At 37.2% G+C, this 115,343-nt stretch carries 108 protein-coding genes, 1 pseudogene, 1 riboswitch and 1 other annotated feature (2 of these 111 running past the window's edge); of the genes and pseudogenes, 46 read left to right on the top strand and 63 right to left on the bottom strand.

The features are described 5' to 3' along the window. A protein-coding gene (locus ACSYTE_RS08570; RefSeq protein ID WP_491717639.1) for a gamma-glutamyl-gamma-aminobutyrate hydrolase family protein crosses the window boundary here: on the bottom strand, window positions 1–316 show its beginning. The gene continues 401 nt to the left of window position 1, outside the view; the window shows 316 of its 717 coding nt (coding positions 1–316); the start codon lies at window positions 314–316; its stop codon lies off the left edge, out of view. A gap of 340 nt (window positions 317–656) precedes the next feature. On the opposite strand from ACSYTE_RS08570, the gene ACSYTE_RS08565 reads away from it, so the two are divergent. Beyond that, window positions 657–1,994, top strand: coding sequence for a dihydrolipoyl dehydrogenase family protein (locus tag ACSYTE_RS08565; RefSeq protein ID WP_491717638.1), 1,338 nt, complete (start codon window positions 657–659; stop codon window positions 1,992–1,994). 103 nt (window positions 1,995–2,097) lie between these two features. Beyond that, window positions 2,098–2,580 carry a hypothetical protein gene (locus tag ACSYTE_RS08560; protein ID WP_491717637.1) on the top strand — a complete coding sequence of 161 codons (483 nt, stop codon included), beginning with the start codon at window positions 2,098–2,100 and terminating at the stop codon, window positions 2,578–2,580. Window positions 2,581–2,609: 29 nt separating this feature from the next. Here the strand turns inward: ACSYTE_RS08560 and ACSYTE_RS08555 are convergent, their stop codons facing one another. After that, a complete protein-coding gene (locus tag ACSYTE_RS08555; protein ID WP_491717636.1) occupies window positions 2,610–3,140 on the bottom strand; it encodes a hypothetical protein in 531 nt (176 codons plus the stop codon). Window positions 3,141–3,822: 682 nt separating this feature from the next. On the opposite strand from ACSYTE_RS08555, the gene ACSYTE_RS08550 reads away from it, so the two are divergent. Further along, the gene (locus ACSYTE_RS08550) at window positions 3,823–5,232 is read left to right on the top strand and encodes a Na+/H+ antiporter NhaC family protein (RefSeq protein WP_491717635.1); all 1,410 of its coding nucleotides are present in this window, start codon (window positions 3,823–3,825) and stop codon (window positions 5,230–5,232) included. A 54-nt stretch (window positions 5,233–5,286) separates the two neighbouring features. Here the strand turns inward: ACSYTE_RS08550 and ACSYTE_RS08545 are convergent, their stop codons facing one another. Beyond that, entirely contained in the window at window positions 5,287–6,222 is a 936-nt protein-coding gene (locus tag ACSYTE_RS08545; protein WP_491717634.1) for an L-lactate dehydrogenase, read from the bottom strand. 191 nt (window positions 6,223–6,413) lie between these two features. Here ACSYTE_RS08545 and ACSYTE_RS08540 point away from each other — a divergent pair, with 191 nt between their 5' ends. Next, the gene (locus ACSYTE_RS08540; protein WP_491717633.1) at window positions 6,414–8,180 is read left to right on the top strand and encodes an ABC transporter ATP-binding protein; all 1,767 of its coding nucleotides are present in this window, start codon (window positions 6,414–6,416) and stop codon (window positions 8,178–8,180) included. A 48-nt stretch (window positions 8,181–8,228) separates the two neighbouring features. On the opposite strand, the gene ACSYTE_RS08535 is transcribed toward ACSYTE_RS08540, so the two are convergent. The 4 genes from ACSYTE_RS08535 to ACSYTE_RS08520 all read right to left on the bottom strand — a co-directional run bounded on the left by ACSYTE_RS08535 (window position 8,229) and on the right by ACSYTE_RS08520 (window position 11,202). Beyond that, entirely contained in the window at window positions 8,229–8,753 is a 525-nt protein-coding gene (locus tag ACSYTE_RS08535; RefSeq protein WP_491717632.1) for a hypothetical protein, read from the bottom strand. Window positions 8,754–8,819: 66 nt separating this feature from the next. Further along, complete coding sequence (locus tag ACSYTE_RS08530; RefSeq protein ID WP_491717631.1) at window positions 8,820–9,308, bottom strand: thioredoxin domain-containing protein; 489 nt, start codon at window positions 9,306–9,308, stop codon at window positions 8,820–8,822. Between the two features lie 11 nt (window positions 9,309–9,319). Then, complete coding sequence (locus ACSYTE_RS08525) at window positions 9,320–9,967, bottom strand: NAD(P)-dependent oxidoreductase (protein WP_491717630.1); 648 nt, start codon at window positions 9,965–9,967, stop codon at window positions 9,320–9,322. Between the two features lie 197 nt (window positions 9,968–10,164). Continuing rightward, window positions 10,165–11,202, bottom strand: a complete 1,038-nt coding sequence (locus tag ACSYTE_RS08520; protein WP_491717629.1) for an NADH:flavin oxidoreductase/NADH oxidase — start codon at window positions 11,200–11,202, stop codon at window positions 10,165–10,167. Between the two features lie 166 nt (window positions 11,203–11,368). On the opposite strand from ACSYTE_RS08520, the gene ACSYTE_RS08515 reads away from it, so the two are divergent. Together ACSYTE_RS08515 and ACSYTE_RS08510 are read left to right on the top strand one after the other, a co-directional pair. Continuing rightward, complete coding sequence (locus ACSYTE_RS08515; protein WP_491717628.1) at window positions 11,369–12,118, top strand: hypothetical protein; 750 nt, start codon at window positions 11,369–11,371, stop codon at window positions 12,116–12,118. Window positions 12,119–12,124: 6 nt separating this feature from the next. Beyond that, window positions 12,125–12,550 (top strand): hypothetical protein, encoded by a 426-nt coding sequence (locus tag ACSYTE_RS08510; protein WP_491717627.1) that lies wholly within the window; start codon window positions 12,125–12,127, stop codon window positions 12,548–12,550. 83 nt (window positions 12,551–12,633) lie between these two features. Here the strand turns inward: ACSYTE_RS08510 and ACSYTE_RS08505 are convergent, their stop codons facing one another. Then, a complete protein-coding gene (locus tag ACSYTE_RS08505; RefSeq protein ID WP_491717626.1) occupies window positions 12,634–13,407 on the bottom strand; it encodes a hypothetical protein in 774 nt (257 codons plus the stop codon). A gap of 129 nt (window positions 13,408–13,536) precedes the next feature. Then, a complete protein-coding gene (locus ACSYTE_RS08500; RefSeq protein WP_491717625.1) occupies window positions 13,537–14,274 on the bottom strand; it encodes an SGNH/GDSL hydrolase family protein in 738 nt (245 codons plus the stop codon). A gap of 167 nt (window positions 14,275–14,441) precedes the next feature. Here ACSYTE_RS08500 and ACSYTE_RS08495 point away from each other — a divergent pair, with 167 nt between their 5' ends. After that, window positions 14,442–14,987: a hypothetical protein gene (locus ACSYTE_RS08495; RefSeq protein ID WP_491717624.1), complete on the top strand. Its 546-nt coding sequence runs from the start codon at window positions 14,442–14,444 to the stop codon at window positions 14,985–14,987. 46 nt (window positions 14,988–15,033) lie between these two features. Here ACSYTE_RS08495 and ACSYTE_RS08490 read toward each other — a convergent pair whose 3' ends face one another. Further along, window positions 15,034–15,603, bottom strand: a complete 570-nt coding sequence (locus tag ACSYTE_RS08490; protein ID WP_491717623.1) for a hypothetical protein — start codon at window positions 15,601–15,603, stop codon at window positions 15,034–15,036. A 931-nt stretch (window positions 15,604–16,534) separates the two neighbouring features. Between ACSYTE_RS08490 and ACSYTE_RS08485 the strand changes: the two genes are divergently transcribed. After that, complete coding sequence (locus tag ACSYTE_RS08485; RefSeq protein ID WP_491717622.1) at window positions 16,535–17,428, top strand: CAP domain-containing protein; 894 nt, start codon at window positions 16,535–16,537, stop codon at window positions 17,426–17,428. Window positions 17,429–17,704: 276 nt separating this feature from the next. Here ACSYTE_RS08485 and ACSYTE_RS08480 read toward each other — a convergent pair whose 3' ends face one another. Then, on the bottom strand, window positions 17,705–18,397 hold the full coding sequence (locus ACSYTE_RS08480; protein WP_491717621.1) for a hypothetical protein: 693 nt from the start codon (window positions 18,395–18,397) through the stop codon (window positions 17,705–17,707). Window positions 18,398–18,552: 155 nt separating this feature from the next. On the opposite strand from ACSYTE_RS08480, the gene ACSYTE_RS08475 reads away from it, so the two are divergent. After that, window positions 18,553–18,813 (top strand): transposase, encoded by a 261-nt coding sequence (locus tag ACSYTE_RS08475; protein WP_491717620.1) that lies wholly within the window; start codon window positions 18,553–18,555, stop codon window positions 18,811–18,813. After that, complete coding sequence (locus ACSYTE_RS08470; protein WP_491717678.1) at window positions 18,747–19,625, top strand: IS3 family transposase; 879 nt, start codon at window positions 18,747–18,749, stop codon at window positions 19,623–19,625. Before ACSYTE_RS08475 ends, ACSYTE_RS08470 begins: the two co-directional genes overlap by 67 nt. A gap of 143 nt (window positions 19,626–19,768) precedes the next feature. Here ACSYTE_RS08470 and ACSYTE_RS08465 read toward each other — a convergent pair whose 3' ends face one another. The 5 genes from ACSYTE_RS08465 to ACSYTE_RS08445 form a co-directional block, all read right to left on the bottom strand. Then, window positions 19,769–20,296, bottom strand: a complete 528-nt coding sequence (locus ACSYTE_RS08465; RefSeq protein ID WP_491717619.1) for a hypothetical protein — start codon at window positions 20,294–20,296, stop codon at window positions 19,769–19,771. A gap of 172 nt (window positions 20,297–20,468) precedes the next feature. After that, window positions 20,469–21,239, bottom strand: a complete 771-nt coding sequence (locus tag ACSYTE_RS08460; RefSeq protein WP_491717618.1) for a hypothetical protein — start codon at window positions 21,237–21,239, stop codon at window positions 20,469–20,471. A 57-nt stretch (window positions 21,240–21,296) separates the two neighbouring features. After that, the gene (locus ACSYTE_RS08455; protein WP_491717617.1) at window positions 21,297–22,043 is read right to left on the bottom strand and encodes a hypothetical protein; all 747 of its coding nucleotides are present in this window, start codon (window positions 22,041–22,043) and stop codon (window positions 21,297–21,299) included. A gap of 55 nt (window positions 22,044–22,098) precedes the next feature. Continuing rightward, the gene (locus ACSYTE_RS08450; protein WP_491717616.1) at window positions 22,099–22,842 is read right to left on the bottom strand and encodes a hypothetical protein; all 744 of its coding nucleotides are present in this window, start codon (window positions 22,840–22,842) and stop codon (window positions 22,099–22,101) included. A 62-nt stretch (window positions 22,843–22,904) separates the two neighbouring features. Then, the gene (locus ACSYTE_RS08445) at window positions 22,905–23,714 is read right to left on the bottom strand and encodes a hypothetical protein (protein ID WP_491717615.1); all 810 of its coding nucleotides are present in this window, start codon (window positions 23,712–23,714) and stop codon (window positions 22,905–22,907) included. 1,561 nt (window positions 23,715–25,275) lie between these two features. Here ACSYTE_RS08445 and ACSYTE_RS08440 point away from each other — a divergent pair. The 6 genes and pseudogenes from ACSYTE_RS08440 to ACSYTE_RS08415 all read left to right on the top strand — a co-directional run. Further along, window positions 25,276–26,148 (top strand): Panacea domain-containing protein, encoded by an 873-nt coding sequence (locus ACSYTE_RS08440; protein ID WP_491717614.1) that lies wholly within the window; start codon window positions 25,276–25,278, stop codon window positions 26,146–26,148. Between the two features lie 132 nt (window positions 26,149–26,280). Continuing rightward, window positions 26,281–26,670: a hypothetical protein gene (locus ACSYTE_RS08435; protein ID WP_491717613.1), complete on the top strand. Its 390-nt coding sequence runs from the start codon at window positions 26,281–26,283 to the stop codon at window positions 26,668–26,670. Between the two features lie 91 nt (window positions 26,671–26,761). Then, entirely contained in the window at window positions 26,762–27,127 is a 366-nt protein-coding gene (locus ACSYTE_RS08430) for a hypothetical protein (RefSeq protein WP_491717612.1), read from the top strand. A 164-nt stretch (window positions 27,128–27,291) separates the two neighbouring features. Beyond that, window positions 27,292–28,005 carry a hypothetical protein gene (locus tag ACSYTE_RS08425; protein ID WP_491717611.1) on the top strand — a complete coding sequence of 238 codons (714 nt, stop codon included), beginning with the start codon at window positions 27,292–27,294 and terminating at the stop codon, window positions 28,003–28,005. Beyond that, window positions 27,998–28,357, top strand: a complete 360-nt coding sequence (locus ACSYTE_RS08420) for a hypothetical protein (protein ID WP_491717610.1) — start codon at window positions 27,998–28,000, stop codon at window positions 28,355–28,357. Before ACSYTE_RS08425 ends, ACSYTE_RS08420 begins: the two co-directional genes overlap by 8 nt. Before the next feature lie 171 nt (window positions 28,358–28,528). Beyond that, a pseudogene (locus ACSYTE_RS08415) lies at window positions 28,529–28,924 on the top strand (DNA/RNA non-specific endonuclease); the annotation flags it as partial. A gap of 101 nt (window positions 28,925–29,025) precedes the next feature. Here the strand turns inward: ACSYTE_RS08415 and ACSYTE_RS08410 are convergent. The 5 genes from ACSYTE_RS08410 to ACSYTE_RS08390 all read right to left on the bottom strand — a co-directional run bounded on the left by ACSYTE_RS08410 (window position 29,026) and on the right by ACSYTE_RS08390 (window position 33,156). Next, window positions 29,026–30,216, bottom strand: a complete 1,191-nt coding sequence (locus ACSYTE_RS08410) for a hypothetical protein (RefSeq protein ID WP_491717609.1) — start codon at window positions 30,214–30,216, stop codon at window positions 29,026–29,028. A gap of 44 nt (window positions 30,217–30,260) precedes the next feature. Next, window positions 30,261–31,256: a DNA adenine methylase gene (locus ACSYTE_RS08405; protein WP_491717608.1), complete on the bottom strand. Its 996-nt coding sequence runs from the start codon at window positions 31,254–31,256 to the stop codon at window positions 30,261–30,263. Continuing rightward, complete coding sequence (locus tag ACSYTE_RS08400; RefSeq protein ID WP_491717607.1) at window positions 31,256–32,254, bottom strand: DNA cytosine methyltransferase; 999 nt, start codon at window positions 32,252–32,254, stop codon at window positions 31,256–31,258. Before ACSYTE_RS08400 ends, ACSYTE_RS08405 begins: the two co-directional genes overlap by 1 nt. A 413-nt stretch (window positions 32,255–32,667) precedes the next feature. Further along, complete coding sequence (locus ACSYTE_RS08395) at window positions 32,668–32,862, bottom strand: integrase core domain-containing protein (protein ID WP_491717606.1); 195 nt, start codon at window positions 32,860–32,862, stop codon at window positions 32,668–32,670. Window positions 32,863–32,883: 21 nt separating this feature from the next. Further along, on the bottom strand, window positions 32,884–33,156 hold the full coding sequence (locus tag ACSYTE_RS08390; protein WP_491717605.1) for a DDE-type integrase/transposase/recombinase: 273 nt from the start codon (window positions 33,154–33,156) through the stop codon (window positions 32,884–32,886). Between the two features lie 138 nt (window positions 33,157–33,294). Here ACSYTE_RS08390 and ACSYTE_RS08385 point away from each other — a divergent pair, with 138 nt between their 5' ends. Then, window positions 33,295–33,834, top strand: coding sequence for a hypothetical protein (locus ACSYTE_RS08385; protein WP_491717604.1), 540 nt, complete (start codon window positions 33,295–33,297; stop codon window positions 33,832–33,834). 46 nt (window positions 33,835–33,880) lie between these two features. On the opposite strand, the gene ACSYTE_RS08380 is transcribed toward ACSYTE_RS08385, so the two are convergent. Next, the gene (locus ACSYTE_RS08380; RefSeq protein WP_491717603.1) at window positions 33,881–34,510 is read right to left on the bottom strand and encodes an Lreu_0056 family protein; all 630 of its coding nucleotides are present in this window, start codon (window positions 34,508–34,510) and stop codon (window positions 33,881–33,883) included. 259 nt (window positions 34,511–34,769) lie between these two features. Between ACSYTE_RS08380 and ACSYTE_RS08375 the strand changes: the two genes are divergently transcribed. Next, window positions 34,770–35,516, top strand: a complete 747-nt coding sequence (locus ACSYTE_RS08375; RefSeq protein ID WP_491717602.1) for a hypothetical protein — start codon at window positions 34,770–34,772, stop codon at window positions 35,514–35,516. A gap of 105 nt (window positions 35,517–35,621) precedes the next feature. Here ACSYTE_RS08375 and ACSYTE_RS08370 read toward each other — a convergent pair whose 3' ends face one another. From ACSYTE_RS08370 to ACSYTE_RS08345, 6 genes are all read right to left on the bottom strand, one after another. Further along, window positions 35,622–36,134 carry a hypothetical protein gene (locus ACSYTE_RS08370; RefSeq protein WP_491717601.1) on the bottom strand — a complete coding sequence of 171 codons (513 nt, stop codon included), beginning with the start codon at window positions 36,132–36,134 and terminating at the stop codon, window positions 35,622–35,624. 410 nt (window positions 36,135–36,544) lie between these two features. After that, window positions 36,545–37,171, bottom strand: a complete 627-nt coding sequence (locus ACSYTE_RS08365) for an Lreu_0056 family protein (protein ID WP_491717600.1) — start codon at window positions 37,169–37,171, stop codon at window positions 36,545–36,547. Between the two features lie 385 nt (window positions 37,172–37,556). Then, entirely contained in the window at window positions 37,557–38,147 is a 591-nt protein-coding gene (locus tag ACSYTE_RS08360) for a TMEM175 family protein (protein ID WP_491717599.1), read from the bottom strand. Between the two features lie 713 nt (window positions 38,148–38,860). Then, window positions 38,861–39,046, bottom strand: a complete 186-nt coding sequence (locus tag ACSYTE_RS08355) for a hypothetical protein (RefSeq protein ID WP_491717598.1) — start codon at window positions 39,044–39,046, stop codon at window positions 38,861–38,863. A gap of 124 nt (window positions 39,047–39,170) precedes the next feature. After that, window positions 39,171–39,941 carry a hypothetical protein gene (locus tag ACSYTE_RS08350; RefSeq protein ID WP_491717597.1) on the bottom strand — a complete coding sequence of 257 codons (771 nt, stop codon included), beginning with the start codon at window positions 39,939–39,941 and terminating at the stop codon, window positions 39,171–39,173. 235 nt (window positions 39,942–40,176) lie between these two features. Continuing rightward, window positions 40,177–40,593 carry a YjdF family protein gene (locus ACSYTE_RS08345; RefSeq protein WP_491717596.1) on the bottom strand — a complete coding sequence of 139 codons (417 nt, stop codon included), beginning with the start codon at window positions 40,591–40,593 and terminating at the stop codon, window positions 40,177–40,179. Between the two features lie 371 nt (window positions 40,594–40,964). On the opposite strand from ACSYTE_RS08345, the gene ACSYTE_RS08340 reads away from it, so the two are divergent. Then, a complete protein-coding gene (locus ACSYTE_RS08340) occupies window positions 40,965–41,678 on the top strand; it encodes a helix-turn-helix domain-containing protein (protein WP_491717595.1) in 714 nt (237 codons plus the stop codon). 458 nt (window positions 41,679–42,136) lie between these two features. After that, entirely contained in the window at window positions 42,137–42,301 is a 165-nt protein-coding gene (locus ACSYTE_RS08335; RefSeq protein ID WP_491717594.1) for an IS3 family transposase, read from the top strand. A 21-nt stretch (window positions 42,302–42,322) separates the two neighbouring features. Here the strand turns inward: ACSYTE_RS08335 and ACSYTE_RS08330 are convergent, their stop codons facing one another. The 3 genes from ACSYTE_RS08330 to ACSYTE_RS08320 form a co-directional block, all read right to left on the bottom strand. Continuing rightward, window positions 42,323–43,588, bottom strand: a complete 1,266-nt coding sequence (locus ACSYTE_RS08330) for a hypothetical protein (RefSeq protein ID WP_491717593.1) — start codon at window positions 43,586–43,588, stop codon at window positions 42,323–42,325. Window positions 43,589–44,555: 967 nt separating this feature from the next. Further along, window positions 44,556–44,858, bottom strand: a complete 303-nt coding sequence (locus tag ACSYTE_RS08325) for a hypothetical protein (RefSeq protein ID WP_491717592.1) — start codon at window positions 44,856–44,858, stop codon at window positions 44,556–44,558. Between the two features lie 258 nt (window positions 44,859–45,116). After that, the gene (locus ACSYTE_RS08320) at window positions 45,117–46,127 is read right to left on the bottom strand and encodes an alpha/beta hydrolase fold domain-containing protein (RefSeq protein WP_491717591.1); all 1,011 of its coding nucleotides are present in this window, start codon (window positions 46,125–46,127) and stop codon (window positions 45,117–45,119) included. A 485-nt stretch (window positions 46,128–46,612) separates the two neighbouring features. Here ACSYTE_RS08320 and ACSYTE_RS08315 point away from each other — a divergent pair, with 485 nt between their 5' ends. Beyond that, window positions 46,613–47,173, top strand: coding sequence for a hypothetical protein (locus ACSYTE_RS08315; RefSeq protein WP_491717590.1), 561 nt, complete (start codon window positions 46,613–46,615; stop codon window positions 47,171–47,173). 106 nt (window positions 47,174–47,279) lie between these two features. On the opposite strand, the gene ACSYTE_RS08310 is transcribed toward ACSYTE_RS08315, so the two are convergent. Next, complete coding sequence (locus ACSYTE_RS08310; RefSeq protein ID WP_491717589.1) at window positions 47,280–48,053, bottom strand: acetoin reductase; 774 nt, start codon at window positions 48,051–48,053, stop codon at window positions 47,280–47,282. Between the two features lie 229 nt (window positions 48,054–48,282). On the opposite strand from ACSYTE_RS08310, the gene ACSYTE_RS08305 reads away from it, so the two are divergent. Next, entirely contained in the window at window positions 48,283–48,855 is a 573-nt protein-coding gene (locus ACSYTE_RS08305) for a CAP domain-containing protein (RefSeq protein ID WP_491717588.1), read from the top strand. 342 nt (window positions 48,856–49,197) lie between these two features. Next, a complete protein-coding gene (locus tag ACSYTE_RS08300) occupies window positions 49,198–49,791 on the top strand; it encodes a hypothetical protein (RefSeq protein WP_491717587.1) in 594 nt (197 codons plus the stop codon). A gap of 110 nt (window positions 49,792–49,901) precedes the next feature. On the opposite strand, the gene ACSYTE_RS08295 is transcribed toward ACSYTE_RS08300, so the two are convergent. Then, the gene (locus ACSYTE_RS08295; RefSeq protein ID WP_491717586.1) at window positions 49,902–51,011 is read right to left on the bottom strand and encodes a 5-methyltetrahydropteroyltriglutamate--homocysteine S-methyltransferase; all 1,110 of its coding nucleotides are present in this window, start codon (window positions 51,009–51,011) and stop codon (window positions 49,902–49,904) included. 55 nt (window positions 51,012–51,066) lie between these two features. Beyond that, window positions 51,067–51,318 (bottom strand) — a binding site (T-box leader). Window positions 51,319–51,622: 304 nt separating this feature from the next. Between ACSYTE_RS08295 and ACSYTE_RS08290 the strand changes: the two genes are divergently transcribed. Then, window positions 51,623–52,774 carry a PTS sugar transporter subunit IIC gene (locus ACSYTE_RS08290; protein ID WP_491717585.1) on the top strand — a complete coding sequence of 384 codons (1,152 nt, stop codon included), beginning with the start codon at window positions 51,623–51,625 and terminating at the stop codon, window positions 52,772–52,774. Window positions 52,775–52,828: 54 nt separating this feature from the next. Here ACSYTE_RS08290 and ACSYTE_RS08285 read toward each other — a convergent pair whose 3' ends face one another. From ACSYTE_RS08285 to yjeM, 8 genes are all read right to left on the bottom strand, one after another. Continuing rightward, window positions 52,829–53,734, bottom strand: a complete 906-nt coding sequence (locus ACSYTE_RS08285) for a hypothetical protein (protein WP_491717584.1) — start codon at window positions 53,732–53,734, stop codon at window positions 52,829–52,831. Window positions 53,735–54,069: 335 nt separating this feature from the next. Further along, a complete protein-coding gene (locus ACSYTE_RS08280) occupies window positions 54,070–54,489 on the bottom strand; it encodes a GNAT family N-acetyltransferase (RefSeq protein WP_491717583.1) in 420 nt (139 codons plus the stop codon). Between the two features lies 1 nt (window position 54,490). Next, the gene (locus tag ACSYTE_RS08275) at window positions 54,491–55,504 is read right to left on the bottom strand and encodes an NAD(P)-dependent oxidoreductase (RefSeq protein ID WP_491717582.1); all 1,014 of its coding nucleotides are present in this window, start codon (window positions 55,502–55,504) and stop codon (window positions 54,491–54,493) included. Window positions 55,505–55,521: 17 nt separating this feature from the next. Continuing rightward, a complete protein-coding gene (locus ACSYTE_RS08270) occupies window positions 55,522–56,676 on the bottom strand; it encodes a M20 metallopeptidase family protein (protein ID WP_491717581.1) in 1,155 nt (384 codons plus the stop codon). Between the two features lies 1 nt (window position 56,677). Then, window positions 56,678–57,985 carry an O-acetylhomoserine aminocarboxypropyltransferase/cysteine synthase family protein gene (locus tag ACSYTE_RS08265; protein WP_491717580.1) on the bottom strand — a complete coding sequence of 436 codons (1,308 nt, stop codon included), beginning with the start codon at window positions 57,983–57,985 and terminating at the stop codon, window positions 56,678–56,680. 14 nt (window positions 57,986–57,999) lie between these two features. Further along, complete coding sequence (locus tag ACSYTE_RS08260) at window positions 58,000–59,145, bottom strand: trans-sulfuration enzyme family protein (RefSeq protein WP_491717579.1); 1,146 nt, start codon at window positions 59,143–59,145, stop codon at window positions 58,000–58,002. 268 nt (window positions 59,146–59,413) lie between these two features. Next, a complete protein-coding gene (locus tag ACSYTE_RS08255; RefSeq protein ID WP_491717578.1) occupies window positions 59,414–60,559 on the bottom strand; it encodes an amidohydrolase in 1,146 nt (381 codons plus the stop codon). Between the two features lie 386 nt (window positions 60,560–60,945). Next, complete coding sequence (gene yjeM / locus ACSYTE_RS08250) at window positions 60,946–62,436, bottom strand: glutamate/gamma-aminobutyrate family transporter YjeM (RefSeq protein ID WP_491717577.1); 1,491 nt, start codon at window positions 62,434–62,436, stop codon at window positions 60,946–60,948. Between the two features lie 65 nt (window positions 62,437–62,501). Next, window positions 62,502–62,685, bottom strand: a riboswitch (Lysine riboswitch). Window positions 62,686–63,494: 809 nt separating this feature from the next. Between yjeM and ACSYTE_RS08245 the strand changes: the two genes are divergently transcribed. Beyond that, window positions 63,495–64,607 carry a glycerol dehydrogenase gene (locus ACSYTE_RS08245; RefSeq protein ID WP_491717576.1) on the top strand — a complete coding sequence of 371 codons (1,113 nt, stop codon included), beginning with the start codon at window positions 63,495–63,497 and terminating at the stop codon, window positions 64,605–64,607. A gap of 73 nt (window positions 64,608–64,680) precedes the next feature. On the opposite strand, the gene ACSYTE_RS08240 is transcribed toward ACSYTE_RS08245, so the two are convergent. The 3 genes from ACSYTE_RS08240 to ACSYTE_RS08230 form a co-directional block, all read right to left on the bottom strand. Beyond that, window positions 64,681–65,214 (bottom strand): hypothetical protein, encoded by a 534-nt coding sequence (locus tag ACSYTE_RS08240; protein WP_491717575.1) that lies wholly within the window; start codon window positions 65,212–65,214, stop codon window positions 64,681–64,683. 180 nt (window positions 65,215–65,394) lie between these two features. Then, window positions 65,395–66,387 carry an Abi family protein gene (locus tag ACSYTE_RS08235; RefSeq protein WP_491717574.1) on the bottom strand — a complete coding sequence of 331 codons (993 nt, stop codon included), beginning with the start codon at window positions 66,385–66,387 and terminating at the stop codon, window positions 65,395–65,397. A gap of 229 nt (window positions 66,388–66,616) precedes the next feature. Continuing rightward, a complete protein-coding gene (locus tag ACSYTE_RS08230; protein WP_491717573.1) occupies window positions 66,617–66,928 on the bottom strand; it encodes a hypothetical protein in 312 nt (103 codons plus the stop codon). Between the two features lie 113 nt (window positions 66,929–67,041). On the opposite strand from ACSYTE_RS08230, the gene ACSYTE_RS08225 reads away from it, so the two are divergent. Continuing rightward, window positions 67,042–67,263 carry a hypothetical protein gene (locus tag ACSYTE_RS08225; RefSeq protein ID WP_491717572.1) on the top strand — a complete coding sequence of 74 codons (222 nt, stop codon included), beginning with the start codon at window positions 67,042–67,044 and terminating at the stop codon, window positions 67,261–67,263. A gap of 22 nt (window positions 67,264–67,285) precedes the next feature. Here the strand turns inward: ACSYTE_RS08225 and ACSYTE_RS08220 are convergent, their stop codons facing one another. Next, complete coding sequence (locus tag ACSYTE_RS08220) at window positions 67,286–67,717, bottom strand: MarR family winged helix-turn-helix transcriptional regulator (protein ID WP_491717571.1); 432 nt, start codon at window positions 67,715–67,717, stop codon at window positions 67,286–67,288. A gap of 162 nt (window positions 67,718–67,879) precedes the next feature. Between ACSYTE_RS08220 and alsS the strand changes: the two genes are divergently transcribed. Beyond that, on the top strand, window positions 67,880–69,553 hold the full coding sequence (alsS, locus tag ACSYTE_RS08215; RefSeq protein ID WP_491717570.1) for an acetolactate synthase AlsS: 1,674 nt from the start codon (window positions 67,880–67,882) through the stop codon (window positions 69,551–69,553). Window positions 69,554–69,627: 74 nt separating this feature from the next. On the opposite strand, the gene ACSYTE_RS08210 is transcribed toward alsS, so the two are convergent. Continuing rightward, window positions 69,628–70,317, bottom strand: a complete 690-nt coding sequence (locus tag ACSYTE_RS08210) for a DUF6198 family protein (RefSeq protein ID WP_491717569.1) — start codon at window positions 70,315–70,317, stop codon at window positions 69,628–69,630. 126 nt (window positions 70,318–70,443) lie between these two features. Here ACSYTE_RS08210 and ACSYTE_RS08205 point away from each other — a divergent pair, with 126 nt between their 5' ends. Both ACSYTE_RS08205 and ACSYTE_RS08200 read left to right on the top strand, forming a co-directional pair. Then, window positions 70,444–71,205 carry a sulfite exporter TauE/SafE family protein gene (locus ACSYTE_RS08205; protein WP_491717677.1) on the top strand — a complete coding sequence of 254 codons (762 nt, stop codon included), beginning with the start codon at window positions 70,444–70,446 and terminating at the stop codon, window positions 71,203–71,205. A 78-nt stretch (window positions 71,206–71,283) separates the two neighbouring features. Next, window positions 71,284–71,619 carry a hypothetical protein gene (locus ACSYTE_RS08200; RefSeq protein WP_491717568.1) on the top strand — a complete coding sequence of 112 codons (336 nt, stop codon included), beginning with the start codon at window positions 71,284–71,286 and terminating at the stop codon, window positions 71,617–71,619. A 98-nt stretch (window positions 71,620–71,717) separates the two neighbouring features. On the opposite strand, the gene ACSYTE_RS08195 is transcribed toward ACSYTE_RS08200, so the two are convergent. Beyond that, window positions 71,718–72,911, bottom strand: a complete 1,194-nt coding sequence (locus tag ACSYTE_RS08195; RefSeq protein WP_491717567.1) for an aminotransferase-like domain-containing protein — start codon at window positions 72,909–72,911, stop codon at window positions 71,718–71,720. 179 nt (window positions 72,912–73,090) lie between these two features. On the opposite strand from ACSYTE_RS08195, the gene ACSYTE_RS08190 reads away from it, so the two are divergent. Further along, a complete protein-coding gene (locus tag ACSYTE_RS08190) occupies window positions 73,091–73,840 on the top strand; it encodes an SGNH/GDSL hydrolase family protein (protein WP_491717566.1) in 750 nt (249 codons plus the stop codon). A gap of 75 nt (window positions 73,841–73,915) precedes the next feature. Here ACSYTE_RS08190 and ACSYTE_RS08185 read toward each other — a convergent pair whose 3' ends face one another. The 11 genes from ACSYTE_RS08185 to ACSYTE_RS08135 all read right to left on the bottom strand — a co-directional run bounded on the left by ACSYTE_RS08185 (window position 73,916) and on the right by ACSYTE_RS08135 (window position 84,623). Then, window positions 73,916–74,233 (bottom strand): MazG nucleotide pyrophosphohydrolase domain-containing protein, encoded by a 318-nt coding sequence (locus tag ACSYTE_RS08185; protein WP_491717565.1) that lies wholly within the window; start codon window positions 74,231–74,233, stop codon window positions 73,916–73,918. 196 nt (window positions 74,234–74,429) lie between these two features. Next, entirely contained in the window at window positions 74,430–74,672 is a 243-nt protein-coding gene (locus ACSYTE_RS08180; protein ID WP_491717564.1) for a hypothetical protein, read from the bottom strand. Further along, complete coding sequence (locus tag ACSYTE_RS08175; RefSeq protein ID WP_491717563.1) at window positions 74,665–75,450, bottom strand: ParA family protein; 786 nt, start codon at window positions 75,448–75,450, stop codon at window positions 74,665–74,667. Before ACSYTE_RS08175 ends, ACSYTE_RS08180 begins: the two co-directional genes overlap by 8 nt. A gap of 175 nt (window positions 75,451–75,625) precedes the next feature. Beyond that, window positions 75,626–77,026, bottom strand: a complete 1,401-nt coding sequence (sufB, locus tag ACSYTE_RS08170) for a Fe-S cluster assembly protein SufB (protein WP_491717562.1) — start codon at window positions 77,024–77,026, stop codon at window positions 75,626–75,628. Next, on the bottom strand, window positions 77,019–77,456 hold the full coding sequence (gene sufU, locus ACSYTE_RS08165) for a Fe-S cluster assembly sulfur transfer protein SufU (RefSeq protein WP_491717561.1): 438 nt from the start codon (window positions 77,454–77,456) through the stop codon (window positions 77,019–77,021). Before sufU ends, sufB begins: the two co-directional genes overlap by 8 nt. Beyond that, the gene (locus tag ACSYTE_RS08160; protein ID WP_491717560.1) at window positions 77,443–78,666 is read right to left on the bottom strand and encodes an aminotransferase class V-fold PLP-dependent enzyme; all 1,224 of its coding nucleotides are present in this window, start codon (window positions 78,664–78,666) and stop codon (window positions 77,443–77,445) included. Before ACSYTE_RS08160 ends, sufU begins: the two co-directional genes overlap by 14 nt. Continuing rightward, entirely contained in the window at window positions 78,656–79,819 is a 1,164-nt protein-coding gene (locus tag ACSYTE_RS08155; RefSeq protein ID WP_491717559.1) for a SufD family Fe-S cluster assembly protein, read from the bottom strand. Before ACSYTE_RS08155 ends, ACSYTE_RS08160 begins: the two co-directional genes overlap by 11 nt. Continuing rightward, window positions 79,819–80,592: a Fe-S cluster assembly ATPase SufC gene (gene sufC, locus ACSYTE_RS08150; RefSeq protein WP_491717558.1), complete on the bottom strand. Its 774-nt coding sequence runs from the start codon at window positions 80,590–80,592 to the stop codon at window positions 79,819–79,821. Before sufC ends, ACSYTE_RS08155 begins: the two co-directional genes overlap by 1 nt. Before the next feature lie 13 nt (window positions 80,593–80,605). Beyond that, window positions 80,606–81,187, bottom strand: coding sequence for an anaerobic ribonucleoside-triphosphate reductase activating protein (nrdG, locus tag ACSYTE_RS08145; RefSeq protein WP_491717557.1), 582 nt, complete (start codon window positions 81,185–81,187; stop codon window positions 80,606–80,608). Continuing rightward, window positions 81,132–83,318: an anaerobic ribonucleoside-triphosphate reductase gene (gene nrdD / locus ACSYTE_RS08140; RefSeq protein ID WP_491717676.1), complete on the bottom strand. Its 2,187-nt coding sequence runs from the start codon at window positions 83,316–83,318 to the stop codon at window positions 81,132–81,134. The genes nrdG and nrdD overlap by 56 nt, the downstream gene beginning before the upstream one ends. 333 nt (window positions 83,319–83,651) lie before the next feature. Beyond that, complete coding sequence (locus tag ACSYTE_RS08135; RefSeq protein ID WP_491717556.1) at window positions 83,652–84,623, bottom strand: YczE/YyaS/YitT family protein; 972 nt, start codon at window positions 84,621–84,623, stop codon at window positions 83,652–83,654. A 260-nt stretch (window positions 84,624–84,883) separates the two neighbouring features. On the opposite strand from ACSYTE_RS08135, the gene ACSYTE_RS08130 reads away from it, so the two are divergent. Together ACSYTE_RS08130 and proC are read left to right on the top strand one after the other, a co-directional pair. Next, window positions 84,884–85,765, top strand: a complete 882-nt coding sequence (locus ACSYTE_RS08130) for a GRP family sugar transporter (RefSeq protein ID WP_491717555.1) — start codon at window positions 84,884–84,886, stop codon at window positions 85,763–85,765. 115 nt (window positions 85,766–85,880) lie between these two features. Then, window positions 85,881–86,657 (top strand): pyrroline-5-carboxylate reductase, encoded by a 777-nt coding sequence (gene proC, locus ACSYTE_RS08125; protein ID WP_491717554.1) that lies wholly within the window; start codon window positions 85,881–85,883, stop codon window positions 86,655–86,657. A 233-nt stretch (window positions 86,658–86,890) separates the two neighbouring features. Here proC and ACSYTE_RS08120 read toward each other — a convergent pair whose 3' ends face one another. Beyond that, window positions 86,891–87,823 (bottom strand): replication initiator protein A, encoded by a 933-nt coding sequence (locus ACSYTE_RS08120; protein WP_491717553.1) that lies wholly within the window; start codon window positions 87,821–87,823, stop codon window positions 86,891–86,893. Window positions 87,824–88,532: 709 nt separating this feature from the next. Between ACSYTE_RS08120 and ACSYTE_RS08115 the strand changes: the two genes are divergently transcribed. From ACSYTE_RS08115 to ACSYTE_RS08095, 5 genes are all read left to right on the top strand, one after another. Next, the gene (locus ACSYTE_RS08115; RefSeq protein ID WP_491717552.1) at window positions 88,533–89,354 is read left to right on the top strand and encodes a ParA family protein; all 822 of its coding nucleotides are present in this window, start codon (window positions 88,533–88,535) and stop codon (window positions 89,352–89,354) included. A 1-nt stretch (window position 89,355) separates the two neighbouring features. After that, the gene (locus ACSYTE_RS08110) at window positions 89,356–89,682 is read left to right on the top strand and encodes a DUF5388 domain-containing protein (protein WP_491717551.1); all 327 of its coding nucleotides are present in this window, start codon (window positions 89,356–89,358) and stop codon (window positions 89,680–89,682) included. A 167-nt stretch (window positions 89,683–89,849) separates the two neighbouring features. Beyond that, window positions 89,850–90,989: a family 20 glycosylhydrolase gene (locus ACSYTE_RS08105; protein WP_491717550.1), complete on the top strand. Its 1,140-nt coding sequence runs from the start codon at window positions 89,850–89,852 to the stop codon at window positions 90,987–90,989. A gap of 196 nt (window positions 90,990–91,185) precedes the next feature. Further along, the gene (locus tag ACSYTE_RS08100; RefSeq protein WP_491717549.1) at window positions 91,186–91,518 is read left to right on the top strand and encodes a hypothetical protein; all 333 of its coding nucleotides are present in this window, start codon (window positions 91,186–91,188) and stop codon (window positions 91,516–91,518) included. A gap of 106 nt (window positions 91,519–91,624) precedes the next feature. After that, a complete protein-coding gene (locus ACSYTE_RS08095; protein ID WP_491717548.1) occupies window positions 91,625–92,269 on the top strand; it encodes a hypothetical protein in 645 nt (214 codons plus the stop codon). Window positions 92,270–92,370: 101 nt separating this feature from the next. Here ACSYTE_RS08095 and ACSYTE_RS08090 read toward each other — a convergent pair whose 3' ends face one another. Further along, window positions 92,371–92,637, bottom strand: coding sequence for a hypothetical protein (locus ACSYTE_RS08090; protein ID WP_491717547.1), 267 nt, complete (start codon window positions 92,635–92,637; stop codon window positions 92,371–92,373). 183 nt (window positions 92,638–92,820) lie between these two features. Between ACSYTE_RS08090 and ACSYTE_RS08085 the strand changes: the two genes are divergently transcribed. Beyond that, window positions 92,821–94,611 (top strand): acid phosphatase, encoded by a 1,791-nt coding sequence (locus ACSYTE_RS08085; RefSeq protein WP_491717546.1) that lies wholly within the window; start codon window positions 92,821–92,823, stop codon window positions 94,609–94,611. A 78-nt stretch (window positions 94,612–94,689) separates the two neighbouring features. Here ACSYTE_RS08085 and ACSYTE_RS08080 read toward each other — a convergent pair whose 3' ends face one another. Further along, window positions 94,690–94,923, bottom strand: coding sequence for a hypothetical protein (locus ACSYTE_RS08080; RefSeq protein WP_491717545.1), 234 nt, complete (start codon window positions 94,921–94,923; stop codon window positions 94,690–94,692). Window positions 94,924–95,106: 183 nt separating this feature from the next. Here ACSYTE_RS08080 and ACSYTE_RS08075 point away from each other — a divergent pair, with 183 nt between their 5' ends. After that, window positions 95,107–95,691, top strand: coding sequence for a hypothetical protein (locus ACSYTE_RS08075; RefSeq protein ID WP_491717544.1), 585 nt, complete (start codon window positions 95,107–95,109; stop codon window positions 95,689–95,691). A 78-nt stretch (window positions 95,692–95,769) separates the two neighbouring features. On the opposite strand, the gene ACSYTE_RS08070 is transcribed toward ACSYTE_RS08075, so the two are convergent. Further along, the gene (locus ACSYTE_RS08070; RefSeq protein ID WP_491717543.1) at window positions 95,770–96,945 is read right to left on the bottom strand and encodes an MFS transporter; all 1,176 of its coding nucleotides are present in this window, start codon (window positions 96,943–96,945) and stop codon (window positions 95,770–95,772) included. A 149-nt stretch (window positions 96,946–97,094) separates the two neighbouring features. Between ACSYTE_RS08070 and ACSYTE_RS08065 the strand changes: the two genes are divergently transcribed. The 6 genes from ACSYTE_RS08065 to ACSYTE_RS08040 all read left to right on the top strand — a co-directional run bounded on the left by ACSYTE_RS08065 (window position 97,095) and on the right by ACSYTE_RS08040 (window position 102,034). After that, window positions 97,095–97,865, top strand: a complete 771-nt coding sequence (locus ACSYTE_RS08065; protein WP_491717542.1) for a threonine/serine exporter family protein — start codon at window positions 97,095–97,097, stop codon at window positions 97,863–97,865. Further along, on the top strand, window positions 97,855–98,319 hold the full coding sequence (locus tag ACSYTE_RS08060) for a threonine/serine exporter family protein (protein ID WP_491717675.1): 465 nt from the start codon (window positions 97,855–97,857) through the stop codon (window positions 98,317–98,319). Before ACSYTE_RS08065 ends, ACSYTE_RS08060 begins: the two co-directional genes overlap by 11 nt. A gap of 360 nt (window positions 98,320–98,679) precedes the next feature. Next, the gene (locus ACSYTE_RS08055) at window positions 98,680–100,137 is read left to right on the top strand and encodes an MFS transporter (protein ID WP_491717541.1); all 1,458 of its coding nucleotides are present in this window, start codon (window positions 98,680–98,682) and stop codon (window positions 100,135–100,137) included. An 18-nt stretch (window positions 100,138–100,155) separates the two neighbouring features. After that, on the top strand, window positions 100,156–100,575 hold the full coding sequence (locus tag ACSYTE_RS08050; protein WP_491717540.1) for a nuclear transport factor 2 family protein: 420 nt from the start codon (window positions 100,156–100,158) through the stop codon (window positions 100,573–100,575). Window positions 100,576–100,977: 402 nt separating this feature from the next. Further along, the gene (locus ACSYTE_RS08045; RefSeq protein ID WP_491717539.1) at window positions 100,978–101,613 is read left to right on the top strand and encodes a pyroglutamyl-peptidase I; all 636 of its coding nucleotides are present in this window, start codon (window positions 100,978–100,980) and stop codon (window positions 101,611–101,613) included. Between the two features lie 79 nt (window positions 101,614–101,692). Continuing rightward, window positions 101,693–102,034: a hypothetical protein gene (locus ACSYTE_RS08040; protein WP_491717538.1), complete on the top strand. Its 342-nt coding sequence runs from the start codon at window positions 101,693–101,695 to the stop codon at window positions 102,032–102,034. A gap of 77 nt (window positions 102,035–102,111) precedes the next feature. Here the strand turns inward: ACSYTE_RS08040 and ACSYTE_RS08035 are convergent, their stop codons facing one another. Then, complete coding sequence (locus ACSYTE_RS08035) at window positions 102,112–103,722, bottom strand: oligosaccharide flippase family protein (protein ID WP_491717537.1); 1,611 nt, start codon at window positions 103,720–103,722, stop codon at window positions 102,112–102,114. A 325-nt stretch (window positions 103,723–104,047) separates the two neighbouring features. Here ACSYTE_RS08035 and ACSYTE_RS08030 point away from each other — a divergent pair, with 325 nt between their 5' ends. After that, on the top strand, window positions 104,048–115,343 hold the 5' portion of the coding sequence (locus tag ACSYTE_RS08030) for a DUF5776 domain-containing protein (RefSeq protein WP_491717536.1). It continues 4,430 nt past the right edge of the window; only the first 11,296 of its 15,726 coding nucleotides appear in the window; the start codon lies at window positions 104,048–104,050; its stop codon lies beyond the right edge, outside the window.

Here is a 115,343-nt window from a genome sequence, read left to right as displayed (position 1 = left end):
AAATCCCAAGCACTGGCTTTCCATTAGAAGTAGATTCTTTTAATGCAGTAAATTCAGCTGCATCGCGGTTATCATCAGGAACATCAGTAGTCGACAGTGCTAATTCATTATATCGTTCTGGATTAACATCAATGCCACCCTTAATGATCAAACCATCAACTTCATCAATCAACCGCTTAGTTAGCGATGCACTACCGATCGGAACAGCAACCGGAGTAACACCGTGAAGTCTAAGCATCTTAATGATGGCATCTGGGACTCCGCTTAATGGATCAACATCGTTTGCATAAACATCTGAAGTAATTCCGATTTTCATCATATAATTCCCCCTATAAAATAAAAACCATCATCAACACAAAAAGTGTCAAAGATGGCGATCTACTGGTAATTAAGATAGCTAAAACAGCAAGGTATCTTAATTAGAATAACCATGTTCTGGCACTATTACTTTGCAACACATAATATCAATTTCAATAGCTTTAATCATAATCATGATTATTCCCTCCGATCAATTAGTTTGTTTAAGATATAATATAATACCAAACATTAGAAAAGTCAAATTTTTTTCTAATTTAAATCCAAGTTTAATTCGTTTACTTATCAAATTCTTCTGATAAAATTTTAGTTAGTTAATATATGGAAAGTGAGGAAATTAAATGAGTGATCAATATGAATATGACGTTGTTTATCTTGGCGGTGGTGTCGGTGCCGTTAATGGGGCCGTCCCACTAGGTAATAAGGGCTACCAAGCAGCCATTATCGAATCAACTGCAATTGGTGGGACCTGTCCAAACTTTGGTTGTACGCCCAAGTTTACGTTAGATATCCCAGCTGAATTAGCCTACCGAACTAGTCAATTTAAAAAAATTTATGGTGACAATGAAGTTAAGGTTGACTGGTACGAGAATATGCAAAGAAAGCACCGTAATATTGATGCTGATCCAGCAGGTGGCATGAAAAAAAGATTAAAGGCAGCTGGTGTGAAAGTCATTAAGGGGTATGGCAAACTAATCGATAAGCACACCCTAGAAGTGAACGGGGAACGATTAACCACTGATAAAATTGTAATCGCCACTGGGTTGACACCTAACCACATCGACGTTCCTGGCACCGAGTTAACCCATGATAGCACTCATTTTCTATCAATCGATCAATTACCCAAAAAAATGACGGTTATTGGCAGCGGATACGTTGCAATTGAGCTAGCTACGCTGGCCCATGAATCAGGAGCGGAAGTAACAGTTTTAATGCACCATGATAAAGTTTTACGTGGCTTCGATTCGTTCTTAGTTAATAAGCTAGTTGATAGTTTAAAAGCGCGTGGGATGCACTTTGTTCCCAATTCAGAAATCAAATCGATTAAAAAACAAGGTTCTGAACTCGTTGTGAACTTTCAAGATAAAAAGCTTGCTACTGATTATGTATTAGACGCTAGCGGACGTAACCCAGTCGTTCACAATATCGGCTTAGAAAAAGTGGGGGTAGATTTCGATGCAAAGGGAATCAAAGTAAACGACCACCTGCAAACCAGTGTTGATAACATTTATGCTGATGGAGACGTGATCGACTTTGACAAACCAGAGTTATCCCCCGTGGCAACCTTTGAAACCAAGTATCTTACTAAGCTATTTACAGGTGAAAACGACCAGGCCATTAAATTTCCACCTATGCCTACCAACGTATTCGCCTCACCGCGTCTTGCGACCGTTGGTATCAATCCTGAAACGGTCGAAAATAACGATAATTATACAATTAAGCGCACGGACCTATCAGGTGAAATGTACTACAAAGAATCTGGTCAAACCGTCGCTGCTAGAACATTAGTATTCGATCAGGATGACTTTTTAGTTGGGGCCAGTGAACTTAGTGATCAAGCTGAAGATGCGATCGAAATTTTAAACATGGTCATTTCTTGGCACATTAGTCGTCAACAGATCCAGGGGTTAATCAATATTTTCCCATCACTAGGCAGTAATATATTAACGAGTTTTTAAAGTTTATAGATAATTTGATTAAAATAATCATTCCTAGTTTATGTAGCAAGTTATTAATGATATGATAGTAAATAACTTGTTAGATAAAGGAATGAATATATAGATGCGTAAATCTAAAATTATTGGTTTAATTATGGTTTTAGCTTCATCGCTTACATTAGCTGCTTGTCAAAATCATGAAAAAGCACCTGCCAAAAGTAGCCTACCTGCTACTTACTTCTCATCTGCTAATTCAGAATCATCACAAGCTCAAAGACAACAAATTGCAATCAATAACTTTGTTGATTCATTAAAGAAAAATTACAAAAAGTTGTTCAAGGTTTCTTATGACCAAGGTAGCGATACTGTTACAATGGTTCCAATCAGTAAGGACCTTAAGCAAATCATTAAATTAAGTAATGAAAATAATTCAGAGGGAATCAACGCCTGGACTAGTTTCGTTAAGGGGCTAGAAAAGACCTCAGCTAATGTATCCAAACAAACCAAAGATAAAGAATTCACTATGAACATGGTGGATCCTAGCAATCATAGCAAGGTCTTGTACTCAGTACAAAACGGTAAAGTCCTTCAAAATGCTTATAAATAATAAAAAAACTAGCCACTTGGCTAGTTTTTTTATTTTCCAATTTGAGCACCAATATTCTTACTCTTAATGGTATATGAATAGTCCTTGTTCACTGGTTTTTTAGTATAAACTTCAACTTCACCGTAGTTTTGGTAAGCTTTAAGGACCGTTTGCATCTTACCATTGATTTTCATTTTACTAGTCCAAAAAGTTGGCAACTGATCATCCATATCATCCCCCTGGTTGAAAGTATAGGTGGTCCCATACTGACCATCACCCTTAGGAATTTTCTTGAATACCAGCTTCTTTGACCCCGTTCCCTTTGGTAAATATCCAGTATCGTAGTTATATTGGATTTTATGAGTCTTCTGATTGTATTTTGAATAACTTCCTGTAATTACATATTGATTTGAAATAAAAATTAAATCCCGATTATTTTTAGTATTGGCCCCATACCAGCTACCATGATATGCTTTTGGGACTGTTTTAGTCACTTGCATTTTTGCTGAAGCAAACGGCGTTGGCATCGAGGCCATCCCAATTAAACCAGCAATTGCAATCGCTGCCCATTTGGCTTTCAAATATAATCCCCCTGTTCAATTTGATGTAAGGTCAACGTTATTTGCAATTCTACATGATAGTAATTTTAATTTGAACAGCTACAATTAAACCTTAATAATAACTACTAAAAATTGAAATAATTTTAAACTGTATGTTACAATAAATTCGTACTTTAGTTTATTAGTTGCCTTTATTCGACTTAATAATGTTCTGAAATCTCTTTTATAATTATCTGATTAATGAATTAAAGTATAGCGCTAATCGTCAAGGACGGTTGGCGCTTTTTAAATTTTTTTAATAAAATGGTTGCAATCTAAAAAAAAGGTGTTATTATTATAAACATATTAATAAAAAATTAGATTTTAATTAAGTAGATTCTTGCCTGGGAGTCAGGAAGTCGGTGGTTGCTGCGAACCGATCAGGGTAATGAATACGAAATACATTAAAGCATAATCTAAATGGATAATAACTAGACCCATTATTAATCTAGTGAGATAACACGTTGAACGTGTTAAGCTGGGTGGTACCGCGGTCGTCCACATCGTCCCAATTACATTTATTTGTAATTGGGACTTTTTATTTTCAAGGAGGGATTTCTAATGCTAAATAATAATAATTGCGGTGGCGTTGTTCGATATCAAAACCAATTCTTTAATTGCAAATTAAATCAGCGAATATTAATCAAAGAGAGGATTCTACATTATGAATAATAAAAAACCAGAACTAAAATTAACTGAAAGCATCATTATTTTAATTGGTATTCTTGCCCTAATGGCAATTGGCATCATTGGATTACATATTTCACCAGAGGTCCCGATCCTATTTGGGATCATGCTCCTAATTTTTTGGGCTAAGTGGCGTGGATTCAGCTGGGATCAAATCAACGATAGCTTTATTGTTGGTATTAAATCAGGAATCTTGCCCCTGTTCATTTTCTTGTTGATCGGGTCATTGATCGGGGTCTGGATCGCTACTGGAATTATCCCCACTTTAATGGTATACGGATTTAAACTAATCAACGTCCAATGGTTCTTACCATCAGTATTTGTGATTTGTGGGACCATGGGTGCTGTGATCGGAAGTGCATTCACCGTTTGTTCTACCCTAGGAATTGCATTCATGGGAATCGGTTTAACGCTCGGCGTTGATCCAGCAATGACCGCTGGAGCCATTCTTTCCGGTGCTGTTTTCGGTGATAAAGCATCCCCACTCTCCGTTTCCACTAACGTTGCAGCATCAGTAGTCCACGCTAATTTAATCGACCATATTAAAAATCTAATGTGGTCAACTATTCCAGCCAGCATCGTTGCCTTCATCCTTTACACCTTTTTAGGTCAACACTCAGGACACGCTAACTTTACAAGCGTGGACCAAACGATTAGCGTCTTACAACACCACTTCTTGATTTCACCAATCTCTTTAATCCCAGTATTTCTGTTATTCATCTGTGCATGGATCAAGATTCCAACGATTCCCACCCTTTTCATCAACCTATTAGTGTCTGGGATTATGGGCTTAATTCGGATGCCTAGCTTGAACCTCGTCAAAATCAATAATGTGATTCAAAGCGGTTTCGTATCCCAAACCGGTGATAAAAGAGTTGATATGTTACTTACCCGTGGTGGAATTGCTGGGATGATGGGAACCGTTGCATTAATCTTCGTAGCCCTTTCAATTGGTGGATTACTAATCAACTTAGGCATCATTAAGGCCATCATGGTTCCATTGACCAGCCATTTAAACTCTACTGCCTCATTGATCATTTCTGTCATCATTACCTGTTTTGGGGTCAACTTCTTCATTGGTGAACAATTCTTATCATTGATCCTGCCTGGTGAATCATTCAGTAAGGCATTTAAAAAGCACAATTTAGCCCCAATCGCATTAAGTCGGGCGCTAGAAGATGGTGGAACCGCCCTTACCTACTTAATTCCATGGGGGGTTGCCGGTAGTTTCGTTACCGCCACATTAGGGGTTCCGACAATGGCTTACATCCCATTCGTATTCTTAAGTTTATTCTCCCCAGTATTCTCGATTCTCAGTGCATTGACTGGTTTCAAAATCAAGCACATTCATGAACCAAAAGAAAATAATAAAGCTGTAACTGAATAATCATCAAAAATAGCCTGAACGTGAAGTCAAATTCACGTTCAGGCTATTTTATTTTTATTCCATACTAGCAACGGTATCATCGAACCGTGTCTTAATGTAATTAGCAGATGCCTTGAGCTTTTCTTTTTCCTCATCGGTAAGGTTAAGCTTATCTTGTTCAACAACCCCATCACGACCAATGACCGCTGGATATGAAAGATAGGTTTGGTATTCCTCATTCCAATTCGAGACTGGCAGTTCTGCACGCGCGTCGCTTAGAATGACCTTTGCCAACTTAACCGCAGCAGATGCGATCCCATAGTTAGTGTACTTTTTACCATGATAAACGGTATAGCCACCAGCTCGTGCTACTTCATCTAGATCTGCTAAGTCAACATTGCGTTCACTTGCTACTTCAGCGACTGGTCGCCCTAATGCCTTAACGGTCGACCAAGCGGTAAATTGAGAATTACCATGCTCTCCAAGGTTATACCCACCAACAGAACGAGGATCAATCTTTAATTCACCAGAAACTGCCCGTCGCATTCGTGAAGAATCTAACAGGGTCCCGGTCCCGATCACGCGATGTTTAGGAAAGCCCGTAAACTTCTGATACATCATCGTGATAACATCACACGGGTTGGTAATATCAATTAAAACCCCCTTAAAACCAGAGGATTTGAGTTTTTCACTGACGTCTCGCACCGCATTCTTGGTAAATGGTAATTCAATAAAGCGATCGTGTTCCTTATTATCTTTTTGTAATGAAATTTTACCAACTGCGGAAATGACGACATCAGCATCCTTTAATGCCGAATAGTCATTCACCGTAATGTTAGTATGTTCAGGTAAATTAGACATTGCATCTTGAAAATCGGTCGCATCTGCATTGACCTTATCTTCATTCGTATCGATCAAGACTAACTCATCGGTAACCCCATCCACTACGATATGATGAGCAACCGCTGCACCAACGTGACCCATTCCAATAACTCCAACTTTTCTTGTCATATGTATCCATCCCCTTAGATTAGTTATGTTCATTTTTAACAATGATTTTAGTATAGCACACTATCACATCATTTCAACATTAAATTCTAATCTAATTTTAATTAAACGAAGATGATACTCCTTAATAGCATTTTATTTTTTATCAGCATATCATAGTAATGTTCTATCATTTTACAGAGGTGAAATTAATAATGAATTCACAACGATCCGATGCATCACTAATTGCTATGTTTAAGTTCGTATTTGGCAAGGTTTTAAATAAACCCTGGCTGTTATTCCTAAACGTATTAGCATTGACTATTATTACCATATTGCAATTTGTAATGCCACAAATTGAGCAGTTCATAATCGATAAAGTCATCCCCAACCAAAACTTTCAATCATTACTGATAGTAATTGGCTTACTGATCTTAACAGCAATCGTGTTAGGAATCTTCAATTACGTTTCAACATACTTTATGAGCATCATGAGTCAAAATGCAATCACGGATTTAAGAAATCAACTCTATCAACACTTGTTAAAAATGGACACACGTTTTTTTGAATCCAGTAAAACGGGTGACTTAATGACAAGGCTAACTAGTGACATCAATAATTTGCAAAGCTTAATTTCTGCAAATATGCTGAGCATTGTGGGAAATATGTTTACGCTTATCGGGGTGCTAGCGTTAATTTTTTATATCAACTGGCAAATGGCACTAGCGGTTAGCTTAACATTCCCGTTAATGTTTATCGTCTACCGCGTCTTTCGGAAAAGAATTCGGAACGCCTTCCATCGAGCGCGGTATTCACAGGCATTGATGTCAAATCAAATGCAGCAAACATTGACCGAAATTGATTTGATCAAAAGTTTTACCAACGAGGAACTTGAAGCCAAACGATTCGACCAGTTGGCACAAAATAACCGCAAAGACTTAATTGACGCTGGACGGAATCAAGCGATCTTCAACCCGTTGATTGATGGAATCAATTATACTGGAGTCGCAATCATCCTATTGCTGGGGGCTTACTTTATCATCAAGGGCCATTTAACGATCGGGGCTTTAGTGGCCTACATTAGTTATGTTGCAATGGTCCAAAGCCCGATTCAATCATTCACACGCTTGTTGAACCAACTCCAACAAGCCTTGGTTTCATACGGGCGAATTAAAACGATTTTAGATGAAACCCCAAAGGTGATCAATTGCAAACATCCCTGTCAGTTCCCAAAAATTAAAAATGGGATTAAGATTGAACACGTTTCATTTACCTACCAAGCTAATGATCAACAAAAGCAAAGCCGCCCCATTATTGACGATGTGAGCATCATGGTCCCATACGGTAAGACAACAGCAATCGTCGGGGCTTCTGGATCTGGTAAAACTACGCTCACCAGATTGATCGATCGTTTCTATGACCTAGATCGAGGAAATATTTATTTTGACAACGTCCCAATTGCAGAAATCGACTTAAAATCACTGCGTTCCAACATCGCCATCGTTTCCCAAGATATTTTCATTATCGATGGTAGCATCAAGGACAATGTTTTATACGGACGTGAAAACGCCACCGACGAAGAAATCTGGCAAGTTTTGCAATTAGCAGACTTAGCAACATTCGTTCAGCAACTGCCTAATGATATCAACACCCAAGTTGGTGAACGTGGGGTTAAGTTATCTGGCGGCCAAAAGCAACGTATCTCAATCGCACGGGCTCTGTTAAAAGATGCCCCCATCATTATTTTAGACGAAGCCACCGCCAGTTTGGATAATGAATCCGAAAAGGCCATTCAACACGCATTGGATAATCTTTTAAAGTCCAAAACGTCAATCGTAATTGCCCATCGACTATCAACGATCCATAATGCAGATCAGATTATTGTAATGAGTAATGGCAAAGTCGTTGAACGCGGTACCCACGATTCATTGATGAAACAAAATGGTCAATATGCCGAACTGTATAATGCTCAATTTGAATAAAAAATCAGGACCGCTTCGTTTATTAAGCGAAGCGGTCCTGATTTATTTTTAAACCGGTGAAATCCAAAGGTTTAACCAAAATACAACGATTGTTAACATTTCAAATTCTAACGCAAAACGGTACCAATCACGGCTATTAAATTTAAACGTGCCAATTAAGTTCAGCAATGCCATGATCACTGCCAACCACTGGCTAATTGAAAGTGCAAGGTTCATTAAGTCATCGAACGGCCCTTCGTTCGAAACCAGGCTAATCCCAACCATTGAAAGCAAAATAAAAATCATCGCAATCCAGTTCAAAGTTTTCCAGAAATTTGATTGATTTTCATGACCTGTTAATTGTTGATTAGAGTTAACGTTTAACAACCAACCAATCCCAACGAACAAAAGGGATAAAACAATGATTAGCATGAAATCAGAGATTGGGGTTGGAGGAATTTCAGGAATATTACCATGGGTCAAACTTGCTGGTAGAACCGTTCTTAAAAAGAGAACGACTAACCAGCAGGCAAAAAAGCTAATGATTCCATCCAATAGGTATTGGGCAGTAATTTTTAATTTGATAATCACCATTCCATTCTGTGTAATGTCATCTTAACTATTGTATACCAATTGAGGCAGATTAGAAAAGCGCTATATTTATAACTTCGGTAGCCGATACTCATAAATATCGTGCCATTCACCATCTAAGACAATCGTAGGGATCCCACGAACTCCAGCAGCTGATAGCTCCCTTGTTGTTTGTTGGGTCTCTTTACTAGTATTATGCTTGCTAACCCCATATTCTAATTCTAAATATTTTGGAACTTGGTCTATAGAGTAACGTTTAAAATGATTTTGATTCTGTACTAAGCGTTGAACGAACGCAAAGGCCGCTTGCGGATGAGCAAAGTCAACGTATTCGTGGGCCACATTGCCAATTCTTAAAGCCGCCTTATCCTTGGTCCAAAATTTAATGTGCAGACTTAATCTGCCTCCAGCGATTGCAGCTTCAATGTTTTTAGCATTGCGGCTCCACCACTTTTTGCAGTAACGACAACTCAGATTCATGACAACCGTCAATTGATGGGGAGCATCATTCTCCCCTAAATTCAAAGTGTCTTGACTATCAATTGGAATTGCTGACATTGAGATTCCCCCTATTCTTCTGCAACCGTAAATCGCGTCGTGTGATGGGCTGGTTTTTCAATTTCATCAATAACTGCTTTAGCTAGTGTTGAATATGAGATCTGCGACTTGCCATCTTTGTTCCGCAACACATGGTTATCACCTAATTGATACTTCGTAGTCGGCCCCTCATATACGTCAATCGCTGGGGAAATTCCTAACCAGTTCACATTTTTAATGTCACGTAAAAACAGATATTCATTTAACTGCTCTCTGAATAGTGGTAAATACGGCCTCATCATTGGCACATTACGCAAATCCTGCATTAATAGATGTTCATAGCGATGCCCCGTCAATAGACTGTTCGCCCCTAACATAAATATCAACTTAGGCGCGTGCGTTTCGCGAAACATTGCCACTAACTTGGTAGCTAGATCCACTTGTAAGTAGGCCTGGTCTGGCTTCGGCAAATAGGCATCCACGATTACGTCAAATTGTTCCAATTGCTCTTTAATCAACTCCATCGGATTTCCAGCAATCAGTGGCGTTGTTTGACCAAATAATGCAATTGCCTTGTCCGCATCCTCATCAATGGCGGTCATTTGATTTCCAGTCATCACGCCTTGGCGCATAATTTGATTACCAGTTAGAGTTGTCGCACCGATTACTGCAATTTTCATTTTCATTTCTCCCCGTTCAATTAATATAGTTACTATTTTAATGATATCGTTGGTGATGGCAATTAAATTGAATTTATATAATTTATAATATATAACAAATTATTTATAATTAAAGAGAAGTTAGTTTCCACAATAAAAGAGTGTGCTCACTGAATAAGCACACTCCCTAATAATGGATCATCGTTAATCCATATCAATTAATATTTTTGTCCCCGTTCATAAGAATTATTATAAGGTTTAAAGTCATGATCATGTAATTGATAAGCAGCATCGCTTAGCCAATTTGTGTTGCGTATCAAGGCCCGCCCTTCTAAAATCAAGTCTGCCTGTTGATTTTGTAAGATGTATTCACATAGGCCTGGATTATCCAATAACCCCACCGTAGCAACAGGAATTGAAACGGCGTGCTTCAATTCTGTTGCAAATGGAGTTTGATAGCCATCGTGAACTGGGATGTTAGGAGCCTTATTGAGTAACCCTCCTGTTGAGGCATCGATTAGATTAACCCCATCTGCTTCTAGCCATTTGGCAACCCGTTTCCAATCTTCAATTGAGTTTTGAACTCCCGAATCATCGTAGTCAGTCAATGATAATCGAATCCACAGTGAGCCGCTAAACCGAGCCCGAACCGCAGTAATAATTTCATGAACTAATCGGTAGCGGTTTTCCAATGAACCACCATATTGATCCGTGCGTTGGTTAGTTAACGCAGATAAAAACTGATCTAATAAATAACCATGAGCACCATGAATTTCAATCACATCAACTCCAGCCCGCTTAGCACGTTCAGCAGCACGCACGAATGCATCCTTAACTTCAATAATTTCAGAATCAGTTAATTCATGGGGAACCGAATATGAATCGCTAAATGGAATTGCACTGGGTGCTGACACAATTTCAGCATCCTCAGCTTTTCTACCAGCGTGGTTCAGTTGCACCCCCACCTTGGTTCCAAAAGAATGAAGCATCTTAACTAACGCACTTAATTTATCGGCTTGGGCATCATTCCAAAGCCCCAAATCATTATCAGAAATTCGACCATCAGGTTGCACAGCGGTGGACTCAGTAATTATCAGCCCTACCTTTGACAACGCTCTGGCCCCATAATGAGCAAAATGAAACGGCTCTAAAATGCCATCTTTATTACGTACTTCATACATGCACATGGGTGACATCACGACTCTGTTATTAAGTTCCAAGTTCGCAATTTTTACTGGAGAAAGCAATAAACTCATTTATATCAGTCCCTTCTTTACTTACTAAAGTATAGCAAAAACACAAGGGACATACCATTATTTACAACGGTATCAAATATAGATATAAATGTTATAATTAATCTGAACATATGTTAAGTAATCATTTACAAGTTTTAACTACAAAAGTGGAAAGTTGGGATAAGCGATGAAAGAAAACGATCTAGATGCTTCAAACCTAGTTTCAGAATTCTTGGATAAACATTTATACATTACGAACGAATTCTACGAATTAATGAATACCTGCTTTATCAATTATAAGGGTTATGAAATTATTAGAAATGACATGGAAGATAAGTTCGATAGGATCGATGTCAAATTATTCTTCAAGGATCCTACTAAGGATGTCCAACAAACAATATACATTGATGAAAAATCAGCCATTTTTTATCCTAATCCATCCAAGTATGGTGAATTAAGGACCTTTGCTTTTGAATTAACAAATAACTCGGAGGATTCTTATGGACCATTGTTCGATCCTCAATCCAACGTTTCTGGATTATATTTAATTAATTGGATCACGTTAAAAAAAGAAAAGAGTTCCAGTGATTGGTGGAACCACCCTAATGAAAATAAGATCGTTAAAATTCATTCATTCTTATTAGGTAAGTTTGATGTTAAAAAATTAATTGAAGATGAATGTAAAAAGAATTACCCCGAAACTAGTTATAATAATTTTGAAGATATCATCGACTACTTCAAAGAAGATAGTAAGGATAAAAGAGTTGATTTAGTGGGCGATTACAATAGTGATAGGGAGAATTCTATCTCAATTATTAATCCTAGAATTGACGGAACTTCAATTCTTATTGGGACTGACATTTTAAGAAAAATTTCACTGGCTGAAATTACTTCTTATGAAGATCAGCCACCTAAATGCTTTTTTTTGAAGGCATAACCGATTATGAAATTACAACTAATTTTACCTCTGGAACTAGTTAGTAAGCTTGATTTGGATAATTTCAATATCGAAAGATCATTAACGGCAAAAGAGCAAGATTCCAAGAATGGGCAAACAATTAAAGTCATTGCCTCAGATGTAGATGAGGCAAATGACATTGCATGCGAAATCATCCCTGATTTAATGTCATTGAGCCCTGATTATCAGTACCATGATTTTTATACGATGCTAAACGTTTGGATGGATGAATTCGTTGAAGATTGCGAAATCTATTTCCAAAGTGATGTGGAGGAATTCATTGATGGTGATAAAGATGAGCAAGCTTTCTACCACTACATGGATTCCCTTGGGTTGATAGATGGTGATCTTACAGAGTTCATCAATACAAAAATAACGCCATTAGGGGCTAGTTTAAAATTTATAAGTTAATCCAATCTAATTAAAGAAAAAATGCCAGCGATTATTTCACTGGCATTTTTTATGGTCTCAAGAACAACAAGTTAGCGAACCTGCTACTTTGCTACTTTTTGCAGAACAAATTTTTCATCATTTAAGACAAAGTAAAATGGATCTGATGGATCATCTGGATGGTTAGATTTTAAATCTAATAGTTTTTCACTTTTAATTTCTTCATCACTATGGTTAACGCGTAACTGCTTAATATACTCATCCACTGGAACGCTTTTAATATCGTTATGGTCATAGTAAAGATTTCTAACCTCACTCGCATCATTATTTTCTAGCAAGTATTTGATCAAAGCAATTTGCGATAAATCAGTAACGATTGGCACAAAATTAGTATAGTATTCGGTTTCCTCATATGTATCAGTAAAGTTACGATAGGTTATCTTCAAGGCTAGGTTATTTTCAACTAATTCTGAACTCTTAATTGTATAGGCATTGCTTACAAAGGCCTGTTGGAGTGCATACTTATTAACTAGGGAGCTAGCATCAAAGTCATATGGCTTCGCTAGCGAAATCCCGTAATAATCTGGTTGGGTATTATGATAATTATATACATCATACGGACCGATAAATAGATAGATAACCTCTGTCAGATCCATATCGATTTTTTTAGCATTTAATTCAGATTGTAGCTGCTTTAAGTTCCCAACATGGTTACTTGAAGAATGGTCACTAAAGGATAATTGGTAAATGTTGCCATCTGACATTTTGATCACAAAATAACAACTATTCGTGCTTTCTGACTTTTTAGAATTAATAATCTTTTCAATCTTGATCTCTTTACCTAACATTACTGATATTACTTTTTCCATATCTGTCATAAAATGAAATCTCCTTAAATAAAATTTATCAAGTAACAAAAATGACACAATGTTACCGAACTAATTTGATGAAACTTAATCAAAGTATATTACTTTAAAAACTAGCAATCAATAACTTTTTGTTGCTATTCATTGAAGTATCTGAGCTAGCTTTTTCTCAAACAATGGTGCTAATAAGTGGTTGCCCTTAATCGTCGGATGCAAAAAATCATCATTTAGATAATTATTTTGTAAGTTGTTCATCTTCCGATTCAAGTCCTTGTCATTATACAAGTCTAAAATTGTGAACTTCCACTTCTTCTGTAATTCATAAACCGAATTAACTAGTTGTGCATACTCAGGATGCTGTTCGTTAACACAAGTATAAACTAAAACAGGACAGTCCCAGTAATCGTTAACGTATCTCAAAATAAATTCGATTGCCCCAATCGTAGTATCAGTATCAAATGCACTGTAGTCATAAGTCAATGCAGTTTGACCCAGCGGCTTATTTGAAGATTCATCATTAGTTGATAACTGCAAGACAAAGGCATCTAACGAATCGTTTATTGAAATATTATTCACTAACCGCTTATGATAAGTCAGATTGGATGAACCAGCTAGTGTAGTTCCAGAAATAGCCTCTTTAACTGGAACGATGCCATCATTACTAGCTAAAATATCAACAAATGAAATATGATGGGACTTAAAGCCCTTCGTCACCGATGACCCCAGAAAGGCAATCCGCTTCCCCTTTAAGACGCCAGCACCCTGGGCTTTACTAAATTGCATATAATCGGGATCACCTAAAATGTGCTTGCGAGTAAATGGATTACTAGTAATTTCATCACTGATCAAATTCATCATTCCACTTAATTTTACGTTCAAAGCTAATCACTTCCTAATTGTTACTGATTATACACTTTGCAAAATAAAATATATAAAAAACCGTCTTATATTAAAATAATAATAAAAATTAAAAACGTTTAACAGTGGTTTCCCAATATAATATATAATAAAAACATATTTATGAATTAGCAATGGGAGGAATTTGCATGAAAGACGTGCTCAAAATATTAAAAGAAGCTACTGATGCCATTCACTATTTAGGAACAGCTGAAGGTAAAAAGTTCACAGATGACTTAAACATAAAATACTTCGCTGTGTTGAACCATCGCATCGCTAAATTAAGTGATGAAATTGAACTTTCAAAGGTTAATATTGCGAATGATTTTGCTAAAAGAGCACAAATCGTAGATGAACAACCCTTAACTTCGAATCAGGTTAAAATGATGTTAGCGCTTGAAGAAAAGGTAAAGGTCAAGCAGCACTCTTACAGTAATTACGATTTCAAGGAAATTACGCTTGATTTAATGATTCACTTGCAAAATAACATCGACACCTTTAAAAAAATCGTTCAATATGAAAAAGAAAATGGCCTCTCTGAGTACTTTCCCACCCATAATAAAAAAATGATCATCGAATTAAAGAAGCTATACAAGATATTATCTAAACACCAAAAAGACTATTACTATTATAGCGATGCTTTTAATGAGAACATTAGTTTCATTAAAAAGACCGACTTACCCGTTGACCTATAAATTAAAAAAGAAGTCACCATCAACGATGGGACTTCTTTATTTATTATTAATTCTTTTTATGATTGGGGGATGGGGAACCTTTTTTGCCATTCATATGATTCACAGACCCATTTGTTGACTGGACATTGGCTTTCAATTCATTGATCTTATGAACTAAAAGACCAATTTGATTTTCCTTTTTAACTAGCATGTAAATTAGTGAATCTTGTGACAAGTTCACCTTATCTTTAATCAGCACATCGCGCATTTGATTAACCTCTTCTTCACGTTCTGCTTCAATCGATTCGTGAAAATTATCATCATAGTCTTTTTCTACTTGGTACTGCGTAATGTAGCATTCAACATCATAAGCGCTAATCAACTTATACTTATGTTTAAATTTATCATTATCATTTGCAATGCTAACTGATTCGATCTCATCAGTTGGTTTCCCAACGATCTTTTTAATCAAGTTATACTTGCTAGATTGAGACTTCAATGAAACTTTAATGTCATTATTAATGGCGGCTCTAACAGTAGCATCCACCGTAAAGTAAATTTCCTTGTGATTGGAATTAGAACTAGTGGCGACCACCACTCCATACTTCCGATCTTTAACCCAATTATATTCTACCATTTTACATTCAGCTCCTTTAAATCCTTTTGTAACAGGCGATTCCATCGTTACTGTAAATATTAGAGAATGAATCGAAAACTATCTCAATGAATGATAACATTATTAATGTTATCCTAAATAAGGTTAATAGTCACTAAATAATAATTGCTAATTTTTCAAGGGAGCTGACTGTGTAATGATTAAAAAAATTCATAAATTATTGTATCCAGTAATCCACTTATTTAGAAAAATGGGGTTATTAAATACCATCGCTTTCATTAATGGCTTGTTCGTCTCAGCAGTGCTTTACTTGCTGTTGAGCCTATACGCTTTAAAGCATTGGCCATTGCCAACGTGGTACGTTTGGACATTCTACGGCGTATGGATGCTAAGTTGTGTTGTTTCGACCTATGATATAGCATGTAAAAAGTTCCTAGATGATTAGTTTTTAGTAGTATTAACTCAAAAAAGACATCAATTGATCCTAAAATGGATGGTTGATGTCTTTTTTGCTGTAGTGTGGTGGAAATGAGATTATTGACAACAATTTATAAATTAAATTGATGGTTGAAATTTGATTTATTTATTCTTTGCTCAGTCCATTGTTACTTATTGATTTATCAAACGAAACGCGATTCCAATAATAACAAAATTTAGTTGTCCAAGAATTTAACCCTATAAAATCAGAAGCCGTCTGATGTTATTTCAATACTGCTCCTATGATAATAATATAGACCATTTTTATGGCATGTCCTTTAGCGCGTACCATAATGAATGAACTCTAATTCACTATAATTATATAATCTTAATGTATCATTTGAAATTATATATATACTTAACTTAATTTTATAAAATATTTAAGCTAGATGCTATAATTAAAAATAATAATAGATAGTCACAAAAACTGATACATAAACGTTTATATAAATGCATACCCTGGGAGATGTTTACCATGAAATTTAAAAATAAACTTGTAAGCTTGATGACGGTGTTGATCACATTCTTTACCGTTAATACCGTCACGAAAACCGTCCACGCTGACCCCAATCCATTAGCCGGGGCTGACCCAAGGGTCGTCAACCAAATTTTGAACAATTTTAGTGTCAACATGCCGAACCGCTATTTACTTTATGATCCCAATCCATATATGGCAAATGCCAATTATAAAAAAGGCACCAAAGTGATTTATAATTTTACCAATACCAGTTTACAATTCAGCCAACTTTCGACAAATGAAACTGATACCCAATATGGCACGAGAAAAATTAAAAATCAAGCAACCGGAACCATCGTTAAAAAAACCATGAGTGATTGGGGAATCATGTATTACCAAGTTAAATTCAACTATCCTAAAAAAACGTATTGGGTACTAGCCGCCGATTTACATCTACCAAAGAATCCCAATAAACATAACACCACGGTCACTGATGCGGATAATCAAAATGTTGGGCTCAACTATGTCAACTACATTCGTGATCAACATGGGTTACAACCCTTAACATGGAACGACCATCTCTATACCTTAGCCCTGGAACGAAATCAACAACTGATCAAAACTAGATCAATATCACATTATGCTGCTGATGGTAGTCTTCAAGTTGACGATTTAATTAAACAACATGGCTGGGATGACGATGGTGTTGGTGAAAATATTCAAAACACATATTCATCAGATACACCAACTGATACCATGATCAACATGGTCAACGAATTCACGTACAACGATGCCGTTGGTGAAAAATGGGCCCACCGTAGAAACATCTTAAGTACAATCGCTACCCAAATGGCCATGGCAACCACTTATAACGACGGAAAGTATTACCAAACCATGTTATTCGAAGAATAGTAACAAACAAAAGCATTGATTATTCTTTGCTTTTCATACATAAATATTTTAATCGAAATGATGAATAAGAATTACGATACCAAAAAATCCTTAATCAATGCGATGAAAACATGGATTAAGGATTACAATAATAATAGATTAAAAGAAAAACTAGGATACCAATTACCAAATCAATATTTGGGATTGATATCCTAGCAAAAAGTATTAGTATAACCGATTGGGATCAGATCATTCGCTTTTTATTTTTTATAAAATTTACATTAATATAAATGAATACTATTTATCCAATTGTGAAATTCCGTCTCCTAAAGCGCTGAATAATTGTCTAATGTTTGACCATTGATTCACAACATCAGGATCTTCATTAGTTTGAGATCCATCAGAGCCTTGGCTGACCTTTTGGCTTCCAGATACAAATGTAGCTTTAATAGTAGTCAGCTTATCAAAATCAGAGTGTGATAATTTACTCTTCAAACGATTGGCAAATCTTAGATAAATTGAATTAGCAACATTTTCTATAGCTTTCATGTTACTAGAGGACATCATAACATCATCATTTGAACTAACTAAATCACTTGCATCCACATTAGTACCCATATCAGTAGCAATATTATTTAATGATGATCCAATGCCGCTATAAGATAATGAATATCTAGGGGAAGCAACAACATAATTATCATTATTAGATCCTGGAATAATATCGCTACTAAATTCAGAACCAACTTGATTATTATAAAATTTAATATCATCATTTAGCTGATTAGCAGTAACATTAACCTTTTGCTGATTAGCTTTAGATTTAAAAATAGTCTTGGTATTTTTAGTCTTCTTCTTACTTTTTTTAATATTTTTCTTCAATACCTTAACATGAATGTTTTTAGCATTTGTAACAGCTGAATGAGATACCAAAACTGGTGCAACTAGAATCAATGCTAAAAATAAAGTTAAAAGTTTTTTTGAATTAATCATTATGTAATCTCCTTATAAAAAAATATTATACGCCAAGCAAAAATATTATACATTAAGGAAATATAAAAATCAATATTTAATTCTGCTCCCATCGATGAAATTTAGGACAAAATTTTTTAATCCGATATAATTATTATTAAAAGGAGCTTTTTATTATGCCAAAATCATATTCAAAAGAATTCAGAGATTCAATTATTTCACTATCAAAGCAAGGCCACAGTATTAAATCATTAGCTAAAGAATACGATGTTTCAGCTAACACGATCAGTCGTTGGTTGAAACAGAGTTCCACTATTAATGTTGATGACAAACAAATTTCTTATGAAAAGTATGTTCAAATGGAAAAGAAATTAGCTCAAGCTCAGGAGAAATTAGAAATTTTAAAACGAGCTGCGGTGTTACTTGGGAAGCGTTAACAATCAAGAAAGCCTTAGGCTTTATCAAGGATAGTTTAGAACATGGACACCGCTTAGCTACCACTCTAAGGGCTTTTAAAATGCCTAAGAGCACCTACTACTATTGGGTAAATCATGAATCAACCGCTAGATATAATCAAAATGTTATTTTGAAACGGGCAATTTTGGTGGCATGGAAAAAGAGTCGATACGTTTATGGATACCCAAGAATTCACCAAGTCCTTTTGAACAAAGGAATTAAAGTAAGCTCTAGAACTGTTTGGAAGCTAATGCATTCCATGAATGTTCATTCAGTTATGAATAAAAAGTATCGTAAGCAAACCACGCATAACGATTATGAACAAAGATCCAATTTAGTTAAGAAAGATTGGTACACCGCATGGTGTGCAGATATAACTTATATTCCATTAACTAATCATAAATGGGTCTATTTAGCTAGTGTCTATAATCCCAATAACCATCAGGTTTTATCCCATCAAGTGGGCAATGAAATGACTGCTGAGTTAGTGACTAAAACGATGCAAAAAGCAGTTAAGAACGCTGATAAACCCGTTTTCTTACATAGTGATATGGGTAGTCAGTACACTATTGATCAATTCGAAAAATTATTAAATAAGTTGAATATTAAGCATTCTTACTCATTGAAGGGGCATCCTTACGATAATACCTATATTGAGAATTTTCATTCAATGCTGAAACGGAAACTTGTTTTTCAAACAAAGTTTGAAAGCATCGAGAAAGTAATCGCCAGTATTGATTGGTATGTAAGATGGTACAACAATGAAAGAATTAGCTTGGTAAAAACTACATAAAATTAATCCAAGTTATTGACACAGGAGCACACTAAAATTAAATACTAGTCATCCACTAACAAAAACACCATCAAGTCCATTGAACTTGGTGGTGTTTTAATTCATTGATCATACATTTACAACTGTTAATTATGATAGTTTGACTAATTATTTTTTGTATCGCTCCACTTTAGAGTAGTTGTATCTAGATAGATATAATCTGTATTGGAGTTTCCGCTCTTAATGAAATTTCCAGCAGCTTTGTATACTTCATAGAATTTATTATATTGAGCTACGTCAGATTGACCAGTAAAAGAAGGAAGATTTTTATTCATCGCTACTTTATGAATCCATGCATATTTATAAGCAGGATTATTATACATCTTGGGTTGAAGTTTATATTCCTCGCTATTAGAGGAACCTGAACTAAAAGCATCGTTAGCATTATAATTATAATAATTACTAATTACATTCCAATTCTTTTGGAACCATACTCCGAATGATGAGTACTTGGATTGCTTATCAGTTCCATCCATATTTAACTTAGCTTTTTTCGCTTTTTTTACTTTTTTAGTAGATTTATGTTTCTTAGTAGCCGCACTAGCTTGTTGGTAATTTTGTAAGGTTGTAACACCAGTACCTGCTAATAATGCACTTAATGAAAGTACTGTTAAGAATTTCTTAGCCTTCATAATTATCATCTCCGTATAATTTTGTATATATTACAGGAAACATAATAACATTTATTGTTTATTATATCTAGTTTCATGTAAGTTAATGTATCTTAAAACTTTATAGGCAATTAATTTAAATTTATAATATATTTAAGTGTTTTCGTAACGAAGGTTAGTTAAGTTTTTTTGATCAGTAGAACTTGTAGTAGGTTTTAGTCCCAAAATCTAGTTTGTCACTACCTTGACGTTGGTCTACGTAAATTATATTGTGAATATTTTTGAACTTTTTTTGAATTTCGGTTTTGGAATTAGATGGGTTAAGGTTTGCAGTGCTGTAGCCTTTGGCAGTGTATGATTTAGGATTCATACCATGAGTACGATACTTAGCGACCCAATTATTAGGACGGGTTTTAGTGAAAACCTTGTCAATGTCAATGTGGTAGTAATCATGGTATAGTTTTTTGATATTGATATATTTATTTTCACTACCGTATTTTCCACCGATTTTATTTAAATCGTTGTCGAATAGAAGTTTTAATTCTGGGTGAATATCGGTAATGGATTTTCCAACTTTAGCTGCGTAGTTGGTCCAACTTTTTGGTGGTAATTGACTAGATGAAATCTGTCCATTTTTTTGCATTTCTATTTTAATACCGTCGATGTATCCTTTGGATGTGAATCCACGTTGATATTTAAGCGTGTTTTGATTAAGATATTGAGGTTTAGTTTTCCAAATAGGCATTTGGCTAAGAGGTGCGTTAGGATTGGCTAAGTTACCAGTAGGGTTATCATCTTGTGTCCATTTAGGTGTTTTAAGATATGGGCTACCTAAGTAGTCAGCATGTGCAATGTTAGCAACATTGTTACCACTAAAGTTACTAAAGTTAGCAACAGTGACGAGACTGGCCGTCGCAACGGCCATTAGGACAGATTTCTTGAGAAAGTTTTTGATCGAGTTCATATTTGAACACTCCTTTATTATGTGGTGCTCTAACGGATATCCGTTAGTTTTTTTTGATTAATATTTAGTCGCGGTTCCAAAGTCTAGTTTGTTACTGGTGAATCTTTGGTCTTTGTAGACAATGTTGTGTAGATTCTTTAACTTGGAATCGAGGTTAGTAGGGTGATTAAATTTGTACATTTTATAAAGGTCGTTAGCAGTGTAGCCTTTGACCATGTAAGTTTTAGGATTAAGGCCATGTTTGAAGTATTTAGTGCGCCAGTTAGCGGGTCTGGTATACGTTAGGATTTTATCGATATTAACGTGATAGTAATCATGGTAAAGTTTCTTAATATTGACAAATTTGTTACTGTATTTGTATTGGTCAAATGTTCGATTGGTTAATAGTACAAATTCAGGATGAGTTTTGTAAAAGTCAAGATGCGTAGATTCATACTTTAGCCACGGGTCTAAAGTTCCAATATAGTTTCCACTTTGAATAGAGATAGCACCGTCATTTCCAACGGTTACTGGGATTCCTAGAAAATACATTTGTTTACTTGGGTTTCGGTTAAACGCACCACCATTGTTTTGAATTACTGGCATGGTGGATGGTGATGAGTTCTTATTGGCAAGGGTATATTTTACAAAATTATCACTGTCCCATGATTGACCTTCAGCGGTATTTAAATTCAGATTAGTGTTAAGTGAATATTCTTTTGCATTTGCAACGTTATTTCCGCTAATGCCAGCAACAGTGACGAGACTGGCCGTAGCAACGGCCATTAATACAGTTTTATTGAGAAAATTTTTGATCGAGTTCATACTTTAACACTCCTTTAGTATGTAGTGCCCTAACGGATATCCGTTAGGGTTTTTTTTAGTATTTAGTAGCGGTACTAAAATCATTCTTTGGTGACCATCGTCTTTGGTCTTTGTATGAAATGTTGTGTAAACTGTTAATTTTGTTTACAACTTGTTGTTTAGACCATCCTTCATGATCAAGACTACTTGCTGAGTATCCTTTAACCATGTATGATTTAGGACTAACGCCATGAGTGCGATACTTAGATTCCCAATTCTTTGGGCGGGTGTAAGTTAATAGTTTGTCAATATTAACATGGTAGTAGTCTTTGTATAATTTCTTAATGTTGTTGAATTGGTTTTTTGGATTATCGGTATATTTTGTAGGATATCTTGTGAAATCACCGTTGGTTACAAGGGCTAGTTCTGGGTGTGTGTATTTGAATCCACCTGATTTATAATTATATTTAAGCCAACTTGATGGAAATGATTGTTGTAGTGTTAATCTTCCGATTGTTTCTAGTCGAACTTTTAATCCATCTAAATAGAAATATTTGAATCCATTTCTAGCATATTTTTGATTTACACTACCAGGTGTCATATATTCAGGCTTTAATACAGCAATATTATTTCCGGTTTTGTCTTTACTTGCGATATTTGTGTATTGGTTTCCATATTTACCATTCGGATTAGTCCATGCATCATACTTAGCTGCATTCGCCACGTTATTTAAGTTAACAAAGTTAGCAACAGTGACGAGACTGGCCGTTGCAACGGCCATTAAGACAGTTTTCTTGAGAAAGTTTTTGATCGAGTTCATATTTGAACACTCCTTTAATATGTAGTACCGTTACAAATATTTGTAACGGGTTTTTTGTTTGATTAGTTGACGCTGTGGTATTCACTTTGATTCTGCTTTTTAACTTCTTGGTATGTTAATGCGCGACGATAAAATGTTTTGTTGCTAAAATCGTTATATTTTGAATTACCACGTTGGTCTTTTAGATAAACGTTGTGGACCTTGTGGTCGAATAGACTTTGAACGTAACCTTTTTGGGTTAAGGCTTTGACACGAACTTGGCGAATGACATCTGCGTTGTAGCCTTTAACCATGTATTTACTAGGATTCATACCTTTTTTGAAATACTTGTATTGATTTTTAGGCTTATTAACGGTTAGTAATTTGTTTAAGTTAACGTGGTATACTTGTTTGTACATAGATTCTACATTAACTAGCATCCCACCAGAGGAATATGCATTACGATATTTAGTTGGGACTGCATATGAAATTCCATCTCTTAGCATGTTGAATTCCGGATGATTTTTCCAGAATGATGGTTTTTCCATTGCCTTCATCCATTTTGAATTAGGATAAGGACTTAAGCTACCATCACTATCAAGGCTTACCGGAACGCCTTCAAAGTATAGTTTTTTATTGCTTTGTCTATAGTATGCGTTATTATTAATAGGATTTGTGACTTTGTAAACGGGCATGGTAGTAGGGGCTGCATTTTTGTTAATCCATGTGGAAAAACCAGATGTGTTTTCGTTGGTCCAGTCAGTAGTTAATGGATTTTCGGTTACCTTTGCATTTGCAACGTTGTTACTATTAAAGTTACCAAAGTTAGCAACAGTGACGAGACTGGCCGTTGCAACGGCCGTTAATACAGATTTCTTGAGAAATTTATTCATAATTATATGTACCAACTTTCTTCTTAATAATTTCTTAATTATAATTTTACCATATGTCTAATATATACCCAAATTAGATGTGATCATGTGATAATATCTAAAACGTTTTTATATCGCATCATTTTTTAGTGTGCATTTATTTTAGTACATTATAAATACTGAACTTAATTCGGTGTTTTATTTGTTAATACATTTGATTTAATGCTCATCTGGGACCCGCTTAACCCCTGGACCCCCTTACCTACGGGAAAAGCTCTGCTTCCCCCTTCGGTCAGTGTACCAGGGGTGCCCCAGATTGCTCCTTAAAATAGTCTATATTATTGATAAGACGCTATCGAGTATATCAAGATCGTTAAAATCGTTTTATGCAATTTTTTTGACAGCTAATATGTCTTATAGTATATTTAAAAATAAATAGTAGTATTAGTAGCACTTTATAGCTACTCGTAGCTCCGCTGCGTGAGAGGTCAAAGCAGCCTAACCATAAAATGTTTCGTGAATGGATTTGATCCATTCCGTAAGTGGTGGACTTATCGACGACAAATACACCACCATAAAATAAACTCTGTCGAGGCATTGCCAAACAAGTTCTGAACACTCGAACTTGGGAACTGATGAGGGTAGAATACGCAGTTCTATGGATTGAAACTAATTCGTATTGGCTGGTGAGTCTGAAGACCAGGTGAGGCTGGCAGACTTGTGAGCAACAAGCGTTTGCTTGTTCAGAGGACGTTCTTCCTAGTATTAGGGAGCAATATCGCAAAAAATCACTATAATACATAATACAAATAATAACATTGTAAAAAGTGGACGGGAGACAGTGCTTCCCGTCCTAAGATTCGTAACAAAAGAGCTTGAATAATACATGGCGTGCCGCCATTAGTATGATTATGTAAATGATGCATTAATGTTCATTTTTAACTTGTTAATATTCACTAGCAATTTTAAATGGATTTAGTGCGCAATAATAAACTAAAGTACGTTACCCCCCTAGTATTAGGGGTAAATGTCGCAAAAAATACGATGATAAACACTACAAGTAATAACATCATAAAAGAACGTCGGGAAGCAGAGTTTCCTGTTTTAAAATGCGTAATAATGACATCATTCAAAGATTTCATCCAATGTCAGGGCGTACCGCCCTTCGTATGATTATGTAAATGATGCATTAATGTTCATTTTTAACTTGTTAATATTCACTAGCAATTTTAAATGGATTTAGTGCGCAATAATAAAATAAAGTACGTTAACCCCCCTAGTATTAGGGGTAAATGTCGCAAAAACTATGACAATAAACACTACAAATAATAACATCATAAAAGAACGTCGGGAAGCAGAGTTTCCTGTTTTAAAATGCGTAATAATGACATCATTCAAAGATTTCATCCAATGTCAGGGCGTACCGCCCTTCGTATGATTATGTAGATAGCTATTGGTGGTTTTCAATTTTAATGTAATTGTAGTGCCATAAGCATCTACCATGTTAATTAACCCTCCCATAAATAAAGGACCGCAGCTGTGGTCCTTTATTTAGTTTTACCATCCAAAGGAGCTGATGTATATGTTCAAAAATCATAACCAGTTTAATCTAATGCTAGATGAACAGCTGCGCTTCCAACTCCCACTAGCCAAGCTAGCCAGCTTCCATTTAGCTCCTGAGCAACAGCGCTCAGTGTGCTTCATCCTAGGTGATCAACACTGCCAAGTCCCCATCAACAAAGAGGGGGTGGGACGATTAGCTAAAAAGGATGCCATTAAGGAGCAACTCGGTCCTTATAATGCCCTCCTGCTCACGATTCATCAAGGGACGCTAGTGGTCAAGAACAGTGAGCAGTTGCTGCAACAAGATATCAAGCATTTGGCTAGCCAGTACGGAGCCCATTGCCCCCGCAGCAACTATTTAGCCACCACCGCTCAAATTGCCTGGGCCTTCATGCAAAAGGCTGATATGAACGTTCAAAAGCTCAATCAACTCATGTATCTAACATATGCCTATCACCTGATCAAGTACCATGGGGAGCGCCCCACCCTGCCGCAGCGCCATTCGCAACTATTCAATGCCCAGTTCGTTGCTACGGTGAACGGGCCCCGCTGTACGGCTTATGATTTCACTGGGATTGAACGCGCCGGCATATCGCAGCTCGATCCTGAGTATCCTAACGTTGCCCTCTGTTTTAAAGCTGCCATGGAAGTGGATTATGTATGGCAACTCTATGGAGCGTTCAATGCCTATCAATTATCAATCATCATTGAGCGTGATGGAGTCTGTAACTTCGCGTTCAATGATTCTACGGCCCCGGCGACCAAACAGGGGATTCATATCACTGATATCAACATCAATGGTCACTACCAAGCGGCCCCCTTCTTTGATCAAGATACGATTCCCCCTAAGGAACCGCCATTGGATGATTCCATAATTGACATCTTTGAATAAATATTAATCGCAAACAGCACACCATTAAACGGTGTGCTGTTTTGCATTCTCAGGAGGTTTTACCATGCATCCACCATGACGTCACTACCAACATTCTATTTATCATTCGCTAACCAGAAAGGAGTCCTAAGTATGGACATTATTAATTCACTTAAAATTGCTAAGGCATTATTTAGCACTAACAACCCTAAGAAATTCAAGAAAGTCATCTCAGATATCTACGACATGGCTAGTAAGCGCTATGATGCTAACTATGGTAAGGAGCTTGATCACATTGAGCGCGACATGTTGCCTGCGGAACACCCCAAAGCCCTCGCTAACATCTATCGATCCATGTGTGTGGCAGAGCATAAGTATCCCTCTGATAAGGGCTTTGCCGGGAAGAACATGTTCCTATATGCCATCTATTCGGTCATCCACAAACAGCTCAACCCCAAAGATGTTGCCCACAAGTTCCGAGGGGCTAATTTCAAGGTTGCGGTGTTAGGTGCTAATCAAGCCATCCTATGGCTACGTAGTTAAGTAGGCCCCCATGTATGTTCAAATCAACCCCCCCTAACCACAGGCGGGCACTAAATAAGGTTATCAATCTAAAACTAAAGGAGACGGTTAAATGACAATGAAGGAAGATACTAAACAACTACGCTTGATCAATAAACTGATGGCAGCTAAGAACTTGAACCTGGCCCGCTCAGAGATTGAGCTGACCCGCAAGATTACTGAGCTATCCAAGGAGTTGGCCAAGTTAAGGTCAATCAAAGATGACTACGTTAAGACGATGAGCGAGACGATCAAAAACCTCAGTGAAAATCATCTCTACTATGTTAATGATCAACAACAGAAGCTGGATGCCAGCCAACGGTTGGCCGATCATGAATCAACTCCGGAGCAAAAACGGGGCATGAACTACCGAGGCTACGCTGGGGGCGCCTTGATCAAATACCTCGCGCACAAACAGCAAACCTCCGATCATAAATAGTCAGTAATGCTCAGTAGCAACGCCCGGTGGCAACCAGGAGGGTTCGACTCGCTCCGTTGTTATTGATGGTGCGTGTCACCATCAAGCGTTCAAGGGACGTAGTTAATCACTACGCCCCTTTTTTGATGCCTACACTAATGATTTCCAGAAAGGACTTGAATATTATGACATTTCTAAATTCCAATCGCTTCGCCGCTTTAAATCAATTTTTAACCACTGTTTCTGGGTGCGATCAACAGTATCATATTCAATCCATCATCTTCTGTAATAACGCTGCTTCGACCTCATCGACCTACCTGATCGTGGCTGATGGGATGGGGCGCGTCTACTCACTGGGCTTCAGTGATCACTCGGCGTTCAGACATCGGATCCCAATTGACCCCGCAGTGCCAGTGGCTGCCATGGTGGCAGAAGTCCAAGCTAATGCACCCCTCAATTGTAAAATTAACTTCAGTAGTGATGTTGCGTTCTTCGGGATCCATGAGGCCAAGCCTTACAAGTATGCAGATGTTCAATCACTGAAAAATAAGTGTGCCATTGAACGGAGCTTTTCATCAGATGTCTGCTACATCAAGCGTGTTGACCTAAGACACCACGGCAAGACGCTCGTCGTAACGTATACTTCATACCACAATCCCAACGTGGATAAAGAAGAAGTCACCTATGTCAACTTTATCCCACACACTAACTTTGCTGATTTTAGACTAATCAAGTTCTTGACAAGCCGCTATTCAACAGCCAAGGCAAAGCTCTTGTTCTATAACAACCATGATGCCCAGATGGATAAGTACCTGCGGGCCCAAAACAACTTCAAAATGGATGCAAAACGCCCCAATAGCTGGATCTACGGGCAGAAAGGAAGTCCTGAATATGTCTAATCAGAGCGTAACCACTTATCGAGCGGTGCTTGATTTCTTCTCAGTTAAACTAAACCAACGCTCAGCCGCCATGGCTAAGGCGCTGACCTACATGGCCTATACTGATTACCCTGGCCCAGAGCAGTTGTTCCTAGGCCAATATCGAGCTAATCGCTGGCCGTTGCAGTATCACATCGGACCTCGTGACCAACCACCAGGCCCGCTAGTTCTAACCCCGCAGACGATCGCATTCTTAGAGCAGGTCTGGAAGATGTATGGATACATGAATCAATTTGAGCTCCACCTCATCTGTCTCATCAACACCCATGATCACCACCAGCACCTCGTGATCAGTAACCATGACGAAAACTAATTGTGCCCATGCCCATCCTTGATTGGATGGGTTTTTTTATCGGGAGCGCAATAATCGCAGGGGGGTAAAAAGATAGTAACGCTCGATTGGACTATTAAAAATGGATATAAATTAGGTAGATAAGGAGCACCAAATAATGAAAACACATAAAATATTAACCATCCTCAATACATAGTGAACCGTGGCCACATCATTGCATACTCACTATCAAAGGGAATCAGTATCACTGGTAAGTACAACCCATCAGATCAGTCGGGTGATCAAAACAACCCTAAGAACCTATTTACCCAGACCGCTTATAGTAATCAACGAGTTCAAACCCGTTTTGAAACTGTCGTTAGAAATGCTTTAAAGCGGGGCGAAAAGGTAATCTACCAAGTAAAACCAATCTTCAAGGGTAACGACCTAATGGCTCGAGGCGTTCAAATGCAGGCAGTTTCAACTGACGGTAAATTGAATTTCAACGTTTACCTATTCAACGTCCAACCAGGTGTAGAATTCAACTATGCAACTGGTCGCTCAAAGACCAACCTACAAATGTACATTACACAACCATACGCAAGATAAATAAAAAGACTAGTCACAGTTATGCGGCTAGTCTTTTTAATATTTAGGATAAACTATAGACTTAAACATGATTATCTAATATTAAGTTTCTATTTAGCTTATTAGTTCTTTTTACTTAGTTTGGGATACTTTTTATAAAATTCTTCTCGATGCATACTAAGGTATTCTTTTCTATCATCGTTTAGAATGGCATCATCTATTTTATAACCGTTATTATTAGATGCGTTTATAAATGTTTGACTTGCTTCAGGTCCAAAAATAATATGACCATTATTGTCAATTGTAATTTTATGTCTGTCTATATACTTATCTGGATCTCCAGGATCTAATAATAATGCATTGTTATGATCATAAGCTGAATCAGTATCCCAGTTAGCTAAAGCCTTAGCTGAACCATATAGATGTGAAACAACTAATCCAGAAGTCTGCCTTTTAGTTAGCCAGCAGATTTCTTTACCGTAAATTCTAATACTTTCATCATGAACTGCTTCCTTCATTAGACTATATCTGTAAGAATCTCTTTTTGTATTGGAATTAGCTAGAGTTCCTAATTCTTCACTGTCTAGTGCCAGAACGAAGTCTTCTTTACTACCCTTATTTTCGAACATTGCCAGCTTTTTTAGAACTGATATTAAATAAGAAATCTGATTATATTTTCTGTCTGCAAATTTTTTATAATTTGCCCAATTAAGGGCATCTTGAATATCTTTTTCTGTTGCATGATCTTTCTGAGAGATATCCATATACATTAGCCCAATCAATTCATCATAATTTAATTTTCTGTTGCCTTTATCTCTATGCAAAATGGTTTGAACTATGAATTTAACTTGGTTGTTTTTAGATTCTCTAGTTTCAGAAGAATTAAAACTAGAATGTGAATATACAGTATCTGAAAAAAGTCTTTGTAATTCTTTATAGTCGTTAGAACCTTTTGCTTTTTTATATTCATTTAAATATTTCTTAGTCGTATCAGGATACCCGAGAAAAAAAGGTTTTATAAAACCCAGTTTAATGAATGTGTTAATTTTCTTCCTTGTAGTTGCACCAGATTGATCTCTAGATGGATAAATACTATTAATTGTAGCTTCAAGTTCATTTTGGTGAACTACTTCTTTTTTTAAAGTTCTTTTATTAGTCTTTCCGACTTCACTTACTTCATCAAGTGTTTTTTTATTAAGTCCATAATTATCAATATGATCAACTATTAAATTTAATGTATTTACAAATTGATGATTAAAAAAACCAGTATATGCTAATGTTAATTTCCAATAGTCTTCATAATTTTGATTCATTACAGAACTCTTGTGATTAGATATAATAGGCAAAATTACACTTCCTAATCCATTTTTATAATTGCTAGCTTTTCTACGTTTTGATTTTTAAGTTTTGAACCACTAACTTGATAATTGTGCTTCATACTGTGTATTTTAACACTACCGTAATTAGAAAACAAATCTATTAATTCATCTGGATTAGGTTTAATAGAATTATTAAAGCTTATAACAACGTACTTATAGTTAACTGACTTTTGAATTATCTTTTCCATAAAACTAATAAAGGTATTTTTATTAGTCAAATCAATATGACTTTTATTCCTATTAAATATTTTATCGAACGCCCCATAAAATCCATCATAGTCATTCATTGTTCCTGGGTATGGGGGATCTAAATACAAGAGATCTCGTTTAGGATACTTAGTTAATAATTGCAGTACGTCCATTTGTTCAGATTTAATAGACTTTGAACTATTAAATACTGACATATTATAATCATTAGCAGAATCTAACATATGAAAACCAAAACTTTTATTATGGTAAGCCCTTCTCCGACCATATTTTTCATATGAATAATCTTCATCTCTAAGTTTAACAATATTCTTCCAATTTATATTCATTCTAGAATAAGGTAACTTCCTTATCATTGCTCTTCTAAGTAACGATAAGTACATATAATATTCATATCCATTCAGTTTTTTTTCTGAATACTCAACTAATTTTGCAAGTTCTTCGATTTCATTTGGAAAATATAGATAATTACTTAGCCAATTATATTTATCAATTTGCTTCTTACTAATATCATAACCTTCAGCATTGACTATATTATTAACATCAAGAAGCGTTCCATTGTTTTCTATAAGTGATTTACTTATAACGAATGATGAGTATAAGGAATCATTACTTACAAGAGAATAACCATTGGATTTAAATTCATATGATACAGAACATCCGCCTGCAAAGGCATCTGTTACAGTTTCAACATCATCTGGAATAAGATTCATTATCCATTCAGATAATTTTCTTTTATTACCAATATAATTAACATTAGGAAACATTACATATCCTCCTTGTTTAGGTATATGGATAAAGAATTCGCAATTTTTTTGGCCAAAAGAGGAGGAACAGCATTCCCTATCTGTTGTTGCACTGAACCAGATGTTCCATAAAATATAAAATCATCTGGAAATGTTTGAATTCTTGCAAGCTCTCTCGATGTTAGTGCACGATTTTGAGAATAATGAAATATTTTTCTATTATCACCAGTAATAGTGTATGAAGGCTTTTTGCTATCGTATTTTATATACTTTCTACTATCTCCAGTTTTTGGCCTTAACTTTTCAGGAATTGAACTTCTATCTCCACCATCTGGAATATATGACATTTTTGATAACATTTGTTCACTATGATGCATTGCATTGTGGTTAGGAATATTACTTTTTTCACCATTTTTCAACTTTGGTAGATCATCTATTGCATCTTTTATAGTTACAATTTTATTACTTGGAAGTGGAAATTTATAATCATTATCCTTTAAACTTCCTACAATAAATATCCTTTGTCTATTTTGTGGAACCCCATATTCAGAAGCTTGTAGTACTCTTTTTTGAACAAAATAGCCAATCTTTTCAAAGGTTTTAACTATTTCTTCTATTGTCTTTCCGTGATTATGAATATTTAATCTAGCAACGTTTTCCATAACGAACATCTTAGGCTTTATAATATTAACTACTCTCACAAATTCCTTGAACAGATGATTCCTAGGATCGTCAACAAATGTCCTTCCAGTATTTCCTGCCATAGAAAACCCTTGGCATGGTGGTCCTCCAACGACTACATCAACTTCGCCACTATTTATTGCGCTTTTTATTTCTTCTTTAGTTAAATCTCTTATATCTCCAACTACTAAGTGATGATCCTTGAAATTCTTTTGATAAGTATTTGCTATCTGACTATCAAATTCAACAGAAAACACATTATGGAATCCTGCTTGATCAAAACCCAAACTCATACCACCTGCACCTGAAAATAAATCTACATATTTTCTTATTTTCATTTTATAACGACTCCCCAGATTAGTTAATACTAAGTATTCTACACTAATAGAGAAAAAAAATCACCCATATAACAACAATAATTAATATAAAATTACTCATTCTTATTCATCATCCACCTCCCCCATAACGAAGATGCGAAGCAACGGCCGACTTAACGAGTGGACAATCTGATAATGGACAAACCTCAGGCGAAGAATTAAGTTATCATGGACATGCTACAGGCTATCTTCAACCCAGTAAATATGACGAACCTAATGTTCACTTTACAAAATTGTCGATAGATAATACACCATTTAGTTCAAAAGAGGCACCATATTAGTGCAACACAAAATCAATAGACAATTTAAAAGGGGCGTTACCACACATGCCGTGTGGTAACGCCCTGCTCCTATGTCAATAACTTGGACTAATTTTATGTAGCTTTTACCAAGCTAATTCTTTCATTGTTGTACCACCTTACATACCAATCAATACTGGCGATTACTTCTTCGATACTTTCAAACTTTGTTTGAAAAACAAGTTTCCGTTTCAGCATTGAATAAAAATTCTCAATATAGGTATTATCGTAAGGGTGCCCCTTCAATGAGTAAGAATGCTTAATATTCAACTGATTTAATAATTTTTCGAACTAATCACTAGTGTACTGGCTACCCATATCGCTATGCAAGAAAATCGGTTTATCAGCATTCTTAACTGCTGCTTGCATCGTTTTGGTCACTAATTCTGCTGTCATTTCACTTCCCACTTGATGAGCTAAAACCTGATGGTTATTGGGGTTATAAACACTAGCTAAATAGACCCATCTATGATTAGTTAATGGAATATAAGTCATATCTGCACACCATGCGGTGTGCCAATCCTTATTAACTAAGTTGGATCTTTGTTCATAATCGTTATGCATGGTTGGTTTATGATGATTTTTTATTCAATATAAATCATGCCCATGAAAAAATAATTAAATTTATAATAATAATATCAATTGACAAACTATAAATAATTAAATAAAATAACGATAATCTATATAATAGGAGTTGTTAAAATGAAAAAAATATATTTATGTTTAACAATGTTCATTGCAATGATTATTTTTGGTGTTACCTTCTCTCCAAATAAGACTGTTCATGCAGGTACAGCAGGTTTTCCACAAATGACCACACCATCATACCCATCTGAAAAGGGATACGGATACATATACTTTAACAATACTAAATTAGGCACTCCCGCTCAGGTTATTAAACAAGTCAATGATGCTGCCCCAAGAAATGAATCTGATCAAAGTAAAAATACTGGTTTTAACGTTGATTCAGATGGTAATTACTGGTATCAAAACTATGACTCAAATGAGAATAAGAGTAAAACACTATATGCAGTTAATCAATTAGACCTTAGTAAAAATAAACCTGTAGATGATTTAAAGTCCAATCCTAATTATAAGAAAATTGAAAAAGAAGCATCACTAGTTAGAAAATATCGAAAACAATTAAAGCAGTTAAAGAAAAACAAAGCTAGTAAGAAACAAATTAAACAAGTAACCCAGCGGTTAACTAAGGCACAGAAGGCATTAGCCGATTTACAATAATTTAAAAAAATCCGGTCAAATTTTAATTTGACTGGATTTTTTGCGTTTAATTCGATTTCTTCAAGTTAGCATCAACCTGTTTTTCATAATCAGCTTCTGGTTTCAATTCATTTGCATACCCATTAACCTCATCTTTTTGATCTTGGTTAACGTAATAATCTTGAACTAATCGATCAACTGTAACCGTCTTAGTTACCGTGTGCCCATCCGCAACAGTTTTGCCAATTACCCAATACTTATAGGTAACTAAGTTGCCGTCCCGTTTATAGTCAATGTATGACATCGGATCCCCATTCGAAGTTATGTAACTATATCCAGCAAGGTCACCAGCTTTTGAACTATTACTAGTAACCCCATAATATAGAACGCCTTCCTTCACACCATCCTTAAATGAATCAGGTTCCCACAATAAATTAACCATGGTTCCAATTACCTTATCGCTGATATTACTGTATTTGTTATTACTAGAACTGGATGAAGCCGTGCTACTATCAGCAGAAGAAGTAACACTGCTGGTGGCTACGCTACTACTATTGCTAGCAGACGAGCTAGCGGTACTGGTAGAACTGCTAGCTGAACTGGCAGCCTTTCCCTGGCTCCCCTTATTACCACAACCAACTAATAACAATGAACTTAATAGTAAAACCGTTCCACTCATAATCAAATTTCGTTTCATATGTAATGCCCCCACTAAAATATTTAATATTTCAATAGTTATGATATTACAAAATGATACCAATATCCAAAAAAATCATTATTTTTTCAATTCTTTTATATGCTAACCATATAACGAAATAATTATAGGTGGTAATGCAGTAATAAACTTCATCCTGCAAATTAGATCATGCAGTCATTATTTATAATTTTAATTGTTAAAAAAAACTAATAGTAATATAATAAAGTTAATTAAAATTACATAGGAAGAAGTCTTATAGTTGAATAAATTTATAATTAAAATATTAACTTTAATTACTTTAACGGCATCTGGTATAGCAATATCAGAATTTTACAATTCTAATGTTGCTAAGGCATACACTTTCAATTTGAAGTATAATGAACTTTATACCGCTGGTGAGTATGCACTTCCAATGGATGAGTTGGACTCTAGCGCTGCTCCTTATTTTAGTTTTTATGGGGGTAAAGATAATGAGTCTGATAAAGGACCTGGTTATTTACAACCTATCAATAATGATGTTTATGAACTAACAGGTTGGAACGAATATCTTTTAATAAATAAAGAACCCTACAAAGAGCTTGCACATTATGATGTTTATTCTAATGGCAATACCAGAACAATGCAGGAGTATCCATCTATTCCAGAGGGTGCTATGATGAGTGGAATTGTTGATATCTTTAACTATGCACCTAAAAATAATGAAAATCCGAATTTAAAACCAGTCCAAATTGTTGAATTTTCATTTGATATTAGAAATAAATCAACAGCTAAAGAGCTAAACCAAATTCATACAGTTCGTCAGTATGTAAAAAAACTATTAGCTCTTAAAAAAGCTGGAAAATCAATATCATCGGATGGTCAACTATTAATCGATCAAATGCATGAAGCGACAGTAGCTAAACTAATTCCATCGGATGGAACCAATTACGGTAAAGTATTAACATCAATCCCTTCCTATAAGATTACACCAAAGTTATTTAAATCACATTCGAAGTCAATTAAATAGTTATCGAAATTCAATAAGCAAACGTTAGCTAAAACTGTTATCAAAAAATCCAGTCAAATTAATTTGACTGGATTTTTGATTTTTATAAGCAATTAATTTTTATTGCTAAATGAAGTACGAAAGTTTAATCGGCAATTTATTAACCTTGGTTAAATAGCCTTTATATTTGTATCGACTACCATCATTAGTCCATAATGATAAATGGTTACTACCGTGCATAATAATTTTATAACTATTTGGATAACTCTTGATATTACTATTGTACCCAGACTTTAAGTAGTAGGTGCTACTTCCGACTTTCTTATACTTAGCATTCCAAAAACCACCAGTATAAGAACTACTTTGAATAAATTTTTTATTCTTATTATAAAGATAGTATACAGGATTGATTCCATTATTTTTGGTGTTCTTCTCGGTCCAAATCACAGCTTTATAATAAGCATATCCAGATGAATGATCAGTATCTTTTTGGAGGTTTCCTACCCATTTGCCAACTACCGCATTAGGTTGGCCATTATGCCAAGTGTCTGCATTAGCAGTTAAGCTATGTACCCCCTCTACAGTAGCAAATAATGCTAACGTTGAAACAGTTGTTAATATAATTGATTTAAATTTCATTTTACATCCCCCTAAGTTTATAAATAAAACTAACTTACCACATGTTGATATCCTACACGATCATTATTAAACGGTTCCGCTAAAGTAAACGGTGTTAAGGAACCAATAACCGTTAGTATTTTAATAATTTATTATATTTTTTCAACTTATTCACTACCGATCAATATAATGACAATTAAATTTTAGCACTAATTTTTACACAAAACAAAAACAAATCCAAACAGGCGTTAAAAGCCGCCAGGGCATGTTGGTTATCTCATTGTTGTAAAAAATTACATGCTGATCAATACTGGCGATTATTTCTATGCATTCAAACTTTTTTGAAATACTAGCTCAGTTGTCATTTCACAGCACACTTGATCAAAACTAAAAATCCAGCCAATATTTTAATTTGACTGGATTTTTTATGTTTAATTCGAATTATTAATGCTTTCCTGGATTTGTTTTTCATGATCAGCTTCCGATTTCAATTCGTTCGCATAACCATTAACCTCATCCTTTTGCCCTTGATTAACGTAATAGTCTTGAACCAACTGATCAACTGTAACTGTCTTAGTCACAGAGTGCCCATCTGCAACAGTTTGGCCACTTACCCAATATTTATATGTAACTAAGTTGCCATCCCGTTTATAGTAAATATATGACATTGGATCACCATTTGAAGTGATGTAGCTATATCCGGCAATACTCCCAGATTTTGCATTATTACTTTCAACCCCATAGTAAAGAACGCCATCTTTAACGCTACTCTTAAACGAATCTGGTTCCCACAATAAATTAACCATGGTTCCAATTACCTTGTCACTGATGTTACTATATTTATCATTATTTGAACTAGCTGATGCTGAGCTACTAGCAGCAGATGAGGTAACACTACTGGTAGCAGTGCTACTAGAACTAACAGAAGAACTGGAAGTACTAGTGGAACCACTCGATGAACTAGTAGCCCCCTTTCCCTGACTACTATTGCCACAACCCACTAACAACAAGGAACTTAATAACAACACAGTCCCACTTAAGATCAAATTTCTTTTCATCTTGAATTCCTCCATTATAATTATCAATCGAAAAAATAAAAAAATAATAAAATTGTTAACGTCTTTAGGATTAACTTATCTTAAAGGATCTGTAAGATATAGTTCCAGTAAAGATATTCTTTGGCGTTTTTGACTGATTTTAGTTGGTATGTATTTTTACCTAGCTTTTTATAAAACGCTTCCAATAACATCCCTTCAGCATCACCCCCCTGCAGCATCTCCAAATAGAATTTTTTTATTATTATGGACCTTAATTAAAATATTACCTCAATGAATCGATCTTATATTCATTTTCTGTCAAATTTAAAGGGTCTCTTCATCTAATCATTTGTAATAATTAGATTAGTTTATTTTGGTCTACCTAAAGACTAATCAGAGTCATTATCTAATCGAAAATATGATCACTATCCTTATTTGTTTTAAGGGCACTAAATAGTACACTTAATAATGCATATATTATTGTTGTAGGTGGAAAGAAGAGAGTGGCAATTAATATTAATAAATTAAGCGGGTAGTACATTTTACTTTTTAAGTATTTATAAGTTCTCATTTTATAAATTTTTTCGGGATGGCCATTTTCAGCCTCCAGTTCCTTAGCTATATTGGTGCTTAGGATCTTAAATGTCAAACTCCAAAAGTTGAAAATCAATAAATAAAATATTTCAGGACCTGAATAATCAATGAATTTTCCGACCCAACTAGTTGCTAATGGTAAAAGTGACATTGAAAATAACCACAGATTATTTAACCAGTAAATTTTTTTAGTAATGCGTTTAGTTATAGAAATCATGTAATGGTTATCGTACCAAGCAGTACCAATAGAGATAAAGCTAGCAATATACGCTAAAAAATAAGGCGCTTGATCAACAATAGAAATTAGTTTTGGTGATGATGGGGTTTTGATTTCTAGGACCATGATCGTAACGATTATGGCAATAATAGCATCAGAAAAAGCTTCAAAACGAGATTTATTCATTTTAACTCTCCAATCTTTGCTCCTATGACTAAATAATGGCACAGAAAAGCCTACGATACTGTTAACTATTATTTAAGATAGAAATTTTTAATTTATCTAATGATTAAAAAAGATGTTCAAAACTAGCATTGTGAAGATGATAAAATCACAAATACTGAATTTAGAGCTCTTAAAAAGAAATTATCACAAGTCAAATAGGAACGTGATATTTTAAAAGCTGCGGTGATAATTATTGAAAAAATAAGTATTAATAAAATTAAAAATTATAATTTAAAGTTAATAGTTATGTAATTTTTATGGTTAAATAATATGTTAAAAATACTATTATGTCAATTATCCTATACTGGATAACGTTATCTCACAAATATAATAATAGGATAACTAATTTTTATAATATGTCCGTTTAGGTGTACGTTAACATTATCATCAAGTTTGGTTGTTTGAAAATTTATTTCAAAAATAACTACTTAATAGTAAAAGTGTAATGATATTTATCGCTATCCTTACACTTTTATTTTTATATTATAGTTATAATTATTTTAATCAGATTAAATCAATGTTGATATACTATCGTGAGATAACTCAGATTTGATTTATTTAAAATTTTTGTTCGGATTCTTAACATAGTTTTAGATGAACGTTATTAATAATTTAACGCTTGGCAAAAATTATCGCGACTGATTTTAAAATATTATTTTCCCGTTTTAAAGCCATTAATTTTTTTGTAACTTTTTGATGTCATGTTCATTAGGATTTATAACTCCTTTAGCTTCACGATACCATCGAAGAATAGTTTGATATTTGGGAATGTATTCATCCAAAAGATTGTGAACGTTATCTCCGTCTCTAATCATTTTGATTATTAACCTATTAAATTCTTTTGTATATTTTCTAAACATAGAAAAAGCTCCTATGGTTAAATTATATCGGATTTAAAAATTTCGTCCGAGATTTAATCAAAGGAGCAATGTTTGAATCAACTCGCAATCGAAGCGATATTTAAATTACTAAATTTTAGTTAGATTACCAGTTGTTATCGCTGTAAGTATCATTACTATAATCGTCATTATTATAGTCGTATTGATCATCATTATAATCATCAAGGTTATGGTCATATTGATCATCATTGTAATCATCGTGGTTAGAATCGTATTCATCATTATTATAATCATCATGGTTAGAATCGTATTCATCATTATTATAACCATCAATGTTATGGTCGTATTGATCATCATTATTATAATCATCATTATTATAATCATCATGGTTAGAATCGTATTGATCATCATTATAACCATCAAGGTTATGGTCGTATTGATCATCATTATTATAATCATCATGGTTAGAATCGTATTCATCATCATTATAGCCATCAAGGTTATGGTCGTATTGATCATCATTATTATAACCATCAACGTTATGGTCGTATTGATTATCATCAGGGTCATGTTGATTAAATTTTTGATCATTATTGTTATGATTGTTATCCTGATCGAATAATTTGCTGACAGCGTATCCCCCAACTCCACCAATCAACATCCATTTGAATAAATTAGATCGATTTGATTCTGGATTAGAATGCATGGCATTTGGCTGATAATGATATATTTGACGGGGTTGTGATTTTTGATAAGTTGAAATTGAATTAATTTGAGGATAATCATTTGTTTTGTTTTCAATAATTTCTTGGTTTGATGATTCAATGACTTTAGTGTGTTGGTTTTGTCGCTTTTGCAAGTATTTAAAACCGATAAAGCTAATGATTAAAATGATGATTACTGTTATTAATGGCATGATTATTTTTCCTACTTTCTATTAATTAAATATAATTAAATAGTAATAAGTGAGCCTATGTCAAGGGCTCGAACAAAACAATTTTAACTAAATTGTATCTGTGCTATCTCGTAATAGCTAATTCGTTCGTGATTGAACCATTCAATATATTTGATAATTAATAATCTTTAAGAGTAAGATAGATCAACGATATTAATTAAAGATTACATGGATTTAGTCCAAGTTATTGACATATTTAATGGCCCTTATGCTTTTCGTACTTCTTTTGTTGTTTTATTTGAAAAATTTTTTCTTTCTTTTCTTTAATATATTGTTTTTTTCTTTTCTTCATTTCTTTTTTATCTAGTGAATTTTGATGTTTTAGGGCTTGCTGAGCCTTGGTACCGATTCCTTTTTTCACTTCTTTTTTGCTTATTCGTTGTAAACGCTTTGGGTTGATTTTTTTGTGAGATATGTCAACTGCAGTTATAGACTCTCTATAAAATTGAAACAGAGACCAATGTTTGTTTATAAGATTATTTATAAAGCGTGTGGTGGGTTCAGAGGTTCCTAATGTCAATTTAGCAACTTCATAAATATTATTAAAATAAGATTCAATAATTATTTTATAGAAAGGAGGATCAAATATTATAGTAGCTTTACTTTTAATCAAATTATTAATATATAGCATCTTCTTTCATAAATATGATTATATACTTTATTCATTTTCCGAATGTTCCATAATATATTCGTAAATTTAAAATGATGCAGCAACTGCAATCTTTCTCCATCGACTATATTGTCGTAAACATTACTTCTTTCAGATATCTAGATATTCCATATATTGTGAATTGATACTATGAAAATACATATTTATTTGAAAGTTATTCATCTATATTCAATGATGTTAAAAATAATTATAACTAGTTATATGTTTTTATAAATACACATTTAATATAGTGTAAATACAACATTGTGTATTTACATATCATTATGTTTATGTTATGTTTAGAAAAATTTTGACATTATAAGGTGATGATTATTGTGAGATTTGGAAAACGATTAAGGGACTTGAGAAAACAAAATAATCTAACACAATTTCAGTTAGCAGAAATAACATTTTATTCATGTCAAACGATATCGAAATGGGAAAGAGACCTAACTTGTCCACCAATAGAAGCGTTAGAAATTATTTCAAAAAAACTTAACGTCGATATTGGTTATTTTTTTGAAATTGATCATAATGATGACCTAGATGATAAAATAATGATGGATTCCATAAGGGCTTTAGATATAGAACATAATTTAAGTATTAATAATTTAGCCAATTACTCAAGTGTGGAAAAAACCACTATTCAAGCATTATTTAAGAATGACAAAGATCTTATAAACTTTTTTATGGAAAATATAGATCGCAGAATAAGAAATGACATTTTGGATAAAATCTATATGTATTCAGATTTAAGAACCTTCTTAAATGAAGTAGTTATAAATACTTTATATAATAATCGAGAGGTATTGCATATAATATATAAATCTAATCTAAGGCTAACTTGGTTTTCTTTTGTTTCTGATAACTATGTTAGTACTTGTAAAAAGCATTTTTATAAAGATAAAAACGATCCTGCTGATATAAAAATTCTAATTATATTAAATTGCTTTTCAACCTGGCTATCTAATAACGTAGTAATTAGTCGTGAAAAAGCTAAAAAAGATGTCAACGAAATGTTAAGCAAAACACTGATAGAGTTTATATAATTAAATATAAAAAATCTCTGCTACTGCTCTTGAAGCACCTTATAATTGTTAGATAAAGTCCAACGATTATAGGGTACTTTTTTATGACTAAATATAGTTAAGTCATGTTTAAAATAATGATGAATTTTTTATAACTATTTCTAAAGGGATAAATATTGATCGCCATTTGCTTGAAATTTTGTCATTAAAATTAAGCTATACAGTAAACACACTAATAAATATAGTTCATACAAGGTAATGATTGGTAAAATCGCGCCAAATGTTTTGAAGCAAACATTTACCGAGCTACTCCCTTATCATGTTTCCCACACTGATATTACTCAAGTAAAACTTAGTAATGGCAAATTTGGTTATATTTCAGCAATTACTGATGAAACATCGAAAGAAATATTAATCATGCAGGTTAGTTCAACGCCTAATATAGTCCTTATTTCTAATCCCATTAAAAAATTGAAAGCATGTTCAAATTATTAAAACGTGAATTCTTAAATCATTTAACGATCAACAGTATCAATGGGCTTAGAAGATATATTAATAAATATGTTCATTGGTCCAATCACGACAGAACCTCTTTAAATAGAAAAGGACTGCCCCCGATTGAATATCGGAGCCAGTCCTTATAAGTAAGTGCGTTTTAATAGCTATTATAGTTTACTAAAGGCATTTGAGAATTCAGCAAAGAATGCCTTGATATTATTCCATTGACTAGGAATCCTTGACACATCTGAATTATCATTGATTTTGTTATTATTGACATTATTATAGAGGGTCTTTAATTTATTGTTCTCAGTGCTAGAAAATTTGGTCCCATAGTATTGGTAATAAGAAGATGCCGTGTTTTGTATACAAATTATTCCATATACTTGATCAATATCACCTAATCTCCCATAATCACTATTTACATAATTTCTATCTGCATCGGTTATTTGATCAACAGGACTCGTTCCGTCACCCCATAAATAATCATCTAATAATGAATAGGTATATTTAATTCCCTCTTTATCATAGTTATCAACATTAGTGTTCATATCACTAACAATTGTGTTAAATATATTAGCAAAATCGTTATACTTTCCAGTTTCGAAGAATGTGCTTGGCCCGTCAGAATATGGATCGGGGGCCTCTGGTTCTCCTAAATCATATCTGTGTCTAAACCAACTATTATTAGTAGAATAATCAATATTACTACTAAATTCTGTGAACATGGCTAATCCTAAACCTCCAGAAGCATTAGCATAATTATCGTAATCATCTTCTGTTATATTGCTACTATTACTATTTTTGAATACAATAACGGGATCTGTAAACTTACCGTTAACGATGTTTGGCTCAAAGTTACTGCTATTCATTGAACTAGATTGATTGCTATTTGTGCTTGATGGGTTATTACTATCGCTAGAAGCACTACTACTTGATTGAGATGCATTTGAACTAGCACTATTAGTTAAAGATGCTGAACTAACATTTGATTGAGATGTACTTGAGCTATTGACATTAGTGATTGCTGTTGAATTATTGCCTGATTGCGATGAATTTGAACTAGCGCTGCTATTATTGGATGTTGCGTTATTACTTGAGGATGCAGCACTGCTAGTTACACTTTGGCTACTACCAGATAAAGCATTGCTACTACTTGATGAACTGCTATGATCTTTCTTGTTAAAGGTTTTTTTGTTAACCTTCTTCTTCGTATGCTTCTTTGCTTTTTTGACATTCTTTGAATGCTTTTTAGAATGCTTTTTAGAATGTTTTTTAACTTTTTTGACGTGCTTTTTATGATTATTAGATTTATGTTTAGATGCCTGAACCGTATAATCATAATTTATGATTTTTCCTAAATTTGTTTGTGATAACGGCACAATTAGTGCTGCTGATAGAGCACTAGTTAAAATGATTTTTTTAATATTCAATTATGTACAACTCCTTATATTTTATAACGATAATCTATAATAAATAAAATGATATGTCAAATATATTGTGTAAATGAAAATGTCCTTCTTAAATTATAAAAAATTGGTTCAAATAGATTCTTTTATTTAGCAGGCTTAGTTATCCAATTTATCAATAAGGGGATCTAATGAATGATGGAAGCCAGTTTTCAGATTTTTTATTTCCACAAGATTATTTAAACACTCTTATTTTTTATCGTATAAGTTTAAAAATATGGTTATTATACTTATAAAAATAATACTAGAAACTATATTAAAATTAATTCCGTTATTGTAAGTATCATTAATTTTAGAAATGATTAATATTATTGCACCTATATCCAATAATATTAATCCCACATTTTTTAATAATTTGATTTTTTTCATAATATTAATTATCTACAATTTGCATAATAACATCTATACTAACTAGTATAGATGCAAAATGTACTAATGCAGTTCTGCCAACTCTAAGTCTCTCCTGTTATGCTTGCTTTTAGCATTAGTTCTGTAGCTTCTCTTATTTCTCCTAGTTCTTTCATGTCCTTTTTAAGCTTAATACTCTTAGCTGCAATTAAAAATGCTGATCCAACTGCCCATGAAATCGAACCGATACATTTTGCGATTTGCCAAAGATTTGGATCAGTAATTATTAGGAAAATGCTATTTTTATCAAAAACTTCTATGATTAACTTATACCGGATTTAAAAATTTTATCCGGCATTTAACGTTAAAATCGAATCACAATCGAAAAGATATTTAAATTACTAAGTTTGAGTTAGATTACCAGTTGTTATCGCTGTAAGTATCATTATCGTACTCATCACGGTTATAATCGTATTGATCATCATTGTAATTATCAATGTTATGGTTGTGTTAATTATCATCATAATCATCAAGTGCATGTTGATTAAATTTTTGATCATTATTGTTATGGTTATTATCATGATCAAATAATTTGTTGATAGCAATACCCCCCAATTACACCAATTAATACCCCTTTGAATAAATTGGATCGATGTGATTCTGGGTTAGAATGCATGGCATTTGATTGATAATGATATATTTTACGGGGTTGTGATTTTTGATAAGTTGAAATTGAATTAATTTGAGGATGATCATTTGTTTTGTTTTCAATAAGTTCTTGATTTGATGATTCAATGACTTTAGGGTGTTGATTTTGTCGTTTTTGCAAGTATTTAAAACCGATAAAACTAATGATTAAAATGATGATTACTGTTATTAATGACATGGTTATTTTTCCTACTTTCTATTAATTAAATAGTAATAAGTGAGCCTATGTCCAGGCCTCGGACAAAACAATTTTAACTAAATTGTATCTGTGCTATCTCGTAATAGCTAATTCGTTCGTGATTGAACCATTAAATATATTTGATAATTAATAATCTTTAAGAGTGAGATATAAAATAAATAATGTATTTAAAACTACATCAAATTAATCCAGACCATTATATGAATTAGTTAATTTGGCAAATTGAAGAAATTCACCTTAATTGATTAAAATATAATCACGATCATCCTTATTAATTGATTTAACCTTCCAACCAACTTTATTTTGGATAAATTGATAAACCAAACTCAAAGCTTCAACACTCTCAAATTGATAGCTTCCGTGAGTGGCTCCCTTGATTAAGTTCAGTGAAAAACTTTCCTCCCCTACTTTACAATTTAACTCAGCTGCAAAATTGATTGACTGAAGATATGGAACATTTACATCGGAGTCCCCAGCAATAATGAAGTACTTAGTAGAATCATTCGCTTTTAAATAGCTAACTGGGTTTGACTGCCTGACTAACGAAGAATCACCATTTATTGGAGCTCCTAGGTAAAGACTTTCAAATGAATTTTCATCTTCAATATTCATCATTGGCGTTATCCCTAGTGATTTAAACTCACTAGATATATTACCGAAGTCAATTGGTCCGTAATAATCAATTACTGCACTAACCTTATCCGAGATGTCTAGATAACCTAGTTCTGAATCATACAGTTGATCACTACCACCTGTAGCACCAGCTAAAGCTGCTAAATTAGCACCGGAAGAATCTCCCCATAAAATAAATCGGTTAGGGTCCAGTCCATACTTAGCAGCATCTTTTCTAACTAAACGAATGGCCGCTTTAACATCATTAATAGCTGCTGGAAAAGTCGCTTCACCAGAAAGTCGATAGTTAACTGTAACAACTGCAAAGCCATGATTTAAGGCACTCATTTGTGCTTTTAAGTCACTTGCAGTATTATTACCGAATTTAAAACCACCACCGTGAATTGCGAATATTACTGGATATTGATTAGAAGTAGTATTTGGAAGGTAAATATTTAAAGTTTCTGATTGTGATTTATTACCATAGGAAATATTTAAAAACTTACGGTGAATGTTTTGTAAATCAAAATCACCCATTCCAAGGCCACCACCAACTCCTGCTGATTGCTTAGGCAAAAGGTCGGTAATGTAATTAGCTAAAACTGAGGTATCTCCAACATTAAATTCTTTTTTCAAAATAATTTAAACCTCCACTGAAATTAAGCATCTAAATAATGAACGACTACTAGATAACATTATTCACTAATGATAATTTACAAAGAGCGAAAGGTGGGAATTAAAGTTAAAATTTATAAATAATGTAATGATTATTAATCTGATTTCGAAAATAAATCGTGTTCGAATTTTTATTTTTAATAACATTATTAACTAGTGAAACAATGACCATATTTATTAGAAGGTTGACAGATGGGTGTCCCCTAACATAATTTTATAACTTTATGGTATTAATGAATTTAAGAGTATAACATTTACTTAATCAACATCTTACTCTTAACATACAGTTGGTAATAGATTTTATGATTTTTTTATACTATAATTATATTAGTATAAATTTTGACATAACAAATTCGGCTATCAAAATGAAAATGGATATGCCTAAGTTCAAATAATATCACTAGTAAAACAAATACTATTTGTTTAAATTAAGGGGTCATAATATCATGAATAAAAAATTAATTGCCAAATTAGCACTACCACTTACCTTATTCTCAGCATTATATTTAGGAGAAGGCCATCACATCAATGTGTCTGCATCAAAAAAAGCTAACCTTGAATATATTTCTACTTATCCTAAATCAATCCGCGGCACTTGGTATACATATTATCATTCCCAACCATCTTATGAAAAGATAGTTATAACTAAGGATAAAATATATGATTATTTAAATACAAAGGGCTTTTCAGAAAACAAAAAACCATCTGTTACCCAGCTTCATAAATTTTATAAACACACTGATAAATCCTCATACCATCCAAACTGGGTATATTCTCATGGCTGGTACAATATGCCATCTGATAAACTAAGAAAAAGATGGCTTTATACTTACGGTTGGAATCAAAGCGCTGGAACTGGAACATTCTACAATATTTCAAAAATTCAGGGAAATTGGATTTTATCAAGGGCTAGCGGTGCTGGTTTCTCTTCGTCGCATGCATATAGATCTGAGAATCTAGCTAAAAAGTTAGCTAATAAAAAGTACTCAGGATTTATTTATGATTAACTATAAATAAATTATTTTCCTCGTAATATTTTAATTGAAAACACAAAAAAACGCCTCCAAATTCGCAACTAAAAGTTGCTATTACAGAGACGTTTTTATTTAAATCCTATAAGAACTGAATTCCACCATCGACAATAATTGCTTGTCCGGTAATGTAATCTGCCTTATCGCTGGCCAAGAATGATACCAAGTTAGATACATCAACTGGTTCTTCACCGCGACCAAGTGCAATTCCATTGATTGCATCCTTAAGGGCAGCTCCCTTTGGACGTCCATCTAAGTCAGTCATCTTAGCATCGATTTCATCCCACATTGGCGTTAATACGATTCCTGGACAATAAGCATTAACGGTGATTTTGTCCTTAGCAAGTTCCTTAGCAGCTGCTTGGGTCAAGCCCCGCACTGCAAACTTAGTCGCTGAGTAGCCACCGAGCATTGGGAATCCTTCATGGCCTGCAATTGAGGAGGCGTTAATAATCTTACCTGGCGTCCCCTGCTTCTTGAATTGATCAGCAGCAGCTTGAATCCCAAATAATGCCCCCATTACGTTAATGTCTAACAACCGACGCATTTCTGATTCGGTAGTTTCTTCTACTGAATCAACAGAAGCAATCCCTGCATTATTTACGTATACATTTAATTGGCCTAGTTGATCGACCGTTTCTTGCACCGCTTTTTCAACTTCTTCTTTTGATTGTACATCTGATTTAATGGCGATTGCTTGGCCACCATCAGCGTTAATTTCATCAGCAACTGCTTGCACCTTATCCAAATGCCGACCAGTCAGCGAAACGGCAAATCCGTCCTTACTTAGTTGAACGGCAATTGCCTTTCCAATTCCTTGACCCGCACCTGTTACTAAAGCAACTTGTTTATCCATGAATGTCAGTCCTCCGTTAGTTAAATTGTTAATTATTTCACAATAATTTTATAACTAGGTCAACTGATTTTCAAACATTATGGACTGATGTTAAGTAATCCTTAAAGTCCTTATTATATGATGATTTAGATTTAAATATTATCTTACAAAATTATTTAAATATATCCAAAAGATATAAAATTTGCTTTTATTTTAGTATATAATGTAAAATCATATTTGAGGTGATAATATGAAAAAATCTAATATCAAAATTTTGTTAACTTCAGCTATTTTAGCTAGCGGTACTTTATTCGGATTTACATATACAAACAATACAAGTGTTTCTGCAGCAAAGCATGTTGAACATGTGGAAAAAGACTACTCAGAACTTTTGAAACAGATGGTTGTGAATGATGCCAACCAAATTAAGTACCTGAAATTCCCTAAGCAACACCAAATGACATATGATAAAACATTGAGCAAAGAAGCCCAAACACAGGCCAATAAGATGCAAAAATATATTTTTGCCGGTAAAAACAGACATCTTGATGATAAAGCCTTAACCAAAATTTTGGGAAAAGATTTTGCTAAGAAATTCGGTAAAAGCATTTTCATTGCTAGAACTTGGAGTACTAAGCGTTTAAATGCTAATAAGACTGTTGGATATTTGCAAGACTATTTATTCTATAAAAAGAACAGCAAAAAATATAACAATTTTATTACTAAGAACTTTAAAAAAGCTGGGGTTGGATTTGCTTATGGATATAACTCTAACAACAGTAAGTATCCACATGAAAGTATTGTCTATGTAATAGCTAAATAAAACAAAACAAGTGGAGTTAGGGACCTTCCCTAACTCCACTTGTTTTGTCTCCTAATATCAAAATAAAAGTTATAATCTGATCTTAGTGTGAATAAATTGGACTGCCCTCCGATACTCAATCGGAGGGCAGTCCTTTTCTTTTAAACAAAAAAGTTGAATTTGATTTTTATTAGCGATACAATTAAATTGTATTTGCTTAAAAATAAAAATTCACGTTGTTAAAACCATCCAGTAACCAGGTACTCTAAATTGATTATCTGGTTTTTTACATCTCATTAGCTAATTCTGGTGGAATAAAAAGCGTTCGATTCGCTTATTAGCAATTGCAACACAAATTAATAATTGAAGGGAAGTAAAGGAATGGAAAAATTATACGCAGCTAAGTTGCAGAGAAACATCTTTAAGATGAACGCTACTCTAGAGGATAAGTTAAGTTTTCTAAAGGCCCTTGCTTTAATTGATAAGAATGCTAAGAAAAATCCTGATGCAAAGGTTTTTTATTCTGACATTTCCGATGACTATACTATAAATGATAATCATTTAGATAATAATAAAATCTGGAACTATGTTTTAGAGCAGATCAGCGTTATTCCAGGACTAAGAGCTGGTAAGAGTGATGCAGTTTCGGCAACCTCAGTCTTTGCATACCACCAAAAGGTTACTACGCATAAAGACTTAAGTATCACTATCAAGTCAATGGAAGAATCCCCCAACTATGGTTATGATCAAAGAATTAATGATTATAAACGATACGACAATAATCCTGAAATCTTAAAGATAAACAATGCAATAAAGTCCATTAAAGCAATATTATATGTTAAAAAATCCAACCTCCTTTACGATAAGAAACAAATCATCAGTATGGACTTCAATAAGAACCCAGATCCAATCACCTATCAGGAAATAATCAAACGTTTAAACCAATCCTTCAGTTAATTTTAATTTGTAGTCTCGATTACACTAATCAGCTAATCGTTAAATCAACTATAAAAAAGCGGCCCCTGTTTAGCAATTTTACCATTGCCAAATATGGAGCCGTTTTTATTTTAATCCTGCCAAATTTTTTTCGCGGTATCAACAACTAACTTGATCTTATTCCATTGATCCTGTTCAGTTAACCGATTCCCCTCTTCAGTTGAAGCGAATCCACATTGAGCCGATAAGCAGAGGTCATCGAATGGATAATATTGACTAGCATCATGTACCCGTTCATCAAGGGTGTCAAACGATTCTAGTTCTGGCCGTTTACTAGTAACCAGTCCTAAGACCACCCGTTGATCACGACCATTTTCAGCAATCGGTTTGAGCGGATTGAACCCACCAGAGCGTTCATCATCATATTCCAAGAAATAACCATCAATGTGTAATTGTGCTAGATAATCAGCAACTGGATCATAGGCTCCAGCACCAGCCCAGTGTGAATCATAGTTTCCCCGACAGACATGCATCGTTAATACTAAGTCATCAGGCTTACTATCAGCAATCGCATTGATTGCCTTGACCGCTGCTTCACAAAGCGGCTTTAATTCTGGTAAAATCGTATCCTTTGAAAAGCTAGCCCACATCCCCCAAGAAGTATCATCAATTTGAAGGTAGCGACAGCCAAGGTCATAAAACTTTTGAACGGTTTGCTTGTATGCTTCAATCTCATCAGCTAGGAATGCATCTAGGTTACCATCATAATATTCATCATCGATTCCAGCTTCCTTGTTAGGGAAGAAAACCGATGGACTGGGAATCGTTTGTTTAGCGGTGATGCCATCTGGAACGATTGAGTTCAAAAATTCAAAGCCCGCAAAGAAGGGATGGTTAGGGTTGTATGTGATCTTATCGCTGATCTTAATTCCGCCCTTACGCGTTTCTTCACCATTGAACCGATAGCCATGTTCTGGAGTATAAAAATGACTTCCGTTTAAGCCATCAAAGAAATCCAAATGCCACCAACTTCTTCTAAACTCCCCATCGGTAACATCCTTTAGACCCGCATTAATTTCTTTTTGAACCAAATCCTTGATTTCACGGTTTTCGACCGCTGTTAATTCATCATGACTGATTTCTCGATTACTAAATTGTGCACGAGCCTTCTTTAAAGCTTCAGGTCTTAGAAAACTACCAACGATATCGTAACGATTTGGAAACTTAACTGCCTTTGTCATTATTATCCACTCCTTATTTTTAAACAAAAAAATCCTTGAAATATTAAATTAATATCCCAAGGACGATTGATCGCGGTGCCACCTTTGTTCATGCATGGCTCACACCATACACCTCTGAAGTACGCAGGCCTACAGACCAGCTATACTTGGACTAGGTTAATGGAGTCCATCCCAATTTGATTTAACATTACGCTCAACCAAATTCCGCTCTAAGACCATTTTCAAACTAAATTAGCCACTAGCTCACACCATAACGCTAGCTCTCTTAAGACCACTTTCGTTTTACTTATCTTTTCATTGCTTCGTTCATATTTAAGTTTGGCATCATCTTAACACCTTCAATAAATAGTGTCAATTAATTAGCAAAAACGATTAAGTATAAATCGCGGACAAAATAGCTATTACGATCAGCACCGATAATAGTTGAGATGATACACCAAAGAAAAATCCATCTGCAGCATTTAATTTTTAATTGATTGAACTAAAAATAAAATCTTAAATCTTTAAATTTAATGTGAAACAATAGTCTTTTTTATTTATCGGTGTTAAAATAAAGATTGTGAAAAAATTATCAATGCTTTTAAAATCAACGTTAGTCATGGAGGTCTATTATGAATAATGAGTCATCAGTTTCAAAAGATAAAAATAGTATCAAAGAATTTATTTTTAAAGTCTTAAATGGTTCCGCACAGGGGATTTTGATCGGGGTATTGCCATCAGCAATCGTTAAGTACATCTTATCTCCGTTAGTCCAAAATCACATCACCTGGGCGATCCAGTTAAATTCGCTCTTGGTCCTTTTTGGTTCATTTATTCCATTGTTGATTGGAATGTCAATTGCCAGTCAGTTTAAAATGAAACCCCTCGATATCGGAACAACCATGATTGCTACGGGGGTTGCTTCTGGTTCGATCAAATGGGCGGTTGCCAATCCAGGGTTTGTTAATCCAATCACTAATGTTAAAAATCCAATCGCAAGTACCGTATACATCGCTAGTGGGGCTGGAGATGTGATCAATGCCATCATCGTAGCTTCATTAGCTGTAATCGTAATTCAGTTGGTAGCTAAATACCTGAATGGATTTGGAGCAGTAGCGATTATCTTTAATCCCCTGCTTATCGGTGGCCTGGTTGGTTTAATTGGATTAAATATCGCCCCGTTTGTTGCAACGATCACAAATGCCCTCGGTGAGATGGTCGAAACATTCACCACCCTGCAACCATTATTGATGAGCATTTTAATCGCAATGGCTTATTCATTCATTATCATTACTCCAGTTTCAACGGTTGGGATTTCACTGGCTATCACGTTGTCTGGCCTTGGCGCTGGATCCGCCGGTGTCGGTGTAGTTGCAACGACCGTCATCCTATTGGTCAACTCAGTGGTCGTGAACAAGAAGGGAACGTCCTTAGCGATCTTGCTTGGTGCCATGAAGGGAATGATGCCATCGATTTTCAAAAAACCCGTCATGATTTTAGCATTTATGGTCTCTGCGGCCATTTCAGCTATCCCAGTCGCCATGTTCAACGTACAAGGGACCCCCACTTCCGCTGGATTTGGTTGGATTGGATTAGTCTCACCGATCCAGTCAATGCTCGTTAGCGCAAGCGAAAGTAAATTCGTTCATCATACCGTTGGCATCGTTCCATCGTTGATTACGTGGTTGATTGTGCCAATCATTGCTGGAATCATCGTTAACTTCCTTTTTACCAAGGTCTTGAAACTATACTCAGCTACAGATCTACAACAAGAAATTAAATAATAAAGTAATAATCCCCAGTGGGCCTTATACCTACTGGGGATTATTATTTAGATTCTATTCATTTCTTTGATCCATTAAAGTATAATAAATTCCACGATTGTCTTGGCGACGACTTCTATAGTAAGCGAATTGATGTCCATTTTCTTTAACCATTTTATTTATATTTTGAATATTTCCGTAAACATAAGATAAAACAGTTTCAGTGGCACTACCACCCATTTTAAGCATCTCAATGTTTTTAGCGCTTAAGGGTAAATGACCATTAATTTGGCCACTTTTAATATCATCAATTAATTTAGAATATACTTTTAGTTGTTCGGTACTGGTTAAAATGCCCTTATTCTTAATAAAGTCATATTCTTGTTGGTTTCCATCAATAATCCAGTTCGCATTAAAATCGCTACTGGGAGCACTTTGAACTGCACTCTTGATGCCATTCCAAATTTCCAGTTTACTCCGATCCTTCACTGGAACCTCCGATGATGTTGCCAAGAATAAATTGACGTATTGATTTAAAAGCGGTCCCTCATTAGCAAATTCATTCTGATTTAAGATTAAATTGGGTTTATTATGAATTAAAAATCCTATAAATTCATCTTTTCCGCCATTAAAGATCTCCCTTTGTTGATAAAAATAAATATCCATTTTTAACGGAGCACCAATGTGAAAATCATTACGATCATTAATAGCGAATTGGCGTTCTCCTTTAAGCAATCGCGCTTTAAAAGACACTTTTTCGCCTGGTTTTAAAACCCCCTTACCAATGGCGATCTTACCATACGCAGCCATATCACGGTTACCAAATAAATATGATTCTTGGCCAATTGTAATCACAATGTTGCTTAATAACATATTAACATTCAAAAATTTTACACCTGATTTTGAAGTTTGCGTAAACATATAAAATCCTTCGTATTGACCAGAAAATAAATATTGTTGACTTGAATTTTGTTGATGCAATTGTTCTAGTTGTTCAGTAGTGATGAAATCCATAATAGTTCCTCCCTAACATTTGCTAATTACAATATTTTTTCACAAATTATAAATTATTTATTATTTATTTTATAATTACCAACGTATCATAATACTCTGGCAACCATGATTGAAAATGACGCTCAAGCTCAATAAATATGTAACTCAATTCTAAAATCTCCATGAGACCATTTATTTATCACCACCTTATTTTAATTTTTATACTAAGCTAAATATAAATGCACTGTCAACTAATCTTATTGAAAAAATCACATTATTAAAAAAAGCTTCGCTAGTAATTAATCACCAGCGAAGCTTTTAAGTTACAAGTCAATATCTAAGTACTTAATGTCTGGGCGTTCCTTAAAACCGAAATGTTTCCAAAACGATTGGCCTGCTAAATTATCGATCACCGTAAATAACCCAATCGTGTTGATGCCGATCGATTGGAATTGTTTGAATACCCGTGAGATCAGTTCCGAACTAATGTGTTGGCCGCGGTACTTTTCATCAACGGCAACATGGTACAGAAATCCCTTCCGCCCATCAGTTGCCCCTAGCAAGGTTGCCACGAGCTTACCATCCACTTCAGCGACAAAACACAGGTCGGGATTGCGATCAATGATCCGCTTAATGCCAGCATAGGAATTATCCAGTGATTGTAAATTCATCCCCGCAGTCCGTTCCCATAATGCATACGCTTGGTCATAATCAGTGCTCTTCATTGCGCGATAAACTACCATTTTACTTGGCCTCCTTAAATGCTACTTCACGTGGACTGTGCCCACCCTTTAAAATCGTCAGGGCATCATCTAACGCCTGGGTGACCATTCTTTCAACTGCAATGTCGGTATAAAAGCCAACGTGGGGCGTCAAGATCACATTCGGAATTTGCTTTAGGCGGTTGTAATGGGCAACTGGGGTCTTACCAGAAAAGCGTAAATTAAAAATTTTCGTCTCCGCTTCGACCACATCCAATGCCGCCCCCGCAATTTGGTGTTGATCTAAGGCATTGATCAAATCAGCAGTATTTACAACGGGGCCCCTCGAGTCGTTGATAAAAAAAGCGGTCGGTTTCATCTGCGCAAATGCTTCCTTATCAATCAGGTGCACGTTATCTGGGCTTAAATAAACGTGGGACGTCACAATATCAGCATTTTGGTACACTTCTGCCTTAGTCCGATACTCTAAAATCCCCTCGCGTTTTAACGCCTCGTTCTCCACTAAGTCATTGCCGATCACCTTCGCACCGAGGGCGTGAAAGATTCTTGCAACGGTGCTGCCGATCCGCCCCACACCAATGATTCCAATCACGTATTCAGAAAGTTCACGGGAGCGCAGCCCATCGACAACGTAATCATTGTTGGCCAAGCGCGCCTGAAATTCTGGATAGTGCCGAATTAGCTGCATCGCCTGCATTAGTACTAATTCTGCCACCGCATGTGGCGAATAGGAAGGCACGTTAGTGATCCGAATGTCGTTTGCGGCCGCTGCATTGAAATCGATCGTATCGATTCCAGCTGAACGACAGGCCAGTTGCTTAATGCCGTAGTCATGCAACGTTTTATAGATGGAGCCGTCATCGTCTAAGCGGCTGCGTTGCTTATAGATAATGCCATCAAAGCCTTCGACATCACTAACGGTGTCTGGATGTAACTCGTATGGGACGCTTTTTACAAGGATGCCATGGGCCTTGCTCCATGCATCGATAAATGGTTGTTCGTCCTTGCGAACGTGGTATGCGATCAACTTCGTCATTTATATCCACCCCCAGATTATTTTTCATTCAAGTCCTTGAGAATCCCAAGGGCCCCGTCAACAAAGTATTCAACCCCTGTTTTGATCGTTGCGTCTAACCCCACGAATTGTGGTTCGTGCCAATCCGCCGCATTTGGTTGTCCATTCGAACCAATGAACGCAAATACGCCCGGAATCGTTTCTTGGTAGGTGGCAAAGTCTTCGCCTGCCATTGAAAGGACCGGTTTTTCGACCTTTTCGGCTAAATTGTTAATAACAGCGTTCGTCAATTCAGGATTGTTATCGATCGGTAACGCCCGTTCGCTCCAATCAATATCAAAATCCTGGTTGAAAGCAGCGGTAAAGCCTTTCACGATTTCAGTCATCCGTTTTTGAACTAAATCATCGTTTGCCAGCTTGAAGACCCTGACCGTCCCCTCAAGAAATGCCGTGTCTGGGATCACGTTCCAGGCCTCACCGCCGCCAACGTGGGTAATGCTGACAACGACGGCGTCTTGGGGGTTCACATTGCGGCTGGTAATCGTTTGTAGATTCTCGATCAACGCGCCCAGCGTCACGATCGGGTCATGGCTATTTTCAGGCTTGGCACCGTGGGAACCCTGACCCTTGATCGTGATGTGGAACTTAGAACAACCTGCCATCATCGGACCACTTTGTAACGCAACCATCCCAGTGGGTAAGTTGGGGTTATTATGAAACCCAAGCACCGCTTGAATCCCACTTAATACGTGCTTTGCCACCACTTGGTTCGCACCCCCACCAGCTTCTTCAGCGGGTTGGAACAACAAATATATGTTTCCGTTGATCAAATCACGGTGACCACTGAAAAACTTAGCGGCTCCTAATAAGCTAGTGATGTGGAGATCATGGCCACAGGCATGCATCACCCCTGGGTTCGTGGACTTGAATGCTAAATCAGTATCTTCGGTCACTGGCAGCGCGTCTAAGTCGGCCCGCAGTGCGATCGAAGCGCCCGGCTGCTTGCCAGCGATCTTAGCCAACAGCCCCGTATTTAACTTGGTCGGTACGATTTCAATCCCCCACTGCGTTAACAATTCCTTCACTTTTTCGGTAGTATGCACTTCTTGATTCGATAATTCGGGATGGGCATGAAAGTAGTGCCTTAGTTCAACTAACTCGTTCCAATCATTATCAGTTATTAATTCTGTCATTTTAAGATTCCTCCTCGAACGCCTTGTTAATTGCTTGGTCTAAATCATTGATCAAATCATCTGCACTTTCCAACCCGATCGACAGTCTGATTAATGAATCGGTAATGTGTTGTTTCTCCTTATCGGCTTTAGGAACTTCTCGGTGGGTCGTCCGCACTGGGTTGACGATCAACGAACGGTTATCACCCACGTTGGGCAGATAGGTAAAGACATGGACATTATTCAACAATTTAACAACGTTATCGAAATCACCGTCTAATTCAAATGCAAAGGTCGTCCCAATTCCCTTAGGATAGTACTTTTCAACGAGAGCCCGTTGATCAGTATCCAATAAGCCATTATTGAAGACCCTTTTCACATGCGGGTTTCCCTCTAAGAAACGGCCGATTTTAAGGGCCGACTGCACTTCCTTACTGATCCGCTCTGAAATTGTTTCTAGCCCCATCAATGCTAAGTATGCGGAAAATGGACTAAGTACCGCCCCCATTAATCGTAAGTATTTGATCCGCAGCCGATGAATAAATGCAGATTTACCAAACGCATGGGCAAAAGTATCCGATTCACCATTGGGTTTGACTAGTGTGATTTCTGGTTCATAGAATTGCGGGAAGCGTTGTTCGTTCCAATCGAAGTGGCCACCGTCGACCACGATCCCAGAAACGACGTTACCATGCCCGCTGATCCCCTTCGTTGATGAATAGACAACGACATCGGCACCGTGTTCAATTGGATTGAACAGGTATGGGGTTGGGAAAGTATTATCAATAATGAGTGGAATCTGATGGGCGTGGGCTAATTTCGCGACGGCTTCCACATCGGTAACGTCAGTCGTTGGGTTTGAAACGCTTTCTGCGTAAATCGCCTTGGTATCGGGTCTGATCAATGATTTTAACTTATCCAAATCGTTAATGTCATCAACAAAATCGGTCTCGATGTTGAACTTGGGCAACAGGGTGTTCAATTCATCTAGCGTCGCACCGTAGATGTCACGGGGGGCAATGATCCGCCCGCCACCTTCAGCGACGTTCAAAATCGTATAGGTGATCGCAGCCATCCCCGAAGATAGGGCGACGGCTCCCACACCCCCATCCAAGTCATTGATTCGTTTTTCAAAGACATCGACAGTCGGATTGGCAACTCTGGAATACATAAATGCATTATTCAGTTCACCATTCATGACCTGATCGGCTCGTTCAACGCTTCCAAAGTCAAATGCGACGTTCTGAAAGATGGGAACGTTGGCCGCATAGTTAAAGTCTTTTGGATCATAGCCACTATGAATCTTTCTCGTATCAAATTTTTCACTCATCTCTACCACTCTCCCTACTTAGTTGCGTTCAATGCCGATTCCAGATCAGCAATTAAATCATGAACATCCTCAATTCCAACTGATAATCTGACCAATTGGGGTGAAATTCCCGTCTTGGCCTGCTCTGCTGCCGATAATTCAGCATGGGTCATCTTGTATGGTAGTTCGATCAAACTTTCGACCGAACCCAAACTAACTGCCAGTGAAATGAGTTTTAGATGTTCAACGAATGCGGCGGCATCAATTGAATCGGCCAATTCAAAGGACAACACCCCACCGTAGCCATTCGTTTCCTCCTTAGCAATCTCATAGTCCTTGGTCCCCTTAATTCCAGGATAATGGATCCGAGTAACTTCATCACGTTGCGCTAAGAAATCAACGATCTTTGCAGCATTTGCTTCGTGTCGATCGATGCGTACTGCAAGCGTCTTGATTCCGCGGCTGATCAAGTTCGCCGATTCTGGTGAAAGGACTGCGCCAATCCCATTTTGGTTGAAGTAAACCGCATCCGAGAGTTGCGGCGTCTTGGTTACCACCGCACCAGCAACCACGTCAGAATGGCCCCCTAAATACTTAGTGGCGGAATGAATCACGATATCTGCCCCCAAGTCGAGTGGTTGTTGTAAGTATGGGGTCAAAAAGGTGTTGTCCACAATCGTTAACAACCCATGTTGCTTGGCCAGTTTAGCAATCGCCTTCACACTAGTGACTTCTAACAATGGATTTGAAAAGGTCTCAAAGTAAATCGCTTTCGTGTTATTCTTGGTCGCCGCACTAACCGCATCCAAATCCTGGGTATCAACGACCGTAAATGATAACTGCCAGCGCTTGAAGAATTGGTTGATCAACCTGAATGTCCCACCATAAACCGCCTTGCCGACAATAATGTGGTCACCCGGTTTAAAAAGCGCGAAGACTGCATGGACTGCAGCTAACCCAGATGAAAAGGCAAAGCCGCGGTCGCCATTTTCTAATTCTGCTAATTGATCTTCCAAATAATCCCTAGTTGGATTACCAGACCGTTCATAGTCCCACCGAAGCTTGGCATCAACCTTCGGGAAAACGAACGTTGATGAATTATAGATCGGCACGTTGACCGCTCCTGTATCATTATCATTTTGTGACTTGCCATGAACTAACTTAGTATTAAACTTGGTCATTTTGATTCCCTCTTTCTATTTTTTTCAAAAATAAAAGCCCCCTATTGACCAATTTATGATCAATAAGGGGCGATTGATTCGCGGTGCCACCCTTGCGTTTAACTCAATGGATATCCATCTGGATGATAACGGGTCGGACCGGTCAATTGGCTTGCACCAATTGACTCCATTCTTAAGCTCATCTTCACGAAATTCATCAGCATCTGGTCTCACCACCCCAGACTCGCTGTAATTGATTCCAATCGTTACTCTTCTTAATCGTCGGATTTTATTTATGTAATTCATTTAATAGCCGTCTTGCAACGGTATCAAAATAATGAACGCCAACGGCAATTACGCCGTCATCAGCAATATAGCCAGGATTATGATTCTTCACCTGCCCATTGTTGCCCAGGTTAACGTATACGCCAGGCACGTGTTCTTGATAACATGCAAAGTCATCAGATCCTAACTCCAGTTCCTTTTCATAAACCGTTGCAAACCGTTTACACTCATCAGCAACGATGGCGGTTAAATGCGAATCGTTATTCACAGATGGATCGCCGTCATACCAATCAATTGCAGCGGTTGCGCCATACGCTTCCGCCGTGGTCTGCACTAACTTTAAAAAGCGCTGTTTGATCAATGCTCTGGTGTGCTTACTTGCAGTTCGGACCGTGCCCTCAAAGAACACCGTTTCTGGAATCACGTTCCAAGTCGTCCCCGCAGTGATGTGTGTGATGCTGATCACACCAGCACTGGTCGGTGAAACGTTGCGGCTAACGATACTTTGAATCGCATTGATTTCCGCTCCTAACACCACGACTGGATCGACTCCATTTTGGGGCGCCGATGCATGCGTGCCATGCCCCGTCAGTGTGACCTTGAACTTATCGATCGCTCCACTGCTGATTCCCGCTCGAATCCCGATGCTGCCAACGGGATGAAATGGTGCGTTATGAAAGCCGATGATTGCATCGACTCCCGTTAGTTGACCGTCGTTAATCACCTGCAGGGCACCTTCGTGATCTTCTTCAGCTAACTGAAATATCAACCTGACTTTACCAGGCAGCTCGTTTTCAGAACGCTTCAATAGATAAGCAGCCCCTAATAGCGCTGCAATGTGGGTATCATGACCACAGGCGTGCATTTGCCCTGGGACTTGTGAACTGTAAGCAAGCCCCGTGGCCTCTGCGACTGGCAATGCGTCAATATCAGCTCGTAAAGCGATGGTGGGGCCATTGTTGTTACCAATATCTGCGAACACCCCCGTTTTTAAATTCGTTGGCCTGGGCTTGATCCCATATTCAGCTAAAATAGCCGTAATTTTTTTAGTAGTTCTAAATTCATGGTCAGCCAGTTCTGGATGGGCGTGAAAATCATGCCGGTATTGAATTAACTTCCGCTCAAGTTCTGGATCGATCAATTGCGTCAATGAAGGCACCTCCTCAATGCAAAATAAAAAAGATCAACTAGCACGAATCTAGTTGATCTTTGGGTTTGATAAGGAAAATTGATTCAAAAATGATATCCACCCTAACTAGATTCGGTTTAACTTCACCTAGTTAGGAAATCGTAAGCGGTCCGCGCTAGATGCAAATGTCAGTAACGTTTGCATCCCAAATGGATCCAAACGCTACTAGCACATGCACATGTAGCCAGTTAGGACATAACAACTATTAAATTGATTATTATCATTTTTAATCATTATAATTTCCCCTTAATTTAATTCATTTATCATTTATTTTTAATTATTAAACCATAAAAATATTTGAATGTCAAATGATGTTGAAAAAAATGCTCTTGATAATAACTACTATCTCACTGCTTATTTAAATACTTAATCCGTAATTCATAAAAGAGCCAAGCGCCACCACCAAAAATAACGGGACCTAGGAACGTCCAAAAATCAGTCATGTAATCATGATCAAGAATTGGTTGAATGAAATTAAAGCCAATCCCAAACGCTAGGACCAATAGAACCAACGCTGTAACTAACCAAGTCGTTTTTTGATTATGATAAACGACGAAGGGGCGTCTTATATCAGCTAGCTTTTTGAAGAATGGGAATGCTAGCACAATTAAAATGTATTGGAAAGCCGTTGAAACGTTGTTCATATCAGTTAAAATTTGGAAAAACGCCTTAGCACTGTCTCCACCAAACGCAATAAAAAATAAAATAACCATTAAGATGATACTTTGAATCCACATTGCATAACTAGGCATTTCATGGCGATTTAAGTGCAGTGCCCACTTTGGCCACAAGCGCTTGTTGGAACCGAACATAAACGACTTCAGTGGTGAGTATAACAATACGAAGAAACCACCAGCACCACCCATTAAAGTCGAAAAACCAGTGTATTGGGTTAGAACGTGACTTAAAGTTTGGGTTGCTGAATTGCTCAACCCCAAACCATGACCTAAAGATGTCCCTAAATTGGCCATCAGCACGTACATAACATTCCCTAAAGTAACACTGCTACCGCCCATAACTGCTTTCCAGTTAACAACGAAACCACATAAAACGATCGAAACAGTGTAAAGCACAAAGATGAAGGCCGTAGAAATCATAACCCCACGGGGGAACGTCTTTTCTGGATTCTTTAAATTATTAATCACCCCTGAGAGCGACTCGACCCCAGCATAAGCAAAAATTGCATATACCACGAATGAAAGCGTTGAAGTCGGTGTTTGAAAACTAGGGTTAGGTGAAACGATAAAACTACTGAGTCCATTGATGGGTTGTGCTAAATGACCGTGGTTCAAGAAAATAATAACGATCGATAAAATACAGAAGACAAACGAGATGGAGGTTGCTAAAAAGCCTCCAATAGAAGCAATCCAAGCTATTTTACCCAGTCCATTAATTGCAATGATTGTTGCGATAAAAATGAATGTAATTGATAATAAGCCCAACGTTTCCGTACTATTGAACCCTAAAAAAGTCCAACTTTGGGTCGTATCATGACCAAATAACATGGCGGACAGGGATACCCATAGATTTGGAACACTAAATAACATCGTAATGACCCAAGCAGAAAGCCATGTAAAGCCACCAATAAAGGCCCAACGTTCACCAAGTCCTGATTTTATCCAAGAGTAGATTCCACCAGATTCATTTTTTAATGCTGAACCATATTCAGCAAACATAAATGAAGTCGGTAAGAAAAAAGCTAGCGCCCCAACTATGTACCAAATAATACTGGCATACCCCATTTGGTCAAATGCCGTCGGCACATTAACAAAACCAAACGTGGTCGATAAAATCATTAATACCAAACTGACTAACGAAATCTTTTTTGTATTAGACATAAAAAAAACCCCTAACTTTTAATTTAAGAAGAGGTTAGAGGGATCGTTGCTAATCAAATTATTATCATATGTAAAGCGCCCCAACAGAATTAATTCCGTTGACAGTCCATAGCCTCTTAAACCATGTCCCGGATATAACCATAAGCCACTCCTTATAGCCCCTCGGCGATCTCCCCTTTCAGTAAACATCAACGCATTAGTAGCTGCTCAATTTACCTACTTTTGTCAATCGCAACCTCTTCAAATAAATTGTAATTAATAAATAGATTAGCACTAAGTAAACAAAAGTCAAATATTTATAACATTAAAAAAGTCTTTAATCTATTTTTTAGATAAAGACTTTAATAATAGTTATTAGAGAGTTTATCGCACCATTAACTTTTTGAACATTAATCAGCCATCTCCCTAGATTCAAAATGATGATAGCGTAGCGATGATGACAAATAGGTTGGGATATTTAAAGTAACCAGATTAATGATTACTTATTAGTTTTAGTAACGTGTTTATTCAACTTACTCGGCTGCTTGATCTTAGAATTATGTAACTTCTTCTTTGTTCTTATCATGAGTTTTCCGAAACTTGTTGCTTTCTTTAAGATTCTTTTTATCTAATTTATCCATTTCTTTAGCGGCTTTATCTCAATCTTTTTCAAAGAAACCATTATCTAAAATGGTCGAAGCATGAGTCGCAGGAACAGCTTGGGCAACCAATCCACCCAATAACGATGCACCCATCAAACCTATTAATAGAATCATATTTAGCTTTATTTATACCTTCTCCTTATAATTTAACTATTTTATTTCAATGATTTAAGATATTCAGATTCAGTTTTTAGTTGATTAATGACCATCAACAACACTAGTCTTACCCGATAACCCAACACCTATAACTAACCATCGTTCCAAGGTCCTTATCACTAAAATCCCTAAGCGTATTATTATTTGAGCTGCTGATTTTGATTCCCACACCCCACTAACAAAAGCGAACTTAATCAATTGCTTTTTGGCAATTTAGAATTAAAATAAAGTTGATTCAAAATAATTAAGGGGTGATTTAATATGGAAACTAACAATAAAATGTTTGCAAGCCCATCAACATATGTTCAGGGTAAGGATATTTTATTTAACAGTGCTGATTACATTAAAAAACTTGGTGATACCGTCTTATTACTAGCCGGTAAGCAAATCATGGACATTGTAGGAAATGACTTTTCTAAGTATCTGCAAGAAAACGACTTAGCAGTTACTGAAGTTAATTTTAACGGTGAATCTTCAATGTCAGAAGTTAACCGTGTGGCTAAGATTGGAACGGATAACCAAGTTAAAGTAATCATTGGCCTCGGTGGTGGTAAAACATTGGATGCTGCCAAGGCAATCGCTGATAAAATGAAAATTAAAGCTGCCATCTTGCCAAGTTTGGCATCAACGGACGCACCATGTTCTAGGTTATCAGTGATTTACAATGATGACGGATCATTTTCTAACTACCTCTTCTATAATAACAATCCCGAATTAGTCCTTGTTGACACGCGGGTCATTGCCAACGCACCCGCACGATTCTTAGTAGCTGGAATTGGTGATGCCCTAGCCACCAACGTTGAGGCTCAAGCAGTTGCCCGCGGTAATGGCAACACGATGCTAGGTAACAAACAGACGTTAGTTGGCAACGCAATTGCCGAAAAATGTCAAGAAACGTTATTCAACTATGGAGTCGAGGCCGTCCGTTCGGTTGAAAACCATAATGATACCAAAGCACTAGAAAAGGTAACTGAAGCCAACATCTTAATGAGTGGGGTTGGCTTTGAAAGTGGTGGCTTAGCCGCTGCCCACGCAATCTACAATGGAACAACTGCAATCGGAGATAAGATCCATAAGATGCACGGTGAAATCGTTGCCTTTGGCTTGCTCGCCCAATTGTTTCTCGAGGGTGCCGATAGAGATCGCTATAATAAATATCTAGATTTTGAATTAGCAGTCGGTTTACCAACCACGTTTGCGGACTTAGGAATTGCTGATATTAGCGATAGTGATTTGTTAAAGATTGCCCATTCCGCCAATAGCGATAACGATACGATGAAGGAAATGCCATTCTTGGTCGAAGATGACGATATTGTCCAAGCCATGAAGGGTGCCAATGCCTATAATTTAGCATACAAATCTAATCATAAATAAGTTAGCTAATAAAAAAATGAGTTCGCTGATCAAACAGCGAACTCATTTTAATTTTAAAGTAATTCCGTCATTACTATCTTCTAAATTTTGTTTTAGCAAAAATAACCAAGCCGACAATAATTAACACTAGCATATCGATCCAGATATGGGTCGCAACGAAATTAATGGAAGCACTCCACACCCACTTAATTAGGTCCCAAAAACTACTTAAAATGAATCCAATCGCCCATTTAGCTAAATTAAAGATTAATCCCGCTAGGAAAAATATTATCGCCTTACCAGCGTAAAAAATAAAGCTAAACACCGAATGAATATGATTTTGAGCAATAAAATCCATAATCGTTTGTTTAATTGTTAATATAATTGCGCCACCGATAGTAAATACTAAAACGAAAATAGCAACAAATTCAGGAAACTTATCTGCATAAATCGAGTGACTTCTTGTTGTTACTGTCGAAGATCCACCACGAAGATTACGATTTTTTTCCTGCATTTCCAAATCTTTCTGTTTGTTTGCAAGATCAGTTACACGGAGGTAATTCTCGGAGTTCCCTTCTTTTTCAAATAACCAATCAGCTTTTTTGTTTAAATCTTTATAACTTGCCACAAAATCACCCTTAAATTAAAATTATTTTGTATCTCTTAATTATAACACCTCAAAAATCAATCATAATAATAATTTATAATTAATAATTAAAAATAAAATATTAATTACATATATCGATAATTTAATAGTTTCTACAGCCGTCTTATTTGGAAATGAAATAGATTTAATAAGCCTTTATTTTCAACTAGCTTGTTCTTGAACCGCCTTAATATATTTTTTATTCCTTGGAAAGATATATTTTAATGATTTAGCATTCTTGAAGCCCATATGATTATAAAGTTTATCGCCATTCTCGCTAACCGGACGTGCTAACGCCACGATATCTGCAATAATATCATCCCAGACATACTTTGGATCAATCTCATCAACCATATACTTAACACAAAGCGTAATCAGAGAAAGGCCACTGTTCATGAGCTTTACCTGCTTACTAGCTCTCTTAACACTAGCGTATTCATACATAATATCATTTGGGTTTTTGAACAACTTCTTAATATTCGGTTGATTTTTAACCTTAATATCAACTAAGTTCTGATTATGACAACAAACATTCCGAGCCTTATGGACTAATTCAATTACCGCCACCAATGTTTTATAGTCTAGGTGGTATTCTCGGGCTAATTTCAGTGCGTTTTTTCTGGCCATATTTTCAATAATGAATTCTAAATCACCAAAGGTCAGCATGCTGATGCCGAACCAAGCTGCTGGCAATCCTTCTTTATTGAGCATTGCTTGGTCTCGATATTCGGGATTGCTAGTGCGCTTCATTGCGTGGTGCAACTTCTTTTTAAACGCCATTTCTTGTTTCTTAATTGCACCCTTCCCACTATCCTTATTGAACCAGTTATCAAAATCCAAGTAGCCAAATTCTTGATACTCATTGGTGAAGAAATACGATAATTTAACTTTCAATGATAATTCAATTTTTTCAATCGCCTGCAAAAAATGCATCCGTAAATTTTTATCGAGGTAGAAACGATCAGCAATGCTTTTCAACCGCACTCCATCATACTTACCATGGTGCAAAAACGGCAGTGAAAACTCCTTAATTTTATAGTAACCAATTATCTCTAGATTCGTTGGCCGCTTTATTTCCTTAGAATTAATGATCATCCCAAGGTGTTCTAGTTGTTTCATCTGTTGTTTATAGGTCATGTTATGAGGGGTTGTCACAAAGCTCATCCTCCTAAATAAAAACCTCAGCATTAAGGGCAGATACATCCGCAATTAATTACTGAGGCGACGTTTGCGTCTAGTTATATTCAGCTGCATCAAATGTAAACATTGTTATTCAAATGATTTAATCAAAATACAACTTAATTATATCGTGTTAAGTTTCAAAGTGCTATTCATAACTAGTTTAAAATGTCATTCTGAATGTAAAAATATAAAGAGATCGATGTTAATTCCCATCTTCGTTAATAATTTGGTTACTCAAACAAGTCCGCTTAGTCCTTGCTAAGCCGATCGCTAAGTCATTTCCATTGTAGGCGAATGCGGCCTTCAACTTATCATCACTATTCGGAATTGTCCTAACAAATAAACTCACAAAAAAGACCTGATCCACAATCATCACATCGAGGACATAATGATTATTCATAATTTCAAATGACCTTATATTTTTATTAGAATTAGGCCGCAATAAACTATCATCAAACATTTTATGAACCAATTCGTCAATAAACTCAGGATTGCTATTTAAAGAATGCTCCATTCCCATTCCCCCCTGTTCAAATATTATGTAAATTTATAATTGATTTTAGCATCATTTAGGTTTATATTCATATTATAAATTATTATACTACATATTTGATTGGAGGCATGCTTATGGCTGAAGATGTATTATTTAATCCTGGTAACGCAATCGCTTCAAACGTTGATCCCAGCGAATTAATTCGGACTGCTCAATTGACTTCTGACAAACGGACTACTAACGAAAAAGTAGTCATGGTCAAGGACGAAAACGGTAAGCATTTGTTATTCGAAATTGGTGACAAGGAAAGTGACCCTGCTAAGGGAAAGAAATATAAAATTGAACAAGAGTTCTAATAAAAAAGGCTAGTAATCTTAATTACTGGCCTTTTGTGTTTCCAATGATGGTCCTAACTACTTTTTCAATCGATGGAATAATGGGGGAATCCGATTCGATGCCAGTTTGCGCAAAACGTTCCGCCCACCAATTCCTTCTAATATTTTGCACTTGACTTAACAGTTGTTTCCCAGAAGTGGTTAAACTTACTTCAAGGGCCTTTCCTGGTCGAGGTTGCTTTGTGACCCAACCATTTTGATCCAACTTTTTGATTTGCCGAGCCACCATCCCCTTATCCAATACTAATTCACGGGCAATCTGGCTTTGATTAATATGTTGATGATCATTAATCGTAAGTAAAATACATGCAGCCGTAGGGTTTAAATCCAATTTTTCAAATTGATGCCCAGTATCTTTGTAGTATTGGCGATGTAAAATGGAAATATCTTGTGCTAAATATCCTAAGTCTTTCATAAGAAATCGGTTCCTTCCGTAAAAAGTGACTAATTGCGTTGACAATGCAACACCCAGCTGCCTATAATAATATCAAATTAACGGGTGTTGACAATGCAACACCCTATTCTTTCAAGATAAAGTATACCATATGTAAATGAAATTTAAACTGGAGGAATTACTATGACAAAGGACATGACAGGCTCGACAGCATTAATTCAAAGTATGATCAATCAGGGAATTAAGTATGTTTTTGGTATTCCTGGTGCTAAAGTCGACCAATTATTTGAAGACTTGCAACATAATGATAATCCTAACGCACCCCAATTAATCGTTACTAGGCATGAACAAAATGCAGCCTTTATTGCTGCTGGAATTGGCCGCTTAACTGGCAATCCTGGCGTGGTCGCTGTTACTTCAGGCCCTGGGGTCTCGAACCTAACAACCGCTTTGATCACCGCCACTGCTGAGGGAGACCCAGTCATCGCATTGGGTGGTCAAGTTAAAAGAGATGACCTTTTGCGTGCGACCCACCAAAGTATTGACAGCGCTCCCCTATTAGAACAAGCAACCAAGAGTAGCCAGGAAGTGGCAGATCCAAACAATCTTTCGGAGGCCTTTGCTAATGCGTTCATGACGACCAAATCCCCTAAAAATGGAGCTGCTTTTCTATCACTACCCCAAGATATTCTGGGGGCAAAAGTAGACCGCCCCGTAATTCAAAAACTACCCGAAATCACCAACGGGAGTGCCGATCGGACTCGAATCAAACAAATTGCAGAAATGTTGATGACAGCTGAAAATCCAGTAATTCTTGCCGGAATGCGCGCCTCAACTGAGAAAGTAAGCGATGCCATTCACAAATTATTGAACCGCTTTTCCATCCCAGTTGTCGAAACCTTCCAGGGTTCAGGCGTCATCTCGCGTGACCTTGAAAATAACTACTTTGGTCGCGTTGGACTATTCGATAATCAAATTGGTGATACGGTTCTTAAAAAGAGCGATCTCGTCCTTGCCATTGGTTATGATCCAATTGAATATGAAGCTCGCAACTGGCATAACGAAGGGACTAGAATTATTAACGTCGATACCATCACCCCCGAAATTACGACTGATTATCAACCAGAGGTGATCGTAAATGCGGACGTTGCCCAAACGCTGTACGAACTCGCAGCGTTCATTCCAGAAGATACGATCCTGCCAAAAGACACCCAGGCCAAGTTAGCCCAACTCAAGGAACACTTCGACCAGTCTAATGAAGTTCCAGAACAAAAGGAGGGCGAAGAACTCCACCCATTGGCCATCATCAACGTCTTACAGGAATCAGTCAATGACGATACCACCATTACCGTCGATATCGGTAGCCACTACATCTGGATGGCCCGCTTTTTCCGAGTTTACAAACCCCGCCACTTGCTATTTAGCAACGGGATGCAAACGCTCGGGGTCGCTTTACCGTGGGCAATTGCCGCTGCATTAACGCGGCCTGAACAACACGTTATTTCCATCTCAGGTGATGGTGGTTTCTTATTCTCAGGACAAGAGTTTGAAACTGCGGTCCGATTGAATCTGCCCATCATCCAAATTATTTGGGTCGACGGTTACTATGACATGGTCAAGTTCCAAGAAGTCGCTAAGTATGGCCGTGATGCCGGAGTCAAGTTCGGCTACGTTGATAACGTTAAATACGCCGAAAGTTTTGGTGCTAAGGGCTTTCGGGTCAAGACGGCTGAAGAATTCCGCCAGGCTCTCCATAAAGCAAAGCAACTAGCTGGCCCTTCAATCATCGAAGTTCCAGTTAACTACAAGGACAACATCAAGTTAAAGACCCAGTTGATTCCAAACGAATTAAACTAGGATAAAAAACACCGCTAATCCTGTTTAAAGATTAGCGGTGTTTTTGTGTCAATTATTCAATTTAATTATCTAACTTATGATTTGATCTTAAAATCATCCGTGGGATTAAAATTATGAATCAAGCTGGGCCAAATCCACCGATCGGCATATTTAACGACAATCCCGTTGGTAAAGAAAAAGTAGATCGTGGCAAAATTAACCGCATAGAGTTGCCCAGTCAATAGGCTGGTGATAATGATCACAACGGCAGGTAACGACAGGTCCAAGAACTGTGCCCTGATCGCACTACCGTTAAAAAATTTAAATCGCAAAATATTACTGGTGTCATCATTCGGGTGCATAAAGATGTTGGCCCGTTGATACATCGAAATCGAGATTCCAATCATCGTCACACCGACTATTGAAATCAATGAACGAACCAAAAAGCCGTGGTTCCCAACCCCCAAAAATTCGAACATTTGAATAAAAATCTGAATTCCGTAGCTAAAAAACACCACATAGGCAAGTTCTTCTACGAACCGAACTATGTCTAGTTTCATCAATAATAACTGGTTCAATATCGCACTGAACACCCCGAAGGCAAAGATAAAAATGGTCGATGCAACGTGAAACTGGTTACCCAAATTTACCGCTGCAGCAGTAAACAGCGCCGAACCAGTATTAGATGTAATCGTCAACCCGTTGCCCAGGGCGTTGATGATCAGCCCTAAAATTAATGCCGTTATCCTAACCCGCATCGAATTAGTCGGTCTTTTTGTGTCCAATTAGCTCCTCCTCAATTTAATAACTAGTATTTGTCTCCATTATATATAATTCAAAGCTAAAACAAAAGTTAAATGGTTAATGCTTGAAAATGCTATAATCAAGGCAGATTATCTAATTAAGGAGGGATTTTCATCACAGTTGGAACGATTGCATTTTTAATTTTAGTCGGGATCATCTCGGGAATCATCAACAGTATCATTGGGATGGCGTCGTTAATTTCATACCCCGCCCTGGTTTCCGTGGGGATTCCACCAGTATTAGCGAACGCTTCTAACACCGTTGCGCTAATCTGTAGTGGGGTCAGTTCAATCTTAGCTTCATTAAAGGAGCTAAGGGGGCACTTAAAAGCGGTCCTGCCGATCACCGCTTTGACAGCAGGTGGGGGCTTGATTGGGTCACTTTTACTACTAAATAGTTCTAATGAGGCCTTTTCCAAAATCGTGCCGTTTTTGATTTTCTTTGCAGCTTGCTCGATCCTAGTACCTAAGCGCTCACATGCAAATGGACAAAAAACTGGTTCGAAAAACGTTTTATTTTGGGAGTACTTAATTTTAGGGCTTGTCGGAATCTACGTGGGCTACTTTGGTGCTGGTGCTGGCGTGATCATGATTGCCGTGTTATCTAAGATCACTGACAGCCCCTACCACGTTTATAATGCAACGCGTAACGCTGCCACTTTAGCAGCAAACCTCGTTGCTTCGATTATCTTCATTTTCGTTGCCCACGTCTATTGGAGTGCCATCATCCCGTTAGGCATCGGACTATTTATCGGTGGCTTCATTGGTCCTTCGATCGTGCGCTTCATTCCCACTAACGTTATGCGGATTGGCGTTGGCATCTTTGCATTTCTGCTATCAATCTACCTATTTATTAAGGCCTTCTTTTAATTTCAGAAAAAATCATTTTGCTTTATTTTTAAATGTTGTAAAATAATAGATATTAATTCTTTAAAGGAAGTGATTCGATTGGCGGATTCATTTTTACGAATCGTATTTAACTTTGTTAACATTCAAGGACTATTGTTACTAATCTTCCTATTTATTAACATTGGTTTTCAAGCTAAAAACAAACATGCAGAGGTTCAATCCGATGGGCTTAGTAATTTTATTTTAATTTTGGCACTTTGCGAAAGTTTAAACTTCTTGGGAAATGCTATTTTAAGGGATTTTCGCATCGGTAGTAAAGATCTAACCTTCATTATTGGGATTGCGGTCATTGCACTGTCATGGATCACGGCAATTGCGTTTACTGTTTGGAATTTCTTATACTTACGTAAATTAAGCAAAAAAGTAAGTGAATAAAAAATAGTCGATCATGGCTTGCTATCATATTTTTCAGATAAATTGAACCACAAAAAACTCCTAAGTTGTAAATCAACTTGGGAGTTTTTTTATTACTATTATTTAGTTGCTTCAAGAGCTTCCTTTAAGGCAGTTCCTAAACGCTTCATCCCGACCTTAATGGTTTCGTCATCAACGTTTGAGAAGTTCAATCTGAAAGTCCCCATCTTTGGTTTGTTAGGGTAGAATGAATCTCCTGGCACGAACGCAACGTTATGTTCCACACAGGTGTTAAATAATTGCATGGTATCAACTTCACCAGGTAATTCAATCCAAATGAACATCCCACCTTCAGGATGACTGTGCTTAGCATCAGCTGGGAATTCTTCCTTGATGGCACTTAACATTAATTCAAAACGATGGTGGTATAAATCACTAATCTTTTTAATATGTTCATAAATGTCATTTTGTTCAAGGAATCTAGCAATAATATGTTGACTTAAGTTATCTGAGTGTAAGTCAGCACTTTGCTTCATTACGACAAAGTTTGATAATACGTCGGTGTTACAGACAATCCATCCTAAACGCATCCCTGGTGCTAAGATCTTAGAGAAAGTACTCATGTAAACAACCCGATCTTGAGTATCAAAGTGCTTTAATGGAGGTAAAGTTTCGCCTTCGTATCTAATTGCTCCGTAAGGATCATCTTCCATTACTAATAAATCGTACTTGTTAGCTAATTCCACGAATTGCTTCCGACGATCAACTGACATTGTTCGACCAGTTGGGTTTTGGAAAGTAGGAATCGTGTAAACTAACTTAGCTTCTGGATGAGCCTTCAAAGCTTCTTCGAACTTGTCCATTCTCATTCCATTTTCATCCATTTCAACCCCGACGATGTTAGCCCCGTAGCTACGGAACACATCTAAAGTACACAGATATGTAGGTTCTTCAACGATAACGGTATCACCAGGGTTAATGAACATTTTTGCTAATAAATCAATTGATTGCTCTGAACCAGTAGTGACCCCCACGTGTTCAACAGAAGTGGACACACTACGATCAGCCATTAATTTCACAATTTGTTCACGTAATACCGTTTCGCCAATGGCGTTACTATATTGTAAGGCGGTCTGACCTTCATTTTCGAAGACGGTGTCAGCCGCCTTCTGCATTTCTGCAACTGGAAATAGTTCAGGTGCTGGTAGTCCACCGGCAAATGAAATAACTGCTGGATTAGCAGCGGCTTCCAAAATTTCTCCAACCACGTCGTTGTCGGTTTTTGGTACTCGTCTTGAATATTCAAATGTCATAAAAATCAACTCCTCAAATAAATTTAAAATATGGTATAGGTGTATTATAACAACGAACTAATCAAATTGCCATAGTTTTTTAATTATTTCATGGAATTCTTTTCTTTTAAATTAATTGTGATTTGAGTAGAATGTATTTAACACATTAATTAATTGTCTGCTAAAGGAGGATAGTTATTATGAATGGTAAAGTATTTAAAACGGCACTAGCAACCATATTAGGTGGAATATCGTATAAGGTTGCTAAATCCAGCATTCAGATCATGCGTGGCAATGGTGAACTATACGCCCCTTCCAAAAACTTTTATAACCCGAACAGCCGCTTAAACGATAAAAAAATTGTATTTATCGGTTCTTCAATTACCTCTGGAGTTACTGCCAAAGGCGATTCTTTCGTTGATTATTTAGAAGTCGAACATGGGGTAATCGCTCAAAAAGAAGCGGTGAGCGGGACTACCCTTGCCGGTAATGAACCCGATTCATATATTGAAAGATTAATAAATAACGTTGCCACTAACCAAGATCTCGATGCACTGGTATGCCAGCTATCAATGAATGACCAGAAGCGCAAAAAGCCACTAGGCACAATTAGTAATTCATTTAATATTGATGATTTTGATACCTTGACCACCACTGGTTCAATCGAATACATCGTCTCATATGCTAACGAACACTGGCACTGCCCCGTTATCTTTTTTACCTGCTTGAAAAAAGAATCCCCAGAATATGAACTACTTCGCAATCAGTTATTTAGATTACAAAGAAAATGGAATTTTGAAATCATTGACATCTGGAACAATCAATATATTCATAGACTAAATCAAAAACACCCTGAATACATGGCTGATGATAGCCATCCTACTAGGGCTGGGTATCGTTATTGTTGGACTCCGATATTTGTTCGCGAACTGGATCAAATTATTGGTTAAAAGGCTAATCACTAAAATAGTGATTAGCCTTTTAAGTTTAAAATAAATAATAAATAATAAAAAATAAATTTTTTATTATTCTTTCCATCTTTTATGCAGCTTGTTCTCACTATAATCTAATAAACTGCTTGGTTCGATGTCGTACTTACTACATAAAATTAATAATTGATCTAATACATCAGCTAACTCTTCGCGAAGATTATCATCCATTTGTGCTTTGGTCTTTGGAGCCTCACCAGGATGTTCACGACCAATTTCCATTGTCCTAATTGCCCGTGATAGTTCTCCTGATTCTTCAGTTAAAAAATTCATTCTAATCTCTGGTGATAAATCATACCATTTATGTTTTTTATAGAAATTCACTAACCATTTTGCATGTTGATCTAAATCCAATTTTAAGCCCCCTGATAAATTTACATTTATCATATCATAAGCAGAGCGCTATTTTTAAATTGATTAACTAAATGTCCCTTAAAGGGAGTTAATCGATTTCATGCAAAAACAGCTCAATTCAATTTTGGGATGAACCGAGCTGTCTTGATTGTTCTATTTGATAATAAAAAATATATTTTTTATTATTTATTTTTTATTACTTATCTTCAGTATTAAATTTTCCTGAATCAATTGCGTATTTTAGCATATCATCAATTACATCAACCATCTTTTTATCATTCAAAAACGCAATCTTTTTAATTTCGCGATAATAACTTTCACGAACTTGAATTGGTCTACTGGTTTGTTTTTGTCTTGCAAATGGACTTGTATGTTGTTCATTATCGTCTAATTGTGAATTAGCCTGATTAGCTAAATTATTCAAAAAATCATTACTCATTTTCACTCGCTCCTATTCTACTTAACTCTTCATCCAAGGTCGTCTGATACATCTTAAGGGCTCGCTTATCCCAATAATCATTGTTACGAATTCCCTCGTCTCCAAACACCTTAATTCTTTCTTGTTGGTAAACGTAATTTTTGAAAACGGCATCCCCAAATGAATCCTTAGCACTATTAGATATCTCTGTATCAGTTTTAGCATTATTTTTCACAAGGTACAACACAACCCCTAAAACATTATAATCTGCCTGATAATCTTCACGTAGTTGATACATGTACTTAGCAGTTTTTAAAATCGATGTATATGCTTGGCGTTGGGTTTGAAGTACCAAGGTAATATAATCGCTAGCTAAGATTGCGTTGTTAGTAAAAGTTGAGAGGGTTGGTGGTACATCGAATAATATAAAATCATATTTAGCTCGAAATGGTTCGATCAGATTCTTTAATATCAAAGCCCGATCATGACGATTGTATTTTTCAACTTTCCCTGGCCAAGAACTTAATGCCCAGTCAGATGGAATCATGTCTAAATTATCAGTCACTTTAACGATGCTATTTGATAAGTCGAATTTCATTAGTCCATCATAAAATGAAGTCTTAGGGTGTTCCTTATTATTGAAAGTTGTATTTATAATTTCAGTTGCGTTTGCTTGTGGATCCATATCAATTAATAACACTTTTTTACCCATTTGATTTAAAAGGTAAGTATCTAAAACCGTCATAGTGGTCTTACCGACCCCACCTTTAAAATTAAAATGAAGCAATACTTTTGCCATCATCATCCCTCCAATTTAAAATTAATTATAAATTATTTATTTTAAATTGTAAATATTTTATTTTTCATAATAAGTTATTATAAACAAAAATGCTGGTGGTTATTGGATACTAAAAAATCAACTTAATTTGCGTTAAGCTGATTTTATTTATCATAGATTAAAATTTAAAATTGAATCAACCAATTGATTCATCCATTTGATAATCGATTAAAAGATTTAACTCGACAGCATATTCCATTGGCAGTTGCTTAGCAAACGGTTCAATAAAACCCATAATGATCATTTTAGTGGCTGCTTGTTCACTCAATCCTCTGCTCATCAAATAATAAAGCGACTCTGCAGAAATCTTGGACACCTTAGCCTCATGTTCAATGGTCGCATCCCCATTATTAATAATATTTTGTGGAATCGTATCGCTCTTTGATTCATCATCCATGATGATCGTATCACACTCAATATGTGACTTGGCACCATTACTATGCTCTGAGATACGTACCTTCCCGCGATAATTACAAGTTCCACCGGTCTTACAAATCGACTTTGAAACAATGTTTGAAGAAGTGAGCGGGGCGTTATGACGCATAATTGATCCGTTATCTTGATAAACGTAATGACTAGCAAAAGCAATTGACAGCATCGTTCCCGTTGCATGAGGACCATTTAAATCAATACTTGGATACTTCATCGTCACTTTAGACCCTAAGTTCCCATCGATCCATTCCATAGTTGCATTTTCAGCAGCAGCCGCCCGCTTGGTCTCTAGGCTATAGACGTTATCAGACCAATTTTGGATCGTCGTATACCTAGCAAAGCCGTCACGCTTCACAAATACTTCAACAACTGCCGCATGTAGGCTATCTTCAGAATAATTAGGCGCTGTACAGCCTTCAACGTAATTAACACTTGCCCCCTCATCGACAATAATTAATGTTCGTTCAAATTGACCAGTGTTGCCATTATTAATCCGAAAGAAACTCTGAATTGGAACTTGACAGTGGACCCCTTTGGGAACATACAAAAACACTCCTCCTGACCAAACAGCGGTGTTCAAGGCGGCGAATTTGTTGTTTTCAGGGCCAACTAGTTGACCAAAATATTCCTTGATTACTTCTGGGTATTCCTTCAAAGCAGTATCGGTATCGGTAAAAATTATCCCCATTTGAGCAAATTCTTGCTTTAAGTTCGCATAAACGGCTTCTGATTCGTATTGGGCCTCAGCACCTGCCAAATACTTGCGTTCCGCCTCAGGAACCCCAATTTTTTCGAACGTTTTCTTCATCCTTGAAGGGACATCATCCCAATCACGTGAAACGTGATCAGCAGCGCGTTGAAAATAATTAATTTGGTTTAAATCTAATTCAGATAGGTCTGGGCCAAAATTAGGCATTGGTAATTGATTGTAAATTTTAAGGGCCTTTAATCTAAGGTCTAACATCCATTCTGGTTCGTTTTTTTGAGCTGAAATTTGCCTAACGACTGCTTCGTTCAATCCCGCTCCAGTTGTATAAATTGGCTCATATTTATCTTTAAAGCCATATTGATATTCATCGTTTAATTTTCTAATTGATTCATCCATCGTCAACATCTCCATTAATCGCTTGTAAAAGGGCCTTCCACGGCAGCATGGCACATTTGATTCGCATCGGCAGTTTAACAATTGCATGCATTATCTGTGCATCTCCAAGTGATGCCTCAGTTGCTTTCGATAACTCTGCTCCCATCATTAGGCGTGAAAAACGGTCAATCAATTCATTAGCCTCTGGTAATGTTTTGCCAATCATCAGTTGTGATAACATTGCTAGCGAGGCTTTAAAAATAATACACCCGCTTGCTCGATAGTTGACTGAATCAATTACACTATTCTTTAGTTCAAGATTGAGCTGAATCCGATCACCACAAGTAGGGTTGCTAAGATTGACCATAAAGGTCGTCTTATTTAATGGGCATGGATGCAATTGATTTGCGTAGTCCATAATGACTCGTTGATAAATTTCATTGATTTGCATGGTCAACAAAGAACTCCTTAGCCTCTCGAATTGTATTTACAAGCCGATCAATTTCTCGTTGTGAATTATAGATATAAGCACTGGCCCGCACTGCACCGTTCGTCCCCAATGCATGCATTAAAGGCTCTGCACAATGATACCCAGCTCGTACTGCAATATTTGCCATGTCAAGAATCGTGGCCACATCGTGGGGGTGTACACCATCGACGTTAAAAGAAACAATCCCCGTTTGCCGCTGCTTGGGACCGCATAGACTCACGCCGCTAATTTTAGCCAACTCATCATATAATGATTGACCTAAATTTTGACAACGCACTTGAATATTGTTCATCCCCAGATGATTTAAATAGTCGATTGCAGCTCCCAAGCCTAAAACACCAATTATATTTGGCGTCCCCGCTTCCAGGCGCCATGGAATCGGCTGAACGGTAAATTGATCACGCATCACCATCTCGACCATCTCACCGCCTAATTGAATCGGCAACATTTTTGATAGATTTTCAATCCGCCCGTATAATACGCCAATTCCCGTTGGTCCCAACATTTTATGCCCAGAAAAAGCAATCCAATCGGCATTCCATTCGTTAACATCAACTGGTATTTCGGCAACTGCTTGTGCAGCATCTACGATCATTTGAGCTCCATGGGCATGTGCAATGGCTCCAATTGCTTTAACTGGATTGAGCGTTCCTAAAACGTTGGACACTGCCCCCACCGCAACGACACTTGTCCGATCATTGATAATCCTTTGTGCCTGTTCAATATCTAATCGACCACTAGCATCTATTTCAAGATACCTTAACCGTGCCCCATTGATATTCGCTAATTGCATCCAGGGCAGTAGGTTACTATGGTGTTCACTAATCGCCACAACAATTTCGTCCCCACGTTTGATCCGTGTCTTAAAATAACCATTCACGATCAGATTGAGCCCATCGGTTGTCCCACGGGTAAATATGATTGACCTTTCATTCGGGGCGTTAATAAATTTTGCAACCTTTTTTCTCACAGCCTCGTACTTGTCAGTAGTAGCTTGGGCAGCCGTGTATCCACTTCGATGGACATTATAACTGTCGTTAATATAGGAATCTTGAATCGTTTTTAATACATTAGCTGGCTTTTGAGTAGTTGCTGCGTTATCAAAGTATGCCAGTGATTGATCATTATTGGTAAAAAACGGAAAGTGATTGCGCACTGATTCATCCAACATTAAAGCGATCCTCCAGTCTATTCATTAATTTATTTCTAATTGCACGTTCAGGAAATTGATCAACCAGCGGTAACAAAAAGCCCCTGGTCAACATTCGTTTGGCTGTAATCAAATCGATGCCACGGCTGTTTAGATAGTATAATTGATCAGAATCAACCTTCCCAACACTGGCAGCGTGTCCAGCAATAACATCATAATTATCAATCAATAACACGGGATTGACTTTCCCATGACTTGTTTCATCAAGCGTTAACAGCCGACTCACTTGATTAGAATAAGCGGATGAGCCGTTTGCATGAATAATTCCGTTGGTAAAAAAATGTGTTTTGGCATTATCAGCAACAACGCCGCGTTCGTTTATTTCACCATGGGTGTGAGGACCTTCATTAACAATTGATGTAATAATCGATTGCACCTGACTGCTCTCACCGAGGTTAACAATGTTAATCTGCCCAACACTATTTTGACCATCAAGATTAAGATTGCTTTCATAACGAGTATCATGATGATTGAATAGCCCAACAAAGGTTTGCAGGGATGCATTTTGTGCAAGGTATGCATTCAAAATGCGATGATTGCGGTAACTATTAGAATTAGCAGCATCGTAATATTTAACATGTGCATTATCACCTAGTAATCCTTCAACCACTAGACAATCATCACCTATTTCAGTTCGTTTATCTTCAAACATGACGGCTAGCTTTGAATTTGCGCCTGCAATGATTAAAACGTGTTTTTCTTGGGCCGAATGATCGAGCAGTTGACTAATGTTCAACGGTTTTCGAACAACTAGGTTCGGTGGTAAGTAAATGAATACTCCCGATTGAAGATAGGCCAGGTGCCTTGCATTTAATGCATTACTACGCCATTCCACCGCCTTTTCCATCAGATTTTCTTGAATCAAATTTGGATATTGACGAGCTGCACCCAATAGATCCATCAATACCATGCCCTGCTTTCTTAAATCATTTGGAGCATGGTTAGTTAAGTCAATTGGTTTTGCTATCAATGGTGGGATTTCAAATTGATATTTAGCTTGCTGACTGTCTAATGGTAATTTATTAATCATTGCACTCACTAATTGGCGTTTTATCGTAAGCCATTTTGGTTCTTGGTTGTGTTTAGAAAAGGATTCAAGCGTCATGTTAGTCATCATTCATCCACCAGCTCAACGTCTAGTCCAAGTTCATTTCGTAAGTTAGCATAACCACCATTTTCCAGTTTTTCAGCTAATTCTAACCCCCCGCTAGTAACGATCTTTCCGCCCATCATAACGTGGACCACATCGGGCTTTACATATCTTAAAATTCGATCGTAGTGGGTAATGATCAAGCAACTAAAATGAACTGAGCGCATTGCATTGATTCCATTTGAGACCACCTTTAAGGCATCAATATCCAATCCCGAATCAATCTCATCTAAAATCGATAGTTTGGGATCGATCATCATCATTTGCAAAATTTCGTTGCGTTTTTTTTCACCGCCAGAAAAACCTTGGTTCAAGTAACGATCAGTATATTCTTCTGGGATGGATAGTAACTTCATTTTCGCCGCTAGTTGGTTCATAAACTCAAAGACGCTTAACCGCTGTGACTTGGGACGCATTGCATATACGGCAGCACGAATAAAATCAACATTCTTAATCCCAGTAATCTCAGTCGGGTATTGCATCGCTAAGAATATCCCTAACCGCGCTCTTTGATCAGTTGATAATTCATTTAGTCGAATCCCGTCTAATGTAATCGAACCGCTATTAATCGAATAACGACTGGATCCCATAATGGTTTGTGAGAGCGTTGACTTTCCCGTCCCGTTAGGCCCCATAATGACATGGATTTCCCCATCTGGAATCGTTAAATTCAATCCGTGCAATATCTCGGTACCCGTTTCGTTAATTTGAACATGTAGATCTTCTATTTTTAACACGTTATCCCTCCTATTAATGAATCAAACGATCCCACAAGACGACCTGGTTTTTTGATAATGACTCTGGAACCTTGATAATTCTTTGATTCGCGCTTCCTCTAAATTGAAGCGTCAAATCTTTTTGTGATTCTAAAAACCGCCCGTCAACTAAAATATCAATCAACGAAAGTAATTTTAGCTTGTCATAAGACTCCTGCATTAACTCATCCCAGGTATAGCCAGTCCAAGACCAAATATCTTTTATATGCCCAAATTCCTTCCGAACTCGTTGGCAAAGTTTTAAACATACCTGTGTATTCAAAAAGGGTTCTCCACCCAGTAAAGTTAAGCCCTGAACATATGGCTTTTGCATGTCGTTTATGATCTGATCCTCTAGCTGTTGACTATAAGGTTGACCGTAGTGAAAATTTTGTGCTGCTACATTGTAACAACCAGGACAATGAAATAAACATCCACTAACGTATAAGCTACACCGAATGCCCTCGCCATCTACAAAATTGAACGGCTTATAATCTGCAACGTATTGCAAACTCAATTTATTAGCGCGCCATTCTTTGGGTGTCGGATTGTTTGGCCCTTTCATGTTCTGCCGCATTTTTGATCATTCCTCCTGTCATATGTTTTACACGCGCTGAGATTTCTACATGTCTCCCGTGAACCATTGGCCGCGCTTGTGGATTACCTAAATAACCACAAGTTCGCTTAACGACGTCACAATACCTGGGATCATGATTGCCACATTGCGGACAAACAAATCCCTTCGCAGTTGCATTAAAATCACCCTTAAAGCCACACTTAAAGCATTGATCAATTGAAGTATTGGTTCCTAGATAACCAACGTGATCGTATGCCCAATCCCAAACAGCCTCCAGTGCCTTAGGATTTTGCTTTAAATTTGGATATTCACAATAATGAATAAATCCCGCTGAAGCATAATGTGGATATGCTTCTTCAAAGGTTAATTTTTCAAATGGGTTCGGATTTTTGCGTACGTCATAATGAAAGCTATTTGTGTAGTATTCCTTATCAGTAATTGAATCGATTTTGCCAAATTTATCGATATCATCCTGACAAAACGTATCGGTTAAGGATTCAGCTGGCGTAGAGTACAAACTATAGTGATAGCCACTTTGCTGCGACCATTTTTGGCATAGTAGGTTCAGTTGCTTAACGATTTCTAAAGTGAATTCATGGGCAGTTTCGTTACGTTCCCAATTCGGACCAAAAAAGCTCGTTCCAACTTCATATAGGCCAATGTAACCTACTGACACAGTTGCTCGCTCATGGTTAAACAATTCATCCACACTATCATCATCACGCAACCTTTTGCCAAATGCACCGTACTTATAAAGCAGTGGGGCATTATAAGTTTTTGCCTCAGTACAGCGCTTGATACGATAGGCTAATGCTTCATGTACAATTCGCATTTTATCCCTAAAAATATTCCAAAATGCTGATTTACTTCCATTCGCATAAAGTGCGATTCGCGGCAAATTGACCGTAACTACCCCTAAGTTCATCCGACCAGCATTGATTTCATGTCCATCTTCATCTACCCACTTTGGCAAAAATGATCGACATCCCATTGGCGCCTTAAAATTACCAGTAATATCGGATAAAGTATCGTAATTCAATATATCTGGATACATCCGTTTTGTGGCACATTCCACCGCCAGTTGCTTAACGTCATAATTAGGATCGCTCGGGTTTAGGTTTAAACCTCGTTTCAAAGTAAAGGTCAGTTTAGGAAAGATTGCAGTGCGTTGCTCGACACCAAGCCCCTTGATTCTAATTTCGAAAATATCCTTTTGAATTTCTTTTTCAAACCAATTCGTTCCTAAACCAAAACTAACCGTTGTAAAAGGAGTTTGGCCCTGAGAAGAATAGAGCGTGTTAATTTCATATTCAAGAGCTTGCATCGCATCGTAAATATCTTTTTGGGTGCGTTGACGCGCATATTCTTCCTGTCTATCTTTAACAACCCACTTTTTAGCTTCCAGAATATGTTTTTGATAGTTTAACTTTGCAAACGGAGCGAGTACTTCATCAGCTCGATCAAATGAAATTCCACCGTATTGCAGTGAAGCAACGTTAGCAATAATTTGGGCAACTTGAGCGGTGGCAGTCTGAATCGACTTTGGGGAAGCAACCTTTGCGTTTCCAATCTTAAACCCATTGTTCAACATGTTCGCAAAATCAACTAAACAACAATTAGTTTCAGGGGTTGCTGGTGAATAATCTAGATCATGCCAATGAATATCACCACGTAAATGGGCCTTCGCAACTAATGGTGGTAGCATTTTTAATCCAATCGCCTTGCTTGCCCGTCCCGCTTGTAGGTCACGCTGAGTATTGAATACGTTACTATCCTTATTCGCATTTTCATGAACAACTCTAGCGTTCTTATCAAACAACTGTTTGAGGTTCTGATCAATATCAGTTGCTTCCTGCCATCTTTTTTGATCTTGTTTATAATATTTTTGATACTTTTGTAATTTATCATATAATTTATTATTAGACAATAAATTGTTAAAACATTCACGAATTATGCTGGTTTTTAATTCATTATTACTTACAGCCGTTAATAATGAATTATAAAATTGGCTTTTTAGATCTTCATTAATAGCTAATTGATTAAATAAATAATCTAATTTATAACTAAAAAATGGTGTTTTTTCGCCACTTTGTTTAATGACTATCACTTGGTTGATTTTTTCAGATCGCATTTTCAATCATGACCCTTCTTGAATTTGATATTCTATATATAGTGCTACATATAAAGATAAAGCACATATATAGTGTTATCAAGTCCAAGCCCATTCAAAACCAAAAGTTAGTCTACAATCTAATGTGGCTTGGAATTGGTATAATAATATTTGGGTCACTGCAATATTTTTTGAAAAAATTTTTTTAGTTGTAAGCGATATTTAAACCCCTTGCATTAATCAATCGTCTAATATTGATTATAATTTCACAAATTAACAGAATGTGTTTCATTTCTATGTAAAAAAAGCCAGCCACAATTAAGTGACTGGCTTTTAAGTTATTAATTAATTTGTTTATTTTTCGTACTCATCCAACTTAGGGACCTTAATATGCCGTTTGTTAGCTTCTTGCTTCAATGCATCTAAACGTGCTTGAAGATTACGCTGTAATTTAACGGATCTTTCAATTGATCTCTGAGTGTTGTGAGTCAATTCGATCAATTCTTCATCGGAGTATCCTGCTAAGTGTTGTTCAACAAATGATGTCTGTTGATAAGCATGGATAAACATACTATAACCCATTTTACCGACCCCAGCAATTCCTGAACTCGCATTCTTAATGGTTGGTTCAGTACTAAAGTGATCGATATGGTAAACCAATTGTTGACTAAAGTGTTGGTTCCAATAGTTGATCAGTGGTCCAGCAAAGAAGGCAACCACTAATGTTAAAACCCCAACGGCTCCATGGGCAACAAATGCAAGGACCATGAAGAAAACATCTTGAATATTTCTAACTAATTGATATTTAATGTGCAACCGACTAGAAAAAATTGGTGCGATCGCATCATACGGAGAAGCTCCTAAAGATGGCGACATATATATTGATGTTCCTAATGTAAATAAAATCAATCCAGCAATAACATCAACAATAACGACATAGATTCCACCACCATGAGGAAAAATAATCCCATATAATGATGAGAACCACTGAATTTCATAACCTACTAACACCATGTTCAAAATCGTTCCAATCCCAATTTGCTTGCGATCGAATATCAGCACTAAAATAAATAGTAATCCATTGACCATCAATTGAAATGAACCTAATTCTATGTGCAACGAGTTTGAAAAACCAATATTCATCGCAGTAAATGGATCCATCCCTAAGTTAGCTTGCTTTAAAAACGCTGCCCCCATGGAAAGAATGGCAATTCCAACAAATGACATTATCGATCTTAATGTAATATTGATAAATTTATGATTTTTTTGCGGTTGTTTATCAAAGTCGTCTTCTGATTGAGCACTGACAGCTTTAAATCCTGCCAATTAAATCAACTCCCTTAATTAATATTTGCAATTCTATTATATAACACTCTCCAGCTTTTTTTTTAAAAAGCGCTTACAAATATTTTTCAAGCTTTTGTGAACGCTTTCAAAACGCTGTTATGAATGCGTTTTCATCGTTGTTTTTATGCAATTGTAAGCGCTTTTTTTCTAAAGATTCCTTTACCTTTGTCAAAAAAGGGTATACAATTATATTCATAAATTTAAATTCGAAATGTTATTATTATAAGGGAGTTTTTCAAATGAATATTTTAATTGGGTTAGTGCCAGCTGCGCTATGGGGATTGATGCCCTTAATCGCTGGTAAAACTGGTGGTAGACCGATCAACCAGCTAGTCGGTAATACCTATGGTGCCTTGATCGTTGCGATCGTAATTGCATTGTTCAAACATCCACAACTATCATCAAGTGCATTTATCTGGTGTTTAATTTCTGGTGCATGTTGGGCCTGTGGACAATTATCACAATACTGGTCGTTCCCAGAAATTGGGGTTTCAAGAGCAATGCCAATCTCAACTGGTGCTCAGCTAGTCGGAACATCAGTAGTGGGAGTGCTTTTCTTCGGAGAGTGGGCAACTGGAACTGATAAAATATTTGGTTTTCTTGCTTTGATTCTAATCATGATTGGAATTTTGTTCACTACCAAGACTGATAAAGAAGATGCAAGTAAGGGACTCGATCCTGCAGTCCTAAGAAGGGGAACCATGGTTTTACTATTAGGAACGATCGGCTACGTTGGTTTCTCAGCTCTTCCTCAAATTCCGGTTGTAGATGGTTGGAGTGCTTTCTTCCCTCAAGCAATCGGAATGGTAATTGCATCAATTATTATTTCATTCTTTTACCGTGATAAGAACGAACCGAACCCCCTAACAGACAAGCGTTCGATTGCTAACATTGCTGTAGGAATCGACTTCGGAATCGCAACTGCCGTTTATATGTACTCAGCTAAAGTCAACGGAATTGCAACTGGGTTTACACTTTCTCAAATGAGCGTAATCGTTTCGACTTTAAGTGGAATCTTATTGCTAGGCGAAAAGAAAAGTAAAAAGGGTCTCACCTATGTTACTATCGGACTAGTTATCGTTGTTGTTGGTGGTATCATTACTGGATCATTAGGTAAATAAAAGATTTGTTATCATTAAGTCATCATTGATTAAATTCAATGATGACTTTTTTAGCGCCTTTCAATCTAATAGTGTAGTATCATTAATATAGTAATAAAAAATTGGAGGGATCTACATGAAAATTGGAATTTTAGGAGTCGGTAACATGGGTAGTGCAATTTTAAAAGGATTCACAAATAAACTGGATTCAAACAATCTTTTTGCTTTAAATCCAGTTAATCCACGTGTTGAAGCACTTCAAAAAAAGCTGGGGTTTAATCTATTTAATGACCCTAGTGAATTCAAAAAACAAAGATTAGACGTTGTTATCTCTACCGTCCCAGCTGATATTAACGTAAAGGTAATTAGACAATTAAATGGGATTAGCAACCATACGATTATTATCTCTGCAGCAGGGGGAATCAGAATTACTGAAGTAAAAATGGCACTTCCTAACAATCCAATCGCTGCAATTATTCCAAACACTCCAGTCTCAGTTAATCATGGAACGATTGCAACGAGCTTTGCATACGATGTTAGTAAGGAAGATCAAAAAACCACCAATGAAGTTTTAAGTTTATTAGGGGACGTAATAGTCACCAAAGAAGCTAATTTAGGAATTATTGGAACGATCGGTGGTTGTGGACCTGCATTTGTAGATGTTTTTATGGATGCCATGGCTGATGCAGCTGTTCAAGCAGGACTAAATCGTCAAAATGCATACAGGGTAATTGCTAGTATGGTAGCTGGATCAGGTCAATTAGCATTTGATACTGGAAAAACTCCTGCAGAGTTAAAAGATAAAGTCACTTCACCTGGGGGCACCACGATTAAGGGCGTAACTGAATTAGATGCTAATGGCTTCAGAAATGCTGTCATTAAGGCAGTTCAGAGCGCTAACGAATCAATGTAATTTATAATTAATTATAAATTTTAAATTATAAATTTTAAATTATTAATAAAAAGCTTCTTATAGTGGCCAATAATGGATCTAAAAATCATTATTGGCTTTTTTTAGTCATTTTTAGCGATCTTAACTGTTATCAATGTATTTTATCATTTAAACAATTAAAGTCTTTAAAACACGCTTAAAACAAATCAAAATGAATTTAATTCTAAAATGTAAATACCATTCAAATTGTCACCTTAAAGTTTACGAAATTCTTCTAATTTTTTCAAAACTGCTTGTTTTTGGGCTTCAGTTGCTGGTTTTACCTTTGGTTGATAATCTTTTCTAAGCCATTCTGGAACTGGTTTTTTAATGATCCTATTTGAACTAGCTGCAATTGGGGTAATTAGTTCATCTTTTTTTAATCCAAAGGCTTCCAAAAAGAATGTTTTCATGGATTTCATTAAGTATTTAGAACGTTCTTCCATTGTGGCAGGTAAATAACTAAAAATATGTTTTAGTTGCATTGCGAGTTTGTTTCCTAGGTTGGTATTATTTTCAAACCTTGTGATTGGACTGTTTAGTAATTTATTCTTCCTTGCAATGTTTGTTTTCGCATTTAATATAACCCCCATCATTGAGTGTGCCTGTTTTAAATCATTTTTGGTAAAATCTAATATTTGATCAATAACGATTTCCTTAACGTTTAATTTTCCACAAACTGCTTTTTTCCATTTAGCAACTGATTTGTTTGAGAATTCGTCACTTGTGTTAACTGTATTACTTTTTGATTTAATTTTTTGATTCTGTTGACTCTGATTAGGTTGCACTTTTTGCATTTGTGGAGTAGCAGAATCTGCATTTGTTTGTTGCAAATTTTGCACCTTAGTTGATTTAAATTTAGGCAAGAACAATTTGTCAGCTTTACTGAATTGCTTTTTCTTAATTAATAAGCCTAATTTGACCAACTTACTGAAGATTTGGCCCACTTTACGAATTGATACCTTTAGCGACGTTGCCATTTGTTCGAGCGTGTAAATGACATAGTAATCTTGTTTTTTAGAATCGAAAAACTGCTTACTGGTTCTTGATGATTTCATTCGATCGCATAGTAGTGCATATGTGATGACTTCATCGTTAGTTAAGTTTGGGTCTTTAATTAGGTTAATGTCTAACATGATAAATTGCATAGCTATTCCTCCTGGAATAGAAAAAGAGGAGCAAGTATAATTACTTGCTCCCCTTCTAAAATATGTATTTTAGGACTAATTAAATAAGCTATTAATATTGCAAAGATAATAGCAATAAGCTATAATAAAAGCATTCGTTGGAGAATTATCTCCAACCATCTAGTCTTTTTATAGTTAGTTACGTTTGTAACTACTTTTAATTTAATAGTTTTTTTAATTAGAGTGTTGGGAGAACAAGTAATTTGGGTACTTGTGATCTGTTACTAGGGTTACTGCTGTGAACAGTTGCTCTGGAAACACTCTTTTTTCTATATTCATTTTTAAATATCCAAAACTAAATTTTTAGGATATACATTGTTTTTTTATAATTTATAATTAATGAACCATACAATTTGGTAGGTTTTTAATTACAAGAAAAGAATAACTGTAATAATAAGAATAGTCAATAGCATATTTTTATGTATGCTTGCATACATGTATTTATTACTACATGAATACTAGTATGTACACATACATGACTACATATATCCAGGTATGCAATAATACATGGTGTTTGAAAAATCATTGATATAGGCACTTTTAGAAACTTTTTCATTGCATACATTAATACAAGTATTATATAATACTTGTATTAATTAATATAAAAATACATTTATACAATAATACGTACAAAAAAATTTTTTTAAATTTTTTTTGAGGAGCAAATTTTATGGCAAAAATAGTGACTTTTGGTAATTTTAAGGGTGGTACTGGTAAGACGACAAATAGTTGTATGATTGCATATCACTTGTCAAAAAAGGGATATAGAACGTTAGTGGTTGATTTAGATCCTCAAGCAAACGCAACTGCACTTTATTTAGCAACTAAACAGGCCCAGACTAAGGAAGTCGTTAAATTCGATACGACCTTAATGACCGCAATTAGCGATAATAATATTGAAAGTATTGTAACTAAGATTAAGGAAAACCTGTATTTACTTCCTAGCTTCGCTGATTTTACTTCATATCCATTGTATTTAGAAAAACTGTATCCAGGAGCAGATAACCAATACCTTAGAGCAATTCATTTTTCCAAATTACTAGAGCCGTTGGAATCTCAATTTGACTACATCATTATTGATACGCCACCGACCGTTAGTTTGTACACTGATTCTGCTTTAATGTCATCAAGATATGTAATTGTAGTTTTGCAAACTCAAGAACGTTCATATACTGGTGCTGAAGCATATATTGAATACCTACAAGAGTTGATCGATAATTATAAGGCTGACTATGATATTTCAGGAATATTACCTGTTTTATTAAAGAAAAAATCACAGGTTGATCAATTAATCCTTGATCAAGCTAAGAAGCAATTTGGGAATGACAATGTCTTTGAAACCATCGTTAAAAATATGGAACGACTAAAGAGATATGATATTATTGGCATTGTTGATCCAGACAACCCTAATCAAAAGCATGATATTCATGATCAAAAGGTTCATTATCTATATGACCAAATTACTGATGAATTTATTAAGCGGGTGAAATAATATGAGTGATCTATTAAAAAAGAATCTAGAAAATCAAAGTCGCAACAAAATGCCTAAAAACGTTTTTTCTAGAAACGAGTTGAGCAATGATTTTGATAATAAAATTAAAAAAATTGAGAAGTCTAGAAAGCAACGTGAAAAATCTACTAGTATTCGGGTTTCAGTTGATACTGCAAACCAATTAAATTCATTAGTTAGTGTTTTGGGACTAGATAGTGTGACAGAATTATTAGGTCAGCTATCAGAATCAGCAGTCGATAACTTAACTGATGAGGAAAAAATTGAATATAAAACCATGAAGAAAATTTTAGATAAGAAGAGGAAATAGAAATCGGGATAACTTCAGATGAAGGGATTCCCTTTTTTATTATTTAAAATTTATTATTTATTATTTATTATTTATTATTTATTATTGTTATGAATTTATGATTTTATATTTTTTTACTTAAAAATAAGTTACAATAACATATATATGAATAAAAAAGGAGCTTAATAATGAAACGCTGGATTAAAATATTAGTCATTCCAGTTATCCTGGTTCTGATCTTAATTTTTGGAATCATTTGGCGAATAGACCAAAATAGCGAGGAAAATGATCATGTTAAGAATTACGGAATTACAACTGGATTGAATCTAGATGCCGCTCGGACTTACTATAAGCCACAAACAATAAAGAAGTTTATTGATACCTTAAGCGAGCATAATGGAAAGTACCTAATGCTGCATTTGACTGATAATGAAAACTTTGGCATTGAAAATGAATTCCTTGGACAAACCGTTAAAAATGCAAAATATGTAAATGATGAGTACATTAGTAAGAAAACGAATCAGCCGTTTTTATCTAAACAACAATTAAAGGAATTAATTGCTTATGGAAAGGAAAAACACGTTTCGGTTTACCCAGAAATTGAAATTCCTGGACATAGTAAGGCGATGATCGACTTATTAAAGGCCAAAAAGTATCCTCACCTTAATTCAATGCTTGCGTTTTCAAATGAATTTGACTTTGGTGCTGATGGAGTTACAACATTATATAAGAAGGTAATTTCAGAATATATGTCGTTATTACCTAAGAATAGTTACTTCGGAACTGGTGGAGATGAATTTTCAATTGATGGCCATTCAGATGAGGTTTCAATTAGGCAGTTCGATAATAATATCAATCGTTATCTAAGAAGTCATGGAAAACAAATGATGGTTTGGAATGATAGTATTGTAAAATCGCAAGTTAATAAGTACGATAAGACAATCGTTGTTAACTATTGGAGTCAATCGAGTGCCGTTTCAGATCCAGCTAACCGTAAATCGCTATTAGCTTTAAATGCTACGTTACCTGAAATTAATCGGGCTGGTTTAAAAACTTTTAATGATAATCAGGCAATAACATATGTAGTTGTTGATAAGGGTAGTTTGGATAAGTCAGGACTTGATAGCTTTAAACAAAGGTTATCAGGGTTTAATTCTGGAATGTGGGATGATCTAGATTCAACCCAACAAGCACCCAACAGTAATAACTTAGGTAGTTTCGTTTCAATTTGGTCAGATGTTAATAACGGCTATAATGGCGAACAGATTCAAGCTAAGACGCTCCCATGGTTAAATGCTTATTTCGACAGAATTAATAAATTTAGTTAATCGCAAGTATTTATCATTTAAGTATCTTATAATTGTTAGTTGTAATCTAACGATTTATAGGGTACTTTTTATTTTCATTTGATAAACATATTAAAAATAAATTATAAATTATTTATAATTATGGCTATTATTTCATATTTTAATTATATGTCTGTTATAATGATGGTAAATATATTAATGTGAGGGAATTAATCTAATGACACTAAAGTATAACACAGCAATTGTTCATTTTATTCAACTTAGTAATAACAAACCATTATTTCCAAAAGCCTATAAATTTTTTATTCCAGCTAAAATGAAATCATCATTATCAATTGGAAGTGTTGCACTTGTGCAAAATCATATTCAAGAAAAGAAATTTTTATCACCAGTTGTGATCACAGGAAATATTACTAAAAAGAATTCTAGAAAGGAATTTAAGTCACTATCTAAAGATACCGGCGAAATGTTTAGTTCCTATTTAGAAAAGCATATTGCAAAAACGACCGAGTATTTTGATAAATATACTAAGGAAGATAACGTTAAATAAAATTTCATAGATATTACAAATAGTTAAAAAAAGTTATGAACTTGGTTTTTGTCGTTTTAAGATGATATAATTACGTTAATACTTAATAAATAAAGGAGTTTTTATAATGAAGAAAAAACAAATTTTTGCAACAGTATTAGTTGCTGGAATTATTTCACCATTATTTGCATTTGGGAATGTTGCTAGTGCCAGTGCTAAGCCTACATTAACACCAAGCGTTTCATATAATTCAGGAAAACTTAGTTTTAAGGGGTCTGTTAAGGGTTCCGCTGCTAAGAACGTTACAAAAGTTGTTGTTAAGAAGGGTAGCTCAAAATTTGCTACTGCAAGCGTAAAGAGTAAGAAATTTAATCTTTCAAAGGCTTTTAGTGGTAAGAATAACTTTACTATCTATGGTACCAACAAGGCTGGTAAGAAGTTAACTAAGAGTTATACGATTAAAAAGTCACAATATGTAACTCCAGATCCTACTTACTACAGTATTGACCGTTCGAAGGCTGGTAAGGTTGCTGTTAGACTTTATGATCAAGGTGAAAAGAATGTTACCTTCTACACTAAGTTTAATGGTTATTCATTCAATACTAGTAATGATACTGCTGGTGGTACTATCACTTACAACTATCCATCTACTGCAGATTACACATTATCTGTTTATGCAGTTGCTAAGAATAAGATGGCAAGTAACACTGTAGACTTACCTGAAGTTCATGATGGACAAGGACAAACTAACCCAGAAATTTTCCCATTCTAAAATCCATATCAAAAAAGGATCAACCTTAATTGGCTGGTCCTTTTTTTATAACAAAAAATAAATAACAAGCAATAAATAATAAATTATTTATTGCTTGTTATTTAGATTGGTTTCACAAATAAAAACATTAAATTAAAGGCAAATCCCCGTCCCAAACCAATTTTAGGGTTTTTAAAAATTCCGTTATGGTTATGATGTTGGGCAATGCTTGCAGCTAATACCATTAAAACGTAAACGGAGACTAAAGCGATAATTCCCCAAAAGTATTCGCCCTTAGTAACAAATAGACTGATCAAGATACTAATGAAAACAATGATATCTAATATTCCAATGATTATATATAGTGCTTTTTGTTTATTTTTAAGCATATCGTTCACTTCCTAAATCACATTGTTTTTGATTGAAAATTTAAAAACTTAGCAAATGGTTTTAATAATTGTAAAATAGCAACTTTATATTTTACAATATTTTTACAATTAATATACAATAAATCTAAATTCTTAGTTTATTATTAAGATTGTTAAAATAAATTAAAGAGGCGGGATATTAACATGAAAAAAAGAATTCTACGTTCCAGTGTATTAATTGGTTTAACACTTTTAAGTATTAGTAGCATCACAAATGCAAAGGCCGATAAGAAGAGTACTAATAAGGCTTTGCTTGAAATTGATACTGATCATAAATCAGACGCAGGAAGATATTTCATTCAAGATTATAAAACAAACACAAGTGCTAATACCACAGCACAAACCAATGCTTCAATTGACTTATTATCACAAATGAACAATCTTTGGCAACCTGGTTCTGATTGGAACAACGGAAAACGCCTTAACACGAAGATTTTAGACGAAAATATTAATTATAATTACAACATTGCTAAAACAAGAACGAAAGCTGAAGAAGATGCATCATGGTTAGATGATAAAAATGACATGGGTTATTCTGCTCAAGAAGGACTTGGGACGCTAACTGATTACTTCAGAAAAGAAGCAAATATTACTGGTGGATATACATCAGTGCCATCAGATGCAGAAACTAAGGATTACGATACTAACTGGAGTAAACAAGAAGTAACTGGTGACCCTAACTCCAGCCTAGGAAGTGTTGTTAAATTAGCTGATACTATGAAAGATGGTAACTATTCTTCAAGTAGTACATCTAAGAAATTTTATAAGTATCCACGTCCATTTAGATGGAATGATTTATCAAACATTACTAACGCCCAAGATAACGGGGTAATTATTCCAACGTTAAAACTATCAGCAAATGCTGATCCTACTAATGATTATGGATTCCCAAGTGGTCACACTAATAGTGCATACTTAACTGCATACGCACTTGCATATGCTTATCCACAAAAATTTCAATCATTGATCACTAGAGCTTCAGAAGTAGGAAACAACCGAATTGTTGCAGGACGCCACTCGCCACTAGATGTTATCGGTGGTCGAGTATTAGGGACTGCATTAGCAGCAGCTATCTTGAATGACCCTGCAAATGCCCAACTTAAAAAGGAAGCGTTTGACCAAGCTCAAAGCATTCTAAAGGAATCCAAGGCTGACAATAACAGCTATGGAATGGACAACAAGGAAGAAAATGCTCAAAAATATAACTTCCGCTTAACTTATGGTTTCTCAAAGATTGCTAACTCTAAGCACACTTACGTTGTTCCTAAGGGTGCTGAAGTACTTTTGGAAACTAGATTACCATACCTTAATGCCACTCAAAGAAGAGCAGTTCTTGCAACTACCGAAATACCTACTGGATATCCAATCTTAGATGATGGTGAAGGTTGGGGTCGTTTGAACCTCTACAACGCTGCTAATGGTTATGGCCAATTAGTTTCTGATACGACCGTTAAGATGGATGCATCTAAGGGTGGTTTCAATGCTGCTGATACTTGGAGTAACGACATTACTGGGGTTGGAAAACTAACTAAGACCGGTACTGGTGCATTGACATTAACTGGAAAGAACACATACAAGGGTGGCGTTGCTGTTAAGGATGGTTCATTAGTAGCAGCAAATAACGCAGCTCTTGGTAATGGATCTGTTAGCGTTAGTGGTGGTGATCTTAAGCTTAGTGCTAAAAAGGTTACCGTTAAGGGTACTTACAAACAAAGTAGCAAGGGCTCAACTTCAATTGCTAAGAAGGGCCGCTTAGTAGTTAAGAAGGGGGCAACACTTGGTGGAACCCTTAAACTTAACGGTGGTGAATTTAAGAACGGTGATAAGATTATGAGCTACGGCAGTCACAAGGGTAAGTTCAGTAAGGTTACTGGATTATCTCATGGGCTTCACATTGTATACAACAACCATGATATTAGCATTGCTAAAAAATAATTAAATAAAAAATCGACGATAACAGCTAAAATGAGGACCATTCATTATATGAATGGTCCTCATTTTCAATTTGAACTATTAACCTGAGATTTGATCAAAGTTAAAGATACGAAGCCCCTCTTTATATCCCATTAGATAAGGTTCACTATGTTTAACCTTAAAAATCCGATTAATTAAGTCATGATTTTTAACACTAGCCTTGAACATCATTTGGGTAATGCTAGGTTGATGGCCCTTTAAGTTGGCAACTGAATCATCGATGGCTTGTCGATATCCATTGTTAAAATCAATTTCTAAAAAGTTACTATCCAAAACGAATCATTTCTCCTTTTATCACTCTAAAATATGCTTAACTATTATAACGCTAAAGCAAATAAATTGGGCCTGATTTATGGAAGTCGTGAAACAATATTGATGCTTGTTCCACATTGCCTATTAATATAAATTAGCTTAAAATGGTAATCATAAAGCTGATGCTAATTTGGAGATGATAATATGAGAAACGGTTTAAAAGACTTAGCTGCTGACAAGCGATATGAATTTGTTGGGAAATTTACCCGCTTGGGATATGCTGAAGAATATAATGACGAAGATGGTTATTACTACCAACCTACGATTTTATTTTTAGATGTTCATGATGATAAGGGCAACTTTATCACTGATCATGCTTGGGTTCATTATACGGAACCGTTTATTAAATTGGATGAATTAAAAGATGGTGATTTAGTTGGGTTTACAGCTCAGGTCCATTCTTACAAGAAGGGGGCTGGCATTAATAAAATTACTGATTATGAATTGATCGAGATTCAAGATGTTGTTAGAAAAGGCAATTTTAACGAAAAACGAAATGCAGTGCCTAGTGAGAATAAGCCATTAGTAGGGTACGTTATGGAGCGTAACCGTGCTTTTTATGAAAAGGCCCAACGAAAAGTGGATGAAGAATATACCCAGGCTTACGATCAATGGTTACATCCAGATGATTATAGTAATGAAACGTCTTATTCTGATGATGATGATTCAGGATTAGATCCAGAACTGTTGGCTAAATTAAAGCAGTTTTCTGACGACAATTTAAAATAAATAATAAATTATAAATTATGTTTATTGTATTGGTAAAAATAAAAGGCAGCTCGTCAATTATGGGCTGCCTTTTATTTATTACTGCTTTTTAAATATTTGGAATCCCAAGATAATGATCATTAATACAGCGATCAATACACTAAAGAGTCCGATTCCAGGTTGAGATCCAGAAATTGGTGAAATTTGATTTAAGAATCCCATCACGATTGGTGATACTGCTGTCCCAACGTTACAGCCGACTAATAGGATTGAGTTGGCTAGTGCGGTCGAATTTTTGGGAGCTACTTTATCCATCAAGTTAAAAACGTAAGTCCCAGCAAGTGGGTACGCACCACCGATAATGATTTCTCCAATCGTTAGTACGATTAAATTAGGAGCAAAATTCATGATGGACATTCCAACCGTAAACACTAACAAGCCCAGGGGTAATACAAATTTTTTAAAAATCTTGAAGAAGGTTCCAAATAAAAATCCCATCAACATGCTAGCAATCGTGAAGATCGTAATTACGAAACTCGCATCGGTAGCACTACCTAGTTTTCCATTAACAACGATCGTAGGGGTCATAACACTAACCGTTGCTAGTCCCATCGTCATGATTGCACAAAAGACTCCAGCAACGATTACAGCAAAGTTAACCTTTGAGCGTTGCTGTTGCCCATCTTTACCAACGGGTTCACCTGTTTCGATATTTGGCACAGCCTTCCAGAAGATTACCAGGATAATCAAAATAAAGAAGTATGCTAAGAATGACACTTGCCAACTGATGTTTAATAATTGGCCAACTAGTATATTGACGATACAAAGACCAATCGTTTCAAATGAGTTGCGATTACCAAGCATTTGAGCTTGTTCATTACCACTATAAAAGATATTGATGATCGTAATTGCTAACGAATTGATCATCCCAATTCCAATCCCAAAGATGATCCTAGATCCCAATATTAACCATAGGTTGGGGATGAACGCTGGGATGACACCAGAAATACCCATCAATAAGATTCCAAGGCCAATCATTTTTTTAATCCCAAATCGTTTTGCTAGTGGTGCTGACATTAATAGCACTATGAACGCTGGAATTTGTTGAATTGTTGCAACCATGTTTACCAAGGTTGCAGGATAGTTTGAAAATGCTTTTTGCATCGCTGGAAGTGCTGGTGAAATTGCAGTTCCAGTCGTAATGACCAATGAAACCGCTAAAATTGCGAAACGGTGAAACCATGTTTTAGCGTTCCATTCTGAATTATTAGCCATTTTAATCCCTCCAATCAGATCTCTGTAATTCACAATTTTATTATATCACTTTTTAAGCAAAAGAAAACGCTTACATTGATTGACTCAGTTTTTCATTTTTTATCATGATATAATGGTTTTAAATTAATTGTCACGTGGGGGGAAGCGTATTGCGGGTAGATAAACAAGATGAAATTGCTAATTTTTGTTGTCGATTGGGGCGTACTTTGGTCGAAAGTGGTGCTGAAATTAATAGGGTCGAAACTACCGTTGAATTCATTGGCCATAAGGCTGGATTGCACGACTTAAGATGTTACGCAGAATTAGGTGTAATATTTGTTTACTATGAAAACGGTATCAAAAACCAAATTATGAAGATAAAGGGGCATGACTTTAATTTTCAAAAAGTTGATGAGATTAATAATCTATCACGTCAGTTTGTAGAGAATAAAATTACATATGATTATTTAAAAAATGATTATTACAGAATTAGAAATAAGGTAATTGACTTTACGATCACCCGTAAAATTTTAGCTGCCGGGTTAGTATCAGTGGCTCCATTACTACTATTTCATACTAATTGGGTTAACTTAGCGTTATCTTTTTTCGTTGGAATTATGGGTTATTTAACAACTAGGTTTATGTCAGGGAAATCAAAAACCCCTTACTTGGATGTGGCGTTTGGTGGTTTTGTAATTGGAATGTTGGCGATGCTCATTAGCATTTTAGTTCCTGGAACGAACGCTGATATGATTATCTTTAGTTCGTTAATGCCGATTGTGCCAGGGATTGCCCTGACAAACTCATTTAGAGAAATTATGGCTAAAAATATTTTATCTGGACTGATCCTTGGCATGGAAGCAACTATGATTGCAGTTTCGATTAGTGGTGGGGTAATCATTGGAAAGTTATTAATTAAATTTTTGATTGGTGGGATATAAAATGGTGCTGAGCGTTGAATTTCTATTTGCGTTTTTATCAACTTGGGGGTTTGGTGTAATCACTAATGTTCCCAAGCGAACCCTAATTGCTTCGGGCCTGGTCGGCGCAATGGCTTGGCTGGCGTATATTCTAGCAGATGGAATGGGTGCAAATGTAATTGTTGCCAACCTACTGCCAGGAATTGTCGTCGGTTTATTTGGGAATGTGGAATCAATGATTGTTAAAACGCCCGTTAACTTAGTCTTTGTGCCAGCTGTAATTTCATTGGTACCAGGTGCACTGTTTTACAAGAGCATGGAGCAACTGACCATAGGATTAAGCAAACTTGCAATGCAAGGACTTTTAAAAACGTTATTGATTGCAATTGCATTAGGAATTGGTTTTATTATTGGAGAAGTTTTATTTAAACTCTTAAAACCAACAATTAAGAAATTAATTATAAAAAATAAATAATTAATTTTTTGTTACATTAGTTTTTGATTAAAATTATAATTTACTTTTAATGTTAGCCGTAGTAAAATAACAGCAGGTTAAATAATTAATAACGCTAAAGATTGAACTCCTTTAATGATTAGTGAATATAACCTCTGTTGTTATTACATAATTATTTAATCTAAACGGGTACATCATCAATTTTTCCTCGAATAACACCCCCATTCCTTGCAGATGGGGGTGTTTTTAATTTTTAACTAATTTTATGCCACTGATTATAAAAATTAGTGGCATAAGCCACGATATAGAAATAATTGACCATTTTATTAGCTTATAAATTTACCTATAATATCCAGCATATCAACAAATAAGGGGATGATTATGTTGGATAAGGATCGTACGACGTTGGCAATGTTTTCATTATTGCTCGCTAATTTTATGGGTGGATTAGATGCAACGATTGTCAATACAGCAATTCCATCGATCACTAGTGATTTGAGTGGGATTCAATTAATCGGATGGATCAGTTCAGTATTTTTATTAGGCGTTGCTATAACAACCGTCCTATGGGGACGCTTAGGAGAAATCATCAATAATAAACGGGCTTTTCAAATCGCGGTATTATTGTTCATCTGCAGTTCGGGCTTAGCGGGGCTTGCTCCTAATATGCTAATATTGATCATCGCTAGAGCATTGATGGGGATCGGTACTGGTGGGATGGTTTCGATTCCATTTATTATCTATGCTGAAATATACCCTAAGCCAGTTGAGCGAGCACGGGCAGTTGGTTGGGTGACCGCATCTTATACGCTATCAACCGTTCTAGGTCCAATAATTGGGGGATTGATTGTTGACCATTTTTCGTGGCACTGGGTATTTTTTATTAACTTACCGATTGGATTACTATCTATCTTAATGTTACAGCTCACGTATCGAGTTAATGATTTTAAACCTACGAGTAGTCGTTTTGATTATCTGGGTGCGGGACTATTGTCGATAATATTGACTTTATTGCTATTTGCCAGTAGCTCGTTATCTAGCCATTTTCAAATTACTGTGATTTTAATAGTAATTACGGTTGGGATATCAGTTATTTTTTTTCACGTGGAAAATAGCATTGATGATGCTTTAGTACCAATTCAGTTATTAAAAAATTGGCCGATCCAGTCACAAAACATCATCATGTTCTTGATCAACGGATACTTTATTGGCTTTAGCGTTTACGCCCCGATGTGGTCGCAAGGATTATTGGGCACGAATGCTACTTATGGGGGATTAACTCAAATTGCTGGTTCGATCTTATTGTTATTAGGGACTAGGCTTACGGCACACTTAATGAAACGCATTCAATATCGGACCATTGTGGGAGTAGGGATATCTAGCGTTTGTGTATCATCATTGACAATGTTTTTAGCGACACAAAATACTCCATACTTTTGGTTATTGATTAGCGGAGCCTTCAATGGACTTGGGATGGGCCTATCGTTTACCCCTATGCAAATTTCAATTCAAGATGGAGTTGCTAAGCAGTTAGTGGGGGTGTCAACAACATTTGGATTATTAATCCGTACCCTAGGTGAAACTTTTATGGCAGCAATTTTTGGTGCGGTGTTTAGTATCAGGATTTCACAACAGACTAATTATCAATATCCATTGAAAATGGTAACAGCGTTAACTGATTTTAAAACTGCACAGTCATTGCCTTACCAACTAGTGCCGCATTTAAAGAGAATGCTTTTCAATGGGATCCACCTAGTGATGTTTATGGGGCTAGTCCTTTCATTAATTGCAATCGTTTTAAATTGCATTAGAACCTTACCGCAAAACACAAGCAAATAACTTTAGGGAGATTTTAATATGGAAATGAATATTCAAGAAATCAATGATCGTTTAAAGTTAAAACAACTAGTTGATCTATTTTCGAACTATGCAGATACTAAAGAAAATGAAAAACAGGTTCAATTGTTCACTTCTGATGGTGAAGTCAATATTATTAATAATGGCAAAGTGGTCTTTAAACTAAAGGGGCGCAAAGCAATTTATGATGCGTTCTCTAAATCCATGGAAGAGTATGAAACTGTTTTTCACATGAGTGGCCAACAAACGATTACTTTTATTGATGAAATGCATGCTGAGGGGATTGCTTATAATTACGTCTTTTTAGAAAATGCTCAATCTAAGGTACAAGAAGGCGTTCGATATGAGGATCGCTACGTCAAAGTGGATGGTAAATGGTTGATTGAAAAACGTGATTCTCATTTTATCTGGCATAAATAGAACAATATAATTTAAGCATCCAACTATTTAAAAATAGGGGATGCTTTTTATTAATTTTTTGATTAATTTAATTTAATTTTAATAATATTTTATAATTAAAATTAAAATAGGATGTTTTTTTAGTGCTTTTAAAGCCTTTAATATAACATTTTTAAATTTATTGAAATAATTTGGTTAAATTTAATGAAATCGTTTTATTATTATTTTATAATTAAATTAAAATTAAATTAAAAATGTGAGGAGAGGTGGTTAAATGGCTGAGCATTTTATTTATGACTATGTCAAGAACCATATAAGAGACTTTTTTGATTACATAAAATTTAGTGGTACTTCTGTACAAAATAGGAAAATGACAAGGATGTCAGCTTGTTATCATCTTATTGAAGGGAGGAGTGATGCTGAATGAAGGGATTAGTAACTGGTTTTACCCCATTTGATAAACATCCTAATAATCCATCTTTGGATATTTTACATTCACTCCCTGATCGACTAGATGAAGCTGAAATTGTTAAAGTAGCATTACCAACTGAGTTTCAAATCAGCAGTTTAATGATTGCTGATTCGATCGAACAACATCATCCTGATTTCGTTTTAAACATTGGTCAGGCTAACGGTCGAATTGGCATTACTCCAGAGTTAGTGGCTGTTAATGTTGATAATGCGGGTATTCCCGATAATAATGGCTACCAGCCAATTACAAGATCGATTCATCATGATGGTGAAGATGAATACTTTAGTAATATCCCAATTAAAACAATCGTTAGAAATATTCGTGATATTGGGATTGATAGTAAAATTTCTACCTCAGCTGGAAATTTCGTTTGTAACCACGTCATGTATGAGGTTCAATACTTAATGCGCAAAAGATACCCCACTATGAAGGCCGGCTTTATTCATGTTCCATCTAATTATTCCGATAATGATGATGTGCCAACCATGGCGTTGGATGATGAAGTAGATGGCATCAAGATTGCGCTACTTACAATTATTCATCACTTGGATGATAATATTGTACTAGATCATCCTTATGAATATTAAGTGATTTCAGTTTATATTAGTGATAAAGCTGATATAATTAAAGGGTAGATTAGTAACATAATTTTAAGGGATGATGAAAATGTTAAGAGCCAAAATTTCACATTTAGCAATTTTATTAGCAATCGCTGCTGGCACGACGATTTACTTTCAAGGAACTGATAACGTAAATGCTGATATGAATCAAAAGCAAGTTAATCTCATCCAAGCCCGTCGTCATCATAAATATGCACCTCAAAACAACGGTTCACATTCAGGAAGCGAGTTCGATCGCTTTAAACAAGTACGATTGGCCAAAGCAAAGGATGACTTTATACATGCTAAACATGATTTGAAAAATGCTAAAAATAAAAAACAACTAATGACAGCAAAGATTAATTACAATCATGCTAAGCAAAAATTGTTTAATGTAAATCACAAATAAACCGCATGTGATGTTTTAATTGGATTCAAACAAAAAATAAGGGGTTGATCTGAAATTAATCAGATCAACCCCTTATTTTATTTGAAATGTTTATACTTAAAGTATCGATAGCCCAATTTCATTCCAAAAATTCGCTTGGCAGTTCCGGTATGGTTGGCCAAAAAGATATATATCAATAGGAATGTGATTCCATAAATGGCTAAATAAATGAAACTGCTTAATCGATTGACTGGCTGAAACACTTGCTGGAAGGTGAAGTAATAACCACTCATGATGATGATTAAAAATGAATTGGTGTACAAAATAGGGACTAGTGAGCCTAATTTTACGCCATATAGATGGTTTAACTTAAAGTAGCCGAGTGCAACGATTGCTAAAAAGGCAGCATCAGTTGCGATGATTGCTCCATTTGCACCAAATAATTTAAGCAGTGGGAACTGTAAGGCTAGTTTGATAAAAATTCCAACTGACATGTACATGACCGCTTTTTTACTAGCATGGAGTGCCTGCATTAGCGTTAATACGTTAACGGCAAGGCCTAAAAAGATGCTTTGAATAATATTTTGGACGAGATAATAAGTTCCAACCTGGTCGTGAGTGAATAGAACAGTATAAACGGGACCAGCAGCGAATCCGCTAATAATAACAATTGGCATTAAAAAGAATAGTAGCAATTTATAGTTCTCTAATAATAACTTATTGATTTGGGACCATTCTTTTTTGGCATGTAGTTCTGAAAACAATGGCAAACTAGTTTCAGAAACCGATGTGACCAGTGAAATGATGATCGTAGTGATTTTACTAGGGTTAGCCGATGAGACAGTATAAAGATAGTTAACGTAATCAGAAGCCATGTGATTAACGTTGATCAAGACCTGCTTGAAGAATACTTGATCGATTAGTTGGCTAATTGTAATACATGATCCGACTAACACGAATGGAATTGATGCGTACCATAATCCTAAAATAGTTGATACAACGTTGTTGAGGGTTTTTGGCTTACTATTATCCATCTGTTTTTGATAGATTGATTTTTTATGATTGCCGTACAGCAGTAAGTATAAGTAGCTGATAATGGAACCAATAAATGCACCAAAGACACTTAGGTAAACGGCAACGATATAGTTATGATGAAGCACTTTGATAACGATAAAGGTTGAAATGATAATGAATAAGACCCGTGATAATTGTTCCCAAAGCTGTGAGATTCCGTATGGTTTCATGTCACTATGCCCTTGAAACCATCCCCTCATCATGCTCATTGAAGGCAGAATAACGATGGCTGGAACTAACATTCGAATTGAAATGATTGCTTGATGGATTGATTTTACAGGACTATTTTGAGCAATTAATGGTGCTAAAATGTACAAAACGAGTCCACATATAATTCCAGCGATAATCATTATTATAAATGCTAATTTAGTGACGTATGCACTATCTAGATATCGATTTCTAGAGTTTAACGATGAAACACGTCTAGCGATTACTGAGGGGAGTCCAGCAGTTCCAACCGCGATTAGTAATGCATATGGTGTATATGAAGCATTGAACACTGCTTGCGCATTTAACTGATCACTGTAGCTACCAATCATTATTAACCATGGAATTAGATAGACGATCCCTAACACCCTGGAAAAAATACTACCAAAAGACAGCCAAAATGATCCCGATAACATCTTTTTATTCAAAAAAATCCCTCGAGTTCTAAATATTTATTGTTTAGTTGAATTGATCGTTGCTAATAAGCATTGAGCTCAATTCCAATGGATATATTACCACATGGTTATTGAACCCACAAACAACGCTTAATTATACACTATTTTTGAATTTGTTTAATAAGCTAATCTAATCCGGTTTTAAAATTTAAATTAAACTACGTTGTTTTTTGTTATGTATTAAATATGTTACTAGCGTATAATAATATTTGATACATTATGGTTTTTACATAATAAAATTATTCCAATTTTGGTTTATTTTATGTATTTTGATTCAGAAAATTAGGGAGTGATTAATTTGCCTTATAATAAATATCGTTTTAATAAAGTAAATGATAAAAAAGCATTAAAGAAAGTGAAAAGGCAATGGGTCGTAGTTTCAGTGTCAATGCTTGCTGCTCTAGGGGGAGCAACGATTGCTGAAAAAGCAGTGACGGTTAATGCCGACACCAATCCTTCTATTAATAATGATAACAGTGGAAGTAGTTCTGCTGATAAGCAATCAGGGGGCGCTTCCGCTAGCTCAACTGGAAGTAGCGTAACTAGTGATAGCACGAATAGTTCTACGGTTAGCAGTGCTAGCGGTTCCAATAGTGGTTCTACCAATGGGAGTAGTTCCTCATCAACCACTAGTTCGAACTCGTCTGCAAACGCTAGTGCTAGTGGAACCAGTAATACTAGCAGTGCTAGTGGCAGTGCTTCAACAGGTAGTAATAATTCAAACACCAGCAATTCTTCTGGCAGTTTCGTAAGTCAGGTTAACAGTGCTATCGATAGTGCTAATTCCAGTATTGCGGCTTCTTCTGCCAGCGCTGATCCTGTAGTTGTAAGTGCACAGTCTCAATTGGATACGGTCATTTCACAAGGGAGTGCCGTTAATTCGCAAACTAGTGCGGTTTCTGCAATGTTTAGCTCCGTGGCTGTTGCTATGAGTTATGCCAATTCTAATAGCGCCTCGATTGATTCCTATTCTGCGATGAGTAGTAATGCAGCTGTATTGAGCTCCGCATATAGTTTAATGCAAAGCTACCAATCTAGTGCAAATACGACCAATAGTTCAGCTACCAATTACAAGTACAAAGTGCTGACTAGTTATGCCGTTAGTGCCTATGCTGGTGAATTGACGAACGTTTCGAGTGCTAACGCTTCGAACCTATCGCTAGCAACCGTGCTCTACAATAGTGCCAGTGCCGCTGTGATCGCAATCAATAGTGAATATTCGGCCACTTCGAGCAACTATGCTAACGCTACTTCCGCCGGTTTGAATGCGCAGGGGACCACCAACACGACTGTCAACGTTACCACGGCCCAAGAATTTAATGATGCAGTGATGAACCCGAACGTCTACCATATTAACGTTTTAAATGACATCGACTTACACCAGGCCCAAGGGGTGACCGATGCGGTCCAAACTCGTCAGGTGACTAAGAACGATAACACCAAGGACTTTGTGATCAACGGGTTAAAGGCCGACGGAACCTGGGCCAACATCGACTACGGTGGGGTTGACTACAGTCCGATGAACACGCGGACGATCACGTTGATGAACCAAAACATGTACGGGACCTCCCAATACGGGATCATTACCGACCATTTGGGTTCTGGAAAACCACTGACCACCGATACCTACATTAATAACGTAACCTACACGGGACCACAAATGATTCAAGCCAATAACTTGAACGCCTACATTCAAAATAACGTGACCGTTAATAGTGTGCCAAGTTTTACCGTTTCTGGGATTCCTAGCGATACGGCGACCCACTATGCCGACGTTACCAACAGTCGGAACCTTGAAGTTATTTCGATGACCGTGATGAGCGGGGCGACCTACAACGGTTATACCAATAATGGGACCGTAATTGAATTACAGGGCCAGTTCAACGTCCAAAAGGGTGCCACGGTTAATTTGAACCCGAACGGGGATGCCAGTACCTACTTTGGGCAATCCGCAGCAGCTCCTTCAATCAAGCATGGTTCACAAAGTGTCAGAGCACAAGGGCTATACGCTAAGGGGACCGCTGTGATCAACGGGACTGTCAACATCAACACCGGGAACATGCAGACTGGGAGTTCCAGTAATACCGGGAACAGTAGCTGGGGGACCAGTGCCCTCTACCTAGCCTCTGGTGCCAACATGGTTGTCGATGGTGGGTCCGTCAACGTCTCGATCAACAGTAAACCAGCCGCCTACCCAGTTGATATCGAAGGGAACCTGGATGTTAAGAACAGCGGTCAGTTCAACGTGTTAGGGAAAAACATGACCGACTACCAAAACATCGTTACCTATATTGGTGGTACCGTGACATCCGAAACGAACGGATTATTGCAATCCACGATCAACAACGTTACCGGAACCGGGAATCCATACGTTCTCCAATTGGGTTCGAACGCTACCTTGAACGTTGTAAACGGTGGGAACCTGATCCTGTCATCGGATGGGACCAGCAACCCGACGCTACTGTACACCCAAGGGACTGTTAACATTAATACCCCAGGGCAGGACGTTGTCTTTGATCTAGACACCACCCATTCGGATCCCGCCCAAAAGCAAAGTGCGGGGATTATTTCCAACGCTAACTTCAACGCCTATGCGGTTAGTGTGGATAACAACGGGAATGCGCAGGGAGCCTACTACGCAGTTAAGATTCCAGCCAGTGGGAACATCCTGTATTACAACGCCCAGGACAAGGCTTTTGAAAATCTGCCAAGTAACGGTGTCAATGGCTCGACTTCAATTACCAATTCCAAGTACCTGTCGTTTACGGCATCGCCAACCGCCAACTTCATTAGTCCACTGAACGTCCAAAAGGTGGTTAACGGGGATGGAACCGACGTTAATGAATACGAAATTTCTGGAACCCTCTCTTTGACGGGGGTCAATAACATCCCTGAATCCTTGAAGAATAAGCCAGTCTACATGAGTGTGGTCGTCAACGGCCACCAACTTCTAATTGACAACAACGGCCAGGGAGTCGTTGATGATCCTAAGACTGATGTCGATGGGGATGGTAATAAATACACTAATACGCTTCCGGTGAGCTACGTGAACGGACAGTTAGTGACCTCAATGCCATTTAGCTATCGGGTTCCCGCCAGTTGGTTGAACGATTTTAAGGCGGCCACCAGCAGCACGAATGCGATCGTTAACTCGTTGTCTGTTACTGCGCACTACTTCGTTTCAACGATCGATAGTGAACTCTATGAAGATAAGAACGGGAATACCTACACCAGTAGTAACATCATTAACCCAACAACCGGTCCGTTCAACGTTTCTAATACCCAGATCTATTCTGGCAGTATCAAGAACCACGCAATTACTGATCCACTCTACCTAATTAACCAACCAGCAATTGATCAAGCCAATGCTTCTTCATTGCAGGCTTCTTCAGCTGGCAGCAGTATGACCGCCTTTGCTAGCTCGAACGGCAGTGCGATTAGCTCGACTGCGATCAACAACTCTAGTTACGCCGTTAAGGCTGCTAGTGCCGCTAGTGCGACGAACGTTAGTTACACCAGTGTGGTCAGTCAATCAAGTGCCATGCAATCGTTGGCCTCACAGGGATATCCATCTGCAGTTGCAATGCAATCATCAATGGCTAGTGCCGTTAGTGCAATGACGATTAATAGTTCGAATGCTTCTGAGTACAACTCCCAAGCCCAAGTCGCCACTAGCTTAGCAACTTCTGCTAATAGTGACTACATTGTTCAATCGAACAACGTCAGCAGCTACGCTAGTTTGGCATCTTCATACGCCAACAACGTTACCTCAAATAACAACGCCGAAGCCAAGTTGAGCAACTTCGGCCCATCCGATAGTGATGCCTCCAGTGCCTCTTACTATGCTTCTTTAGCGAGCGCTGCAGTCTCATCCGCCAGTGCTGATTATTCTAACTTCAGCAGTGCCGTTAGTGCTGCTGCCCAACTGACCGATAGCGCCGTTAATGCTTCGAACGCGGCTGCGAAGTTTGCCAGTGCTGCCAACAGCATCTACAGCGATGGGGTTGACAATGCAAACAGCAAGGCCAGCTCAGCCGTTTCAGGGGCTCAAAGTGCCGCCGACAGCATTAGTAGTTTATCAAGTAGCGTGAGTGCTAACGTCAGCAATGCCGATTCAGTAGCCTCTAAGGCCCAATCAGAAGCCAACGCCGTTAGTGCTGCCCAACAATCTGGAAATAGTGCTTCGGCTGCCATTAGTAGTGTTGCCAGCCTTTATCCCAACGATTCGCAAATTAACAGCGATCAATCGGTTGCCAGTGCTGCTAATAGTGCCTTGAACAGTGCCCAATCGGCAGGTTCAGTTGCTAATTCGGTAGCTCAGTCTGCCAAAAACGATGCTGATAATGCGGCTTCTAATTATTCAACCGCTAGTCAAGCAGCTAGCCAGGCGATTGCCAGTGCGCAGAGCGCCTCCGTGCTTGCTTCTAGTTATGAATCCGCTGGTAACTTTAATAAGGCTTCTTCCGCCGCTTCCGATGCAGCAGTGGCGAATTCCGCTGCTCAAAACGCGGTCTCCAGTGCTAATGCGGCCAGTCAGGTGGCTTCTAGCGCCTATAATTCTGCGCAAAGTGATGAATCCAGTGTGGCTGCAGCAAGCAGTGCTGCAGCTAGTGCACTATCCAGCGTCGCCAGTGCCAACAGCAATACGTCCGCTAGAGCAGCTTCACTTGCTAACTCGACTGCCAGTGCTGCCGATAGTAATGCCACTAGTGCCAATAGCAAGACTAATTCGTTGACGAGCGATTCTGCTAACCCATCCAACGTTGCATCGTTAACTAGTCAGACCAACGATGCAGCATCTGGGGCTTCTGCTAGTGATAGCGCCGCTGCCAGTGCCGCTAAGGAAGCTTCCGATGCCAACGCCCAGGTCAAGTCGATGGCATCTGCTAACCCGAACAACTCAACCGTTCAAAGTGCTGCATCTGGAGTAGCGAGCGCCAACTCAGTGGCCCAATCCGCTGCTTCTGATGCCGACTCTGCCAACACGGCCGCCCAATCCGCCAGCAACGATGCAAGTAGTGCAAGTGTGACCGCCTCAGCAGCTGCTAGTGTGGCCAATTCTGCCGCTAGTGCAGCCAAGAGTGCTTCAACTGCTGCTAGTCAAGCCGCTGCTAGCGGTGATCCCGTGGCGGCTTCTAGCGCAGCTAGTGCTGCCAGTGCTGCGGCTAATAGCGCCCAATCTGCCATCAGCAATGCCTCAGTTGCCCAGTCTAATGCCGTGATTGCATCCAATACTGCTTCCGCTGCTTCTGCCAAGGCATCTTCGGCTGCCAGCAATGCTGTTTCAGCTAATAACACCGTTCAAAGTGCAGAAAGCACTGCTAATAGTGCCATCGGTGGTGCTTCCAGCTATGCCAACGAGGCCAAGGCTCAAGCATCTTCTGCTGCTAATACCACCAATAATGCGCAACAGACCGCTAGCAGTGTTGCTGTGTTGAGCAGTTCTGCTAAGTACTCTTCAGAAGCCAGTGCAGCTTCCAGTACTGCTAGTCAAACAATGAGTTCGGTCGCATCAGCAAGTAGTGCCATCAATAGTTTAATCAATTCCAATCCATCTAACGCTAGTGTCCAAAGTGCCGCCAGCGTGGTTAATAGCGCCAGTGTCATTGCCAGTTCTGCTTCGATCGATGCGTCCGTTGCATCCAGCGTTGCTAATTCGGCTTCATCCGCAGCCAGCGCTGCTGCTCAATCCGCTGCTGATGCTGCCAATTCAGCAGCTGTGCAATCTAGTGTTGCCAATGCCGCTGCTAGTGCTGCAATTAGTTATGCTGCTAATGGTGATGTGAGTGCTGCATCATCTGCTGCCACAGCTGCTAAGTCGGCTGCGAGCCTTGCTAGTTCAGCCAATGATGTGGTCCAATCCGCTAATTCGAATGCTCAAGCAGCGACTGATAGTGGAAACGCCGCAGCTGCTAAGGCTTCCAGTGCGCAATCAACGATCGCTAGTGTCGCCTCCGTTGCTTCTTCCGCCATTGCTGCTGTCAGCAACAGCGTCAACGATGGGGCTGATTACAACCATGAAGCCAGTTCCGCTAGTTCTGCTGCCTCGAGTGCTTCCGCTGCAATTAGTGGAACCTCTGCTGACGTTAATTCATCGATTGTTAGTGCTACCTCCTATGCTTCTGCAATTGCTGATGACGTAAGTAGTGCCAATAACTTTGCTTCAGGTGCCAGTTCGTTGAACAGCGATGCCCAATCAATTGCCGCTTTACATCCAAACGATTCTGCCATTGTTAGTCAAGCGCAGGTTGCTAGTTCTGCCAACTCGGTTGCTAATAGTGCTGCCAGTCAAGCAGTTAGTGCGCAATCAGCTGCTGAGACTGCAAAATCACAAGTAGTAAGCAATGCTAGTATTGTTGCCAGTGCGAGCGTTATTGCTAGCTCCGCCGCCAGCACTGCTGCTAGTGCTTCTGCAGCAGCATCTAATGCGGTGGCCAGTGGGAACAACTCGGTGGCCCATTCCTATGCCGACCAGGCATCCAGTGCTGCTGAAGTTGCTAAGTCAGCACAATCAGACGCAAACAATGCTGATCAAGCTGCGAGCCTAGCCAACAGCACCGCTGCCAGTGCTAACGCTACTGCTTCTCATGCTAGTTCGGTCGCTTCTAGTGCCAACCGTGCTGTTGCTAACGCTGATGCAGCAATTAATGGTAAGGCCGGAAGCCAATACGCTAGCGATGCTGATAATGATTACAGTGATGCCAGTAAGGCAGCTTCAGTCGCCAACGAAGCTGCGAGTGGAGCGAGCGGTGCTCAATCTGCTGCTAACGATGCGGCTAAGTATTCAACCGCCGCCAGTCAAGCTTCTGATGCGATTAACCAATCAATGGGTTCGCTCTCTTCAGCTAATAGTCAGGTGGCTAGTTTGAGTTCTGAGAACCCAAGTGATTCTGTCATCAACAGTGCGGTTAGTGCAGTTGCTAGTGACACATCAGTTGCTAATTCGGCCTCATCCGCTGCTAAACAGGCATCCAGTGCCGCTTCTGTTGCAAAGGATGCCGCCGATAGTGCCGCTAGTTCCGCTAATTCTGCTGCTAGCAATGCGAATACACAGGCATCGATTGCATCGCAATACGATAGCATTGCCAACAGCGCTGCCAATTCTAACGATCCATCGGGAGCTAGTTCGGCCGAATCTATTGCCTCCAATGCTGCTGATCAAGCTTCTAGTGACAGTAGCGTTGCCCAATCAGCCTCAAGTACCGCCAACCTATATGCTAAGGCCGCTTCCGTTGCTGCTTCGCAGGCTTCGTCTGCACAGGTAGTGGCTTCCAGTGCCATTGCTGATGCTAGTAAAGTCGCTTCAAAAGCGACCGAGGCCGTTTTAGCTGGTGATTATAATAGTGTTGCTAGTTCCGCCAGTTCGGTTGCCAGCAGCGCATCTGCTGCCGTAAGTTCTGATTCAGCAGTGGTTGCTCCAATCGTTTCCAGTGCGCAAAGTGCTGCTAACACTGCTACTGCTAACCAATCCGCTGCTAACACTGCAGTCAGTTCTGCCAATTCCGCCAGCACAGCAGCCAGCGTAATCGCATCATACTATCCAGATGATTCATCGATTGCCAGTGCGGTTAAGAATGCTTCAACGGCGACCCAAAGTGTTGCATCTGTCGCCCAACAAGTGACTAGTGCTAGTTCAGCTGTCGTTTCTGCAAAGAGTCGGGTTGACAGCAACGCTGCTAAGATTAGCAGCGCTTCTGTCATTGCTAATTCCGCTTCAATTGTTGCGTCAGCTGATTCTGTAGCTGCCTCCAGCGCCGTTGCCGGTGGTGATCGTGCTGCTGCAAAGTCATATGCCGAACAGGCATCCAGTGCCGCTTCAGTTGCCAAGAGTGCTCAATCTGATGCTGATGCTGCTACTAGCGATGCTAGTCAGGCTAAACAAGATGTTGATAGCGCTGCTAATCAAGGAGCTAGTGCTACTTCTGCCGTACAATCACTTGCTAGTCAAGCTGCTAGTGCGACCAGCGTTGCTAATTCGCTGGCTAGTGAACATGGAAGTAACCCAGCCCTCCCAGGAAACATTGCAGCACAAAGCGCAAAAGTGGCTGCTTCTTCCGCTGCCAGCCTAGCTGATTCGATTGCGAGTGCCAATGGAGCAAACTCCAATGCTGCAGATAAATACGCTAGCGTTGCCAGTGCCGCTAGTTCAGGAGCAAATAGTTCCACCAGTGCAGTTAGTTCTGCTACCAATGCAGTCAACAGCTATGCTTCGTCATACCCAGATAATTCCGTTGTGGCTAGCGCTGCTAATACGATTAGCTCCGCTAGTTCCGCTGCTCAGTCTGCATCTAATGATGCATCCAGTGCTAATAGTGTTGCTGCTAGCGCTAAGTCGGTTGCTTCATCAGCCGCCAACGAAGTGGAAAAGCAACGCTCAACTGCTGAACAAGACTCATATACTGCATCCAGTGCCGCAAGTGCCGCCTCATCTGCATATGTAGCGGGGAATAGTACTGCTGGGGATGCCTATGTGAAACAAGCAGTTGCTGCTGCTTCTGATGCTAGTGTCGCGGTTAGTCAAGCCAATTCTGCTAGTGATGTTGCCAGTTCCGCAGTTAACGATGCTGCCAGCGCCGCCAGAAGTGCGGTGAATGCATCCAGCGTTGCCAGTGCAGCAAATGATGCTGCTAATGCGGCTTTGAATTCTGCGCAATCAGCAGTTACTAGTAGTGGTTCAGATCTTGTTGCACCGACGATTTCAGCCGCTAGCACAGCCGATAGTTACGCTAAGGTAGCTAGTGCTGATAACTCGGGAGCCGCTCAATCAACCAGCTTCGCTAGTTCTGCTAGCGGAACCGTTAATAGTCTAGCGTCCGCCCATCCAGATAACTCGGTTGTGGTGAGTGCTTCTGCAACGACTAGTACTGCTGCTTCGATCGCTAGTTCTGCTAATTCAGTTGCATCTAGTGCCAATAGTGCTGCGATAAACGCCAAATCGGTTGCTGACTCAGCTTCAAGTGATGTGGTGGAACAAAGTAAAAATGCCTCTGCGGCTCTTTCCAATGCAGCAATTGCCAAGAGTGCTGCTTCATCAGCATACGCTGCTGGTGATCCACAATCGGGTGATCGATTCAATAGTCAAGCTTCTAATGCATTAAACACGGCTAGTTCTGCTGCTAGTCAAGCAATTAACGATTCGAACGCAGCTAGTTCAGCCGTAACGAGCGCATCCGCTGCTGCGGATTCAGCTAGCTCGGCTTCAGTTGTGGCTAGTTTTGCCGCTGAAGCTGCTAAGGATGCCTTAAATGCTGCTCAATCTCAATATCCAGGGATGAATAGTGAAGCTTCAATGGCCGTTTCTAACGCTAAGGCTGCTTTATCTGTTGCTACTAGCACCGCTAGTGGAGCATTATCGGACGTAAGCAGTGCCGATAGTTATGCTAAAATTGCTAGTTCCGCCAGCGTTGGTGCTGGTAGTTCTAAGAGTACCGCAAGCTCTGCTAACGATGTGGTGAATAGCTATGTTTCAGCATATCCAAATAACGCAGTCGTTGTGAGTGCGGCTTCTACTACTAGTGTTGCCTCATCGATCGCAAGCTCTGCTAATTCAGTTGCGGCTAGTGCTAAGAGTGCTGCAACTAGTGCCAAGAGTACGGTTGATTCAATTGCAAGTGATGCTGCTAGTCAAAGCGCAATTGCAAGTAGTGCTGCTTCAGTTGTTAATAGTGCCTCCAGTGCTGCTGCATCTGCTTATGCGAATGGCAACCCTACCGCTGGTGATAGCTATAGTCATCAAGCGACTGCAGCTGCTAGTGAAGCCAGTGTCGCTGCTAATAATGCCTCCGCTGATTCTAGTGCTGCTAATTCGGCCGTTTCGGTCGCATCAGATGCTGCTTCCACTGCGACTTCGGCTTCGGTTGTTGCTAGTTTTGCTGCCGATGCTGCAAAGGCGGCATTGAATTCTGCAGCAGCTGCTCTTCCAGTTACGGATAGCGAAGCTTCTGTTGCTAAGTCTACTGCCGATTCTGCTTCTGTCGTTACCAGTAGCGCTAATAGCGTTGCCATTGCTAACGCTAGTGCTGCTGACAGTTATGCTAAAATTGCCAGTGATGATAATTCAGGAGCAGGTATTTCAACCAGTGTCGTTAATTCACTTAATAGCAAGGCGGTAAGTTACGCTGCTAAGGATCCAGCTAATTCAGTCGTTGCCAGTGCTGCTTCTGTGATTAGTGCTGCTAATTCAGTTGCTAGTGTTGCAAATGTATCTGCCAATAGTGCTCATCAAATGGCTGCAAGTGCAAAATCTATTGCTGATTCTGCAGCTAGTGATGCTGCTAGCCAAAGTGCAGTTGCAAGTAGTGCCGCTTCATTAGCTAATGTGGTTTCTAGTGCTGCTACTTCCGCATACGCTGCTGGTAATCAACAAGAAGGTGACAGTTATAGTCGTCAAGCAGCTAGTGTAGCAGCTGATGCTAGTTCAGCTGCCGCTCAAGCATCCCAAGACGCCAGTGCCACCAGTTCTGCAGTTGTATTAGCATCCAGTGCCGCTGGAGTTGCTAGTTCTGCATCGACAGTGGCAAGTAGTGCTGCTAATAACGCTATTGCGGCAATCAGTGATGCTGAATCAGCATTGCCAGTTACGAATAGCGAAGCTTCAGTTGCAAACTCTAATGCAACGGTTTCTTCATCGGTTGCTGGGAGTGTCGATGCTGCTACGCTTTCAGCAGCAAGTAATGCCGATAGCTATGCTAAGGTTGCGAGCGTTGCTAACTCAGGGGCTGGTAGTTCTACTAGCGTTGCTAGTGATGCTAATCGCCAGGTTAATAGCTATGCTGCTCAGTATCCAGATAATTCCGTGGTGGCAAGTGCTGTATCCACCACTAGTGTTGCGCATTCAATTGCAGACTCAGCTAATCACGTGGCTGACAGCGCTAACAGTGCTGCGGCTAATGCCAAGTCCGTTGCTGACTCGGTTGCAAGTGATGCCAATCGGCAAAGTGTGATCGCAAGTAATGCTGCTTCATTAGCAGGGGTTAATTCCACGGCTGCTGCATCTGCTTACGATGCCGGGAACTCATCAGCTGGAGACAGCTATAGCCGCCAAGCATCGTCTGCTGCCGATGATGCTAGCGTTGCCGCTTCTAAGGCGGCCGATGATTCACTAGTTGCTAGCTCTGCCGTTCAAGTAGCTTCGAATGCTGCATCCAGTGCAACTTCTGCTTCCGTGGTTGCTAGCTTTGCTGCGAACGCTGCTGAGGCGGCTTTAAGTGCCGCCGCTTCAGCACTTCCTGTTACGAATAGTGAGGCTTCAATTGCTAAATCACATGCTGATTCAGCTTCTGCCACGACTACCAGCATCGCTAGCGGAGCAGTTTCTGCTGCAAGTAATGCGACTAGTTATGCTGATAATGCTAAGCGTTCGAATGCTAGTGCCGATAGTTCCACTAGTACTGCTAGTTCTGCTAATAATACAATTAATAGTTATGCTTCCCAATATCCAGATAATTCAGCAGTGGCGAGTGCGGTGCCAGTAATTAGTTCTGCTAATAGCGTGGCCAAATCTGCTAATGCAGTCGCATCGAGTGCTAATAGTGTTGCTAATAGCGCAAAATCCGTTGCCGATTCAGCTTCAAACGATGTGGTAACCCAAAGCT

It is taken from the genome of Nicoliella sp. ESL1120 (assembly GCF_058508515.1).
This window is presented reverse-complemented; position numbering and strand designations above follow the sequence as displayed.

What these genes read in the sequence shown, in the direction of transcription:
- ACSYTE_RS08535 (WP_491717632.1), bottom strand. Translation starts at nt 8,753, where the DNA reads ATGGTGATTATCAAATTAAAAATTACTGCCCAATACCTATTGGATGGA.
- ACSYTE_RS08565 (WP_491717638.1), top strand. Translation starts at nt 657, where the DNA reads ATGAGTGATCAATATGAATATGACGTTGTTTATCTTGGCGGTGGTGTC.
- ACSYTE_RS08305 (WP_491717588.1), top strand. Translation starts at nt 48,283, where the DNA reads ATGAAAAAATCTAATATCAAAATTTTGTTAACTTCAGCTATTTTAGCT.
- ACSYTE_RS08085 (WP_491717546.1), top strand. Translation starts at nt 92,821, where the DNA reads ATGAAAAAAAGAATTCTACGTTCCAGTGTATTAATTGGTTTAACACTT.
- ACSYTE_RS08550 (WP_491717635.1), top strand. Translation starts at nt 3,823, where the DNA reads ATGAATAATAAAAAACCAGAACTAAAATTAACTGAAAGCATCATTATT.
- ACSYTE_RS08260 (WP_491717579.1), bottom strand. Translation starts at nt 59,145, where the DNA reads ATGACCAAGTTTAATACTAAGTTAGTTCATGGCAAGTCACAAAATGAT.
- ACSYTE_RS08545 (WP_491717634.1), bottom strand. Translation starts at nt 6,222, where the DNA reads ATGACAAGAAAAGTTGGAGTTATTGGAATGGGTCACGTTGGTGCAGCG.
- ACSYTE_RS08310 (WP_491717589.1), bottom strand. Translation starts at nt 48,053, where the DNA reads ATGGATAAACAAGTTGCTTTAGTAACAGGTGCGGGTCAAGGAATTGGA.
- ACSYTE_RS08315 (WP_491717590.1), top strand. Translation starts at nt 46,613, where the DNA reads ATGAATAAAAAATTAATTGCCAAATTAGCACTACCACTTACCTTATTC.
- ACSYTE_RS08050 (WP_491717540.1), top strand. Translation starts at nt 100,156, where the DNA reads ATGGAAATGAATATTCAAGAAATCAATGATCGTTTAAAGTTAAAACAA.
- ACSYTE_RS08220 (WP_491717571.1), bottom strand. Translation starts at nt 67,717, where the DNA reads ATGAAAGACTTAGGATATTTAGCACAAGATATTTCCATTTTACATCGC.
- ACSYTE_RS08115 (WP_491717552.1), top strand. Translation starts at nt 88,533, where the DNA reads ATGGCAAAAATAGTGACTTTTGGTAATTTTAAGGGTGGTACTGGTAAG.
- ACSYTE_RS08245 (WP_491717576.1), top strand. Translation starts at nt 63,495, where the DNA reads ATGGAAACTAACAATAAAATGTTTGCAAGCCCATCAACATATGTTCAG.
- sufB (WP_491717562.1), bottom strand. Translation starts at nt 77,026, where the DNA reads ATGGATGAATCAATTAGAAAATTAAACGATGAATATCAATATGGCTTT.
- ACSYTE_RS08440 (WP_491717614.1), top strand. Translation starts at nt 25,276, where the DNA reads ATGTTCAAAAATCATAACCAGTTTAATCTAATGCTAGATGAACAGCTG.
- ACSYTE_RS08275 (WP_491717582.1), bottom strand. Translation starts at nt 55,504, where the DNA reads ATGACGAAGTTGATCGCATACCACGTTCGCAAGGACGAACAACCATTT.
- alsS (WP_491717570.1), top strand. Translation starts at nt 67,880, where the DNA reads ATGACAAAGGACATGACAGGCTCGACAGCATTAATTCAAAGTATGATC.
- ACSYTE_RS08180 (WP_491717564.1), bottom strand. Translation starts at nt 74,672, where the DNA reads ATGAGTAATGATTTTTTGAATAATTTAGCTAATCAGGCTAATTCACAA.
- ACSYTE_RS08510 (WP_491717627.1), top strand. Translation starts at nt 12,125, where the DNA reads ATGAAATTACAACTAATTTTACCTCTGGAACTAGTTAGTAAGCTTGAT.
- ACSYTE_RS08485 (WP_491717622.1), top strand. Translation starts at nt 16,535, where the DNA reads ATGAAATTTAAAAATAAACTTGTAAGCTTGATGACGGTGTTGATCACA.
- nrdG (WP_491717557.1), bottom strand. Translation starts at nt 81,187, where the DNA reads ATGCGGCAGAACATGAAAGGGCCAAACAATCCGACACCCAAAGAATGG.
- ACSYTE_RS08075 (WP_491717544.1), top strand. Translation starts at nt 95,107, where the DNA reads ATGAGAAACGGTTTAAAAGACTTAGCTGCTGACAAGCGATATGAATTT.
- ACSYTE_RS08090 (WP_491717547.1), bottom strand. Translation starts at nt 92,637, where the DNA reads ATGCTTAAAAATAAACAAAAAGCACTATATATAATCATTGGAATATTA.
- ACSYTE_RS08350 (WP_491717597.1), bottom strand. Translation starts at nt 39,941, where the DNA reads ATGCCATTAATAACAGTAATCATCATTTTAATCATTAGCTTTATCGGT.
- ACSYTE_RS08495 (WP_491717624.1), top strand. Translation starts at nt 14,442, where the DNA reads ATGAAAGACGTGCTCAAAATATTAAAAGAAGCTACTGATGCCATTCAC.
- ACSYTE_RS08465 (WP_491717619.1), bottom strand. Translation starts at nt 20,296, where the DNA reads ATGAAGGCTAAGAAATTCTTAACAGTACTTTCATTAAGTGCATTATTA.
- ACSYTE_RS08370 (WP_491717601.1), bottom strand. Translation starts at nt 36,134, where the DNA reads ATGAAATTTAAATCAATTATATTAACAACTGTTTCAACGTTAGCATTA.
- ACSYTE_RS08460 (WP_491717618.1), bottom strand. Translation starts at nt 21,239, where the DNA reads ATGAACTCGATCAAAAACTTTCTCAAGAAATCTGTCCTAATGGCCGTT.
- ACSYTE_RS08055 (WP_491717541.1), top strand. Translation starts at nt 98,680, where the DNA reads ATGTTGGATAAGGATCGTACGACGTTGGCAATGTTTTCATTATTGCTC.
- ACSYTE_RS08040 (WP_491717538.1), top strand. Translation starts at nt 101,693, where the DNA reads ATGTTAAGAGCCAAAATTTCACATTTAGCAATTTTATTAGCAATCGCT.
- ACSYTE_RS08100 (WP_491717549.1), top strand. Translation starts at nt 91,186, where the DNA reads ATGACACTAAAGTATAACACAGCAATTGTTCATTTTATTCAACTTAGT.
- ACSYTE_RS08560 (WP_491717637.1), top strand. Translation starts at nt 2,098, where the DNA reads ATGCGTAAATCTAAAATTATTGGTTTAATTATGGTTTTAGCTTCATCG.
- ACSYTE_RS08295 (WP_491717586.1), bottom strand. Translation starts at nt 51,011, where the DNA reads ATGACAAAGGCAGTTAAGTTTCCAAATCGTTACGATATCGTTGGTAGT.
- ACSYTE_RS08095 (WP_491717548.1), top strand. Translation starts at nt 91,625, where the DNA reads ATGAAGAAAAAACAAATTTTTGCAACAGTATTAGTTGCTGGAATTATT.
- nrdD (WP_491717676.1), bottom strand. Translation starts at nt 83,318, where the DNA reads ATGCGATCTGAAAAAATCAACCAAGTGATAGTCATTAAACAAAGTGGC.
- ACSYTE_RS08390 (WP_491717605.1), bottom strand. Translation starts at nt 33,156, where the DNA reads ATGCATAACGATTATGAACAAAGATCCAACTTAGTTAATAAGGATTGG.
- ACSYTE_RS08520 (WP_491717629.1), bottom strand. Translation starts at nt 11,202, where the DNA reads ATGAGTTTATTGCTTTCTCCAGTAAAAATTGCGAACTTGGAACTTAAT.
- ACSYTE_RS08445 (WP_491717615.1), bottom strand. Translation starts at nt 23,714, where the DNA reads ATGAATAAATTTCTCAAGAAATCTGTATTAACGGCCGTTGCAACGGCC.
- ACSYTE_RS08430 (WP_491717612.1), top strand. Translation starts at nt 26,762, where the DNA reads ATGACAATGAAGGAAGATACTAAACAACTACGCTTGATCAATAAACTG.
- ACSYTE_RS08435 (WP_491717613.1), top strand. Translation starts at nt 26,281, where the DNA reads ATGGACATTATTAATTCACTTAAAATTGCTAAGGCATTATTTAGCACT.
- ACSYTE_RS08360 (WP_491717599.1), bottom strand. Translation starts at nt 38,147, where the DNA reads ATGAATAAATCTCGTTTTGAAGCTTTTTCTGATGCTATTATTGCCATA.
- sufU (WP_491717561.1), bottom strand. Translation starts at nt 77,456, where the DNA reads ATGCAAATCAATGAAATTTATCAACGAGTCATTATGGACTACGCAAAT.
- ACSYTE_RS08270 (WP_491717581.1), bottom strand. Translation starts at nt 56,676, where the DNA reads ATGACAGAATTAATAACTGATAATGATTGGAACGAGTTAGTTGAACTA.
- ACSYTE_RS08480 (WP_491717621.1), bottom strand. Translation starts at nt 18,397, where the DNA reads ATGATTAATTCAAAAAAACTTTTAACTTTATTTTTAGCATTGATTCTA.
- ACSYTE_RS08190 (WP_491717566.1), top strand. Translation starts at nt 73,091, where the DNA reads ATGAATGGTAAAGTATTTAAAACGGCACTAGCAACCATATTAGGTGGA.
- ACSYTE_RS08175 (WP_491717563.1), bottom strand. Translation starts at nt 75,450, where the DNA reads ATGGCAAAAGTATTGCTTCATTTTAATTTTAAAGGTGGGGTCGGTAAG.
- ACSYTE_RS08400 (WP_491717607.1), bottom strand. Translation starts at nt 32,254, where the DNA reads ATGAAAATAAGAAAATATGTAGATTTATTTTCAGGTGCAGGTGGTATG.
- ACSYTE_RS08515 (WP_491717628.1), top strand. Translation starts at nt 11,369, where the DNA reads ATGAAAGAAAACGATCTAGATGCTTCAAACCTAGTTTCAGAATTCTTG.
- ACSYTE_RS08225 (WP_491717572.1), top strand. Translation starts at nt 67,042, where the DNA reads ATGGCTGAAGATGTATTATTTAATCCTGGTAACGCAATCGCTTCAAAC.
- ACSYTE_RS08045 (WP_491717539.1), top strand. Translation starts at nt 100,978, where the DNA reads ATGAAGGGATTAGTAACTGGTTTTACCCCATTTGATAAACATCCTAAT.
- ACSYTE_RS08420 (WP_491717610.1), top strand. Translation starts at nt 27,998, where the DNA reads ATGTCTAATCAGAGCGTAACCACTTATCGAGCGGTGCTTGATTTCTTC.
- proC (WP_491717554.1), top strand. Translation starts at nt 85,881, where the DNA reads ATGAAAATTGGAATTTTAGGAGTCGGTAACATGGGTAGTGCAATTTTA.
- ACSYTE_RS08490 (WP_491717623.1), bottom strand. Translation starts at nt 15,603, where the DNA reads ATGGTAGAATATAATTGGGTTAAAGATCGGAAGTATGGAGTGGTGGTC.
- ACSYTE_RS08540 (WP_491717633.1), top strand. Translation starts at nt 6,414, where the DNA reads ATGAATTCACAACGATCCGATGCATCACTAATTGCTATGTTTAAGTTC.
- ACSYTE_RS08195 (WP_491717567.1), bottom strand. Translation starts at nt 72,911, where the DNA reads ATGACATTTGAATATTCAAGACGAGTACCAAAAACCGACAACGACGTG.
- ACSYTE_RS08130 (WP_491717555.1), top strand. Translation starts at nt 84,884, where the DNA reads ATGAATATTTTAATTGGGTTAGTGCCAGCTGCGCTATGGGGATTGATG.
- ACSYTE_RS08475 (WP_491717620.1), top strand. Translation starts at nt 18,553, where the DNA reads ATGCCAAAATCATATTCAAAAGAATTCAGAGATTCAATTATTTCACTA.
- ACSYTE_RS08110 (WP_491717551.1), top strand. Translation starts at nt 89,356, where the DNA reads ATGAGTGATCTATTAAAAAAGAATCTAGAAAATCAAAGTCGCAACAAA.
- ACSYTE_RS08070 (WP_491717543.1), bottom strand. Translation starts at nt 96,945, where the DNA reads ATGGCTAATAATTCAGAATGGAACGCTAAAACATGGTTTCACCGTTTC.
- ACSYTE_RS08455 (WP_491717617.1), bottom strand. Translation starts at nt 22,043, where the DNA reads ATGAACTCGATCAAAAATTTTCTCAATAAAACTGTATTAATGGCCGTT.
- ACSYTE_RS08385 (WP_491717604.1), top strand. Translation starts at nt 33,295, where the DNA reads ATGAAAAAAATATATTTATGTTTAACAATGTTCATTGCAATGATTATT.
- ACSYTE_RS08505 (WP_491717626.1), bottom strand. Translation starts at nt 13,407, where the DNA reads ATGACAGATATGGAAAAAGTAATATCAGTAATGTTAGGTAAAGAGATC.
- ACSYTE_RS08450 (WP_491717616.1), bottom strand. Translation starts at nt 22,842, where the DNA reads ATGAACTCGATCAAAAACTTTCTCAAGAAAACTGTCTTAATGGCCGTT.
- ACSYTE_RS08155 (WP_491717559.1), bottom strand. Translation starts at nt 79,819, where the DNA reads ATGACTAACATGACGCTTGAATCCTTTTCTAAACACAACCAAGAACCA.
- ACSYTE_RS08290 (WP_491717585.1), top strand. Translation starts at nt 51,623, where the DNA reads ATGAATAATGAGTCATCAGTTTCAAAAGATAAAAATAGTATCAAAGAA.
- ACSYTE_RS08280 (WP_491717583.1), bottom strand. Translation starts at nt 54,489, where the DNA reads ATGGTAGTTTATCGCGCAATGAAGAGCACTGATTATGACCAAGCGTAT.
- ACSYTE_RS08265 (WP_491717580.1), bottom strand. Translation starts at nt 57,985, where the DNA reads ATGAGTGAAAAATTTGATACGAGAAAGATTCATAGTGGCTATGATCCA.
- yjeM (WP_491717577.1), bottom strand. Translation starts at nt 62,436, where the DNA reads ATGTCTAATACAAAAAAGATTTCGTTAGTCAGTTTGGTATTAATGATT.
- ACSYTE_RS08530 (WP_491717631.1), bottom strand. Translation starts at nt 9,308, where the DNA reads ATGTCAGCAATTCCAATTGATAGTCAAGACACTTTGAATTTAGGGGAG.
- ACSYTE_RS08355 (WP_491717598.1), bottom strand. Translation starts at nt 39,046, where the DNA reads ATGTTTAGAAAATATACAAAAGAATTTAATAGGTTAATAATCAAAATG.
- ACSYTE_RS08105 (WP_491717550.1), top strand. Translation starts at nt 89,850, where the DNA reads ATGAAACGCTGGATTAAAATATTAGTCATTCCAGTTATCCTGGTTCTG.
- ACSYTE_RS08410 (WP_491717609.1), bottom strand. Translation starts at nt 30,216, where the DNA reads ATGAATCAAAATTATGAAGACTATTGGAAATTAACATTAGCATATACT.
- ACSYTE_RS08425 (WP_491717611.1), top strand. Translation starts at nt 27,292, where the DNA reads ATGACATTTCTAAATTCCAATCGCTTCGCCGCTTTAAATCAATTTTTA.
- ACSYTE_RS08230 (WP_491717573.1), bottom strand. Translation starts at nt 66,928, where the DNA reads ATGGAGCATTCTTTAAATAGCAATCCTGAGTTTATTGACGAATTGGTT.
- ACSYTE_RS08380 (WP_491717603.1), bottom strand. Translation starts at nt 34,510, where the DNA reads ATGAAACGAAATTTGATTATGAGTGGAACGGTTTTACTATTAAGTTCA.
- ACSYTE_RS08525 (WP_491717630.1), bottom strand. Translation starts at nt 9,967, where the DNA reads ATGAAAATTGCAGTAATCGGTGCGACAACTCTAACTGGTAATCAAATT.
- ACSYTE_RS08160 (WP_491717560.1), bottom strand. Translation starts at nt 78,666, where the DNA reads ATGTTGGATGAATCAGTGCGCAATCACTTTCCGTTTTTTACCAATAAT.
- ACSYTE_RS08325 (WP_491717592.1), bottom strand. Translation starts at nt 44,858, where the DNA reads ATGTCATTAATAACAGTAATCATCATTTTAATCATTAGTTTTATCGGT.
- ACSYTE_RS08405 (WP_491717608.1), bottom strand. Translation starts at nt 31,256, where the DNA reads ATGTTTCCTAATGTTAATTATATTGGTAATAAAAGAAAATTATCTGAA.
- ACSYTE_RS08335 (WP_491717594.1), top strand. Translation starts at nt 42,137, where the DNA reads ATGTTCAAATTATTAAAACGTGAATTCTTAAATCATTTAACGATCAAC.
- ACSYTE_RS08120 (WP_491717553.1), bottom strand. Translation starts at nt 87,823, where the DNA reads ATGCAATTTATCATGTTAGACATTAACCTAATTAAAGACCCAAACTTA.
- ACSYTE_RS08365 (WP_491717600.1), bottom strand. Translation starts at nt 37,171, where the DNA reads ATGAAAAGAAATTTGATCTTAAGTGGGACTGTGTTGTTATTAAGTTCC.